Annotated in this window: 99 protein-coding genes, 8 pseudogenes and 1 riboswitch (2 of these 108 cut by a window edge); of the genes and pseudogenes, 55 read left to right on the top strand and 52 right to left on the bottom strand. The window is 65.1% G+C overall.

What is annotated here, in order from left to right; genetic code table 11:
* From ppk1 to ACZY0R_RS02095, 3 genes are all read left to right on the top strand, one after another.
* Window positions 1-1,799, top strand: partial view of a polyphosphate kinase 1 gene (ppk1, locus tag ACZY0R_RS02085; RefSeq protein WP_488856908.1) — the 3' portion only. The gene continues 394 nt to the left of window position 1, outside the view; only the last 1,799 of its 2,193 coding nucleotides appear in the window; the start codon falls outside the window, past its left edge; it ends in the stop codon at window positions 1,797-1,799.
* A gap of 91 nt (window positions 1,800-1,890) precedes the next feature.
* Window positions 1,891-2,157: a helix-turn-helix domain-containing protein gene (locus ACZY0R_RS02090; protein ID WP_488856909.1), complete on the top strand. Its 267-nt coding sequence runs from the start codon at window positions 1,891-1,893 to the stop codon at window positions 2,155-2,157.
* Window positions 2,158-2,518: 361 nt separating this feature from the next.
* Window positions 2,519-2,821 carry a CppA family protein gene (locus tag ACZY0R_RS02095; protein WP_488856910.1) on the top strand — a complete coding sequence of 101 codons (303 nt, stop codon included), beginning with the start codon at window positions 2,519-2,521 and terminating at the stop codon, window positions 2,819-2,821.
* Between the two features lie 54 nt (window positions 2,822-2,875).
* Here ACZY0R_RS02095 and ACZY0R_RS02100 read toward each other — a convergent pair whose 3' ends face one another.
* Window positions 2,876-3,667 (bottom strand): carboxymuconolactone decarboxylase family protein, encoded by a 792-nt coding sequence (locus tag ACZY0R_RS02100; protein ID WP_488856911.1) that lies wholly within the window; start codon window positions 3,665-3,667, stop codon window positions 2,876-2,878.
* Between the two features lie 142 nt (window positions 3,668-3,809).
* Here ACZY0R_RS02100 and ACZY0R_RS02105 point away from each other — a divergent pair, with 142 nt between their 5' ends.
* From ACZY0R_RS02105 to ACZY0R_RS02125, 5 genes are all read left to right on the top strand, one after another.
* The gene (locus ACZY0R_RS02105; RefSeq protein WP_488856912.1) at window positions 3,810-4,751 is read left to right on the top strand and encodes a LysR family transcriptional regulator; all 942 of its coding nucleotides are present in this window, start codon (window positions 3,810-3,812) and stop codon (window positions 4,749-4,751) included.
* Window positions 4,752-4,901: 150 nt separating this feature from the next.
* Window positions 4,902-5,786: a LysR family transcriptional regulator gene (locus ACZY0R_RS02110; protein WP_488856913.1), complete on the top strand. Its 885-nt coding sequence runs from the start codon at window positions 4,902-4,904 to the stop codon at window positions 5,784-5,786.
* The gene (locus ACZY0R_RS02115) at window positions 5,779-6,954 is read left to right on the top strand and encodes a YbfB/YjiJ family MFS transporter (protein WP_488856914.1); all 1,176 of its coding nucleotides are present in this window, start codon (window positions 5,779-5,781) and stop codon (window positions 6,952-6,954) included. The genes ACZY0R_RS02110 and ACZY0R_RS02115 overlap by 8 nt, the downstream gene beginning before the upstream one ends.
* Window positions 6,955-7,049: 95 nt before the next feature.
* Window positions 7,050-8,168, top strand: coding sequence for an NAD(P)H-dependent flavin oxidoreductase (locus ACZY0R_RS02120; RefSeq protein WP_488856915.1), 1,119 nt, complete (start codon window positions 7,050-7,052; stop codon window positions 8,166-8,168).
* Window positions 8,169-8,270: 102 nt separating this feature from the next.
* The gene (locus ACZY0R_RS02125) at window positions 8,271-8,912 is read left to right on the top strand and encodes a LysE family translocator (RefSeq protein ID WP_488856916.1); all 642 of its coding nucleotides are present in this window, start codon (window positions 8,271-8,273) and stop codon (window positions 8,910-8,912) included.
* Window positions 8,913-8,948: 36 nt separating this feature from the next.
* On the opposite strand, the gene ACZY0R_RS02130 is transcribed toward ACZY0R_RS02125, so the two are convergent.
* The 4 genes from ACZY0R_RS02130 to ACZY0R_RS02145 all read right to left on the bottom strand — a co-directional run bounded on the left by ACZY0R_RS02130 (window position 8,949) and on the right by ACZY0R_RS02145 (window position 11,794).
* Window positions 8,949-9,509 (bottom strand): TetR/AcrR family transcriptional regulator, encoded by a 561-nt coding sequence (locus tag ACZY0R_RS02130; RefSeq protein ID WP_488856917.1) that lies wholly within the window; start codon window positions 9,507-9,509, stop codon window positions 8,949-8,951.
* 98 nt (window positions 9,510-9,607) lie between these two features.
* Window positions 9,608-10,087: a nuclear transport factor 2 family protein gene (locus ACZY0R_RS02135; RefSeq protein ID WP_045236768.1), complete on the bottom strand. Its 480-nt coding sequence runs from the start codon at window positions 10,085-10,087 to the stop codon at window positions 9,608-9,610.
* A gap of 251 nt (window positions 10,088-10,338) precedes the next feature.
* Window positions 10,339-10,959 (bottom strand): flavin reductase family protein, encoded by a 621-nt coding sequence (locus ACZY0R_RS02140; protein ID WP_045236767.1) that lies wholly within the window; start codon window positions 10,957-10,959, stop codon window positions 10,339-10,341.
* Between the two features lie 151 nt (window positions 10,960-11,110).
* A complete protein-coding gene (locus ACZY0R_RS02145) occupies window positions 11,111-11,794 on the bottom strand; it encodes a GntR family transcriptional regulator (protein WP_488856918.1) in 684 nt (227 codons plus the stop codon).
* Window positions 11,795-11,867: 73 nt separating this feature from the next.
* On the opposite strand from ACZY0R_RS02145, the gene ACZY0R_RS02150 reads away from it, so the two are divergent.
* The 3 genes from ACZY0R_RS02150 (at window position 11,868) to ACZY0R_RS02160 (ending at window position 14,894) form a co-directional block, all read left to right on the top strand.
* Window positions 11,868-12,632 (top strand): enoyl-CoA hydratase/isomerase family protein, encoded by a 765-nt coding sequence (locus ACZY0R_RS02150; protein ID WP_488856919.1) that lies wholly within the window; start codon window positions 11,868-11,870, stop codon window positions 12,630-12,632.
* A gap of 51 nt (window positions 12,633-12,683) precedes the next feature.
* Window positions 12,684-13,655: a tripartite tricarboxylate transporter substrate binding protein gene (locus ACZY0R_RS02155; protein ID WP_488856920.1), complete on the top strand. Its 972-nt coding sequence runs from the start codon at window positions 12,684-12,686 to the stop codon at window positions 13,653-13,655.
* A 63-nt stretch (window positions 13,656-13,718) separates the two neighbouring features.
* The gene (locus ACZY0R_RS02160; protein ID WP_488856921.1) at window positions 13,719-14,894 is read left to right on the top strand and encodes a CaiB/BaiF CoA transferase family protein; all 1,176 of its coding nucleotides are present in this window, start codon (window positions 13,719-13,721) and stop codon (window positions 14,892-14,894) included.
* A 141-nt stretch (window positions 14,895-15,035) separates the two neighbouring features.
* On the opposite strand, the gene tssJ is transcribed toward ACZY0R_RS02160, so the two are convergent.
* Together tssJ and ACZY0R_RS02170 are read right to left on the bottom strand one after the other, a co-directional pair.
* Window positions 15,036-15,578, bottom strand: a complete 543-nt coding sequence (gene tssJ / locus ACZY0R_RS02165) for a type VI secretion system lipoprotein TssJ (RefSeq protein WP_488856922.1) — start codon at window positions 15,576-15,578, stop codon at window positions 15,036-15,038.
* Window positions 15,578-16,027, bottom strand: a complete 450-nt coding sequence (locus tag ACZY0R_RS02170) for a type VI secretion system baseplate subunit TssF (protein WP_488859476.1) — start codon at window positions 16,025-16,027, stop codon at window positions 15,578-15,580. The genes tssJ and ACZY0R_RS02170 overlap by 1 nt, the downstream gene beginning before the upstream one ends.
* Between ACZY0R_RS02170 and ACZY0R_RS02175 the strand changes: the two genes are divergently transcribed.
* Window positions 15,962-17,050, top strand: coding sequence for a hypothetical protein (locus ACZY0R_RS02175; protein WP_488859751.1), 1,089 nt, complete (start codon window positions 15,962-15,964; stop codon window positions 17,048-17,050). The genes ACZY0R_RS02170 and ACZY0R_RS02175 overlap by 66 nt on opposite strands.
* Window positions 17,051-17,858: 808 nt before the next feature.
* A complete protein-coding gene (locus ACZY0R_RS02180) occupies window positions 17,859-19,277 on the top strand; it encodes an NCS2 family permease (protein WP_488856923.1) in 1,419 nt (472 codons plus the stop codon).
* Between the two features lie 210 nt (window positions 19,278-19,487).
* On the opposite strand, the gene metC is transcribed toward ACZY0R_RS02180, so the two are convergent.
* Genes metC through ACZY0R_RS02205 form a run of 5 tightly spaced genes read right to left on the bottom strand, consistent with a single transcriptional unit; the run spans window position 19,488 to window position 23,954 of the window.
* Window positions 19,488-20,696 carry a cystathionine beta-lyase gene (gene metC, locus ACZY0R_RS02185; RefSeq protein WP_488856924.1) on the bottom strand — a complete coding sequence of 403 codons (1,209 nt, stop codon included), beginning with the start codon at window positions 20,694-20,696 and terminating at the stop codon, window positions 19,488-19,490.
* 32 nt (window positions 20,697-20,728) lie between these two features.
* Entirely contained in the window at window positions 20,729-21,583 is an 855-nt protein-coding gene (locus ACZY0R_RS02190; RefSeq protein WP_488856925.1) for an amino acid ABC transporter ATP-binding protein, read from the bottom strand.
* On the bottom strand, window positions 21,570-22,373 hold the full coding sequence (locus ACZY0R_RS02195) for an amino acid ABC transporter permease (RefSeq protein ID WP_488856926.1): 804 nt from the start codon (window positions 22,371-22,373) through the stop codon (window positions 21,570-21,572). The genes ACZY0R_RS02190 and ACZY0R_RS02195 overlap by 14 nt, the downstream gene beginning before the upstream one ends.
* Window positions 22,360-23,106, bottom strand: coding sequence for an amino acid ABC transporter permease (locus ACZY0R_RS02200; RefSeq protein ID WP_488856927.1), 747 nt, complete (start codon window positions 23,104-23,106; stop codon window positions 22,360-22,362). The genes ACZY0R_RS02195 and ACZY0R_RS02200 overlap by 14 nt, the downstream gene beginning before the upstream one ends.
* Complete coding sequence (locus ACZY0R_RS02205) at window positions 23,106-23,954, bottom strand: transporter substrate-binding domain-containing protein (RefSeq protein ID WP_488856928.1); 849 nt, start codon at window positions 23,952-23,954, stop codon at window positions 23,106-23,108. Before ACZY0R_RS02205 ends, ACZY0R_RS02200 begins: the two co-directional genes overlap by 1 nt.
* Before the next feature lie 279 nt (window positions 23,955-24,233).
* Between ACZY0R_RS02205 and ACZY0R_RS02210 the strand changes: the two genes are divergently transcribed.
* A complete protein-coding gene (locus ACZY0R_RS02210; RefSeq protein ID WP_488856929.1) occupies window positions 24,234-25,238 on the top strand; it encodes a tripartite tricarboxylate transporter substrate binding protein in 1,005 nt (334 codons plus the stop codon).
* A gap of 127 nt (window positions 25,239-25,365) precedes the next feature.
* On the opposite strand, the gene ACZY0R_RS02215 is transcribed toward ACZY0R_RS02210, so the two are convergent.
* A complete protein-coding gene (locus ACZY0R_RS02215) occupies window positions 25,366-27,627 on the bottom strand; it encodes a rhodanese-like domain-containing protein (protein ID WP_488856930.1) in 2,262 nt (753 codons plus the stop codon).
* A gap of 290 nt (window positions 27,628-27,917) precedes the next feature.
* Here ACZY0R_RS02215 and ACZY0R_RS02220 point away from each other — a divergent pair, with 290 nt between their 5' ends.
* The 3 genes from ACZY0R_RS02220 (at window position 27,918) to ACZY0R_RS02230 (ending at window position 31,765) form a co-directional block, all read left to right on the top strand.
* Window positions 27,918-28,520 (top strand): cysteine dioxygenase family protein, encoded by a 603-nt coding sequence (locus ACZY0R_RS02220; protein ID WP_488856931.1) that lies wholly within the window; start codon window positions 27,918-27,920, stop codon window positions 28,518-28,520.
* A 48-nt stretch (window positions 28,521-28,568) separates the two neighbouring features.
* The gene (locus ACZY0R_RS02225; RefSeq protein WP_488856932.1) at window positions 28,569-30,194 is read left to right on the top strand and encodes a rhodanese-like domain-containing protein; all 1,626 of its coding nucleotides are present in this window, start codon (window positions 28,569-28,571) and stop codon (window positions 30,192-30,194) included.
* Between the two features lie 269 nt (window positions 30,195-30,463).
* Window positions 30,464-31,765, top strand: coding sequence for a type II toxin-antitoxin system HipA family toxin (locus ACZY0R_RS02230; RefSeq protein WP_488856933.1), 1,302 nt, complete (start codon window positions 30,464-30,466; stop codon window positions 31,763-31,765).
* 27 nt (window positions 31,766-31,792) lie between these two features.
* On the opposite strand, the gene hutG is transcribed toward ACZY0R_RS02230, so the two are convergent.
* The 6 genes from hutG to ACZY0R_RS02260 all read right to left on the bottom strand — a co-directional run bounded on the left by hutG (window position 31,793) and on the right by ACZY0R_RS02260 (window position 36,768).
* Window positions 31,793-32,734, bottom strand: coding sequence for a formimidoylglutamase (hutG, locus tag ACZY0R_RS02235; RefSeq protein ID WP_488856934.1), 942 nt, complete (start codon window positions 32,732-32,734; stop codon window positions 31,793-31,795).
* Window positions 32,731-33,492: an amino acid ABC transporter ATP-binding protein gene (locus ACZY0R_RS02240; protein WP_488856935.1), complete on the bottom strand. Its 762-nt coding sequence runs from the start codon at window positions 33,490-33,492 to the stop codon at window positions 32,731-32,733. Before ACZY0R_RS02240 ends, hutG begins: the two co-directional genes overlap by 4 nt.
* Window positions 33,489-34,157: an amino acid ABC transporter permease gene (locus ACZY0R_RS02245; RefSeq protein WP_488856936.1), complete on the bottom strand. Its 669-nt coding sequence runs from the start codon at window positions 34,155-34,157 to the stop codon at window positions 33,489-33,491. The genes ACZY0R_RS02240 and ACZY0R_RS02245 overlap by 4 nt, the downstream gene beginning before the upstream one ends.
* A 14-nt stretch (window positions 34,158-34,171) precedes the next feature.
* Window positions 34,172-34,921 carry a glutamine ABC transporter substrate-binding protein gene (locus ACZY0R_RS02250; protein WP_488856937.1) on the bottom strand — a complete coding sequence of 250 codons (750 nt, stop codon included), beginning with the start codon at window positions 34,919-34,921 and terminating at the stop codon, window positions 34,172-34,174.
* A gap of 68 nt (window positions 34,922-34,989) precedes the next feature.
* Window positions 34,990-35,757: an IclR family transcriptional regulator gene (locus ACZY0R_RS02255; RefSeq protein ID WP_488856938.1), complete on the bottom strand. Its 768-nt coding sequence runs from the start codon at window positions 35,755-35,757 to the stop codon at window positions 34,990-34,992.
* 294 nt (window positions 35,758-36,051) lie between these two features.
* Complete coding sequence (locus ACZY0R_RS02260) at window positions 36,052-36,768, bottom strand: SDR family NAD(P)-dependent oxidoreductase (RefSeq protein ID WP_488856939.1); 717 nt, start codon at window positions 36,766-36,768, stop codon at window positions 36,052-36,054.
* 287 nt (window positions 36,769-37,055) lie between these two features.
* Between ACZY0R_RS02260 and ACZY0R_RS02265 the strand changes: the two genes are divergently transcribed.
* Entirely contained in the window at window positions 37,056-39,155 is a 2,100-nt protein-coding gene (locus ACZY0R_RS02265) for a TonB-dependent siderophore receptor (protein ID WP_488856940.1), read from the top strand.
* Window positions 39,156-39,162: 7 nt separating this feature from the next.
* Here ACZY0R_RS02265 and ACZY0R_RS02270 read toward each other — a convergent pair whose 3' ends face one another.
* Entirely contained in the window at window positions 39,163-40,059 is an 897-nt protein-coding gene (locus ACZY0R_RS02270) for a LysR substrate-binding domain-containing protein (protein WP_488856941.1), read from the bottom strand.
* Between the two features lie 120 nt (window positions 40,060-40,179).
* Here ACZY0R_RS02270 and ACZY0R_RS02275 point away from each other — a divergent pair.
* Both ACZY0R_RS02275 and ACZY0R_RS02280 read left to right on the top strand, forming a co-directional pair.
* A pseudogene (locus tag ACZY0R_RS02275) lies at window positions 40,180-40,755 on the top strand (NAD(P)H-dependent oxidoreductase).
* Between the two features lie 151 nt (window positions 40,756-40,906).
* A complete protein-coding gene (locus ACZY0R_RS02280; protein ID WP_488856942.1) occupies window positions 40,907-41,791 on the top strand; it encodes an EamA family transporter in 885 nt (294 codons plus the stop codon).
* Window position 41,792: 1 nt separating this feature from the next.
* Here the strand turns inward: ACZY0R_RS02280 and ACZY0R_RS02285 are convergent, their stop codons facing one another.
* Complete coding sequence (locus ACZY0R_RS02285; protein WP_488856943.1) at window positions 41,793-42,404, bottom strand: GNAT family N-acetyltransferase; 612 nt, start codon at window positions 42,402-42,404, stop codon at window positions 41,793-41,795.
* Between the two features lie 88 nt (window positions 42,405-42,492).
* Here ACZY0R_RS02285 and ACZY0R_RS02290 point away from each other — a divergent pair, with 88 nt between their 5' ends.
* Window positions 42,493-42,942: a winged helix-turn-helix transcriptional regulator gene (locus tag ACZY0R_RS02290; RefSeq protein ID WP_488856944.1), complete on the top strand. Its 450-nt coding sequence runs from the start codon at window positions 42,493-42,495 to the stop codon at window positions 42,940-42,942.
* A gap of 280 nt (window positions 42,943-43,222) precedes the next feature.
* On the opposite strand, the gene ACZY0R_RS02295 is transcribed toward ACZY0R_RS02290, so the two are convergent.
* Entirely contained in the window at window positions 43,223-44,269 is a 1,047-nt protein-coding gene (locus tag ACZY0R_RS02295) for a DUF1254 domain-containing protein (RefSeq protein WP_488856945.1), read from the bottom strand.
* 76 nt (window positions 44,270-44,345) lie between these two features.
* Window positions 44,346-45,794 (bottom strand): DUF1254 domain-containing protein, encoded by a 1,449-nt coding sequence (locus tag ACZY0R_RS02300; protein WP_488856946.1) that lies wholly within the window; start codon window positions 45,792-45,794, stop codon window positions 44,346-44,348.
* 722 nt (window positions 45,795-46,516) lie between these two features.
* A riboswitch (ZMP/ZTP riboswitch) is annotated at window positions 46,517-46,600 on the top strand.
* A 20-nt stretch (window positions 46,601-46,620) separates the two neighbouring features.
* Here ACZY0R_RS02300 and ACZY0R_RS02305 point away from each other — a divergent pair.
* Window positions 46,621-47,253, top strand: coding sequence for a LysE family translocator (locus tag ACZY0R_RS02305; protein WP_488856947.1), 633 nt, complete (start codon window positions 46,621-46,623; stop codon window positions 47,251-47,253).
* 212 nt (window positions 47,254-47,465) lie between these two features.
* Here ACZY0R_RS02305 and ACZY0R_RS02310 read toward each other — a convergent pair whose 3' ends face one another.
* Window positions 47,466-48,554 (bottom strand): Gfo/Idh/MocA family protein, encoded by a 1,089-nt coding sequence (locus tag ACZY0R_RS02310; RefSeq protein ID WP_488859477.1) that lies wholly within the window; start codon window positions 48,552-48,554, stop codon window positions 47,466-47,468.
* Between the two features lie 92 nt (window positions 48,555-48,646).
* Entirely contained in the window at window positions 48,647-50,335 is a 1,689-nt protein-coding gene (locus ACZY0R_RS02315; RefSeq protein WP_488856948.1) for an IS1634 family transposase, read from the bottom strand.
* Window positions 50,336-51,245: 910 nt separating this feature from the next.
* On the opposite strand from ACZY0R_RS02315, the gene ACZY0R_RS02320 reads away from it, so the two are divergent.
* The 4 genes and pseudogenes from ACZY0R_RS02320 to ACZY0R_RS02335 form a co-directional block, all read left to right on the top strand.
* A complete protein-coding gene (locus tag ACZY0R_RS02320; RefSeq protein ID WP_488856949.1) occupies window positions 51,246-52,355 on the top strand; it encodes an alkene reductase in 1,110 nt (369 codons plus the stop codon).
* A gap of 234 nt (window positions 52,356-52,589) precedes the next feature.
* Window positions 52,590-53,528: a zinc-dependent alcohol dehydrogenase family protein gene (locus ACZY0R_RS02325; RefSeq protein ID WP_488856950.1), complete on the top strand. Its 939-nt coding sequence runs from the start codon at window positions 52,590-52,592 to the stop codon at window positions 53,526-53,528.
* A 55-nt stretch (window positions 53,529-53,583) separates the two neighbouring features.
* Window positions 53,584-54,906, top strand: a complete 1,323-nt coding sequence (locus ACZY0R_RS02330; protein WP_488859478.1) for an IS4 family transposase — start codon at window positions 53,584-53,586, stop codon at window positions 54,904-54,906.
* Between the two features lie 17 nt (window positions 54,907-54,923).
* Window positions 54,924-55,055: pseudogene (locus ACZY0R_RS02335) on the top strand (zinc-binding dehydrogenase); the annotation flags it as partial.
* 121 nt (window positions 55,056-55,176) lie between these two features.
* Here the strand turns inward: ACZY0R_RS02335 and ACZY0R_RS02340 are convergent.
* On the bottom strand, window positions 55,177-55,437 hold the full coding sequence (locus tag ACZY0R_RS02340) for a hypothetical protein (RefSeq protein ID WP_488856951.1): 261 nt from the start codon (window positions 55,435-55,437) through the stop codon (window positions 55,177-55,179).
* A 245-nt stretch (window positions 55,438-55,682) separates the two neighbouring features.
* Between ACZY0R_RS02340 and ACZY0R_RS02345 the strand changes: the two genes are divergently transcribed.
* The gene (locus tag ACZY0R_RS02345; protein ID WP_488859479.1) at window positions 55,683-56,573 is read left to right on the top strand and encodes a LysR family transcriptional regulator; all 891 of its coding nucleotides are present in this window, start codon (window positions 55,683-55,685) and stop codon (window positions 56,571-56,573) included.
* 436 nt (window positions 56,574-57,009) lie between these two features.
* On the opposite strand, the gene ACZY0R_RS02350 is transcribed toward ACZY0R_RS02345, so the two are convergent.
* Window positions 57,010-58,095: an IS630 family transposase gene (locus ACZY0R_RS02350; RefSeq protein ID WP_488856952.1), complete on the bottom strand. Its 1,086-nt coding sequence runs from the start codon at window positions 58,093-58,095 to the stop codon at window positions 57,010-57,012.
* A gap of 99 nt (window positions 58,096-58,194) precedes the next feature.
* Between ACZY0R_RS02350 and ACZY0R_RS02355 the strand changes: the two are divergent.
* Both ACZY0R_RS02355 and ACZY0R_RS02360 read left to right on the top strand, forming a co-directional pair.
* Window positions 58,195-58,461, top strand: a pseudogene (locus ACZY0R_RS02355) (helix-turn-helix domain-containing protein); the annotation flags it as partial.
* Window positions 58,462-58,487: 26 nt separating this feature from the next.
* Window positions 58,488-58,571: pseudogene (locus ACZY0R_RS02360) on the top strand (integrase); the annotation flags it as partial.
* Window positions 58,572-58,721: 150 nt separating this feature from the next.
* Here the strand turns inward: ACZY0R_RS02360 and phbB are convergent.
* Entirely contained in the window at window positions 58,722-59,465 is a 744-nt protein-coding gene (gene phbB / locus ACZY0R_RS02365) for an acetoacetyl-CoA reductase (protein WP_488856953.1), read from the bottom strand.
* A 590-nt stretch (window positions 59,466-60,055) separates the two neighbouring features.
* Between phbB and ACZY0R_RS02370 the strand changes: the two genes are divergently transcribed.
* Window positions 60,056-60,676: a dienelactone hydrolase family protein gene (locus ACZY0R_RS02370; RefSeq protein ID WP_488856954.1), complete on the top strand. Its 621-nt coding sequence runs from the start codon at window positions 60,056-60,058 to the stop codon at window positions 60,674-60,676.
* A gap of 558 nt (window positions 60,677-61,234) precedes the next feature.
* Here ACZY0R_RS02370 and ACZY0R_RS02375 read toward each other — a convergent pair.
* Complete coding sequence (locus ACZY0R_RS02375; RefSeq protein ID WP_488856955.1) at window positions 61,235-62,158, bottom strand: LysR family transcriptional regulator; 924 nt, start codon at window positions 62,156-62,158, stop codon at window positions 61,235-61,237.
* Window positions 62,159-62,258: 100 nt separating this feature from the next.
* Here ACZY0R_RS02375 and ACZY0R_RS02380 point away from each other — a divergent pair, with 100 nt between their 5' ends.
* Together ACZY0R_RS02380 and ACZY0R_RS02385 are read left to right on the top strand one after the other, a co-directional pair.
* Complete coding sequence (locus ACZY0R_RS02380; protein ID WP_488856956.1) at window positions 62,259-63,680, top strand: aldehyde dehydrogenase family protein; 1,422 nt, start codon at window positions 62,259-62,261, stop codon at window positions 63,678-63,680.
* A gap of 295 nt (window positions 63,681-63,975) precedes the next feature.
* Complete coding sequence (locus ACZY0R_RS02385) at window positions 63,976-64,383, top strand: PPC domain-containing DNA-binding protein (protein ID WP_488856957.1); 408 nt, start codon at window positions 63,976-63,978, stop codon at window positions 64,381-64,383.
* Window positions 64,384-64,624: 241 nt separating this feature from the next.
* Here the strand turns inward: ACZY0R_RS02385 and ACZY0R_RS02390 are convergent, their stop codons facing one another.
* Complete coding sequence (locus ACZY0R_RS02390; protein WP_488856958.1) at window positions 64,625-65,149, bottom strand: AAA family ATPase; 525 nt, start codon at window positions 65,147-65,149, stop codon at window positions 64,625-64,627.
* A gap of 161 nt (window positions 65,150-65,310) precedes the next feature.
* On the opposite strand from ACZY0R_RS02390, the gene ACZY0R_RS02395 reads away from it, so the two are divergent.
* From ACZY0R_RS02395 to ACZY0R_RS02420, 6 genes are all read left to right on the top strand, one after another.
* Window positions 65,311-65,709, top strand: a complete 399-nt coding sequence (locus ACZY0R_RS02395) for a VOC family protein (protein ID WP_488856959.1) — start codon at window positions 65,311-65,313, stop codon at window positions 65,707-65,709.
* A gap of 459 nt (window positions 65,710-66,168) precedes the next feature.
* Window positions 66,169-67,488, top strand: coding sequence for an MFS transporter (locus tag ACZY0R_RS02400; RefSeq protein WP_276287139.1), 1,320 nt, complete (start codon window positions 66,169-66,171; stop codon window positions 67,486-67,488).
* Window positions 67,489-67,556: 68 nt separating this feature from the next.
* Complete coding sequence (nirB, locus tag ACZY0R_RS02405) at window positions 67,557-70,106, top strand: nitrite reductase large subunit NirB (RefSeq protein ID WP_488856960.1); 2,550 nt, start codon at window positions 67,557-67,559, stop codon at window positions 70,104-70,106.
* Between the two features lie 45 nt (window positions 70,107-70,151).
* Complete coding sequence (gene nirD, locus ACZY0R_RS02410) at window positions 70,152-70,523, top strand: nitrite reductase small subunit NirD (RefSeq protein WP_045236818.1); 372 nt, start codon at window positions 70,152-70,154, stop codon at window positions 70,521-70,523.
* Window positions 70,520-71,749: an NAD(P)/FAD-dependent oxidoreductase gene (locus tag ACZY0R_RS02415; RefSeq protein WP_488856961.1), complete on the top strand. Its 1,230-nt coding sequence runs from the start codon at window positions 70,520-70,522 to the stop codon at window positions 71,747-71,749. Before nirD ends, ACZY0R_RS02415 begins: the two co-directional genes overlap by 4 nt.
* Window positions 71,750-71,822: 73 nt before the next feature.
* Window positions 71,823-74,615: a molybdopterin-dependent oxidoreductase gene (locus tag ACZY0R_RS02420; RefSeq protein ID WP_488856962.1), complete on the top strand. Its 2,793-nt coding sequence runs from the start codon at window positions 71,823-71,825 to the stop codon at window positions 74,613-74,615.
* 24 nt (window positions 74,616-74,639) lie between these two features.
* On the opposite strand, the gene ppk2 is transcribed toward ACZY0R_RS02420, so the two are convergent.
* Window positions 74,640-75,452 carry a polyphosphate kinase 2 gene (gene ppk2, locus ACZY0R_RS02425; RefSeq protein ID WP_488856963.1) on the bottom strand — a complete coding sequence of 271 codons (813 nt, stop codon included), beginning with the start codon at window positions 75,450-75,452 and terminating at the stop codon, window positions 74,640-74,642.
* A 359-nt stretch (window positions 75,453-75,811) separates the two neighbouring features.
* Between ppk2 and ACZY0R_RS02430 the strand changes: the two genes are divergently transcribed.
* Window positions 75,812-76,051, top strand: a complete 240-nt coding sequence (locus ACZY0R_RS02430) for a hypothetical protein (protein ID WP_488856964.1) — start codon at window positions 75,812-75,814, stop codon at window positions 76,049-76,051.
* A gap of 46 nt (window positions 76,052-76,097) precedes the next feature.
* Here the strand turns inward: ACZY0R_RS02430 and ACZY0R_RS02435 are convergent, their stop codons facing one another.
* Window positions 76,098-76,937, bottom strand: a complete 840-nt coding sequence (locus tag ACZY0R_RS02435; protein WP_488856965.1) for a TetR/AcrR family transcriptional regulator — start codon at window positions 76,935-76,937, stop codon at window positions 76,098-76,100.
* A gap of 22 nt (window positions 76,938-76,959) precedes the next feature.
* Window positions 76,960-77,724 (bottom strand): alpha/beta fold hydrolase, encoded by a 765-nt coding sequence (locus ACZY0R_RS02440; protein ID WP_488856966.1) that lies wholly within the window; start codon window positions 77,722-77,724, stop codon window positions 76,960-76,962.
* Window positions 77,725-77,874: 150 nt separating this feature from the next.
* Here ACZY0R_RS02440 and ACZY0R_RS02445 point away from each other — a divergent pair.
* Window positions 77,875-78,649, top strand: a pseudogene (locus ACZY0R_RS02445) (SDR family oxidoreductase).
* A 16-nt stretch (window positions 78,650-78,665) separates the two neighbouring features.
* Here the strand turns inward: ACZY0R_RS02445 and ACZY0R_RS02450 are convergent.
* Window positions 78,666-79,532 carry an SDR family NAD(P)-dependent oxidoreductase gene (locus ACZY0R_RS02450; protein WP_488856967.1) on the bottom strand — a complete coding sequence of 289 codons (867 nt, stop codon included), beginning with the start codon at window positions 79,530-79,532 and terminating at the stop codon, window positions 78,666-78,668.
* A 214-nt stretch (window positions 79,533-79,746) separates the two neighbouring features.
* Here ACZY0R_RS02450 and ACZY0R_RS02455 point away from each other — a divergent pair, with 214 nt between their 5' ends.
* The 6 genes and pseudogenes from ACZY0R_RS02455 to ACZY0R_RS02480 all read left to right on the top strand — a co-directional run bounded on the left by ACZY0R_RS02455 (window position 79,747) and on the right by ACZY0R_RS02480 (window position 84,102).
* Window positions 79,747-80,829: an IS630 family transposase gene (locus tag ACZY0R_RS02455; protein WP_488856968.1), complete on the top strand. Its 1,083-nt coding sequence runs from the start codon at window positions 79,747-79,749 to the stop codon at window positions 80,827-80,829.
* 12 nt (window positions 80,830-80,841) lie between these two features.
* Entirely contained in the window at window positions 80,842-81,141 is a 300-nt protein-coding gene (locus ACZY0R_RS02460; RefSeq protein ID WP_488856969.1) for a hypothetical protein, read from the top strand.
* Between the two features lie 242 nt (window positions 81,142-81,383).
* Window positions 81,384-82,295 (top strand): acetaldehyde dehydrogenase (acetylating), encoded by a 912-nt coding sequence (locus ACZY0R_RS02465; protein WP_488856970.1) that lies wholly within the window; start codon window positions 81,384-81,386, stop codon window positions 82,293-82,295.
* A gap of 10 nt (window positions 82,296-82,305) precedes the next feature.
* Window positions 82,306-83,327, top strand: a pseudogene (gene dmpG / locus ACZY0R_RS02470) (4-hydroxy-2-oxovalerate aldolase).
* Between the two features lie 149 nt (window positions 83,328-83,476).
* Window positions 83,477-83,710 carry a type II toxin-antitoxin system Phd/YefM family antitoxin gene (locus ACZY0R_RS02475; RefSeq protein ID WP_488856971.1) on the top strand — a complete coding sequence of 78 codons (234 nt, stop codon included), beginning with the start codon at window positions 83,477-83,479 and terminating at the stop codon, window positions 83,708-83,710.
* Window positions 83,707-84,102: a type II toxin-antitoxin system VapC family toxin gene (locus tag ACZY0R_RS02480; RefSeq protein WP_488856972.1), complete on the top strand. Its 396-nt coding sequence runs from the start codon at window positions 83,707-83,709 to the stop codon at window positions 84,100-84,102. Before ACZY0R_RS02475 ends, ACZY0R_RS02480 begins: the two co-directional genes overlap by 4 nt.
* 92 nt (window positions 84,103-84,194) lie before the next feature.
* On the opposite strand, the pseudogene ACZY0R_RS02485 reads toward ACZY0R_RS02480, so the two are convergent.
* Together ACZY0R_RS02485 and ACZY0R_RS02490 are read right to left on the bottom strand one after the other, a co-directional pair.
* Window positions 84,195-85,272, bottom strand: a pseudogene (locus ACZY0R_RS02485) (3-ketosteroid-9-alpha-monooxygenase, oxygenase component).
* Between the two features lie 185 nt (window positions 85,273-85,457).
* Complete coding sequence (locus tag ACZY0R_RS02490; RefSeq protein ID WP_488856973.1) at window positions 85,458-87,185, bottom strand: FAD-binding protein; 1,728 nt, start codon at window positions 87,183-87,185, stop codon at window positions 85,458-85,460.
* Window positions 87,186-87,402: 217 nt separating this feature from the next.
* Between ACZY0R_RS02490 and ACZY0R_RS02495 the strand changes: the two genes are divergently transcribed.
* Window positions 87,403-87,588 carry a hypothetical protein gene (locus tag ACZY0R_RS02495; protein WP_488856974.1) on the top strand — a complete coding sequence of 62 codons (186 nt, stop codon included), beginning with the start codon at window positions 87,403-87,405 and terminating at the stop codon, window positions 87,586-87,588.
* A gap of 225 nt (window positions 87,589-87,813) precedes the next feature.
* Here ACZY0R_RS02495 and ACZY0R_RS02500 read toward each other — a convergent pair whose 3' ends face one another.
* The 8 genes from ACZY0R_RS02500 to pcaH form a co-directional block, all read right to left on the bottom strand.
* On the bottom strand, window positions 87,814-88,989 hold the full coding sequence (locus ACZY0R_RS02500; protein WP_488856975.1) for a helix-turn-helix transcriptional regulator: 1,176 nt from the start codon (window positions 88,987-88,989) through the stop codon (window positions 87,814-87,816).
* A 100-nt stretch (window positions 88,990-89,089) separates the two neighbouring features.
* Window positions 89,090-89,263 (bottom strand): hypothetical protein, encoded by a 174-nt coding sequence (locus ACZY0R_RS02505; protein ID WP_488856976.1) that lies wholly within the window; start codon window positions 89,261-89,263, stop codon window positions 89,090-89,092.
* Between the two features lie 166 nt (window positions 89,264-89,429).
* Window positions 89,430-90,140: a tyrosine-type recombinase/integrase gene (locus ACZY0R_RS02510; protein WP_488856977.1), complete on the bottom strand. Its 711-nt coding sequence runs from the start codon at window positions 90,138-90,140 to the stop codon at window positions 89,430-89,432.
* Complete coding sequence (tnpC, locus tag ACZY0R_RS02515; protein WP_488856978.1) at window positions 90,110-91,417, bottom strand: IS66 family transposase; 1,308 nt, start codon at window positions 91,415-91,417, stop codon at window positions 90,110-90,112. Before tnpC ends, ACZY0R_RS02510 begins: the two co-directional genes overlap by 31 nt.
* Window positions 91,418-91,643: 226 nt before the next feature.
* Window positions 91,644-92,846, bottom strand: a complete 1,203-nt coding sequence (gene pcaDC, locus ACZY0R_RS02520; RefSeq protein ID WP_488856979.1) for a bifunctional 3-oxoadipate enol-lactonase/4-carboxymuconolactone decarboxylase PcaDC — start codon at window positions 92,844-92,846, stop codon at window positions 91,644-91,646.
* A 78-nt stretch (window positions 92,847-92,924) separates the two neighbouring features.
* Window positions 92,925-94,301 carry a 3-carboxy-cis,cis-muconate cycloisomerase gene (locus ACZY0R_RS02525; RefSeq protein WP_488856980.1) on the bottom strand — a complete coding sequence of 459 codons (1,377 nt, stop codon included), beginning with the start codon at window positions 94,299-94,301 and terminating at the stop codon, window positions 92,925-92,927.
* 96 nt (window positions 94,302-94,397) lie between these two features.
* Complete coding sequence (gene pcaG / locus ACZY0R_RS02530) at window positions 94,398-94,976, bottom strand: protocatechuate 3,4-dioxygenase subunit alpha (RefSeq protein ID WP_488856981.1); 579 nt, start codon at window positions 94,974-94,976, stop codon at window positions 94,398-94,400.
* Window positions 94,977-94,979: 3 nt separating this feature from the next.
* Window positions 94,980-95,705, bottom strand: a complete 726-nt coding sequence (gene pcaH / locus ACZY0R_RS02535; RefSeq protein WP_488856982.1) for a protocatechuate 3,4-dioxygenase subunit beta — start codon at window positions 95,703-95,705, stop codon at window positions 94,980-94,982.
* A gap of 95 nt (window positions 95,706-95,800) precedes the next feature.
* Here pcaH and ACZY0R_RS02540 point away from each other — a divergent pair, with 95 nt between their 5' ends.
* Window positions 95,801-96,751 carry a LysR substrate-binding domain-containing protein gene (locus tag ACZY0R_RS02540; protein ID WP_488856983.1) on the top strand — a complete coding sequence of 317 codons (951 nt, stop codon included), beginning with the start codon at window positions 95,801-95,803 and terminating at the stop codon, window positions 96,749-96,751.
* A gap of 13 nt (window positions 96,752-96,764) precedes the next feature.
* On the opposite strand, the gene mdtD is transcribed toward ACZY0R_RS02540, so the two are convergent.
* Window positions 96,765-98,210, bottom strand: a complete 1,446-nt coding sequence (gene mdtD, locus ACZY0R_RS02545; RefSeq protein WP_488856984.1) for a multidrug transporter subunit MdtD — start codon at window positions 98,208-98,210, stop codon at window positions 96,765-96,767.
* 613 nt (window positions 98,211-98,823) lie between these two features.
* Between mdtD and ACZY0R_RS02550 the strand changes: the two genes are divergently transcribed.
* Genes ACZY0R_RS02550 through ACZY0R_RS02560 form a run of 3 tightly spaced genes read left to right on the top strand, consistent with a single transcriptional unit; the run spans window position 98,824 to window position 100,559 of the window.
* On the top strand, window positions 98,824-99,504 hold the full coding sequence (locus ACZY0R_RS02550; RefSeq protein WP_488856985.1) for a CsgG/HfaB family protein: 681 nt from the start codon (window positions 98,824-98,826) through the stop codon (window positions 99,502-99,504).
* Window positions 99,505-99,528: 24 nt separating this feature from the next.
* A complete protein-coding gene (locus ACZY0R_RS02555; protein WP_488856986.1) occupies window positions 99,529-99,903 on the top strand; it encodes a DUF4810 domain-containing protein in 375 nt (124 codons plus the stop codon).
* Window positions 99,900-100,559 carry a DUF799 domain-containing protein gene (locus tag ACZY0R_RS02560; protein ID WP_488856987.1) on the top strand — a complete coding sequence of 220 codons (660 nt, stop codon included), beginning with the start codon at window positions 99,900-99,902 and terminating at the stop codon, window positions 100,557-100,559. Before ACZY0R_RS02555 ends, ACZY0R_RS02560 begins: the two co-directional genes overlap by 4 nt.
* A 102-nt stretch (window positions 100,560-100,661) precedes the next feature.
* Here ACZY0R_RS02560 and ACZY0R_RS02565 read toward each other — a convergent pair whose 3' ends face one another.
* From ACZY0R_RS02565 to ACZY0R_RS02585, 5 genes are all read right to left on the bottom strand, one after another.
* Window positions 100,662-102,692, bottom strand: a complete 2,031-nt coding sequence (locus ACZY0R_RS02565) for a TonB-dependent receptor family protein (protein WP_488856988.1) — start codon at window positions 102,690-102,692, stop codon at window positions 100,662-100,664.
* Window positions 102,693-102,838: 146 nt separating this feature from the next.
* Entirely contained in the window at window positions 102,839-105,007 is a 2,169-nt protein-coding gene (locus ACZY0R_RS02570) for a PQQ-dependent dehydrogenase, methanol/ethanol family (protein WP_488856989.1), read from the bottom strand.
* 212 nt (window positions 105,008-105,219) lie between these two features.
* Complete coding sequence (styD, locus tag ACZY0R_RS02575) at window positions 105,220-106,710, bottom strand: phenylacetaldehyde dehydrogenase StyD (RefSeq protein ID WP_488856990.1); 1,491 nt, start codon at window positions 106,708-106,710, stop codon at window positions 105,220-105,222.
* Window positions 106,711-106,837: 127 nt separating this feature from the next.
* Window positions 106,838-107,854 carry a helix-turn-helix domain-containing protein gene (locus tag ACZY0R_RS02580; protein WP_488856991.1) on the bottom strand — a complete coding sequence of 339 codons (1,017 nt, stop codon included), beginning with the start codon at window positions 107,852-107,854 and terminating at the stop codon, window positions 106,838-106,840.
* 199 nt (window positions 107,855-108,053) lie between these two features.
* Complete coding sequence (locus ACZY0R_RS02585) at window positions 108,054-109,385, bottom strand: aminotransferase-like domain-containing protein (RefSeq protein WP_488856992.1); 1,332 nt, start codon at window positions 109,383-109,385, stop codon at window positions 108,054-108,056.
* Window positions 109,386-109,522: 137 nt separating this feature from the next.
* On the opposite strand from ACZY0R_RS02585, the gene ACZY0R_RS02590 reads away from it, so the two are divergent.
* Window positions 109,523-110,152 carry a LysE family translocator gene (locus tag ACZY0R_RS02590; RefSeq protein WP_488856993.1) on the top strand — a complete coding sequence of 210 codons (630 nt, stop codon included), beginning with the start codon at window positions 109,523-109,525 and terminating at the stop codon, window positions 110,150-110,152.
* 63 nt (window positions 110,153-110,215) lie between these two features.
* A complete protein-coding gene (locus ACZY0R_RS02595; RefSeq protein WP_488856994.1) occupies window positions 110,216-110,602 on the top strand; it encodes an antibiotic biosynthesis monooxygenase family protein in 387 nt (128 codons plus the stop codon).
* A gap of 69 nt (window positions 110,603-110,671) precedes the next feature.
* Here the strand turns inward: ACZY0R_RS02595 and ACZY0R_RS02600 are convergent.
* Window positions 110,672-110,998, bottom strand: a pseudogene (locus tag ACZY0R_RS02600) (porin); the annotation flags it as partial.
* Between the two features lie 91 nt (window positions 110,999-111,089).
* Window positions 111,090-112,004: a LysR family transcriptional regulator gene (locus tag ACZY0R_RS02605; RefSeq protein ID WP_045237460.1), complete on the bottom strand. Its 915-nt coding sequence runs from the start codon at window positions 112,002-112,004 to the stop codon at window positions 111,090-111,092.
* A 215-nt stretch (window positions 112,005-112,219) separates the two neighbouring features.
* On the opposite strand from ACZY0R_RS02605, the gene ACZY0R_RS02610 reads away from it, so the two are divergent.
* Window positions 112,220-112,453: an AbrB/MazE/SpoVT family DNA-binding domain-containing protein gene (locus tag ACZY0R_RS02610; protein ID WP_488856995.1), complete on the top strand. Its 234-nt coding sequence runs from the start codon at window positions 112,220-112,222 to the stop codon at window positions 112,451-112,453.
* Window positions 112,440-112,695, top strand: partial view of a PIN domain-containing protein gene (locus ACZY0R_RS02615; RefSeq protein WP_488856996.1) — the 5' portion only. The gene runs 173 nt beyond the window's last position; only the first 256 of its 429 coding nucleotides appear in the window; the start codon lies at window positions 112,440-112,442; the stop codon falls past the right edge of the window. Before ACZY0R_RS02610 ends, ACZY0R_RS02615 begins: the two co-directional genes overlap by 14 nt.

Consider the following 112,695-nt stretch of genomic DNA (forward strand, 5'->3'; position numbering starts at 1 on the left):
GCGCACGCACGCATAAGCTGGTCGCGGAGCAATACCACCTGCTCAATGATGTGCTGATTCCCGAGCTGGACCGGCAGGAGATCCGCTTCCTGCGCCGGCCGCACTGGACGCCGGAACAGGCCGAATGGATTCGCGCCTTTTTCTTCCGCGAGCTGATGCCGGTGCTGACCCCCATCGGCCTCGATCCCGCGCATCCTTTCCCGCGAGTGCTCAACAAGAGCCTGAACTTCGCGGTGGAACTCGAAGGCAAGGACGCCTTCGGCCGGGAGGCTGGCGCGGCCATCGTACAAGCGCCCCGCTCCCTGCCCCGCGTGATCCTGCTGCCGGAAGAGATCTCCGGCTGCAAACACGGCTTTGTGTTCCTGTCTTCCATCCTGCATGCCCACGTCTGCGAACTGTTTCCCGGCATGCATGTGCGCGGCTGCTACCAGTTCCGGGTCACCCGCAACAGCGAACTGTTCGTCGACGAGGAAGAAATCAAGAACCTGCGCGATGCGCTGCAGGGCGAACTGCCACAGCGGCATTTCGGCGATGCGGTACGGCTTGAGGTCGCGGACAACTGCTCCGACGAGATGACCAGGTTCCTGCAGAACCAGTTCGGGCTGGAGGACACCGAGGTGTTTTCCGTGAATGGCCCGGTCAACCTCGTGCGGCTGCTGCCGGTGCCCGACAGCGTGGACCGCGAGGACCTGAAATATCCGCCATGCCGGCCAGGCTTGCCGAAGACGCTGCAGGGCCAGCCGGACATGTTCCGCGCCATCCGCGACGGCGATATCCTGTTGCACCATCCGTACCAGTCGTTTGCCCCGGTGGTGGATTTTATCCGCCAGGCCGCGGAAGACCCTGATGTGATGGCCATCAAGCAGACGGTGTACCGCGCCGGCAACGACTCGGCGCTGCTGCAGGCACTGATCGGCGCCGCGCGCAGGGGCAAGGAAGTCAGCGTGGTGGTGGAACTGCTGGCCCGCTTCGACGAGGAGGCCAACATCAACTGGGCGGCGCAGTTGGAAGAAGCCGGTGCCCATGTGGTGTACGGCGTGGTCGGCTACAAGTCGCATGCCAAGATGGCCATGGTGGTGCGGCGCGAAGGGAAAAAGCTCAGGCGTTACGCGCATCTCTCCACCGGCAACTACCATTCGCAGACCGCCAGGAATTTCACGGACTTCGGCTTGTTCACGTGCAAGGAAGCCATGGTCGAGGATGTGGCGAACGTGTTCTCCCAGCTGACCGGCCTGGGCCATCCTGGCACGCTTACCCACTTCTGGCAGGCGCCGTTCACCCTGCATTCGGCATTGCTCGACGCCATCCGCCGTGAAGGCAAGCACGCCAAGGCTGGCCGCAAGGGACTGATCATTGCCAAGATGAACGCCCTGATGGACCCGACTATCATCCAGGCGCTCTACCAGGCATCCTGCGACGGCGTGCGGATCGAACTCATCGTGCGCGGCGGCTGCGCCTTGCGGCCCGGCATACCCGGCCTGTCGGAGAATATCCGGGTGCGTTCGGTGCTTGGCCAGTTCCTCGAACACGCGCGGATTTTCTACTTCTATAACGACAAGGCCGAGGACGTGCGGTTGTCCAGCGCCGACTGGATGGGACGCGACTTCTTCCGGCGCATCGAAGTGTGCTTCCCCGTGCTGGACAAATCGCTCAAGAAGCGCGTGATCGAGGAAGGCCTGAAGGCCTACCTGAAGGACAACCGCGACACCTGGGAGATGGACTCGGAGGGCAACTACCGCCGCCGCCGTGGCCGCCACCTGGTCTCTGCCCAGAGCGAGTTGATCGTCGCACTGGCGTGATGCCGCTGCCGGCAGGCCATGCCGACCTGGCCTGGCGGATGGGCGCAGGGGTGGCTTAGCGGCGCCCCTCCCCAGAGCGGCGCGGCCCCTAATGTGCCGCGCCGCATCGGTGAACATTACCGGACAGCGTGACATTGGTCTGCTCCAGGGCAGTCCTTGCTGCCGGTCTGGCCGGCGCGCATCGCGCGAGCTCGCCCAGTACATCGGCATCACCGAGCCCAATCTCTCCCTGCTGAAATCCGGCAAGGTCAAAGGCATCCGTTTCGATACGCTGGAGAAAATCTGCGAGGCGCTGCAGTGCCAGCCGGGGGACCTGCTGGAGTACCGTGCCGATCAGCCTGAGGAAGACCAGGCATAGAAAAACCCGCCAGCCGCGCCAGGCCAACTGCAAACAATTGTCGCGCCCGGCAATCCCCATTTGCGCTCGTACGGCCAGCAGGCCGGCTTTGCGTGCGGACGCACCTCGCGAGGCCCCGGAAAGGAACCAGCAAGCTAGCCAGCGCCGCCGTCACGAGACGCGGCCCGCCGGGCAGGCACGAGTGCCGCAACGTCCTGGCGCAAGCGCGGCTGCCTGCATGGTGCTGTAGCGCGCCCTGCGCCCTGCCAGGCGAATCTGCTCCGCCCGAAGCGGGCTGCCCGTATCTCATCCTTGAAAAACGCGGATTACTGTATATATTTACAGTAACTGTATGGATGAACAGTATTCACGGGAGCCCATCATGGAACACCTGGTCCGGGTACAGAACGAATACGACAGGCAGGTCCTGGCCTGGCTGCGCGCCCGCGTCGGCGATGCGGTGGTGCAAGCAGCCGCGCAGCGGCTGGCGGGAGAACGCAAGCCGTATCTCTCCACGATCTGCCGCAGCCTGAAAATCGCGCCGCCGTCCCGCCGCACCCTGCGCGCCCAGTCCAGCCGCGCCAGCCGGGAGGTTGGGGACCGCTATCTGGCCTCGATCCGGCAATTGCTGGCGCGGCCAGCACCGGCGCGGTCCCCGCAGCCGCAGTCCGTCCGAGCTTGTTGACGCCGTTGAAGCAGGCCGTGCCGAGGCCCGCGCCGCGTTAGCGCGGCTCACCCGTCAATGCCGCTCCGGCGCACGCTCTGCCAGCACCACCTTGGCCGCCAGCGCGGCATTGATCGCGCGTGGAAAACCCGCATAGGCCGCGAGATGAATGATGGCCTCCACCATTTGCTCACGCGAGCCACCCACGTTCAGCAAGCCGTGCATGTGCACCTTGAGCTGTGGCGTGGCCGAGCCAATGGCCGCCAGCGCGGCCACGGTCGCCAGCTCCCGCGAGACCAGGTCGAGGCCGGGCCGGGTATAGATATCGCCGAAGGCAAACTCGATGATGAAGCGGCCGAGGTCGGGCGCAATGTCCTCGAGCGAGGCAAGCACGCGCTCGCCCACTTCGCCGTCGATCTCGCGCAAGCGGGCAAGCCCCGCCTCGAAGCGCGATCCGCCCTGGTCCGGCGCGGGAATGCCGGCATGCACGGCAACGCCCTGCTTCGCGAAGACTTCCCTTGCGGCGGCGATGCCATTGAGCGCCGCGGGAAACCCGGCATACACCACGAGATGATTCATCAGTTCGACCAGCTCGACCGGCGTGCAACCGGCATGCAGCGCCCCGGCCAGATGGAACCTGAGCTGTGGCTCAAGCCCGCCCATGGCCGCAAGCGCCGCGACGGTGACGAGTTGCCGGTGCCGCAGGTCGAGTCCTGGCCGCGGGTAGATCTCGCCGTAGACGAAACCGATCGCCAGGCTGGCCAGGTCAGGGGCGATGTCACGCAAGGCCTCGACCAGGGAGGGCTCGTCCGTCTGTTCAATGGCGGAAAGTTGGGCGCGGCCAAATGTCATGGTCTGCGTGTTCATGCGGTTTCCTTTTTTGATTCGCATCGGGAGGTCCTGGCTGGCGCGGTGCCGTCGGCAGGACAGTGAGGCAAGCTTAGCGAGCGCGTTCGCGCGCCGCCAATGCCTTCGGCGTGATACCTTTGGCGTATCACAAGGACATCCGATGCAAAGCCGCCTGGAACTCTGGCAGTTGAACTATTTCGTGGCCGTTGCGGACGAACTGAGCTTTCGCCGCGCGGCGGAGCGCCTGTCGATCACGCAGCCCCCGCTGACGCGGCAGATCCAGGCGCTGGAGGAAACCATCGGTGCGCGCCTGTTCGAGCGGGATCGCAATGGCGTAGCGCTGACGCCGGCGGGCAGCCGCCTGCTGCCCGAGGCACGCGAACTGCTCGCCAGCGCCGACGCCCTGCTCGCCCGCGCCCGGCAGCGCGCCACGCGCAACCACGGCCTGCGGCTGGGCATCACCACCGTGTTCGATGCCGCCCTGTTCACCTGGCTCGCGCCGGCGTTGCAGGCACAGGCGCCGGAAATAAGGCTGCTGCAGAAGCGCCAGATCTCGCAGCAATCGATCACCGACCTGCGCCGTGGCGCGCTCGACGCGGCGCTGATCGGCCTGCCGTCCGCCACCGGCGAACTGGCGGTGGAACACTTGTTCGACGACCCGCTGGTGGTGGCGTTGCCGGCCGCGCACCGGCTCGCCAGGCGCAAGCGCATCTCACTGCCGGAACTGCAAGCCGATCCGCTGTTCTGGGGCCAGCGGCGGCTGAATCCCGCCTACTTCGACCACTACGAGACCGTCTTCCGCGCGCTGGACTATGCACCGCAGCGAGTGCCGGAACCGGCGGACCACCATGTGCTGCTGGGCCTGATCGCCGATGGGCAGGGCGTGGCGCTGGTCCCTTCCTCGCTGCAGGCGATGGCGCGCGCCGGTGTGGTCTACAAGGAACTCAAGGAGCAGGCAGACCTGCGGATCGGCGTGGCCGTGGTCTATGCCACCAACAATCCGGCCCCCGCGCTGCCGCTGCTCCTGGAAACCCTGCGCGCCCGCTACCGTCCTGCGCCGGCTGCCTCCCCAGGCCGCAAGCGCCCGGCCACGCGCCGCTGAGCGCCAGGGCTGGCCGTCAGCCCCCCCGGTACCTTTCCCGGCGCGCCCACCCTGCCGGCGTCAGGGATTTCTTGACTTATGCATCCGCATCAATGATAGTAATCTGAAATATATTCTCTTTTTGAGAACAAATTTAGTCAAAGGATTGCCGTGGATCTGGCAGAACTTGAGATATTCCGGGCCGTTGCGCTGGAGGAAAGCGTGACCCGGGCCGCCAAGGCCCTGGACCGCGTGCAATCGAACGTGACCACCCGCGTCAAGCAACTTGAGGAGGAACTGGGCGTCGCCTTGTTCCTGCGCGACAGCAAGCGCATGACGCTGACGCCCGAGGGTCAGCGTTTCCTGGGCTATACCGAGCGGCTGCTGGCGCTCGCCGAGGAAGCCCGGCAATCGATGCGCGGCGATGTGCCCTCCGGCACGCTGCGCGTGGGCTCCATGGAAAGCTCGGCCGCCAGCCGCCTGCCCCGGCCGCTGGCGCGCTACCACGGCAAGTGGCCGGATGTGCGGATCGAGATCCAGACCGGCACCACGCAGGCCCTGGTCGATTCCCTGCTGGCGCATCGCATCGATTGCGCCTTGGTGGCCCATCCGTCGGAAGGCGCGCCGGATGCACTCGACATGGACGTACTCGGCCCCGGCCTGGAAGGCACCTTCCTGTTTTCCGAAGAACTCCTGCTGGTGCTGCCGCCCAGCCATCTGCCGGTGCGCACGCCACAAGACATCACCCTGCGCAGCCTGGCCACGTTCACGCGTGGCTGCACCTATCGCATGTGCGCCGAAACCTGGCTTGCCAGCGGCAAAGGCCCGCAGCTGGCGCTGAATGTGCTGGAACTGGCTTCGTACCACGCCATCCTTGCCTGCGTGACAGCGGGATCGGCAGTGGCCATCCTGCCAAGATCGCTGCTGGCGCTCCACCCCGGCGCGGCGAACCTGCAGACCGTGCCGGTACGTACGGCGCACACCTTCCTGGTGCGCCGCCCGGGCTTTATGACCTCGGCTTACGCGGCCTTCTTGCAGGAGTTGCAGCATGGCTAGGATCCAGCCGGTCCCCGCGAGCGGGGGCGCCGACCTGCGCCAGAGGATGGCGCCCTGGATGCCATCGCTTGCCGCTGCGCTGGTGCTTGCGGTCGGCATGGGCTTCGGGCGTTTCGCCTTCACCGGCATGTATCCGCTGATGGTGCGCGACGGCTTGCTGAGCGTCAGCGCCGGCTCGCTGGCGGCGTCCGCGAACTATGCGGGCTACCTGGCCGGCGCCCTTGCGGTCACCCGCATGCCGGAACGCGTGGCACCGCAACTCTGCCGCATCGCCCTGCTCGGTACGGCCGTGTGCCTGCTGGTGCTGGCACTGCCCGCCGCGCCGTGGTTCTTTATCGCGGTGCGCTTCGTGGCCGGCGTTCTCAGCGCCATCGCACTGATCAGCGCCTCCGTCTGGCTGTTCCATGTTGTCGGCCATCCGCATGGCGCACCGCTGTTGTTCTCGGGCGTCGGCGCCGGCATCCTGCTCTCCGCCGAACTGATCGCCGCCGGCAACCTCGCCGGCTGGCATAGCCCGTTGCTGTGGATTGCGATTGGCGGCGGTGCCGCCGTACTGGCCTTGCTGGCCTGGCCACAGCTTGGCAGCCACCGCGCGGTGTTGCCCGATGCCGCCGGGGCCGGCGATGCCCTGGCCCATGCCAACGGCCCCGGGCCATGGCCGCTCGTGGTCAGCTACGGTCTCGCGGGATTCGGCTATATCGTCACCGCCACCTACCTGCCGCTGTTCGTGCGCGATGCGCTTGGTCACATCGACCCGATCCATATCTGGGCCGCCTTCGGCCTTGGCGCGGCGCCTTCCTGTTTTCTCTGGCATGCGCTGCACGGACGCCTTGGCACGCGGCGCGCGCTCGCGCTCAACCTGCTGGTGCAGGCAGCGGGCGTGATCCTACCCGCGCTCAGCCGTTCGCCGGTGGCCTACCTGGCCAGCGCCCTGCTGGTGGGCGGCACCTTCGTAGGCACGGTGACCATCGCCATGCCGGCGGCAAAACGCGTGGCCCATCGCGCGAAGTTCAACCTGCTGGCCATCATGACCGCTGCCTATGGCGTGGGCCAGATTGCCGGCCCGCTGGTATCCGATGCGCTGATGGCGCACAGCCATAGCTTCAGCGGCCCCCTTGTCGCTGCCGCGGTCGCATTGCTGGCCTCGACCGCCGCGTGCTTTCTCTGAAGGCCATGCCATTGCATACCCGCTCCGCTGGCTACCTCCACGCGTAGCCTGAGCGCACACCGCACAGATCCAACCTCTCTCGAAGGAGCCTGCAAATGAACACCCCCACCCAAGCCACGCAGCCACGCACGCTGCTAGCCCGGCTCGGCATCGCTACCCCCATCATCCAGGCGCCGATGGCCGGCGTTGGCACGCCGGCACTGGCCGCGGCGGTATCGAATGCCGGTGGCCTCGGCTCGCTTGGCGTCGGCGCCACGGACGCCGACGGCGCTCGCAAGGTTATCCGCGAGACCCGCGCACTGACGGACAAGCCGTTCAATGTCAACCTGTTCTGCCACGCTCCCGCCGCCGCCAATCCTGCACGCGAAGCGCAATGGCTGGCCTACCTGGCGCCGAGCTTCGCCGAGTTCGGCGCCACGCCACCCGCATCGCTGCGCGAGATCTACAAGAGCTTTGTTGCCGACGACGCCATGTACGCGATGCTGCTGGAAGAGCGGCCGGCGGTGGTGAGCTTTCATTTCGGCTTGCCGGCGCAGGCCTGGATCGACGCACTGCACGAGGCCGGCATCTTCCTGATGGCCACGGCCACCAATCTCGCTGAAGCGCGGCAGATCTCCGATGCGCGCATCGACGCTATCGTGGCGCAGGGCGTGGAAGCCGGCGGCCACCGCGGCACATTCAAGACCGAGGGGCATGACGAAGGGCTTGGCACCATGGCCCTGGTACGCCTGCTGGTCCGCAACACTGCCCTGCCGGTGGTCGCCGCCGGCGGCATCATGGACGGCGCCGGCATTGCCGCCGCGCTGGCTCTGGGTGCGCAGGCAGCGCAACTGGGCACGGCATTCGTCGCCTCCCCGGAAACCGCGGCCGACGCGCCCTACCGGGCCGCGCTGCTGGCAGGCGAGCCGTCCCCCACGACGCTGACCCGCTCCATCTCCGGCCGCCGAGCGCGCGGCTTCGTGAACCGCCTCACCGAACTGGGCGAGGCGCCGGACTGCCCGCCGATTCCCGATTACCCCATCACCTACGATGCCGGCAAGGCGCTGCACGCGGCTGCCAAGGCACGCGGCAATGCCGAGTTTGCGGCGCAATGGGCCGGCCAGGCCGCGCAACTATCGCGCGCCTTGCCGGCAACCGAACTGATGGCGGTACTGCGCGCGGAACTGGCAGAGGCCATTGGAGGGCTGAGCCGGATGGCGTCCGGCGGCGACTGAACGGGAGGAACGCTGAGGGCGGGCGTCTTGCTGCTAACATGGCGCATCGGCATCGCGCCGACCCGCGGCGCATCTCCCTTCCCCTCCCGACAAGACAGACGCATGGACGCTTTCACCTCGACACTGGCCATTGGCGGCGCACTGGCGCTCGGCGCTGTCAGCCCCGGCCCGAGCTTCGTCATGGTGGCCCGCGCCGCCATTGCCCGCTCGCGCGCGGATGCGCTCCACATGGCGCTTGGCATGGGGCTGGGCGGCGTGGTGTTTGCCGCGGCCGCGCTACTCGGACTCAAGCTCCTGCTGGCGGCGGTGCCCTGGCTTTACATGGCAATGAAGGTGGGCGGCGGCCTTTATCTTGTCTACCTGGGCGTGCGCATCTGGCGCGGCGCCAGCGAGCCCCTTGCGATGGCTGCCGGTTCGCAGGCAGCCAACGGCGCACAAGCGCCGGGACGCGGCCGCGCTCTGCTGAGCGGATTCGCCACGCAACTGAGCAACCCCAAGACGGCCGTGGTCTACGCCAGCGTCTTTGCCGCGTTGCTGCCGGCCGAGGTGCCGGCGTCCCTGCTGCTAGCGCTGCCGGTGATGGTCTTTGCGATCGAGGCTGGCTGGTACGCCATCGTGGCGGTGGCGTTGTCGTCGGCAGCGCCGCGCGCCTTCTACCTGCGCTTCAAGCTCTGGCTCGACCGCGCCGCCGGCGGCGTGATGGCGCTGCTCGGTATCCGGCTGATCACCTCGCTGCGGCAATAGTCCGGCAACTGGTCGTCTACAGGTCGGCGCTGACTTTCAGTGCACTTGCTGAAGGCGGCGCAGCAGGCGGCGCCCGGCATCGACAACACCAGGATCGGCCGTCATCTGGTAACGCACGATCATGCCCTCGACGCAAAGCATCGCCTCTTCGGTAATCGCGTCGGGCTCCGGCAGGCCAAGCCGCCTGACCAGCGTGCCGATAAACGCAGCGAGCGCCGCCTTGTGCGCCACCGATTGCTCGACCTGCGTGCCCTCGCCGGAGGCTCCCGCTTCGGCCACCGCATTGATAAAGGCGCAGCCACGAAATTCTCCGTCGGTGAACCAGTCGGCCAACGTATCGGCAATGACTTCCAGCCCCGGCGTGGCGGCGAAGCGCGCTTTCACGTCCTGCTCGAACCATGCCATCCAGCTGTCGTGGCGACGGTCCAGGAAGGCGGAGATCAGTTCGTTTTTCGAGGCGAAATGCCGGTACAGCGACATCTTGGCCACGCCGGATTCGGCAATGATCTTGTCGATGCCGGTGGCGCGCAGGCCATCCTGGTAGAACAGGCGGGCCGCGGTATCCAGGATGCGCTCGCGGGCGGAAGGCGTGGCCATGGCTGAAAGTTTCCTTGGGTGCAAAGTTGGGCGGATTATCCCTGATCACGCTTCGGCCTGTCGCGCACGGCATGCGCTGCCGCGGCAGGCCGTGCGCCTTACAAGCCGAGATCGCTCAGGCTCGGGTGATCGTCGGGGCGCCGGCCCAGGGGCCAGAAGAACTTGCGGTCGGCCTCCTTGATCGGCGCGTCGTTGATGCAGGCAAAACGCCGCTGCATCAGGCCGGCCTCGTTAAACTCCCAGTTCTCGTTGCCATAGGAGCGATACCAGTTGCCGGAATCATCGTGCCATTCGTAGGCAAAGCGCACCGCGATGCGGTTGCCATCGAAGGCCCACAACTCCTTGATCAGGCGATAGTCCAGCTCCTTCTGCCATTTGCGCGTGAGCATGGCGACGATGGCCTCCCGGCCGTTGACGAACTCGGCACGGTTGCGCCAGGCGCTGTCGACGGTATAGGCGAGCGCCACGCGCTCGGGGTCGCGGCTGTTCCAGCCGTCTTCGGCGCCGCGCACTTTCTGGATGGCGGTTTCACGGGTGAACGGGGGCAAGGGGGGGCGGACTTCGGGGTTGGACGACATTCGGTTGCTCCTGGCTGTGAAAGAACCCGGCGGCCGGGATGGCCGCGACGGATTTTAGGAATCGGAAAGCGGGTCCGCAGCACATCCTTCACGGCCCGGCGGGTTCGCACGACCCATCGGAAACGGACGAAATGATACAGACCTGTCTACATTATTTATGTAGACAGGTCTGTCTGTCAAGGTGGATTTCGCAGGCGTAAAAAAGCCGGCGATCAGCCGGCAGGAACCTCGGGCGGCAGCGCCTTCAGCGCTCAGCGCGGGCGCCGCATGTGGAACAGTGCCTCGGGCCCGATCTCGAAGTAATCGGCCGGGCCGCCACCGCGCAGGATCGGCCGGGCAGCGGCGGTGTCATAAATGCCGTCCTTTAGCAGTGCCTTGTCGACATGCACGCCCACCACCTCGCCCAGCACCAGCCAGGTCGGCACCTTCTCGCCGTTGACGCCTTCGAGCTGGATCAGTTGCGTGAGCTTGCATTCGAACGAGACCGGGCTTTCCGCCACGCGCGGCACGGCAATCGCACGCGATGCTACGGGCGTGAGACCGGACAGCACGAACTCGTCGACCTCCGGCGGCACGGCGGCGCAACTCGCGTTCATGGCCTCCGCCAGCGGCCGCGTGGCGAGGTTCCAGCAAAACTCGCCGGTCTGCTCGATATTACGCACGCTGTCCTTGTAGCCAATGCTGGAAAAACCCACGATGGGCGGCGTGTAGTTGAAGGCGTTGAAAAAGCTATAGGGCGCCAGGTTGACAATGCCATCGGCACCGCGCGAGGAGATCCAGCCGATCGGTCGCGGCCCGACGATGGCATTGAAGGGATCGTGCGGCAGGCCATGCCCGTTGGCAGGCTCGTAGAAATAGGTATCGGCGGACACGAGGCGGGAGACTCAGGAATACAGCGTTGAAAAACGGAGGCAGCGGCGCAGCCCCCTTCATCCAGGGATATCGGGCACCCTTGGGCGCCCAACAAGCTGCCTGCGATGCTACCAGTTGCCGCGCCAGCGCGCTCGGCGCGGCGCGGTTGCCTCAGCGCCCTCCCGCGCCGGCGGCAGGCTCGTCATAAGCGTCCTGCGCCAGCAGCACCAGATCGGCGACGGCCTTGCCCCCCGCCGAAAGATGCGCGCGCATCGCGGCAGCCGCCGCGTCCGCGTCGCCCGCCAGCACCGCCGCCACGATCACGCCATGCTCCTGGAAGGAACTCGGCACGCGAGCGGGGTTGATGAGTCCGCGATGGCGCCAGTAGATCGCCAGCCGCCGCCGCAGCATGCGAATCTGCTCCGCCAGGTAAGGGTTGGCTGTAGCCTGATAGAGCACATCGTGGAAATCACGGTTGGCATCCACATAGCCCGGCGTATCGGCCGCCTCCACGAAGGCCCGGCCATGCTCGAACGCCGACGACAGCGCCGCCCTGCCCGCCTCGCTGATGCGCTGCGTTGCCAGCCGCGCCACCACGCCCTCCATCTCGGCCAGCGTCTCGAACATCGCCACCAGTTCGGCCACGGTCGGCTTGTGCACGAAGATCCCCGCGCGCGGCACGATCGTCACCAGGCCTTGCGCCGCCAGCATCAGCAATGCCTCCCGCACCGGCGTGCGCGAACTGTCGAATTGTTCGGCCAGTGCGCGCTCGTCCAGCTGCGATCCGGGCTTCAGTTTGCCGGCGTGAATCTCTTCCTCAATCGCCTCCCGGATCCGGTCTTGGAGCGATTGCACGGGTAAACCTCGATTTGATGGTTCTTTGGGCATATCTAAAATCAATTTTAATATATCTAAACACAAAACTCATATGCACCAACACGGCGAACCTCGGCTCAGCATCGATGGAAGCGTTGCAACCATCACCTTTGAACGTCCCGAAGTAGCGAATCGGCTAAGTCCGCGTGATTTGCAGGTACTTCGCGAGCATATCAACTCCGTCAATGCGATGGAGACTGTTTTGGTACTGCGCTTCACCGGCACCGGCAAGTATTTCTGCAGCGGCTACGACATCGGCGCGCTGGCCAATGCCGACGAGGCGGGGGCGCCGGCTTTCGGCGAGATGATCGATCTGATCGAAGCCGCTCGCCCGGTCACCATCGCAGCGGTCAACGGCGGCGTCTATGGCGGCGCCACGGATCTCTGCCTGGCCTGCGACTTCCGCGTGGGCGTGCCCCACTGCGACATGTTCATGCCGGCGGCCAGGCTCGGCCTGCATTTCTACCGGGGCGGACTGGAACGCTATGTCAGCCGGCTGGGCGTGGACACCGCCAAGCGCCTCTTCCTGACGGCCGACCGGCTCGATGCGGCTGAAATGCTCAAGGTGGGCTTCCTGACCGAGATCGTCGCGGCTGACGCCCTGGCGCAGCGCGTGGATACGCTCAGCGCCACGCTCGCCGGCATGGCACCCATCGCCCTGCTGGGGATGAAGCAGGCCCTGAACCAGATCGCGCGCGGCGCGCTGGACACGGCCGCGCTGGAACGCGAGATCGCGCGGGCCGAGGTGTCGGCGGATTTGCGCGAGGGCGCAGCCGCCTGGCGCGAGAAGCGCGCTGCGGTGTTCAGCGGCAGGTAGGCGCGCAGAGGCCGGCACGATCAACACAAAACACAGAATCAGGAGACAACGATGACCAAGCGACACCCAACCCTGCTGTTCCTGCTTGCATCCGCACTGGCCGGCCCCGCGCTGGCGGCGGACGCCTTCCCGTCCAAGCCGATCCGTCTGGTGATCGGCTTCCCTGCCGGCGGCGGCGCCGACAATGTGGCGCGGCTGTATGGAGACGCACTGTCGAAGGAACTGGGGCAGCCGGTCATCGTCGACAACAAGCCCGGCGCCGGCACCACCATTGCCGCCGAGACCGTGGCCAAAGCGCCCGCCGATGGCTACACGTTGTACATCGCCGGCGCCAGCTTGATGGGCGGCGACAAGGTGCTGTACAAGAACATTCGCTACGAGCCCACGGATTTCGCGCCCATCACGCGCCTGACGGTCTCGCCGCTGCTGCTCGCGGCCAATAAGGCATCCGGGATCAACAGCGTTGCCGACCTGGTGGCGAAAGCCCGCCAGCATCCCGGCACGCTCAACTACTCCTCTTCAGGCAACGGCGTGATCACGCATCTGGCCGGCGTGCAATTCACCAGGCTGGCGGATGTACAACTCACCCACGTGCCGTACAAGGGCGGCGCGCCCTCCGCGCAGGCAGTAGCCGGCGGCGACGCGCAGCTCACCTTCGCCACGCCGGCCTCCGTGCAAGCCATGATCGACACCGGCAAGGTGATCGGCATCGCCGTGACTTCAGCCAGGCGTTCGACGGTGCTGCCGAACTACCCGACCATCGCCGAAGCCGGCATCAAGGGCTACGACGTGACCAACTGGTATGGCCTGTTTGCCCCGGCGCAAACACCGCCTGCCGTGATCGAGAAACTCTTCGCCGCGTCGGCCAAGGCACTGGCCAAGCCGGAATTGCGGGCCAGGCTGGCCAGCCGCGGCGAGGAAGTCTCGCCGTCCGCATCGCCCGCGGAGTTCCGCCAGTTCGCGCAGCGCGAAGGCAAGACCGTGGCAGACCTGACGCTGAGCAGCGGCGCCAGGATCGACTGAGCCGCACGCCCTCCCCCCGCTCGTTCGATGTACCCGGGGCCTCCCGGCCCAAAAAGGATTTCCATGAATCGCAATGCCGCAGACCTCCCGCTCGCGGGCTTCACCGTGGTGGACCTGACCCGCGTGCTGGCCGGTCCCTACTGCACCATGATGCTGGCCGACCTCGGCGCGCGCGTGATCAAGATAGAGAACCCGGCAGGCGGTGACGACTCCCGGCATGTAGGCCCGTTCGTGGATGGCGAATCGGCGTACTTCGCCTCGGTCAACCGCAACAAGGAATCCATCGCGCTCGACCTGAAGTCCCCGCGCGACCGTGAAGTGCTGGCAACCATGATCGCCGGCGCCGACGTGCTGGTGGAAAATTTCCGCGCCGGCGTGATGGAAAGACTCGGCTTTACCTGGGAGGCCCTTCATGCGGCTAACCCGCGCCTGGTCTATGCCTCGATCTCGGGCTTCGGCCAGACCGGCCCATACCGCGATCGCCCCGCCTACGACATGGTGGTGCAGGCGATGGGCGGCCTGATGAGCGTGACCGGCCAGACCGGCGGCGACCCGGTGCGGGTCGGCGTATCCATCGGCGACCTGGGTGCCGGGCTGTACGCCGCCATCGGCATCCAGTCGGCGCTGCTCAAGCGCGGCCGCACCGGGCTTGGCGAACGCGTCGATATCGGCATGCTCGACTGCCAGGTCGCACTGCTGGAAAACGCCATCGTGCGCCACTCCGCCACCGGCACCGTGCCCGCGCCGCTGGGCACGCGCCACCCCTCGATCACACCCTTCGATATGTTCAAGACCGCCGATGGCTTCATCGTCATCGCCGCGGGCAATGACACCCTGTTCCAGAAACTCTGCGCCGCGTTAGGCCAGCCCGACCTGGCCGCCGATCCGCGCTTTGCCACGGTGGTGGCACGCAACCAGCATCACGAAGACTTGAAGACATGCCTGGAAGCGCGCCTGGCCGATGCCGACAGCGCCACTTGGTCGGCCACGCTGGAAGGCGCCGGCGTGCCGCACGGTCCGCTGCAAAGCGTTGCCGACATCGTGCAGGACCCGCATGTGCAAGCGCGCGGCATGCTGCTGCAAGCCAGCATTGGAGAAGACCGGCCCATCACCCTGGCGGGCAACCCGATCAAGATCGGCAGCCAATCCGGCCTGAGCAGCTTCAAGCGATCGCCCAGGCTGGATGAGCACCGCCATCGACTCCTGGAGGAATTTGGCCAGCACGTCGAGGCGGGCTGAAACGAGCAGGCGCCTGCCGCCAGAGACAAAACCACGAAACCAGCGCCGGCCGTGGTGACGCGGCCACTCACGCCCCCGAAGCTGCATGCCCTACAACGGCACCTCTGATTGATACGAGGGCCCGCATCACCTTCGAGGCGTTCAATGCGTTGTCTCCAGTTCGAGCCGGTTGTCTGTGACGACGAGTTCCACCGGATCGGCTTTCTTCCATCGCGCCTTCGGAATCACCAGTTGCCATTCGGCGTTCGACTGTTCACGGAAAAACGCCACGACGCCGACGTATTGCGCGTCATCAGCCATCGGCTCGGACAGCCTGACCGTTGCGGCGGGGCCAAGCGTCACTTCCGTGCGGCCGAGGATATCCGCCTTCAGCGGCTCGCTGGCACCTGCGAGCAGTTGCGCGTAGGTGGCTGTTTCAAACGCTTTCGAGTCCTTCAACTGGTAAATACGCAGCACAACCGGCAACGATACGCCGCGCTCATCCGGATTGAGCGCACTGCGGCTCACGATCACGAGGTTCATCTGCTTGACCTTCGCGAAGAAGACCGCACTCGTCGCCTCCACCGTCGTGGCTTTGACCGACTGCCAGGCACCGCAGCCGGTCGGCAGCGTGACCAGCCCTGTCAACGCCAGGGAAGACGCCGATCGCCGCACCCATCGCAACGTCACGTGTTTCACTTCCATCAGAACCCCGATCCGGTGAATTCGGTGGCGGGATACGCCATCTCCTTGTCGTTCGCAACAAGCACGAGCCGCACCGAATAGTGATAACTGGCGTACCGCCCCACGAAGTGACTCAGCACGTCCCCAAACAGCGCCACGTCGCCTGGGCCGACGAAGCCTGCTGGATCAATCTCCACGTAAATGACGAACTCCCGCAGCATGCCTCCTTTCCGGAGAACTCTCTGCTGATCAATCCATACGTGGCGGATCGCCGCGATGCGCTTCTGGAGGATGGCGGGAAGATCCTGCCCTCTCCAGGCCGAGGTTGCACTTTTGGTGATCCCGATTGCCAGACAGCAATGATTGGAGGCCAGGCTTATTGCGAAGCCTGCAAGAGCACCGGCATGATTGCTAAGGCCGGCGGGCCACGCCGGATGCAGTTCATGGGCGAGATTGCCCTGGACGGCGATATTGTCCTGTGCGGGTGCCCGACGCCGCCGCGCATTGTTGCTCGGCTTGCCGGCGAAAAGTGGTTCGACGATGTGGGCGCGCGCAATGGTGCACCCGCGGCTATCTCCCCCGCACAAAGCATATTTGCGGCATCCAACCCGCAGTACGACCAACAGATCCAGCTCATCAACGAGCAGACGGGGCAGCCGTTGGCGCGCATGAGGTATCGCCTCATTGGTGAGCGGGGTACGTTTGACGGCCGCACTGACGAACAGGGGATGAGTGAGCGCGTCGCCAGCGACACCGCATCGACCATGACGATCGAAATCTTGGGGGCGGGGCGCCTGACGCAGCCGATCAAGTCAGTTAAGGTACAACATACGCCCGTCGAGGACCGGGCGCCGGTCAAGGTCTATCTGCTACGGCCCCGCGGCACGCTGTATTGGGGCGGTGCCGGGCTGGACGGCGGATATGTTCAGCCGCTGCTCGATGCGTTCCGGAAGGCGGGGATTGCACACTGCTTCGCTGGACTGACCCATACTGCTAGCGCTGGCATGCCAAATGGAAACGAGTTCGCTGGCACATTGCTTGACGCTATCCATTCGGGAATGATGATCCGATCACGCGACGACAGCCAGTGGACGATTACGAGCGGTATGGCAGCGGAGGCGCCGCAGTTCAACCTGATCGGTTACAGCTACGGCTCTCTCCTGGCCGCGCAAACCGCATGGTCATATGCCCGCGCCGGCCACGTGATCGACCATTTGGTATTGGTGGGTTCGCCGATTGAGACGGGATTCCTTGCGCACCTACGCAGCCACGAGAACATCCGCAAGACCATTGTTATCGACCTGAAGCACCTTGGAGACCCGATCTACGCCGGAATGCCTTGGCGCGAGCTGGTCGAATCGGCGCCGATGCTAAATATGCAGTCGCTCGCCGGCAAGTGCGAGGGGCGCTTCTACTATGCCCATGTCGTGCGAGACAGCCCGAAAAGATGGGCTGCACTTGCCGAGCGCGTTGTGGCGGAGGGCCTTAAATGACGTCGAGCACACGGGTCCTGGTGCGATAAGATGCTTGGTCGGACCGGCTTTGTAATTCGCTGAACATCCCTCAGATAATTCAATGAAGGAACCCAAAAGGCCGAGGTGGCCGGCGACTGGTGTGACGCCTGGAAACTCAATGAGCCGCAGCTGCGGACCCTCTGTCACTCTTCTGCATCCAGAGAAAATCGAACTGTAGAGCCCGTGCCCCGGTAGGGTCGTCTTGCTTTTCGCTATTCTTTTGCCAACGCGCCAACGCAAAAAGTGACCGATAGCCCATGCAGCGGAACACCGTATGGCTTTTGCGCACAAAAGCCAACCCCACCCCAACGGCCGCCTCAGTATCCACTGGTAGAATCGCCCCCCCCTCAAACAAAAGCCAGCAAATCCGATACCGCACGTAAGTGCACTCCTGACTAACCGAGCAACATCCCCACCCCCACCGCATTCATCGTCGCCCGCCCACCCGCCAGCAGCCACAATTCACGGACTTGCGCCCCCTACAACCAGGGATCCGCGGGACACCTCACATATATCCAAATCCCAATAACAGGCATGTCTGCGCCGTTATGAACGAATCCTGCGCCTCCCTTAGTCTTGCGCCATGTCGGACCGGCACCACCAGCACGGAGTGGCGAAGATCCGGCCGACAGCGACGTACCGCGGCAAATGCAGTGCCGGACGCGACACAATCCAGTGCGCGACGGCCCGCAGACCCGCCCCGGTAACGACAACGAAAAAGCGAGACAGCCTGGAGTACGAGCGGCGTAGCCGCCGCCCCAGTGCACCACAAAGGAGACACTCCGCCATGCTTGAGCAGCCGTTCCCCGGCCGTGCCGCCGCCCCCGGCACCGAAGCGATCGAGGCCAAGGCCATCGACACCATCGAGGCCATCGAAGTCAATGGCTTCCTTGACCGCTACTTCCAGATCAGTGCGCGCGGCAGCACTGGCCGCCGCGAGGCGCTTGCCGGCGTCACCACGTTCATGGCCATGGTCTATTCCGTGTTCGTGGTGCCGGGCATGCTCGGCAAGGCGGGCTTTGACTCCAGTGCCGTATTCGTCGCCACCTGCCTGACCGCGGCCTTCGGGTCGTTGCTGATGGGTGTGTGGGCCAGGCTGCCGATCGCCATCGGCTGCGCCATCTCGCTGACCGCGTTCACTGCCTTCGGGCTGGTGCTCGGGCAGGGTCTCTCCCCGGCCGTCGCGCTGGGTGCGATCTTCCTGATGGGCGTGGTGTTCACCGCCATTTCCGTGACCGGGGTGCGCTCCTGGATCCTGCGCAACCTGCCGTCCGGCGTGGCGCACGGCACGGGGATCGGCATCGGCCTGTTCCTGCTGCTGATCGCGTCCAACGACGTGGGGCTCGTGATCAAGAATCCGGGCGCCGGCCTGCCCGTTGCGCTGGGCAAGATCACAGCCTTCCCGGTGGTGATGTCGATCCTTGGCCTGGCCGCGATCTTCGGGCTCGAACGGCGCAAGGTGCCCGGCGGCATCCTGCTGGTGATCGTCGCGATCTCCGCGCTGGGCCTGGCCTTCGACCCTGCCGTCAAGTTCTCCGGCGTGTTCGCGCTGCCCGCGCTGAGCGCGCCGGGCCATGCCTCGCTGATCGGCTCCATGGACATCAAGGGCGCGCTGTCGCTGGCAGTGCTGCCCAGCGTGCTGGCGCTGGTGATGACCGCCGTGTTCGATGCCACCGGCACGATCCGCGCGGTTGCCGGCCAGGCCGGCCAGCTCGATGCGAAAGGCCAGATCCCCAACGGCGGCCGTGCCCTGACCACGGATTCGCTGAGCTCGATCTTCTCGGCCTTTTTCGGTGGCGCGCCCGCCGCGGCCTACATCGAATCGAGCGTAGGCGTAGCCGCCGGCGCCAAGACCGGCCTGGCCGCGGTGGTAGTGGGCCTGCTGTTCCTGGCGGTGATCTTCTTCTCGCCGCTGGCCGGGCTGGTGCCTTCGTACGCCACCGCTCCCGCGCTGATGTATGTCGGGCTGCTGATGCTCAGCAGCGTCAGCAAGCTGCATATGGACGACATGGTCGACGCCATGGCCGGGCTGGTATGCGCGGTCTTTATCGTGCTGACCTGCAATATCGTCACCGGCATCATGCTGGGCTTCTGCACCCTGGTGATCGGCCGCGTCGTGGCCGGCGAGTTCCGCAAGCTGAATGTGGGCACCGTCAGCATCGCCCTGGCGCTGGCCGTGTTCTACGGCGGCGGATGGGCCATCTGAGGCTTGACGGCCGCGGCGCGCGCCGCGGCCGATGATGCAGGCGGCACCGCGCGGGCTGATGGGCCGCGCGGTGCCGCCACGCCAGTGGGTACTGAAAGCCAGCGCAACGATGACACTGGCTTTTTTGCGAAGCGGGCAAATTCCCGTCCCGCTTCTTTTTTTGTGCGGCCTCGCCCCGAATGACTGCGCGCAAGGCGCTGGCCGCCAAGCTCAGGCCGCCGCGCGCCGTTGCGGCAATACCGCCTGCAGCGCCAATTCCAGTCCCTGCTCCAGGTCGGCAATCAAATCCTCCGACGCTTCCAGGCCGATATGCAGGCGGATCACCGGCTCGGTGCCTCGCCAGTACGAATGCGTCGCCAGCCGTTCCGGCGCGGCCACCTGCACCAGGCTTTCATACCCGCCCCAGGAAGCCCCCAGCCCGAACAAGCGCAGCGAATCCACCAGCTTGCGCGCCGCCGCAGCATCGGCGCCGGGCAGCGCGAATGACACCAGCCCGTTGGCGCCCGAGAAATCCCGCCGCCACAGCGCATGACCGGGGTCCGAGGGCAAGGCCGGGTAGAAAACCCGCCCCACCGCCTCATGCGCTTCCAGGAACCGCGCCACCGCCAGCGCGTTGCGATGATGCTGCGCCAGCCGTACCGCCAGCGTGCGGATGCCGCGCAGCGCCAGGTAGGCATCGTCCGCGCCGATGGCCAGCCCGAAACTATCGTGAGTATCGGCAATCCGGCGCGCCAGCGCTTCATCCCTGACCACCACCGCGCCCTGCATCAGGTCGGAATGGCCGCTGATGTATTTGGTCGAGGCCAGGATCGATATATCCACGCCCAGCGCCAGCGGCTGCAGCACGTGACCGGACGCCCAGGTATTGTCGGCGGCAACCACCACCCCATGCCGGTGCGCGATCTGCGACAGTCGCGGCAGGTCCAGCACCTCGTACAGCAGCGAGCTGGGCGACTCCAGGTAAAGCAGGCGCGTATTCGGACGGATCAGCGCGTCCACATCATGCTGGCTGGGCGAGAAATAGCTGACCTCGATGCCCAGGCGGCGCAGCAGCGTCTGCTCCAGCCGGCGCACCGGCGCGTAGACGCTGTCCGCCACCAGCGCATGATCGCCGGGCGAGAGCAGCGCCAGGAAAGTCAGCGAGATCGCCGCCAGCCCGGAAGGCGCAAGGAAGGTACGGTTGCCGCCTTCCAGCGCGGCAATCGCATCTTCCAGCGCGCGATGCGTGTCCATGCCCTGCCGGCCGTAGGAACTGACGCGCTCGCCGCGCGCATGGCGGGCACGGATATCGTCGTAGGCGTCGGTATTCTCGAAGCGCACGGTGCTGGTCCGCACCACCGGCACATTGACCGGACCGTGGCCCTGGCTGAACGGTGGCGTGCCGGCATGGATCAGTTGGGTATCGCGATGATGGCTCATGGTTCTTCGATAGGGATTGGACCGGGCGGCGCTCAAACGGCGAAGCGCAGCTTGTCGAAAGAGAAGACGAAGGGATCGGCCGCCACGCGCGGCGCGGCACCCAGCGCGCGGTTGAGAAAGGCGCGCGTGCGCTCGCTGCGCGGTTCGCTGAAGATGCGGCGGGCCGGGCCATGCTCGACGATCCGCCCGCTCTCGGTGAAATACACTTCGTCGCTGATCTCCTCGGCAAAGCGCATTTCATGCGTGACCAGCAGGCAGGTCAGGCCCTCCGCCACCAGGTCGCCGATCACGTTCAGCACCTCGCCCACCGTTTCCGGGTCCAGTGCCGAAGTCACCTCATCGAACAGGATCAGTTCGGGCTCCATCGCCAGCGCGCGGGCAATCGCCACGCGCTGCTGCTGGCCGCCGGAAAGCTCGCCCGGATCGGCGCCCGCCTTGTCGGCCAGGCGCACCTTGCGCAGCAGCTCGATGGCGGTAGCCTCGGCCTCGGCCCGGCCGCGCCCCAGGACGCGCAGTGGCGCGATGGTGAGATTCTGCAACACGGTCAGGTGCGGAAACAGGTTGTACTGCTGGAAGACAAAGCCCACCCGCCTGCGCAGCGCGATGCGCTCGGCCTCGCTGCGCAGCTCGCGCACCGCCACGCCGCCCACCGTCACCATGCCCTGCTGCGGGGCCAGCAGGCCCGTAATGCAACGCAGGATGGTGGACTTGCCCGAGCCCGACGGGCCGATGATGGACACCGCCTGCCCGCGCCGCACTTCCAGGTCGATGCCCTTGAGCACCGCGTTGCCGCCGAACGCGAGGTGCACGTCGCGTAGCGCAACCAGCGGCGCTGGCGTGGGGACTGCGGACAAGACGGGTCCGCCGCTATGTTCAGGCAACAGCATGTTCTTGTTCCAGGAAACGAGTGAAGCGCGAGATCGGGTAGCACCAGGCAAAGAACATCGCCAGCACGATGAAGTAGATCAGCACGGTAAAAGCAGTCTGGTTGACGGTATTGCTGGCGATCTGCGCGGTGTCGAGCAAATCGTGCACGCCCACCAGCGAAGCCAGCGCGGTGCTCATGGTGAGTGTGGCGTACAGGTTCATCCATGGCGGCAGCATGCGCCGCACGCACTGCGGCCCGACGATCAGCCGCAGGATCTGCCAGCGCGAGAACGCCATCGAGCTGGCCGCCTCCCACTGCGTGAGCGGGATCGACTGCACCGCGCCGCGCAGCACCTCGGCCACATTGGCGCTGGCCGGCAGCGCCAGTCCGACCACCACCTTGAGCCAATCCGGGAACGGCACGATATGGCTGCCGATGTTCACCTCGAACGGAAAGACGTAGGTGGAGAAGTAGATCAGCACCAGCCACGGCGCGTTGCGGAACACCTGCACATAAAGCTGCGCCGGGCGCCACAGCAGCGCCAGCGGCGACAGCCGCAGCGCGCCGACCAGCAGCCCGCCAGCGGTGCCCAGCGCGATTGCCAGCAGGCTCACGCCGATATTGACCAGGAAGCCGCGCGCCAGCGCCGGCGACCATTGCCATGCGCTGGCCAGCGCCCGCGCCAGGTCCGGATGGCGGGTGGCGGCCAGCGCCACCGCCACGAGCGGCAGGAGCCACAGCAGGCTGGCGAAGCGGCCCACGCGCGGCCATGCCGGCACGCCGCGGAAAGTGGAGTCAGCGGTCGCCATAGCCGGGCATCCTCAGCCGAAGTTCCAGCCAGTTGCCGACTTGGCTGACCACCCAGGTCAGCAGGCCAAAAAACAGCAGCAACAGCACCATCAGTTCCAGCACGTTATCGCGCTGGGTCCAGATCATGATGGAGGCATAGGTGATATCGCCCACGGCAATGGCCGACGCCACCGCCGTGGCCTTGACCAGGTCCACGGAATTGTTGACCAGGGCAGGCAGCGCGAAGCGCACCGCCAGCGGCAACTGCACCCGCCACAGCAAGGTGCGGCGGTCGAAGCCGAGCGAGGCCGCCGCCTCCAGCGTGACCCTGGGCACCGCTTCGATGCCCGCGCGCAAGGCTTCGGCATGGAACACACCCTTGTGCAGCGACAGCACCACCACCACCCACAGGAACGGCGTGAGCGGATTGCTCCGCTGCGCATCCTGCAAGGCATGGGTGATCAGCATATTGAGCACGAGGAAGGCGCAATAGAGCTGCACCAGCGTGGGCGTATTGCGCGTGACCTCCACAAAGGCGCGCGTAGTACCGGCCAGCAAAGGCCGGCGCGAAGTCAGCAACGCCGCCATGGCCACCCCCGCCACCAGGCTGCCGGCCAGCGTGCAGACCACCAGTTGCACGGTGACCCATGCGCCATGCACGAAGGAAGCGCGGTCATAGGCGTCGGCAAGAAATGCATAGTTCAGGCCGAGGCGGCGCGCCGCTTCGATCCCCCAGGCAATGGCTGCATCCATCAGGAACGGCCGCCCTTGAACTTGTCGTGCAGTTCGGTCAGCGCAGGCGAAGGCGGCTGGATGCCGGCCTTCTTCTCGGTAGCCACCAGCCAGCCGCTGCGGTGCCAGTTCTGCACGATGCGGTCGACGGCCTGGATGGTGTCCTGCTCGCCCTTGCGGGTCCAGATCACGGTGGGCGCGGGGTTCAGTTCCGGCAGCACGATGCGGTAGTTCTGCCACTCGGGATTGCCGCGCACCAGCGGTTGCAGCAGCGTGTTGTCGTGCACGGCGCCAGCGCAATTGTCGCCGCGCAGGGCCAGCAGCGATTCCGCCGAGCCCTTGAAGCCCTTCGGGATGGCGCCGTATTCCACCTGTACCGGCCGCGTATAGCTGCTGCCTTGCGAGATGCAGACCGTCTTGCCCTTGAGGTCTTCCCAGCGGCGGATATCGCTCTGCCTGGGCACGATCACGGCGCCGCCCACGCGGTAGTAAGGCGTGGGCACGTGGCCGAGTTGCTCGCCGCGATCGGCGTTGTATTCCATCGATGCGATCAGCACATCGACCTTGCCTTGCTGCAGGAACTGCACGCGGTTGGAAGGCTGCACCTGCACCGTTTCCAGCTCCACGTTGAGTTGCCTGGCGAGGTCCTGCGCAAGCTCCGCGTTAAAGCCCACGGGTTTCTGCGTGGCGGGATCGATCGAGCCGAAGGCGCTGCCGGACAGCATGACGCCGACCACGATCCTGCCGCGCTGGCGGATCTTGTCGAGCGTGGCGTCGGCATGGGCGGCGCCGGTGAGGAAGGTACCTGCCAGCACGGCAGCGGCGAGGACGATGGGACGCGGGGAACGCAGGGGAAAAATGCGGATCATGGTGTGTTCGAGTTCTTGTAGGCGAAGTCGTGTTTTGCGCGGATGGCATGCCGCCGGAGGGGCTGGCTGGGGCGACAAGTGCGCCATTCGGTCAGCAAACTGTACGCATGCGCCAATGAACACGGAACGAATAAATGAGCCCATCGTTATGCGCTGCGCGTTGCCGGTCGCAGCGCCGCCGGGCCGGGCAACACCGCATATCCATGCGCGGAAAGATTCGTTGGCCGTGCCCGCCGCGCTTTCTAAGCTTTGCGCTCGATTCGTCTCCAGCCACATCCCATGCAACGCCGTACCGTGTTCCGCACCCTCTTCTGCCTTCCTGTCGCTGCCGGCGTGGCAGCCATCGCAGGCGTTCCGTTCCACAGCCACGCCACGGTAGCCGCGGAGACCTTTCCCTCGCGTCCCGTGCGCATCGTGGTGCCGGTAGCTCCCGGCGGCAGCGCCGACAAGCTCGCGCGCACGCTGGCCCTCAAGCTCAGCAAGAAATGGGGCCAGCCGGTAGTAGTGGAAAACGTGGTTGGCGCCAGCGGCACCCTGGGCGCGGCACAGGTGGCAAGGGCCAGGCCTGACGGCCATACGCTGCTGCTGGGCGGGGAAGGCGTGACACTGAATGCCTCGCTGTTCAAGACGCTGCCCTACGACACCGGCCATGCGTTTCGCGGCGTGAGCAAGGCGGTGGTCAATCCGCAGATCCTGGTGGCGCGGCCCGACCTGGGCTTGCGCAGTTTCCAGGATTACATCGCGCTCGCGCGCAAGAAGCCTGGCGAACTGACGCTTGGCCTGCCGGGCAACGGCGGCATAGCCCACGTCGCGCATGAAATGCTGTCGCGGCAGGTCGGCATCAAGGTCAACTACATTCCGTATGCCGGTGGCGCACCCGCCACGGTGGACCTGCTGGGCGGGCATATCGATGCCACGCTGATCACGCTGGCGGCGGTCACAGACTACGTGCGCTCAGGGCGCCTGACGGCGCTGGCGGTCACGACGCCTTATCGTTCGAAGGCACTGCCGCAAGTGCCAACCATGGCGGAAGCCGGGGCCGCCGGCTTTGCGGTGGAAAGCTGGCAGGGGCTGATCGCGCCCTCGGCCACGCCGACGCAGGTGGTGGAGCGCATCAGCCGCGATGTGGCGGCGGTGCTCAATGTGCCGGCCACGCGTGGACAGTTGGAGGATGCGGGATATGTGGTGGTGGGGTCTTCAGCGCAGGAACTGGACGCTACGTTGTCGCGCGATTTGCCGAAGTACGCCTCCGTGATTGCGGCTTCAGGGATTTCATTGCGTTGAGGCGCGAGGGACGGCGCTCGCGTGATGTGAGCGCTGTCCGCATGGCGGGCGCCCGCCCGAAGCGAGAACCTCCACGCTGCCAGAGCGCAGGAAAACCCACGAGGGCCATCCTGCCCTCACCACGCTCTCAGTCCTGCCGATAGTCCACCAGCCGCACCGGCAGATCGCCATCGCGTTCCAGCTGATCGACCAGGCCGATCTCCCAGTTCAGGTAGGCATGCATCTCTGCCTTGCGGCGGTTCTCGTCCTCGTAGGCGTAAGCGCTGTACCACGCGTCATCGTCACCGGTCAGCACGCGCGCCGCGGCAGCGGTACCCGCCCCCGCTGGTTCAACAGGCAGGCCCAGCGCCTGCCAGCGCGCATTGCCGCCGAGCAGTGCCCGAACGTCGCGCCCGCTGGTGCGGCGCAACTCTGCCGCAACCGACTGCGCCAGCACGCCATCCGATGACGTCACGACAATGATGTCTTCAGCCTCCCCATGCTCCAGCACCAGCGCCACCTTCTCCGGTGTGGCAAACCAGGCGCCAGGCACATGGCCGCGGCGGAATGCAAGGCTGCTGTCCACGTCGGCCACGCTTACCCCGCCCCGCGCTTGCAACTCGGCGAGCGATGCCGCCTCGATCCAGGGCGCCTCCACCTCGGAGGCACGCAGCACGCGCACGGGCTCCGGCCCGGACTCGCGCGGCGCCAGCGGCGCGGGACGGAACAGGTAGACCTCATGCCCGCTGAACTGCGCCAGCCACGCGGCCGTGATCTGCGCGCGCACGCCGTCCCAGTCGGCCAGCACGATGCGGGCGCTGCGGGTGCCGGCGTAGGCATCGGTGGCCTGCACCAGTTGCCCGCCGGGCGCGCCGCGCCAGCCGGGCAGGTGGCCTGCCGCGTATTCCTCGGGCGAGCGCACGTCGAAGCGGTACAGCGTGCGTGCGCCGGCTTGCTGCTCGAAAGCGGCCAGCTGCGCCGCATCGATATGCCGCACGCCGGCGCGTTCGGCCACCCGCGCCGCACGCTCGCGCGCGGCCGCCTGGGCCGCATCGCCCGGCTGCGGCGCGAAGCGGGTCTGGCCGTGGTCCAGCTTGTAGCCCGCCAGCAGCCAGGCCATGGTGCCGTCCTTGAGCGACACCACGCGATTAGGAATGCCCGCGTTGATCAGCGTCTGCGCGCCCACGATGCTGCGCGTGCGGCCGGCGCAATTGACCACCACCAGCGTGTCGGGATCGGGCGCGATCTCACCGATGCGGTAGACCAGTTCCGCGCCGGGGCAGTCGACCGCGCCGGGAATGCTCATGTTCTGGAATTCCGTGAAGGGGCGGCTGTCCACCACCACCACGTTGTCGCCGCGGTCCTGGTAGAGCCTGAGCGTCTCGGCGGTGATCCACGGCGTGCGCAGCTCATGCTCGATCACCTCGCCGAAGGCCTTGCTTGGCACGTTGGTGCCGCTGAATCCCTCATAGCCCGCCGCCTGCCAGGCGCGCGTGCCGCCTTCCAGCACGGAGACGTTCGTATAGCCGAAACGCAGCAGCTTGGCCGCGGACGCGTGGGCGACATCTTCCGCCAGGTCCGTCACCACGATGCGCGTGGTCCGGCGCGGCACCAGGCGGTCGATCGTGGTCTCGAGCCGGCCCAGCGGCGCGGGCACCGCGAACAGCAGGTGCTCGCGCGAGAAAGCACCTTCTTCGCGCGCGTCCAGCACGGCCAGTTCCTCGCCCGCTGCAATGGCGCGCTTGAGCGCGGCCGGGCTCACCAGCGGATGGCGGATCAGCGCCGGCGCGGCATAGGTGCGGTAGGTGTACTGGGTGCCGTCCTCGGGCACGGGCTCGAACTTCACGCGAGCGGCGAGGCGGGTCAGCGTGAGGCCGTAGAAGTGCAGGTGCAGCCCGGGCGTGTCGCCGGTCAGCTCGATGGTATGCACGTCGGCTGGCGACAACGTGATGGCATTGCCCGCCCGCACATCGAGCTGGCGCAGCGGCTCCAGCGTGTCCTGGCCGGGCTTGGTGCCCTGACTGCGGTGGAAGATGACATTGCGCTCGACGCCGCGCACCCCGGCGATCACCGCCCAGGTGGTGTGGTCGTGCGGCGGCTGCGCCTTGCCGGGCAGGCCGGCGGAAGCGAACAGCGCGAAGCCGCCGTCCGGATCTTCGGCCAGCCGGTAGATCGCGGCGGGCCGTGCCGTGTCCACGGGGAAGTGCTCGAGCGGGAACAGGTGCGCCTGGCCGGCCAGCGCCACCAGTTCGTCGGCCAGCACGGCCAGCGGCGCCCTGTCGGCGGCCTGGCGGGCGGCGATCTTGCGGGCGCGGGCGATAAAGGCCGCGACCGCAGCGGCGCGGGCATCGCTTACGTCGCCGGCGGCCGCGTCATCGACAAAGGTCTGGGTCAGGTCGGTAATGGTCATGGCGAGGAATTCTCGTGAATGCTGGGAGAGTGCGGGGACAGTGCGCGGCTTGCGCGGCCTGCGGCTTGCCCGCGCACCGGACACTAGAGCCTAAGAGAAGTTGCGCCGCCGGCTAACGAATCAGATCGCAGATCGTTATGCCGTGGCCGCCGCGCATGGGCGCGCTTCGCCCACCGGCACGGCTTCGCATATGCATCGTCGATATTGTTCGTTCTTGCGCAGCCGCGTATTCCTTAGAGTGAAGGCCTGCCGCCACCCGCCGCGGCTTCGCACCGACCAAGGACTCCCCCATGACGACCCGGAACCAGCGCACTGCCGCCATTGCCACCACCCTTGCCGAAGTCCGCGCACTGACCGCGCAGCGCGACATCGACCGCGCCACGCTGGCACAGGTCGCCGCGGTCCTGCAGAACCTGGCCAGCCGCAAGGACCTGTTCGGCTTTGCCGACTTTCCGCCGCCCGGCGATGGCACCACCACCTCCACCCGCTACCGCCTGAGCGAGGAAGGCCAGTTGCCGGCGCTCTACCTCAACTCCATCGTGCCGGGCAAGAAAACCATCCCGCACAACCACGACACCTGGGCCGTGATCGTGGCAGTACAGGGCGATGAGCTCAACCGCGTCTACCGCCGCACCGACGACGGCAGCAACCCCGAGCGAGCCAGCATCGAACTGGAGCGCGAACTGGTGGTGCGCCCGGGCACGCCGATCAGCTTCCTGCCGCAAGACATCCACAGCATTCACGTGGCGGGCGACGCGCCGACGCTGCATTTCCACCTCTACGGCCGTCCGCTCGAAACCTTGACGGGCCGCATCGGTATCGAGCCGGAAACCGGGCGCATCGTCAACTACAACGCCACCCAGTTGAACCGCAGCGAAAAGATCGCCGCCTGAGGCTGCAATGGACAGCGCCCCAACACCCTTCTTCACGCAGAGCAATCCATGACCCGATCCATCGACGCCGTCGCCTTGCGCGGCTGGCTTAACGACGGCCAGCCGCTGGCGCTGTTCGACGTGCGCGAGCACGGGCAGTATGGCGAGGGCCATCCCTTCTTCGCCGTGCCGCTGCCCTACAGCCGGCTGGAACTGGACGTGGCGCGCCTGGCGCCGCGCCTGGGCGAGCGCATCGTGCTACTCGACGACGGCGACGGCGTGGCCGGGCGCGCGGCGCAACGGCTGGCGGCGCTGGGCTACCGGGACGTCACGCTGCTGGCCGGCGGCGCTCCGGCCTGGGCTCTGGCTGGCTTCACTTTGTTCAAGGGCGTCAACGTGCCGTCCAAGACGTTTGGCGAACTGGTAGAACACCTGCAGGAAACGCCGCGCCTGAGCGCCGCGGAACTGGTGGCGCGCCGCGCCGCCGGCGAGCCGCTGGTGCTGGTGGACGGCCGCACCTTCGAAGAACACCAGAAGATGACCATCCCCGGCGCGCACAGCCTGCCCAACGGCGAACTGGCCTTGCGCCTGTCCGCCCTGCTGCCGGATGCACGGACCACCGTGGTGGTGCACTGCGCCGGGCGCACGCGCAGCATCATCGGGGCCCAGACGCTGCGCAACCTCGGCCTGCCCAATCCGGTGCTGGCGCTGGAAAACGGCACGCAGGGCTGGTACCTGGCCGACTATACGCTGGAGCACGGCAGCCAGCGCCGCTACCCGCCCGCCCCGGCAGCCGGCGAGCTGGCCGAAGCGCGTGCGCGCTTGGCCCGGCTGCTGCAGCGCGACGGGCTGCCCGCGCTGTCGGCCACGCAGGCGCAGCAGTGGCTGGACGACGACCGCCGCACCACCTACCTGCTCGACATCCGCACCGCGGAGGAATTCGCCCAGGGATCGATCGACGGCGCGCGGCATGCGCCCGGTGGCCAGCTGGTGCAGGCCACCGACCAGTACATCGGCGTACGCGGCAGCCGCGTGATCGTGTTCGACGACGACGGCGTGCGGGCGCCCGTGGTGGCGAGCTGGCTGCATCAGCTCGGCTACGAGAGCGCCGTGCTGGCCCATGGCGTCAATGCCGCCATCAAGGCACCCGCGCCGCCGCGCACCCTGCCCGCCCACGCCCTGCCGGTGCTCGACGCCAACCTGCTGCGCGCTCTGTATGCCGAAGCGCCAGATACGCTGCGCTTCGACCTGCGCGACAGCGCCGGATACGCACGCGGCCATGCCGAAGGCGCAGCCTGGTCGATCCGCCCGCGCCTGCCGGCCACGCTCGACCGCCTCGGTGCCACGCACGACCATCCGGTCATCCTGATCGCCAGCGAGCCGCATATTGCCAACCTGGCCGGCCTGGACCTGCTGGCCGAAGGCTACCGGCATGTATATCGCCTGGCCGAGGGCTACCGTACCTGGCAAGCCGCAGGCCTGCCCGAAGCAGCAGAAGCCACGCCTCTGCCCCCCGAGACGTGCATCGACTACCTTTTCTTCGTGCACGACCGCCACGAAGGCAACAAGGACGCCGCCCGCGCCTATCTGGCCTGGGAAACGGGACTGATCGCCCAGTGTGCGCCGGACGAGATCGGCCGCTTCCGGATCCCGGCGCCCGCCGCGCTGGCGCCGGCCCGTCACAAGGCCGCGTGAAATCATTCGCCGTTGGCTTTGGCCATCCCGGAAGCGTTGCTCTCGGGCGTTGTTATCGACTCGCGGACAACTCGCCTGCCATTGATTAATATCTCATAATAATTACCAATAAATTATGTAATACCATAATACGTAGATAGCTTTTGCTATGATATTTCATATCTTTTGATGTGAAACTATGCTGCCGTGCGGCGCCTGATCGAAGGCAAGGACAGCGGCCCGGACCGCGAAGCCAGGACATCGGTCGAGATGTTCCTGGAGCAGGAACCATGAACCCCGGACTGCGCCCCCGTTACCTGGAGGTACACCTGCACGGCGTGCTGTGCGGCTACCTGTGCGAAGTCGAGCGCACCTGCCGCTTTGTAGCCGCGGAAGCCTTTCGTGGCGACCCGTTGCGACCCACGCTCAGCCTCTCGCTGACCTTTCCCGGCAATGACACGCTGACCGCGGCGGTGCTGGCCAACCCCTTCCACCCCGCGCTCTACAACACCAACGGCGCGCTGCCGCCCTACATCGCCGGGCTGCTGCCCGAAAGCGAATTGCGCAAGCGGCTGGAAGCCACACGCCATCATCCCGAGGACCGCGACGATTTCGGCATCCTGGCCGCCGCCGGCGAGGACCTGCCCGGCGCGGTGGTGGTGCGCCCCGCGCCCATCGACGCCCTGCCCGCGCACGTACGCACGGTTGGCATGACGGGTGGCGCGGACAACCTGGAAATTGCCGTGATCGAGGGCGCCACCGAAGGCGCGGCCTCGGTCTCGGGCGTGCAGAACAAGATTGCGCTGTCCACCGCGCATGCCGGCAAGCGCTACACCATGCCCACCCATGGGCACCTGTCGGACCTGATCGCCAAGCTGCCCGCGCGCAACGACGACAGCCAGGTCTTCAACGAATACGTGTCGATGCAACTGGCACAGGCCGCCGGCGTGGCGGTCGCGCCGTGCCGGCCCGCGCCGCTGGCTGCCATCGAGGTGGAAGGCATGGCCGAAGCCCTTGGCGCGGATCTGCACTTCCTAGCCGTGGACCGCTTCGACCGCGAGCCGGGCGGACGCGTGCATGCCGAGGACGGTTGCCAATTGCTGACCCGCATGCCCAATCGCAAGTACGCCGGCCGTGACGCCCACGCCGTGCTGGTGCAATTGCTGGAGCGGCTGAGCGTGCGCGGGATCGAGGATGTGCGGCAGTTCTTTATCCGACAGGCCGTCAACACCCTGCTGGGCAACAGCGACGCCCACCTGAAGAACTTCTCCTTCCTGTACCGCAACGGCATCGCGCCAGAGCTGTCGCCTGCCTACGACATCGTTAGCGTGGCGGCCCTGCCGGGCTTTGCCGGCTTCGGCCAGAACGTCGCCGTCGACCGCCAGCAGCGCGTGCAAACCCTGCAGACCTACCGCGAGTTCGCGCGCGAGGCGAAAATCGCCGGGCGCATTGCCACCGCCGCCGCCAAAGATGCGGTGGCCATGGCCCATGAGCAATGGCCGGCCTTGCTGGAACAGCTACCGGCTCCGGCGGGCATGCGGGCGGTGGTGCTGGAGCGGCTGGCGACGCTACCGCTGGCACGGCGCAAATAGACGGACCCCGGAAAAGCGGACCCCGCCTCAGGCCAGCAGCCGGTACGCCAGCCGTGCCGCCACCCGCGCGCCCTGATGATCGCGGTCGTAGTTGGGGTTGTATTCCGCCAGGTCAGCCACACGCAACTTGCCGCTGCGCCGCACCTCGCCCACCAGCGCCTCGACTACCGCCAGCGGCACGCCAAACGCAGCGGGCGCCGAGACGCCTGGCATGACGGCGGCCGGCAGCGCATCCAGATCGATGGTGAGATAGACATGCCCGGCCAGGGCCATGCGCTCCCTCAACGCGGCCAGGCGAGCATCGAGATGCCGTTCCTGCAAGTCGACATCCTCGACGTAAGACACGCCCAGTTCGTCGGCCCGGGCAAACAGGGCCGGGGTATTGGCGAGACGGCTCACGCCCAGGCAGGCATAGTCGAACGGCAGCCCGCGGCGCGCACTCTCGCACGCGATCTGGTCGAACGGCGTTCCGGAACTTGCTGGCCGGCTGGTACGCAAGTCGAAGTGTGCGTCGATATTCACGATCAGCAGCCGGCCGTCGTCGCCGGCGGCATCCAGATGCGCCCGCAACCCCTGCCAGCTGCCCCAGGCGACTTCATGGCCGCCGCCCAGCACCAGCGGCAAGCCGCCGCCGTCCAGCACAGCACGGACCGCCCCCGCCAGGCGTTCCTGGGCGGCTTCCAGTGCATCGTCTTCGCAGATCACGTTGCCGGCGTCGTACAAGGCTGGCAGTCCGTGCGCCGGCACATTGGCCAGGGCGCGGCGGATTGCATCCGGCCCCTGCGCCGCACCGGCGCGGCCTTGGTTGCGCAGCACGCCGGCATCGCAGGCGAACCCCACCAGCACCGGCGATCCGGCCGGCAGCGGCGCACCCGCGGCGCGCACAACATGGAACAAGCGCCTGGTATCGCCACGCTCGCCTGCGTCGGTACGGCCCTGCCAAAGAGACTCTGTCATTGCCATGGTCATTGCCGCGTCAGCACGGCTTGCAGGAAACCGCGCGTGCGCTCGTGCGTGGGCGCGGAGAAGATGACGGACGGCGGACCGGCTTCGATGATGCCGCCGCCGTCCATCACCACCACGACATCGGCGACCTCGCGGGCAAAGCCCATCTCGTGCGTGACCACCACCATCGTCATGCCTTCGGCGGCCAACACCTTCATCACTTGCAGGACCTCGCCCACCAGTTCAGGATCGAGCGCGGAGGTGGGCTCGTCGAACAGCATCACACGCGGCGCCATGGCGAGCGCGCGCGCAATGGCCACACGCTGTTTCTGCCCGCCCGAGAGGCTGGCCGGCATGGCGTGCGCCTTGTGTGCCAGGCCCACTTTCTCCAGCAGCGCCATCGCCTTGCGCTCGGCGTCGTCGCGCGAGGCGCCGCGCAGCATGCGGGGACCGAGCGTGACATTGTGCAGCACGGACAGGTGGGGAAACAGGTTGAAGGACTGGAACACCATCCCGACTTCCGTGCGCAAGCGGTTCAGTTCAGGGTCGGCTATCAGCAGCCCCTGATCGAGCAGCCTGGTGCCACAGATCTCGATGGTGCCGCTCTCCGCTTGCTCCAGGCCGTTGCAGCAGCGCAGGAACGTGCTCTTGCCCGAGCCGCTGGGCCCGATCACCACCACCACTTGCGATGGCTCCACATCGAAATCGATGCCCTTCAGTACCGTATGGTCGCCGAAGGATTTGCCTAGATTGCGGATCCGGATGATTGCGGAATCGCTCATTGCACCATGCCTCCCATACGCAGCCGTTGCTCCATGTGCCGCAGGAACAATCCCGCGGCGCTGGTCAGCAGCAGATAGACCAACGCGATTGCCAGGTACACCTCCAGCGAGCGGTAGGACACGCTGATGATCTTCTGCCCTTCGTGCATCACGTCGTGAATGGTCAGCAGCGATACCAGTGCGGAGTTCTTGATCAATGCGATGAACTCATTGCCTAGCGGCGGAATCATGCGCACGATCGCTTGCGGCAGGATCACCGCGCGCATCGCCTGGCCTGACGACATGCCGATGGAACGCGCAGCTTCCATCTGGCCCTTGTCGACAGACTGGATCGCGCCCCGCACGATCTCGGAGACATAGGCGCCGGAATAGACGCCCAGGCCGATCACGCCGCAAACGAATGCCGGTAGAAGGATGTCGAACTGCGGCAGCCCGAAGAAGAGCAAGAACAGTTGCACCAGCAAGGGCGTGCCGCGAATCGCGGTCACATAGGCGGTACAGATGCCATACACGACGCGACGCCGCGGATCGAGCCGGCCGATGCCAACCAGCAAGCCCATCACGCACCCGAGCACCAGCGCGCAGGCTGTCACCTCGACCGTGACCACGGCGCCGCGCACCAGGTCGGGCCAGCCTGCCCAGACCGGCGAGAAATCCAGTTCCATGATGTCTTCCCGCCTTACTTATGCGCGGCGCCGAACCATTTCTGGATCAACTGCGCATAAGTGCCATCGGCCTTGAGCTTGGCCAGGGCGGCATTCACCGCGCGTGTCAGCTCCGGCGTATCCTTGCGCACCGCCATGCCGTACTCCTCGGTGGTCAGGGCTTTCTCGACCACGCGCATACCGCCGCGCGCCTTGACATATTGCATTGCGGCGGGCCTGCCGGTCACTGCCGCATCCGCGCGGCCAATCTCGACCAGGTTGAACATTTCCTGGTTCTTTTCGACTTCCACGCGCTGGACCTGCGGATAGTTTTCGCGCAGGAAATTGACTGACTTGGTACCGACCTGCACGCTTACCTTCTTGCCATTGAGATCCGCCGGGGCGTTGATGGCGGCATTGCCGGTCTTAACCAGCGCGACCAGGCCGCCGGTGTAGTAGGGATCGGTGAAATCCACCACCTTGCGGCGTTCCTCGGTGATGTAGATGCCGGACACCGCCATGTCGAAGCGGCGCGAGATCAGGCCGGGGATCAGCCCCTTGAAATCGATGTCGGTCCATTCGACGCGCTTGCCCATCGTCTTGGCGAGCGCTTCGACCAGTTCGACATCGAAACCCGTGCGCTTGCCGTTCTCGACGAATTCCATTGGCGGGAAAGTGGCGTCAGTGGCTACCCGCAGCACTGCGTTGTCCTGGGCTCGCGCCAGGCCGGCAGCCAGGCTGAGGCCCATCAGGCCGATAAGCAGGCATTTGCGTCGAAGATTCATCAGTCACTCCTCTTGTAGATATTGGAATTGGTATTGGTTATTGCGTACCCGGTACTGGGTGCTGGGTACTAGAAGGCCTGCAGTCCGGCCGAGACTCTTCCTGCGGCCGACCTCGTCATCTCGATCAGGAGCGGCTCGCGCCCCTGCGTGCGGGTGGCCGGCGCCATCAGCGTGATCGAACCAACCGCCGCCGTCTTCTCGCGCCGGCGGAACACCGGCACGCTGACGCCCCACACGCCGGCATCCACCTCGCCCTGGCTGACTGCATAGCCAGCCCGCTCGATGCCAGCAAGTTCGTCCAGCAACTGTTCTGCCTGCATGGCGTCCATATCAGGCAGGCCAAGAACGATGCGCCTGCGTGCGTCCTCATGCATAAACGCAAGCAGGGACTTTGCCGACGCCCCCGCTCGCAATGGCACGCCGCGCCCCTTTTCAAACGAGCAACGCAGCGACTGCCGGCTCTCTATCATTTCCAGGCACACCGCCTGGTCCTTGACCGCCACCACCAGCCCTACGCTCTCGCCGGATTGCTGTGCCAGCCATTGCATTTCCGGCTGCGCTTCACGCGCGAGGTGAGAGGCCATGTCAAAGCCAAGCGCCAGTTGCAGGCTGATCGGACCGGGCGCATACCGTCCGTCCGACTCCAGCACGAAGCCCCATTTCTTGAGCAGCACCAGTTGGCGGTACAGCGTGCTCTTGGGCAAGCCGGTGGCAGCGCCCAGTTCGCGCACGGTCATCGGCTTGCCCTGCTGGGCCAAGGCTGCGAGCACAAAAAGCACGCGATCCGCACCAGCGGCGGGGTAATTGGTTTCGGGGGCATCGGCTTCGATCTGCATAGGACGAGAGCATGCGGGTGTTTTCCCAAATATAAAAACTGTGATTCCCAATCCTTGGGAAATCAGGCCTAGGACTTACCCTAGCATCGAAATAAATGGCTTTCCGCTTGCGTCATCACCGGGATGCTCCCGGATCCACTTCCCATGCCATGTACACGTCAAGCGCCAATCGCGGCGAAGAACGAATGCCTGCGCGACTTAGACGCAGCGTCCCGGGCAGGCCTTGCGCCTGCCGGGTCCAGGGAATCCCTGTGGGAAGCCTCGCGCCGCGCCGGCCCACGTGCCGGCAGCGGATCAACTCAACCCGTCCAGCACCAGGTGCTGTCCATGGATGGCCTGCGCGGCGTCCGAGGCGAGGAAGGCAATGGCGCGTGCCGCCGCCGCGGTCGAGACCCAGTCGCTCGGGTCGGCGGCCGGCATGGCCGCGCGGTTGGCATGGGTGTCGAGGATGCTCGGCGCGATGCTGTTGACGTTGACGCCGCCCCTGCGCACCTCGTGCGACAAGCTTTCCACCAGACGCTGCAGCGCGCTCTTGGACGCGCAATAGGCCCCCATCGCGGCGGCCCCACTGGCCGCGCCGCGCGCCGTGACCGCCACCACCTTGCCGGCGCCCTGGGCGAGCATGGCGGGCACCAGGTGCTGCGTGACGGCCACCAGCGACCAGGCGTTGAGATCCATCATCCGCATCCAGGACTCCCGGCTGAGCGCATGGACGGACTCTCCCATCTCGAAGCCGCCAGCCACATGCACCAGTACGTCGACACCGCCAAACGCATCGAGGATGGTGCGTGCCGCCACCGCCATGCTGTCCGGCGAGGTCACGTCGGCCGCCAGCAGCAAATGCCAGTCGGCAGCCTCGGGCACCGGTGCCTGCGCCCGCAGGGCGTCCACGCCCCGGTCGATCAGGGCCAGCCGGGCCCCCTCGTCCGCGAACGCCTGGGTGACGGCCCGGCCTAGCGCACCGGCTGCGCCCGTGATCACGATGCGGCGCGGGGATGCTGACGAATCCATGGTGTTCTCCTGTGTCGTCGGGTAACGGATAGAGACAGACCGAGAGCGAGATGCCAAGGGCAGGCCCTGGCCGGACCGGCACCGGCTCCGCGCGCCCTCTCCAGCCTCCTAGTCACCATAGACCGCAGGCCTTCGCCTGGAAACCCGACTCTGCACATTCGGCGTGCCCGCCCCCTGGCAGGCGGTCCGGACGCCACTGGACAACCCTGTCCGGAAACGTTGCAAAATCTTACAAACGATAATCATTATCATTTACAATCCGCCGCTTTAGCCACTCCCGCAGTACGATGCTCTCTCGCCAACTGATTGCCCCCGTTACCCTGGGTTGCCTGCTCTCCCCCGCCATGGCGCAGACCGCCACGGACGCCGTGACCACCTTGCCATCCGTCACGGTCAGCGCCGCCGAAGATCCGCGCACCGATACCGGTTTTGCCACGCGCAGGGCGGCGAGCGTGACCAAGTCCGGCACCTCGGCGGCAGACAGCGCGCAATCGATCACCATCATCACGCGCGACCTGATGGACAGCCAGCAGGCGCAAACCCTTGGCGACGCGCTGGGCAATTCCGCCGGCGTGGTCACCAACGTCTACGGCCGGCGCGGCTGGGACGACGTCATCATCCGTGGCCAGCGCGCCTCGGAATCCGTGTTCGTCGATGGCCTGCTGGTCGAGAGCAACAACCGCGTGGCACAGGAACTGTTCGGCGCCGAGCACGTGGAAGTGCTGAAAGGCCCGGCCTCGGTGCTGTTCGGCAAGGTGCAGCCGGGCGGCATGGTCAACATCGTCAGCAAGCGCCCCAGGGCCGAACTGTTCGGCGAACTGGGGCTCACGGTCGGCAACCACGGCCTGCGCCAGGTCACGGCGGACGTCGGCACGCCCTTGTCGGAAAACGGCAAGGCCGCGCTGCGCGTAAATGCCCTGGCGATGAACAGCGACGACCCGACCGACTACGTGTACTACCGCAACCGCTATATCGCGCCGTCGCTGTCGCTGGACCTTGGCGCGCGCACCGACCTGACCCTGCTGGCGAGCCATAACGAGCGGCAATACGTGCGCCAGCAAGGCTTGCCCGTGAACGGCACGCTGACCGCCAACCGCAACGGCACCCTGCCCAACAGCCGCTTTATCGGCGAGCCCGGACTGGCCCCGTACGACGGCGAACAGAACCGGCTCGGCTATGCGCTGACCCACCGCTTCGATTCCGGCTGGACGCTGAACCAGAATTTCCGCTGGCAGACGCTGTCGCTGACCGGCACGCTGGTCACGGCCGGGACCATGGCTGTCAACAGCCAGTTGCTGAACCGCAGCGGCACGCAGCAGGACTTCTCCGGCACCACCATCGGCGTGGATACCAACCTGCAGCGGCGCTTCGACCTGGCCGGCACGCAGCACGAGATCACGCTGGGCGTGGACTACAACCGCAGCACCGAGAGCCGCCTGCAGCGCACCTGCAAGGTCGCGGCGCTGAACGTCTACCGGCCGGTCTATGGCGCGGCCGTCAATTGCCCCAGCACCTATAGCCTGAGTGCTGAAGACAACGTCAGCGCGCTCGGATTCTACGTGCGCGACCAGATGCGGTTTGCCGAGCGCTGGCTGCTGACGGCCGGCCTGCGCCACGACACGGCCCGCACCAGCAGTACCGACCGCCTGCTCGGCGCACGCACGGAAGACACCGCGCGCGCGGTCACCGGCAACGCTGGCCTGATGTTCGACCTGACCACCTGGGCGCGCCCCTATATCAGCTACGCCACCTCCTTCCTGCCGAACAGCGGCACCGACGTCAACGGCGGCACCTTCAAGCCCGAGACCGGCCGGCAGGCCGAGCTTGGCATCAAGTTCGACCTGCCCAACAAGAGCGGACTGCTGACGCTGGCGGCGTTCGACCTGACACGGCGCAACGTGCTGAGCTCCGACCCGGTCAACACCGGCTTCAGCATTGCCACCGGCGAGCAGCGCACGCGCGGGCTGGAGGCCGAGCTGACCGCCGATCTCGGCGGCGGCTGGAGCCTGGCCGGGGCCTATGCCTATATCGCCAGCGAGGTGACGGAAGACACGGTCGCGGCCAATGTGGGCCGACCGCTCAACAACGTGCCGCGGCATAGCGTTTCACTGTGGGGCACCAAGCATTTCCGCGGGGCGCTGGCGGGCTGGTACGCCGGCGCCGGCATGCGCGCCGAGAGCGCCAAGCGCGGCTACAGCTTCAACTACACGGTGCCCGGCTATGCGGTGGCGGACCTTGCCGTGGGCTATGCGGCATCGCACTGGAAGGCCGCGCTCAACGTCAAGAACGTATTCGACAAGGCGTACTACGCCGGCGGCCTCAACAACAATGTGCTGCCGGTGGGCAATCCCCGCACGGTCATGCTCAACATCGGGCTCAACTACTAAGCGAGCGCTACGCCGCCAGCAGGTTTTCGATCAGGCCCACCACATGCCGCACGGCCACGTCGTCGTCGCGGCGGATATGCCAGGCGAGGTGGAGGGCAAACCCCTCCACCGCCACCGGCGGTGCGAAGGTTGCCAGCGCCTGCGCAGGATCCGCCGGCAGGCAGCGGCTGGGCAGCATGGCGATCAGGTCGGAATCCGCCAGCAGCGGCGGCACCATCATGAAACTCGGCACCACCATGCCGATGCGCCGCGACAGGCCCAGCGCGGCCAGCGCATCGTCCAGCGGCGTGCGGCTCTCGCCACGGCCGGATACCAGCACGTGCGGGTAGTCCAGCCAGCGCGCCAGGCTGAAGCCCGCGGCGGCCGGATGGCCGGCGCGCATGGCTACCACATAGTGCTCGCGCAATAACGGGCGACACCGGAAATCCGTGCCCGGCGCGGGAAACACCGATACGGCCAGGTCGCTGTCGCCCCGCGCCAGGGATTCAAGCGCGGCGTCCGCGCCCTGCCAGGGCTGGAGCACCAGGTTCAGGCCCGGCGCGCTCGCGGCCAGCTGACGATGCAACTGCCTCGCCACCAGCACGGCGGGATGGTCCGCCATGCGTACGCGCACGGTCTGCGACAAGCTCGCCAGATCCACCTCCGGTGCACCGATCACCGCGGCCACCGACGCCAGCGCCTGCTTCAGCGGCGCCCGCAAGGCCTGCGCCCTGCGCGTCAGTTGCATGCCGCCGGGAGCACGCTCCAGCAAACGATCCTTGAACAGGTGGCGGCAACGCTCCAATGCGCTGGAGGCAGCCGGCTGGGACAGGCCCACGCGCTGGGCGGCGCGCGAGACGTGAGCCTCGTCGAGCAACGCATCCAGCACCGTCAGCAGGTTGAGATCGATCGCGCGTAAATTCATGAAACAGATAATAGAAAATACAGATTATCCATTGGAGTAATTTCACTCCGGGCGCCATCCTTGAGGCATCGCCACGGCATCACCACGGCATCACCACGGCAGGACCAACCGGAGCCAACCATGCCCAAGACCCTGATTCTCCTGTTCCACCCCCGCTTTGCCCATTCCAAGGCCAATCGTGCCTTGTGCGCTGCCGCCGCCACGGTCCCCGGCGTGGAAATCGCCGACCTCCACGCCTGCTACCCGGACGGTGTCATCGACGTGGACGCCGAGGTACGCCGGCTGCGCGACGCGGACCGCATCGTGTTCCAGTTCCCGGTCCAGTGGTACGCCACGCCCGCGCTGCTAAAGGCCTAGCAGGATGCCGTGCTGACCCGCATGTTCTATCTCGCCTACGAGACCGAAGGCCGCGCGCTCGAAGGCAAGCCCGTGCTGGTGGCGGCTACCGCCGGCAATGTGCCGCAGGCTTATGCGCCTGCCGGTGTGAACCTCTTCCCGCTTGCAGAACTAATGCGTCCCCTGCAGGCAACCGCGCATCGCTGCGGCCTGCCGTGGGCGGAGCCATTCCTGCTGTTCGAGGCCGGCAAGCTGGGCAGCGATGCGCTGGCGGCCGCGGGCGAACGCTACGCGGCACGATTGGAGCAGTGGGATTTCGGGTGCGGGGCGGATGCCCCGTCCCGGTGCAGAGCCGCCTAGGCAGCGGGCCCAAGATCGTTCAAGATGCGGGCTCGCCGCCCGCCGTAGCGTACGGGCGGCAATTCTCCCCACCCCCAACGACGCGGGCCGGCGGCAGCGATCGCCCTCGCCCGCCCGCTTGTTGGCACGCTTGAACGCCTGAGAGTCGCAATTGCCGCTGAACCGCCTGAAACAGAGTGCCACCCTGATCGCCGTGCTGGCGCTGATCGGGTCGATGGCCTCGCTTTGCATCGGCACGTCGTTTGCCAAGAGCCTGTTCACCGTCGTGGGCGCGCAGGGCACCACGGCGCTGCGGGTCAGCTTTTCTGCGTTGATCCTGCTCTGCGTGTGGCGGCCCTGGCGGATGCCGCTGAGCCTGGCCAATGCGCGCGTGATCGCCCTGTACGGCGCCGCGCTGGGCGCCACCAACCTGCTGTTCTATATGTCGCTGCGCACCGTCCCGCTCGGGCTGGCGATCGCCATCGAGTTTACCGGACCGCTGGCGGTGGCGGTATCGTCGTCGCGGCGGGCCATCGACTTCCTCTGGATCGCCTTCGCCGTGGCGGGCCTGCTGCTGCTGTTGCCGCTCGGGCAGAACGTGGCCAACCTGGACCCCGTCGGCATTGGCTACGCGCTGGCAGCGGGCGTGGGCTGGGCGCTGTACATCATCTTCGGGCAAATGGCCGGCAACGCGCACGGCGGGCAGGCCACTTCGCTGGGGCTGACCATGGCATCGCTGGTGGTGCTGCCCTTCGGGCTCGCGCATGCCGGCACGGCCATGTTCAGCCCCTCGCTGCTGCTGGCCGGGCTGGCCGTGGGCCTGCTCTCCAGTGCCATCCCCTATTCGCTGGAGATGGTGGCGCTCAAGCGGTTGCCGCGCCGGACTTTTGGCATCCTGCTCAGCATGGAACCGGCCATGGGCGCGCTCGCCGGGCTGGCGTTCCTGCATGAGACCTTGAACGCGCAGCAATGGCTGGCCATTGCCAGCATCATCACAGCTTCGATCGGCTGCACACTGACGGCGGGCTCGCGCAAGCGCGCCACCGCCGAGGCGTAGATCAGGTCGCCATCACCCGCGGCTCGCCGACAGCCTGCCCGCTTAGCGCCAGGCGCACCTCATAGAGCAGGCTGTCCTCCGGATTGCGCCGGGCGGAGAAACCGAACTCACGCATCAGCGCCAGCATGCGGCGGTTCTCGCTCAGCACGTCGCCGCGCAGCAAGCGCAGGCCGGCGCCAATGGCGGCATCCCGCAGGCGCTGGATCAGCCGGCGGCCGATGCCCTTGCCCTGCCAGTCGTCGGCCACCGCCACGGCGAACTCGCCAACCTCTTCACCCGTCACCACGTAGTTGCCGTTGGCGACGATCACCGGCAACCCGTCCACTTCCGCCGTGACCACCAGCGCCAGGCCGGCCTCATTTTCGAGGAACAGGTCGATCACCGCATCCGACACACGTCCGCCGGTCAGGAAGCGGTAATACCGGCTCTCCCGCGACAAGGCCTGGACAAAGGCCCTCTCCCGCTCCGCATCGCCTGCGCGCACCGCGCGAACCACCACCCGTTCACCGCCGCTCAGCAGCCAGGTTTCCGCGCATTCCGGGCAGGCTGCGTGCGAACCGGTCACGGACGGGAGGGCTTGGCTGGCCAGGCTGAGGTGGTGGATGGGTTGCATGTACGGCTCCTGACTTCATATTCCATATCCAGGAGTATAGGCAATACCATGACTATTGCAAATGAAGTTAGCCTGCTATCCTGAATCCATGGATCTCACCGCCCAAGAACTCCGCAACTGCTCGATTGCCGCGACCCTCTCGCTGATTGGAGAGAAGTGGACGATCCTGATCTTGCGCGACGTCTTCCACGGCGTCCGGCGCTTCGACGAATTCCTGGAGCGCCTGCAATGCTCCCCCGCCGTGCTGTCCGCAAGGCTTAAGACGCTGACCGAGGCAGGCATCCTGCGCAAAGTGAGCTATCGGGAACCCGGCGAGCGCGAACGATTTGAATACCGGCCCACGCGCGCTGCGGTGGAGTTGCTGCCGGTGATCATTGGGCTAATGCAGTGGGGCGATCGTCACATGGCCGCCAGCGGCAAGGGGCCGGTGGAGTTGCACACCCGCCCGGAGCGGCGTCAGGTGCGTGCCGCGCTGGTGGATGACGCGGACCAACTGGTGCGGCCCAACGATATCGAGATTTCGCGCACCAGCCGGTAGGCAGGATACGGAGTGTAAGCGGCGCTTACCTGAGGCCTTCCCAAAGGGATGCATGGCCAGCCCGTGACATAAAGCTGCAGCCCATGCCACGGCTGACCCCGACCGCTGCCCCAGATCGACATGGCGGCGAACTGGACGACCACTAGCCCCTCCTCACCGACCGGGCGGCGGACGGATGAAAGCGGTCATTTCCGTACGGTCGGAACTGCACGGATCATGCGGCTGCCCAGGTCGACGAGCCGCTGTCGCCTTCGGTAGAGCCGATAGTTGCGTTGCCAGCTCAATTGACCGGCTGGGGCTCGGGGAAGGTCCAGGCACCCGAGAGAATTTCCGCGCGAGGCCGGTACAGGCGCACCGTGTAGTTCCAGCCAGCGACAATCGGCACGCAGTTGGGCACCTGCGTGTCGCAGCCGCCGAAATGGATCGGGATCGAACCATCGCTGCCCTTCTTCGCCGTGAGGTTGTTGATCGTATAGGCGTTGGCGGGATTCTTCTGGAAGTAGCCCTCGGCGTTGTAGACGCTCACCGACCAGAACGCATCCACTGGCACATCCTTGACATTGAGCTGATAGACGGTCCCGCCGTCATTCCTGGCGGGGGTGATGTTGAGATAGGTGGCGTCCTTGTCGGGATTGCCGCCCCAGGCTGCCGCTGTGCCGATCAGGCGCCGTACCGGATCGACCTCCTCCTTTGTGCCGAACGCCTTCTTGAAGTCCGGCATCGTCGAAGACAGTACCAGGAGGGCATCGCGGACCTTCTTCTGGCTGACCGGATCCCAGTTGGGCGTTTCGAGCTTGCCGGGCACTTTCTGGCTGACCTTGATAGCGTCCTGCAGGGCGTGGACTTGCTTGATGTCGTTCGGGCTGTTGGGGTCGACGAGTGTGCGGATCGCGGTGACCACGTAGCGCGTGCCGACGTTCTCGCGAGTCAGGGTATGGGTGCCCGCGCCGTAAAACACGTTCGGCACGTAATGGTCCTCATTGATGACCTGCATGGACATGAAGCGCTTGCCCGGGTCCGGCAGGGTGATGGTCACCGGGCCGGCGTCAAGGTCAAAGACGCCAGACGAATAGAGGGTGTCGCGGTTGAGGCGGATCACCGTCTGATGGTCGATCGACGCAGGCTCCCGGCGATGAAGCAGCTTGCCCACACCGCCCTGTTTGGCGAGTCCCCCGACATACATATCGGTCTCCGCACGGATGAAGTTGTCGACCGTTACGGGAACAGGGGCGCCACCGGGCGGCGTCACCGCAGGTTGCGATTGCGCGGTGCCAAGCGTGGCGAGCGTGGCGCATATGGCGCAGGCGGAGGTTAGTGTTGTTCTCATGAAAGATTCCATTCGTTTGCTCGCGATCGCACATTTATTTAACGGCAGCGCCACTATTGAACCTGGTCACGCCTCATCAATCAACCCGCTTTAGCGGTGGACGCTGCCATCGGCCTGACGCTACCTCGGGCTTCGGCATATAGATCCGCATGATTGCGTAGAACGGTCCGGCAGGCGCCGGTAGCCAGTTGCTTTCCTTGGCCTTGCCAGGGGAATCGTGCTGGACGTAGAACGTAAGGCCGCCGTCGGCGTCTCGCTGGAGCCGGCCGAGCATGCGAGAGTTGAGCAGATATCGATTGAGAGGATTGTCGACCAGAAGCTTCGATTTGCCGTCATACATCGTCAGCGACCAAAACGCATCCGCCGGAGGCAGCCCATTCTTGTCGAAATGCATCACGTAGCGCCCGGTCGACGCATCAAGCGGCTGGCCGTCCGCATCCACGAAGTACGCCGGATAATTTGCCTCATCCGCCGAATTGCCGAAGATGCCAAGCGCCGCGCCGGTATAGCGGTACAGATAGTTGTTTTTCAGGTAGGCGCGCGTACCGAAGAAATCACCGCTACTTACCTCATGAGTATCAACTTTCGTCTTTACGAATTGCGCAAACTCCGCCTTCCCGTCAGCGATGCCATCGGCCAGCGCCTTCTGCACGACGGGGGGCGCCTGGCGTTCATCGAATGGCAGGCCCGGGCCCACACCGATCTTGGCGAAGCGCTCCATGAGGTCTTTCTCGCTCGGATCCGTCGGAGCAAACTGGAGCAAGAAACTCAGATAGCGGAAGATCGCCGGCGTATCGGTCATGCCCGGCGCCGGCTGAGGCCAGGGGATCGGCGTTGCTGGTGCGGGCGCCTTCGTTCCAAGAAATGCACTCAGCGTTTTGACTTTGTACCCGCGCTGGATACGTCTCACGTTGGCGAGATCCTTCTTGTCATAGAGCTGGGTCCGATAGAGCGCATAGGCAATGTTCGACTCGGTGCGGATCACGCCATTGATATTGGCCGGGGTTTCGCCTGTCCATCCCGGGCCGGCGATGATGTAGTTACCGCCCTTGTTGCCCGTTGTCCGCGTTCCGAGGTAGGCGAAGTTGTGCGTGTATAGATCAATCAGTTGCACGGAATAGTAGCGCTGCGCCTCTATCGGCGGCAGGGTCAACACAACTGGCTCGGCACGCAGATCCATCCACACGAACGAATAAGGCGTGTCGGAATTCGGCGTGATGATCGCCGTGTCCTTCGGCGTGAAGACATTGGCTGTGTTGCCGATCTGGTTGAAGGGTGCCTTGTAATTCGGACCACCTTTGTCAACTGCCTGGGCATATAGGGTCTTGTATGCCTCTACGATGGGGAATCCGTAGATGTAGGCATCTTTCGCGATTGAGCGCGTCTCCGACTGGCTGACTGAGCTTTCGCCTTGCGTCGTGCCCGCCGCCGTGTTTGCAGTCGGCGCGCCATTTGCTATCGATTTGCATCCCGAAATGAAGGTGGCAGGCGCCAGAATCGCAACCAGCAGAATATGCCTCAACATGATATTCCTTGCATGAGATCTAGAACGATTGTCGTCCTGAAGCGCTTCCTGGCTGACGTCTCCCTGCCGCAAGACCTCACAGAAGAAGGCCTAATCTTCGGTGGATATCCCATGGGTATGGCGACCAAGCGGACCAGCGCCGCTGTCGGCGGAGCGAACTGGCAATCATCCATGAGCGTACCCGATGACGAAGTAGCCCGTAGTTAGCGTTTTCGCGGACAGAATTAGATTTTCTTGTAGGCAGCGGAATGCTAGACGGTCGCCTTACTGGCGCCCCAAAAAGCTGCTATATACGGCCAACGGAAATTCCGTCACCACCGTCCTCCAGGGCCCATAACAGTCTTTCAAAATTCCGGCTAGGGGACGTTCGTCTGCCGGGCGATCCGATGATCCGAGAATATAGCGTGGTAAGACATTGCACCATAGATCGACGACAACACACGATTACCGCCGCAGCCACCAGTACACCGCGATTAGAAAGTCGGCGCCTCTGGTTGCCAAGACGCGGTTTTGGGCACCGTTAGTATCAGGCCATTCCGGCAGGAACCGCGCATTTCCGGCTAGTTCCTTGGCAGAAAATCTGAAGTCCGGAAAGCCGATCGGTCCACTCTGTCAGTCCGACGGACGCCAGTGATCATCCCATGTTCGCTGCTTGCCTGTAAGCGCACAACTACGGCTCCTCCGAGGGCGAGCCTGGAGCATTTTCTCCTGTGCTATGATCTTTACACTCATGTGACTGGCGCATACAGATAGAGCACTATCGGGGAGCGTGAGGTTGCTAGCCGCCGCGCGCCTGGGCATTACCTACTATCCTTGGAGATGGGTTATGCCTGATTTCGCACATTTGCTCATGTTCGCTCTTGTGGCGTTGGGAATGGTTCTAACGCCGGGGCCGAACATGATTTATATAATTTCCCGCTCAATTTGCCAAGGTAGACGCGCAGGCCTCATTTCGTTGGGAGGTGTTGCTCTGGGCTTTGTGTTCTATATGCTCTGTGCGGCATTCGGAATTACGGCTTTCATATTTGCGGTACCTTACGCATACGACACGCTTCGCTTTGGCGGCGCTTTGTACCTTTTATATCTTGCCTGGCAAGCGGTCAAACCGGGCGGACGGTCCGCGTTTGCAGTGCGCGACCTACCGGTCGATTCCCCAATGAAGCTCTTTAGCATGGGGTTTATCACTAACCTGGCGAATCCAAAAATCGCCGTCATGTATCTGTCTCTGCTTCCCCAATTTATTACGCCAGGACACGGCAGTGTTCTTACCCAATCGCTGGCACTCGGCAGCGTTCAGATTTCGATGAGCCTCGCTGTGAATGCACTTATCGCCGTGACGGCCGGATCGATATCTACCTTCCTGTCAGGACGCCCGCTGTGGCTATTGGTGCAGCGCTGGCTGATGGGAAGCGTTCTGACAGGTCTGGCGGTGCGGATGGCATACGAATCCAAGAAATAGCGACACCTCGCCAATACGTCGGCGTTCATTGGGTTCCGAAGGGAACACTGCGCCTCAACCCTGCTCGCCCCGCGGCACGATTGCGACAAACGCGCATCCTGTTCGAGCCGCGCTACGCGCATTTGTCGATATTGCCCGTTCGCAACGGGCAAAAATGGGCACAGTCGAGCTCAGGCGCAGTCCATCTGGCACAGCTTCCGAAGAAGAGTTTGTTACGTGGCAGTCGACACCCCCACAAACTGCTGCGTACAGAACGAAGTCTGCGCACGTTCGAGCAGCCTATGCATCCGCACTGCATCCGCAAATGTTGGCGCAGTGCGCGTTCCGTTCGCCACGTCGTCAGCATAGGCCCAATACAGCTCGGCCAGTTCAAGCAACGAGGAAGGCAGATTCGAGGCTGGAAGACGCTGATAGTTCTCTGGAACCTGGAGCGTCTTGAGCGGCTGCTTGTCGCCGTGCGCACCGAGGATTTGGTAGTCCTCGCCGACATCACCGAACGCCGACGCGTTCGTGATGCGCAGGTCACCTTCCGTGCCGGTGATGTCGATCTGGACACCCGAGCCGTTGCGTTTGCCACCCTCGATATGTACGGAGAGTACGGCGCGCTGGGCCAGCAATCCCACGAGCGCGAGTTGATCGGGTGCCGATGTCGGCGTGGAATCGCCGGTCTCCTTGATCGTGACCACGGGAAACTGGTTCGGCGTGAGCGCCGCAATTGAAATGGGCCAGCCCGTGGCTGCGAAGAGCATGTCGAGGAAGTGACCGCCGTAGATCGCGACAACTGACGAAAAATTCTCGGGCGGCACGGTCCATTGGAGCGAGCGTGTGCGCGTCGCCTGAAAATAGTTCATGTTCACGTGCATCCGCACTGAGCGTAGCGTGCCGAGGTAGCCTTGCGCAATCGGGTCGCGGACGTAGCGATTGTGCGGCGCGAGGCGACGCTGTAGCCCAACGACATGACGCACGCCTCGCTCCCCAGCGAGTCGCAGCAGTTCCTCAGAATCGCTTACCGTGGTCGTCAAAGGCCATTCACAGTACACATCCTTGCCGGCCGCGATGACGCGCCGCACCGTCTGTGCATGTTGCGGAGCCGTGTTCAGCACTACCACGAGGTCAATGTCGGGACTCTCGATAAGGGCGTCGACCGAAGACGCAACCCGCCCGATCCGATAGTCGCGTGCCGCCGCTTCGGCGGCGTCGCGTCGATGGCTGAACACCGCGTCGAGCGAGAATTGAGGCAACAGGTCGAGCACGCGTAGGTGCCCATGCTTTGCCCAGTTTCCGACGCCAATGATGCCCACATGCAGCGGCGCAACCCTAGCCCTACTTTCGCAAAGCAAGGGGCCGGATCGACGGTTCTTGCCCGTCAATCGTGGCTGAACGGGCGCCCAGGTCATACATGAAATAACGTTGGTCCCCACCGCTGCAGTTCGAAAACCTTCACGGCGCGGCGCTGCTCGGCCGTGAGCTTCGGCGCCAGCATTGCCGTTGGCCGTCGTCCCGCTGCCCCGGTCTTCGTCCTCACCAACGTCACCTTGATCTCGGCCAGTCCTTCCATCATGCGACGGGCCGAAGCGTCGGTCCGCAGGGCAATCTTCGCCAAGCTCACGAGCATCAGGCCGAGCACGGTCGCGAAGGTGTGCAGACGCAACGATCCATCGGCCCACTGGTGTGACGGTCCCCAGGGAACCACGCCGCCTTTCTTGGCCCTGCGGAACAGCTCCTCGACGTTCCACTGTCCTCGGAAGGCGGAAACGATTCGCCCGGTGCTCCAGTTGTGCCGATCCGTACACAGCACCCGCCTGCCCAGCCGTGTTCTCTCCAGTTCGCGGCGCAACGTGGCATCGACGTGCCAATGCAAGGTCGGTACCGCTTCGCTGCCGGCGATGGTGGTCACGACGAAGCTCGATAGGTGTTCCCGAGCGAGCGCCTTCTTGACCCGCAGCTCCAGCCGGCTGCGCGTGATGCGGCCCTTTTGGACCAACTCCTCCAGCGTGCTCAGTTCCACCTTCGCCTTGCGCAGTGCCGTCGCGATCCCGCGTTTCTGGCCCGCCAGCAACTCCTGGCTCTCCACCACGACGAGCGTGCGATCCAACTCGCCGACCGTGGTCCGAACCCGCGCCGCCCGCACGTCGCTGAGCTTGCCCGACAGCGGCTTCATGGCACCGCGCTGCGCCGCCATCTGCAGCGCCTCCTCTGCGGCCTTGTGCCCCAGTGGCAACGAGATGAGGCTGTAGTAGCCGGCGGCATCGAGATCGAGTTCCAGTTGCGGGCTCCAAAACCCGCCGTCCCGTACCACCGTGCGCTGCGCCGGCCGCGCGCGGCCCTCACCGCTGTCGAGTGCCTCGTGCAACTGCGCCAACCCACCCAGGCACGCCGCGAGCACGGCCTGGTCCGAGCCGTTGCCGGGATACGTCCGATACAACAGCGGCACATGCCCGGTCTCGCTGACCAGGACGCCAAGCCCTACGACACGCAGGTCACTTCTCTTGCTCTTGGCGTGGCCTCGCCGGGCCAGTTCGCCGGGCGTCTGCGTGTCGATGTGGGTATCGAAGTTCGTCGTATCGAACGCGAGCACGTCGGCGGACAGCTCGAAGCGGGCCACCGCGGCCTTCGCGATGGCCACCTGAGCCTGCTCCAACTGCTCATCGGTCACCTGCTGCGCGACGCGATGAAAGGCCTGACCGGTGAACGCGGACCCCGGCAAACACGACAGCCGCGGCAAACTCGCGTCCAGAAAATCACCCAGCTCGCACTTGGGTCCCGGCGCACACGCACGCTGAATCGCCACAGCCACCGCCAACTCACCCACCGACGGGCCATCCTTGGCGCCAACCCCTGCGCACGCGCGATCAATCTGCCCGACCAAGTCCAGCTGCTCGGCCACCCAGATCAAGGCTCCGACGTCGCCGACCCCGCGCGTGCCCACCGTCTGGGTCGCGCTCAGATCCGCCACTCGCGGCGGCTCGGCCGGTCCCAGCACGACCTGGCGTGCGACGGAACGGCCCCGCTCCGCGTCCCACACCGACTGCGCGGCAATACGGTAGCGATGGCCGTTGACTTCTCGTTCGAAGATGTGCATGTTCTTTCATGTAGCATCTCAGAGCCAAAGAATCAAGCGAAATCCAGTATCTACGCGGCATTCCGACTCGGTGCCACCGCGGAACAACACCGAGCTTGCGAAGGTAGGGCTAGACGATTCCATGTCGTTCTGTCCTCCATAAGCGATCTCAGGTAGTGAGTTGGGGTGGTCCTATGCCGAATGCGAGGCCCGCTTCTGCAGCAGAACACCCGGGCGATCGGACAATGCATAACCCACGCGTGCCGGCAAATTTGCAGGTTCGACATATTCGTCACGCCGCCACATCGATTGCGCGCGATTGAGGCCGACCGCTCCCACACGAATGCGAACTTCGTTCGCTCCGGGCTCGGGCGTGCCAACATCCGTGTACTAGAAGACTTCCGGGCCACCGTGCGGCACGAATGTGATTACTCTTGCCATACGCCCGTCGTGGTTCGATCCGCGACGCACACCTCCGAATCGCTCGAATTATCTGAATGACTGTGCGACCAATAAATGGGCGAGAAAGGAATTGTCAATTCACCTCAGGCAAACAATGGGGCAAATCCGCTCCGGTGGCCGAAAAACGACGGTTCTGCGGGTGCGGCGCTCAGCACGCCGAAGCCAACGCGACGGGTGTAGCCAGACAAACACGGACTCACCAGTTTCATCTGGAATTCTCCAGCAGCGCTCGTCGGTCAGCATTGCAGGCGGTCTTACGCCACTTCATGCAGAATTCGCGGGCGAATGCGCATCGACTGGCACCAAAGACCGAACCATTGCGGAAACGCGTGTCCGGGGTGTCCCAACGCCCAGCCCATTTTTCTCGCGCAGACCAATCCCTACATTGATGTCAAGCGTAGGCGGCCGTCGGCATGTCCCCGCGGCTGCCATCCTGTGCTTGCTGAATAGCCTATTGTGGAGATTGTGAATGTCCAAGCTTTTTTCGAAAGTTGCGGTTGGTCCATATGAATTTGCCCATCGTGTCGTTCTTGCGCCCCTCACCCGCGTCCGCGCCGAGATGGGGGCACGCCCAGGGCCGCTAATGGCCGAGTACTACGCGCAGCGCACTTCGCCCGGCGCTCTCTTGATCGCCGAAGCCACCATCGTGGCTCCAGACGGCAACGGCTATTTTGGCGCGCCCGGTCTCTACGATGACGATCAGATAGCGGGCTGGAAGTCGGTGACTGACGCCGTGCACGCCAAAGGTGGCAAGATCTTTCTGCAGCTGTACCATGCGGGTCGGCAGTCAAACGCCCTGCTACGGCCCGATGGCGGCCGCCCCGTGGGGCCATCCGAAGTTCCGCACGAAGCGCCTGCATACACGGAGGCTGGCTGGGTGCCCAACACGCCGAATCGCGCCCTGGAAGCCGCAGAGATAGCCGGTATCGTCGAGAGCTTTCGCGCGGCGGCCGAACGCGGCATGACAGCGGGCTTCGACGGTGTGGAGCTTCACGCCGCGAACGGCTACCTGCTCGACCAGTTCCTGCAAGACGGCAGCAACAAGCGTACCGACGAATACGGCGGTTCTATCGCCAACCGCGCCCGGCTCCTGCTGGACATTGCGCGCGCCGTCGTCTCGATGTGGGGCGCGAACAGGGTCGCCGTTCGCCTGGGCCCGAGCGGCTCGTGGGGCGAGATGTCAGACAGCCACCCGGAGGCCTTGTTCACCTATGTGGCTTCGGAGCTCGACAAGCTCGGCATCGCGTATCTGCATCTCATCGAGCCGCGCATCCGCGGCGTCGTGGAGGACGAGACACGTGACCAGAACCCCGTCGCAGCAAAGCTGCTCCGCGCACACTTTCACGGCCCGATCATCGCAGCGGGCGGGTTCAATGGTGAAAGCGCCGAGGCGATTCTGCAGTCCGGCGACGCTGACCTGATTGCGTTCGGTCGGCACTTCATCGCGAACCCGGACCTGCCCAAACGTCTGCGTCACAACCTGCCGCTCAACGAGTACGACCGCGAGACGTTCTTCGGACGTACCGCAGTGGGCTATACGGACTATCCGTTCTACGACGAGGAGTCCGTCGCGGCGTGAGCTCAGCCGCCGTTGGCCGATGCGCGACCGCCTGCTCGCCGGCGCAAGCGCACATGCAGACATCAGCCACGGCGGTCCGGACTGCAAGTCCGCCCGACGACGCTCAGGCCTTCCGTCTCGTCCGAATTCGGGCGGCTGAGAAACACCACACGGGTCCTGTCACGCTTAAACGGGTCGAAGTTTTATGCCTGTCAACGCCAACTGAGTTGGTTGGCGCCAACCAAGGAAATGTTAATGTCGCGCGTTGTCAAGTTCGCGAGAATCGGCGGTCCGGAAGTTCTCGAATTCATCGAGACGCAGGTTCCCACTCCCGGTCCCGCTGAAGTTCGCATCAGGGTCAAGGCAATTGGCATCAACCGCGCCGAGTCGATGTGGCGAAACGGCCAATATATCGAACCGGTCATCGAGTTCCCAGCAGGTCTGGGATACGAGGCTGCCGGTGTTGTCGAAGCAGTAGGCACGGACGTGGCTGAATTCGCTGTGGGCGACAAGGTCAACGTACTTCCCGCGTACTCGATGAACCAGTACTTCACGTATGGCGAGGTCATCATCGCCCCGGCCTACGCGCTTGTGAAGCACCCGAATTCCCTTTCGTTTGAGCAGGCGGCCTCGGTGTGGATGATGTTCGTGACGGCTTACGCCGCGCTCATCGACGACGCCAAGGTGGGCAAGGGCGATTTCGTCCTCATTCCTGCAGCCTCGAGCAGCGTTGGACTCGCGGCGATCCAGTTCAGCAACTATGCAGGGGCGACTCCCATTGCGCTGACGCGTACCTCGGCCAAAAAGCAGCATTTGCTCGAAGCAGGCGCTGCGCACGTGATCGCCACGGATGAGGTCGATTTTGTGCAGGAGGTGATGCGCATCACGGACAACAAGGGTGCACGTATCGCATTCGACCCAGTCGGCGGCCCGAACTTCTCGAAGCTGATCGACGCGCTGGCCTACCAGGGCATCGTGTACATCTACGGGGCACTCGCCGAGGGTGATACACCGATGCCGCTGCTAGCGATGATCGCGAAGATGCCGGTGATCAAGGGTCATAATATCTGGGCGACGACTGCCGACGAAACACGCCGCAAGGCTGCAGTGGAATACGTCCTTAAGGGCACCCCTTTCAAGGTGACGAAAATTAGGGCACCCTCCGTGTTTTCGAACAGAAACCGGAGTCAATAGCGTGGTACTGGACGCAGTGGTGGAACGCTTTCTCGAACACAGCCCGATCAGCGTGATGGCGCGCCTGGGGTTGCAACGCGCCCTTGATCCGGCCTGGATCGACGAGTTGTTCGAGCAAGAGCGTGAAACGCAGTACACGCGGGAGTTATTGTTCTCGACGACGGTGGAAATCATGTCGCTGGTCGCCGTGGGGCTGCGCCCGTCGGTGCATGCGGCAGCCAAGGCCAGTCCGGCGCTGCCGGTTTCCATCACCGCGCTGTACGACAAGCTCAGCCGGACCGAGCCGGGGCTGGTTCGTGCCCTAGTGCAAGGCAGTGCGCAGCGGTTGGGGCCGGTCGTGCAACCGATGTTGCGCAAGCAGTCGCCATCGGTGAATGGCTATCGCCTGCGCATCGTGGATGGCAGCCATTTGCCTGCGAGCGAAAAGCGCCTGAAACCATTGCGGGGGTTTCGGGGTGCGGCCTTGCCAGGGCAGTCATTGGTGGTCTATGACCCGGACACGGCGATGATCGTCGATCTGGTGCCCTGTGAAGATGCGCATGCCCAGGAGCGGGCCATCATGGAAACCCTGCTCGCATCGGCCCAGCCGGCCGAACTGTGGATCGCCGATCGCAACTTCAGCACCCGGGCGATTCTTGCCGGGTGGCAGCGTCGCGGCAGCGCCTTCATCGTGCGGGAGCACGGCCGCAATCCGAGCCCCAGCGAGCTGGAGCCGTTACGCGAAATGGGCCGGGTCGAAACCGGCATCGTGTACGAGCAAGCGGTCAGCATCCCAGATGAATCGAACGCGCCGCTGGTGCTGCGGCGCATCGAGCTGCGTCTGGATGGCGCCACCGAGGATGGTGACACCGTCATCCGCCTGCTGACCAATGTCCCGGCCGCCCATCTGACGGCCGAGGCAGTCGCCCGGCTATACCGGCGACGCTGGAGCATAGAGAATTTGTTTCAGCGGCTGGAATCGGTGCTCAATAGTGAGATTCGTTCGTTGAGCCAACCGCGCGCGGCGCTGCTGGCCTTCGGCGTGGCGGCGCTCGCGTATAACGTACTGAGCGTGATTGCGACTGCGGTGAGAATCCGGCATGAGCTGGATACCAGCGACATCGAGCTCTCACCGTATTACCTCGTCAGCGAAATCCGGGCAACTTATGCCGGCATGATGATCGCGGTGCCGCCCGAGGTGTGGCAGGCCTATGACCTCCTCACCCCAGCTCAGCTCGGTCGCGAGTTGATCAGGATGGCGACGCACGCTGATCCCCGCGCGATGCGCAAACATACGCGGGGACCGAAAGCGCCGAAGAAGAAAGGCTATGTGGCCGGATGCGTAGCACGGCGGCATGTTTCTACCGCCCGTGTCATCAAGGCTGGACGTGTCGTCTAATCACCTTGAAAGGGGTGGTCCTTAAGGGCCTAGAGAACGGTGCACTGAAGCCGGTCATCGATCGCACATTCAAGTTTGATGAAATGGTAGAAGCGCATCGCTACCTGGAGGAAAGCGGTCAGTTCGGCAAAATTGTCGTAACGGTGTGATGTCAGATGGGGCGCGGCGCGCACCATAACGCGCCCGAAATCCGCCTCCGGTGGTAATTTCCCATTTCGTCGGCCAAAGGCAATTAGATCGGCATCACCCGCAGCAATGATCGCTTCTGCGCTATCTCCCTTTGAATCCCCCTGCTGCGATAATCGTCCCGCTGTAGAACTTGCGAAGCAATTGCGAAGCAACCGGATTGGGATCCTTGGTTTCGGCCTCGATAACTCCACGCACGCGTGGCTCGATCAGATGCAGGTAGGGGAGATCGAGCTTGCTCAACTCGGTCGCGACGAACGAGAACAGCCCTTCTGGGTCGCTGTCGGACACGTCGCCCCACGAGCCGCTCGGGCCCAGACGCACCGCGACCTTGTCACTTCGCAAGCAGTCAGCGCTGCGATCGGCAACGTGGAGGCTTGCTCGTTGCTCATCACGCCCGTGGCCCTCACCGCACTTTCTTCGTGAATAATCATATACTCGGGGAGGCCACCCGCAGCGGCATGCCGAGTGGCGGCTGCGAATCGTACCTTTCCGAAGGGAGCAGTGTGATGGTCAAGATGGATTCCGCTTCTACCGAGGCAACCGCGCGCGATCTGCCAGCTGCCAATGTCGTGCGGTCAGGCGGCGCGATAGACCATATGAGCGGCATAGTCGTATTTAAGCGGGCGGCGGAAACGCTCAGCTTTGCGGAAGCAGGGCGGCAGCTCGGGATATCGGCGTCGGCGGTGGGCAAGGCCATCGCGCGGCTGGAAGCACGCCTCGGTCTTCCCCTATTTCACCGCAGTACGCGCAGCATGCGGCTTACCCACGAGGGCGAGCGCTTTCTGGCCCGCTGCCAGCGTATTCTCAACGAGCTAGTCGAGGCGGAGACGGAGCTGGCAACCTCGCGCACGACGCCTGCGGGCCGCTTACGAGTCAGCATGCCGGTAGTGGGGATGCTGTTGATGCCAGTGCTGTCGGCATTCATGCATCAGTACGCCGAAGTGCGGCTCGACATCGATTTCAGCGACCGCATCGTGGACGTCATCGAGGAGGGCTTCGACGTGGTCATGCGTACCGGCGAGGCTGACGATTCGCAGCTTATCACGCGCACCCTCGGGCACTATGCATTTGTAGTCGTGGGCTCGCCAGCGTACTTCGCACGGCACGGCGTGCCGGCCACACCCGAGGATCTCGCGACGCATGCCTGTTTGCAGCATCGCTTCACGGAAACCGGGCGCTTGCGGCGCTGGCTGTTCATGCGCGATGGTGCAAAGTTCGAGGTCGAACTTCCGTCAACGGCCATTGTGAACGCGGTGGAACCGCTCATAGCGCTGGCCGAGCGAGATTTGGGCCTGATCTGTGTTCCTGACTTTGCAGTGTGTGCACAACTGGCCAACGGGTCACTCGTGGCCGTGCTCCGAGAGTTCGAGGGCGATCACATTCCCTTTCGCGCACTTTGGCCCTCGAATCGGATGATGCTGCCGAAGGTGCGCGTTTTCGTGGATTTTATGAACCAGAATCTCTTCGACGAATCTTGACCTCATCGTCGAGAACTATGCGACCTGTAAGCATCCGAGAAGGTCAAAGCGTGGTCGGCCAAACGTGCCCTGAATGTCCGGTACCTGGGTAGAGCCGAAGTTCAAAGGTCCGCCCGAGAGAGCGGACCAATGACCGTAAATGGCCAGCTTCTGCCATTGGCGCTGCGCGTACGAATGGCCGTAACGGGAAGAGCCGACCGCTCGCAACTGTTGGGGATTTCCTGCTCCAGCGTCGCAAGGGCCTGCCGATCACGCAGGTCAGCGTCGACGATATTGCGTTCCTCCTGCGATAGTCAGGCAACCGGATAGCGGCCAGCACTTGCCGGTAGGTGCTGCATCCATAGATGCGGCCATGCGGAGCGCATTGAGTTCGGCTCGCAACCGGCAGCTTTGGCCTGCGGATTCAACCGGTCGATGCGACACACTTAAGGCTGCGCTAGTGTAGTGTTGCATTCTGTTTGGAACTTAAGCGGCGGTTGGCGCGAATGACCTTCTGCAGGATGTCGCGAGCGCTCTTGGTCCAGATGAACGGCTTGGGGTTGGTGTTGTGGTGAGCGATGTACTCGTTAATGGCGGCGACCAGTTCCGGCACGCTGGTGAATACGCCGCGGCGAAGTCGCTCGGTTGTGATGTCGCGAAAGAACCGCTCGACCATGTTCAGCCATGATGCCGAGGTGGGCGTGAAGTGCATGTTGAATCGCGGATGCTTGGCCAGCCAGTCCTGCACCGCAGGATGCTTGTGCGTGGCGTAGTTGTCGGCGATCAGATGCAGCGTTTTGTCCTTGGGCGTCTCGCGGTCGATCTTGCGCAGGAACTTCAACCACTCGGTATGGCGGTGGCGCTGCTGGCACTGGGCGATGACCTGGCCATCGAGCACGTTGAGCGCGGCAAACAGCGTGGTCGTGCCGTTGCGCTTGTAGTCGTGAGTCATGGTGGCCGCGCGCCCATTCTTCAGCGGCAGCCCGGGCTGTGTGCGATCCAGCGCCTGCACCTGGCTCTTCTCATCGCAGCACAGCACAAGCGCGTGCTCGGGTGGCGACATGTAGAGGCCCACGATGTCTTCAAGCTTCTCGACGAACTTCGGATCGCGCGAGACCTTGAAGCCGCGCACGATGTGCGGCTTCAACCCGTGGGCGTGCCAATGGCGCATGACGGTGCTGGCGCTCACGCCCAACTCGGCGGCCATCTTGCGCGTGCTCCAGTGCGTGGCCGCTTCGGGCTGGCTCTGGGTGGTCAGCGTCACGAGGCGAGAGACGTCCACCTTGACCGGCGGCGCGCCACGTGGACGGTCGCGCTCAATGCCCGCCAGCCGCGATTGGGCATAGCGCTCGCGCCAGCGCGAGACCTGCACCCGGCCCACGCTCAGTTGCGCGGCAATGTCCTTGCTCTGCATCCCCTCAGCCGCAAGCAGCACGATGTGCGCACGCTGTACCAGCCTCACACTGGTCAGCTTCGAACGAACCAGTCTCGTCAATTCGGCGCGCTCTTCGTCGGTCAGCACAATCTCAGGGGCAACTCGCATTCACTCTCTCCACTCTGCCTCATAGTGGAACCTTGGAGGCATGCGAATATTATACGTTCATTCAAGAGTGCAACACTACACTAGCAGGAGGGTGTTGCAATGAAACAGAGGCGGCGGATCTACTACACGGAAAGCCAGAAGGCGTTGATGTGGGAGCGCTGGCGGAAAGGTGAAACGCTTCATCAGATTGCCCGACTGTTCGATCGGAACCACTCGTCGGTACAGGGCATTCTTGCGGAAACGGGCGGAATACAACCAGCACAACGACACCGCTCGAGGCTGGCGTTGACGCTTGCCGAACGAGAGGAGATCTCGCGCTCAGTGGTTGCCGGCCACTCGATCCGTTCAATAGCAGCCCGGCTCGGATGAGCCCCATCTTCCATTAGCCGGCCCACTCAATGAGGAGGACGAAGGCAACACTGATCTACCGGCGAACCAAGAATCTGCGGGCAGTCCAGCTTCTTCTGGGACACACAAGCTCGCGCTGGAGCCCGTGGTGCCGTTTTCCCAAGGCGCTTTAGTCAACGGCACACCAATCTAACTTGGTACACACCGCCCCGCAACGCGCGATATATCCAGGGGCGAGACAGCGGTAGCGGTGACGCCACCGCGTCTCGCCCCATCGTTCATTGCATGTGCTGTCCGCCGTTGATGGCGATATTGGACCCGGTCACGTAGGCCGCATCTTCCGAGCACAAATAGGCGACCAGGGCTGCCACCTCCTCCGGCTTACCGAGGCGGCCGACCGGAATCTGAGGCAGGATCTTCGTGTCCATGATCTCCTGCGGCACGGCGGTAACCATTTTGGTAGCCAAGTAGCCTGGAGAGATGGTGTTTACCGTCACCCCCTTCCTTGCAACTTCCAGCGCCAGTGACTTTGTGAATCCGTGCATGCCGGCCTTTGCGGCCGCGTAGTTGGTTTGGCCGAAGGCTCCCTTGGAGCCATTGATTGACGCGATATTGATGATGCGGCCCCAGCCACGCTCGACCATGCCCTCGCACAGTGGCTTAGTGACGTGGAACACCGAGTCCAGATTAGTGCGAATCACAGCATCCCAGTTCACCTTGTCCAACTTCTTGAAGGCCATATCGCGGGTGATGCCCGCATTATTCACCAGAATGTCAATCCGACCGACGTCGGCGAGTATCTGCGCCATCGACGCCTGGCATGCATCGTAGTCGGCCACGTCCACCGGGTAGGCGCGTAAATTGCGGCCGGCTGCGTCCATTGCCGCCAGCCAGCTCTGCGTATTTTGGTTCCCTGGCGTGTGGGTCACGACTACGTCGTAGCCGGCGTGATGCAATTTGATAGTGATGGCCTCACCGAGGCCACCCATGCCACCTGTCACTAATGCGATTCGCTTTGTCATCCTGCCAGTCACTTTTCATGATGATTTCCGACCCCTAAAAGCCCGATGGTCGCTCCGATTTTCCCTCGGCTCCGCCATGCGACAGGGGGGCGCCCCTATCGCTGGACCACAGTACCTCGGCTACATTTCATTTTTATGTCATCAAGATTGCTTGTCTACGCAGGCGACATCCGGGACGCGGGCGCTTCACTTCCGCTGGCAAGGAAGTGAAGCGTCAGCCGGAACAACATGTCTTGTGAACGGATTCTCCATACCCGGCGACTTGCGAAGGCAACGCTGCCTGCGGCCTGGAGGCCACTGCCTGGTTGTGCGCGGCCACTGTACCAAAGCGCGGTCGGCGGCACCTGAAACTGCCTCGGGCGCCGCACTGACGTTGGCCTTTGCGGGCGGCTGCAACGGGCCCAGCGGCGCTCTGCATCGATTCAATTCAAAAGTGTCGTTGGCCAAAGCAATTGGCGGCCGTAGCAGTCGCTTCCTTTCAGTCAGCCCTTTCCCCTCGCGGCTTCATTACTCCTATGGTGGGAGAGGGATCGTGAGGGGGGAATGCATGGCGACGAAGATCGCAGCGCCGTGCGATGGAACATAAGGCCATGGGGTCTCGCGTTGAGGCACCAGACGTTGTGATCCCGGCCGGTGGCGTGTATCTGCAGGGCACGCTCATGCTGGCGCCAGGCGGGGACTCCCTGGTATTGTTCGCGCACGGCAGCCATAGTTCCCGGCACAGCCCGCGCAACAAGTACGTAGCCGCCGAACTCAATCGAAGCGGCATCGGAACGCTGCTGATGGACTTACTCTCGCCGCAGGAAGACAGGCTGCGGGGCGCCCGCTTCGACATCGACCTACTCGCTGCGCGCCTGGTGCGAGCGACGGAGTGGGTGGCGGCGCGGCAAGGCACACCGCTGCGCTTGGGCTACTTCGGTGCCGCGACCGCGTCACCGATCCAGATCTACGCGATCGTTTCGCGAGGCGGCAGACCCGACATGGCCGGCGCCAAGGCCCTCGCAACGTTGCTTGCGCCCACCTTGCTGATTGTTGGCGAGCTCGATACCAACGTCATCAAACCGAATCAGTCGGCTTTCGCCCTTCTCACATGTCAGAAGGAAATAGTGACCGTGCCCGGTGCCACCCATTTGTTCGAGGAGCCCGGCACGCTGGAGGCAGTAGCGCTGCTGGCAGTACAGTGGTTCCAGCGCTATCTTGGCAACGGATGAGGCTACTGCCGCTTCGGGGCAGGCGAACGCCCGATGGGCGACGCCGTCGGCGACGCCGTCGCCCACAACGATGAACCGGAAATTTTGAGCACCCTGTTCAAGCGTGACATCGCTCTGAATGGCTCCATGCGGGTAGCCATCAGGCCTGCTGCCTCTTCCTTCGCTGCCCGCACAGAACGTATCGGGGCGGCTGTCCTTGAGCTATTTCGATATCATCGTCAACCACGTCACAGCCAGATGATCTCTGGACGGATGCAAGCAGATGGGGCCCTGGACGCAACACCTCGAACTTCCGCTCCTCATTTGTCTGACGGGGTTGTAGGTCGGGAGTGATGGCCCTGCGTTTTCCGAAGCGGACATCCACGTCGCAATGATGGCAGGCCTTCGCGAGCGATCGGAAAGGCCGACGAGCCGCCGTTGGCCGACACGGTGGCGGATGGCTCTTCCCGACCCACATTTGCCGTTCGCCGTCTCATCAAGTAAACGGCAGCTTTGGGGGAGCATCGGTCGTCCGTACCTCGTAACGCCGCACTAAGTCCGTGCGCCGGGCGCCGTCCCCTATGCGGACGTGCGCTGATGGCGCGCCCGCCGCGCGTCGGTGTGTTCGCGGATTATGTCGATCAGCGCACGCAGTCCGGCCGGCACGTGGCGGCGGCCCGGATAGTACAGGCAGAGGCCGTCGAGCGGGGGCGTCCAATCGTCCAGCACACGAACCAGCGTGCCAGCTTCCAGATCCGCGGCGACGTTCCATTCGGTCAGATACGCAAGACCGATCCCGGCACGCGCCGCCGCCAGCATCAGGCCCGGCTCGTCGAGCGTCAGCGCGCCTTTGCCATCGATACGCAACGTTTCGCCGTGCCGCTCGAACTCCCACTGATATATCGCACCGCTCGGCATGCGTGAGCGGATGCAGCGGTGTGCGTTCAGATCGGCGGGCGTGCGCGGCGGCTTTTGCTGCGCAAAATAGGCTGGACTGCCGACCACGGCAAAGCGCTGCCTGTCTCCGAACGGCACCGCGATCATTTCCTGCGGCACCGTTTCAGTCAGCCGAATGCCGGCATCGAAGCCTTCGGCAACTATATCGATCAGGCGCCCTTCGGTGACCAGATCGAGCTTCATCTCCGGATAGCGCTGCAGGAATTCGATGAAGAGCGGCATCACCTGCCTGGCCGCGCCGGTTGACGCATTGATGCGCAGCGTGCCCGACGGCGTGTCGCGGAAGCTGCCGGCCTGTTCGATCGCGACGCGGATCGTGGAGAGTGCAGGCGCGACGCTGTCGACGAACTGCGCGCCGGCTTCCGACAACGACACGCTGCGCGTCGTGCGATTGAAGAGCCGTACGCCGATACGCGCTTCGAGCGCCGCCACGGCATGACTGAGCGCAGACGTCGACATGCCTAGATCCGTCGCGGCCGCGCGAAAGCTGCGATGACGCGCGACGGCCAGCACCGCCTCCAGTTCGCCCAAGCCCGACATCTTCATTGTCCCAATTTTTTCAACGACACATGCCGTATTGTACGACTAGTCAGCGCAATGCTTCGGATCTATCTTACGTCGTCTGGAACGCTTTCTGGGAGCAGCCATGCAGATCATCGACAAAATCTATATCGACGGCGCGTTCGTTACACCGCACGGCGACGAACTGTTCAACCTCTTCAATCCGGCGACCGAGCAGGTAATCGGCCGCGCGCGTCTCGCCGATGCGCAGGACGCGCGCGACGCGATCGCCGCCGCAAAGCGCGCGTTTCCCGCGTTTTCCCGCACCAGCAAGCGCGAGCGCATCGACATGCTCAAGCGCATGCACCAAGCCGTTGTCGCCAAAGAGGACGAACTGTACGAGGCGATCACGGAGGAATATGGAGCGCCCGTATCGCGCGGCCGCTGGATGGCGCAGCATGCCAGCAATGTGCTGCTCGAAGCGGCGAAGGTGCTGCAGGACTATGCGTTCACGCGTCGCGCGGGTATTGCCGAGGTCGTGATGCAGCCACTAGGTGTCGCCGGTCTGATTACGCCATGGAACAGCAACGCGGGATTCATCTGCGGCAAGCTCGCCACCGCGTTGGCTGCGGGTTGCACGGCCGTCATCAAGCCAAGCGAGATGAGCGCGATCCAGACGCGCATCGTCACCGAAGCGTTGCACGAAGCCGGCTTGCCGCCGGGCGTGTTCAACATCGTGACGGGACGCGGCGAAACGGTCGGCGCGCAGATCAGTTCGCATCCGGATGTCGCAAAGCTGTCGTTCACCGGTTCGACCGCGGTCGGCAAGACGATTCTGCGCGCGGGTGCGGAGACGTTGAAGCGCGTCACGCTCGAACTTGGCGGCAAGTCGCCGGTGCTCGTGCTCGACGACGCGAATTTCGACGAGGTGGTGCCGCTCGCAATTCAGGCCGGCTTCATGAATAGCGGCCAGGCGTGCATCGCGGGCACGCGTATTCTGGTGCCGCAGCAGCGGCTCGCGGAATTCGAAGCGCGGGTGCAGCAAGAAGTTGCGCGCACGCAAGCAGGCGATCCGCGCGATCCGCGGACGACTGTCGGCCCAATGGTCAGCCAGAAGCAGTGGGAACGCGTGCAGCGCTATATCCGGATCGGCATCGACTCAGGCGCGCGTCTGATCGCGGGAGGCGAAGGCCGGCCAGATGGCATCGACGCAGGATGGTTCGTGCGTCCGACCGTCTTCAGCGATGTGGCCAACGACATGGCGATTGCCCGCGAAGAGATCTTCGGTCCTGTGCTGTCGATTATCGCGTACCGCGATACTGAAGATGCGGTCGCTATCGCCAACGACACCAACTACGGCTTGCAAGCCTACGTGTTTTCGGCGGATGACCAGCGTGCGCGCGCGCTCGCACGGCGAATCGAAGCGGGTCGAGTACTAGTCAACACGCTGGCACACGAACCGGCCGCGCCATTCGGCGGCTTCAAGCAATCTGGTATCGGCCGCGAGTACGGCACGTTTGGGCTCGAGGCTTTTCTCGAGCCGAAGGCCGTTCTCACTGTTTCGTGATCGCGCAACCCAAGCGCTCGTTGAAGCGACTCGCCGGGCAGCAAGGAGGACTTCCAACGTTTATGAGTACCGGAGGACGAAAGGCCGTTGTCTGGTGGAGCTGTCGTTCGAATGGCTCTGCTCAACTATGGGCCAACGTCTGAAGATGGCCGGACCCGGCCCCCCGTTGCCGAACCTCCGCAGTTTCCCGATTGTCGCCCCTACGACGCCGATTATGCGCGAGAGCTGGCGCTCAATTGCTATCGATCTCAATTCGCCTTAACCTGTCACGGAGCCCCCAACCTGGAACCGCGCGATGCAAGCACATCCTCTGCGCCTCTCTCCCGGCGACGATCTGCGTGTCGCACTCGAAGACGAGTTGCGTCAGCTCAAGTTGCGTGCGGCCTTCGTAATCCAGGGCATCGGGAGCCTGAGCGTTGCCCAATTGCGATTTTCCGGGGACGACGATCCTACCGAGCTGCGTGGCAATCTGGAAATACTGACGCTCGCCGGGTCCCTATCATCTGATGGAGCGCACCTACACATGTCGGTTGCCGACCCGCGCGGTCGAGTGTTCGGTGGTCATGTGGCACGCGGCTGCACGGTCCGTACAACCGCGGAGATATTGCTGGCGCTTCTTCCCGAACATCGCTTCTCTCGGGAGTACGACCTAAGTTCAGGGTTCATGGAACTGGTAATACGAAATGAACCGCCCCTGGAGTAGCCTCGACGCATACACCCGGGCAGCGTGGATGAATGAGGCCTTTCGACCCGTCACTGCCGTTCGCTGTTTCGAGACGGACGGCCGTTTCGGCAGATGACGCGACGTCCAGCGTTACCAGCCGAGCGGCCGCTTCGAAAGCGAAGCGGACGCACGAATGTCCGGTCGCGCCGATGGACGAATGACGCCTCGTGGCCGGTTGCAGCCGTCCGATCCAGCGGCAGCTCACTACCACAAGAGACAATCAGTTCTCCAGAAAGTGGACATTCTGCAGCCAGTCAGACAACGAGGTACTGGCCCGCTGAACCGTACCAGAATCGTTGTCAACGACAATCACCTCCTGGAACCCTTCCGAGAACGATGGCGGCTCGAAGATCCTGAAGACGTTCTCCACTGCCTCATCAGGGACGACCTCATCGGCAGGACGAGCCTTGTTCCGTCGTAGCGCGGATTCTAACGAAACTTTTACCCACACTGCAGAGACCGGAATCCCAGCCTTTTTGGCAATCTCAATGACTCGTGAGCGGCGGGTAGCAGTTGCGAATGTTGAATCGACGTAGATAGTATCGTCGGGCTCGGAGAGGCATTTGTTCGTCCACGTAGACTTCCCCGCCCCCTGCACACCTACGACCATGACGATCCGTCGCGGGCGGCCTTTGATCGCCGTGGACAAATCCACATACAACTGCTCCCAGGCCGCAGCGTTGCGTTCGGCTGTAAACACCCGGTCAGCATCGGTCTGCAAGTAGTGGTCGGGATTGAGGTGCATGGCATCCCTCCATTCTCGGCATTGAAACTTCCGGGGCTGCTCACGGGCACCAGGATAACCGAGGAGGATTCGCGACTGGCGACGCTTCAAATCGCGATTGCCGGCAATTCACGGGTGTGTGGCTAGAATAACCGCCCGAGAACTGACTGGAGCAAACATCAATGCAACTTCTCGATCATGTTTCGATAGGCGTGCCCGACCTGGCCGCAGCGCGTCCGTTCTACGACTCGGTCATGCAAGCGTTGGGGGCAAGGAAGGTCTATGACCGCCCTGATGCGCTTGCCTACGGCGAGCGCTGCACGTCCGGCGATACGGTATCGACGTGCGTTGCGGTCTATCTGGACCCGGGCCGGATCGAAGTAAACAAGCGGCACTGGTGCTTCAAGGCCGCGTCCCGCCGACAGATGGACGAATTCTTCGCGGCAGGCATCGCTGCCGGGGGACGTTCGGATGGCGATCCGGGCCTCCGGCCTCACTACCATAGCGAATACTACGCAGCATTTCTCTTCGATCCGGCGGGCAATCGCGTGGAGGCGGTGTGTCATTCGGCCTCGAATTGACAGCGGCGCCTGCAAAGGCAGGAGATGCGCCCGAAACAGCACATGGCGTAAAGCATCGCCAGGCGACCGGGACATCGTTTCAGCCTTTGCGCGCCGCGCAGGGGCCGCACCGCACCGCTCCAGCGCGGAAATGAGCCTGGACGACCTCAAGCCGCCCATCCCCTGCACCATCCCCACGCACCGCCCCGCCCATTGCACTGCACCATGACCGTGCCGCCCCGCCCCACCTCGGCGCATCCGGTCCCCGCCTGACGCGCCCTCGCAGCGCAAAACCCCCTGCATCCATCACAAACCGCCCTGGCACACCGCTTGCGTAACAAGACCCGAGCGGACCAACGGCGGCCCGCTCACCCCACACAGGGTGGCAGCGGTCTTCACCGCTGCCACCAGGACAACGGCGTCCCCTGATCCGGTCTTATGACCGGCTCGCGGGACGCCATTTGTTTTTATGGAGCCATGATGACCGGCAAAGCCACCCGCATCGAACTGCTAAGCCTGCGCACCCCGCAGATGCGTGCCTTCCACCTGACGTGGATGGCGTTCTTCGTGTGCTTCTTCGCGTGGTTCGCGTGCGCACCGCTGATGCCCGTCCTCAAGGGCGAGTTCGGCCTGACCCCCGACCAGATTGCCAATATCAATATCGCCGCAGTCGCGGTGACCATCCTCGTGCGCCTGGCCATCGGCCCGCTGTGCGACCGCTTCGGCCCCCGCCGCGCCTATACCGGCCTGCTCGCGCTGGGCGCGATTCCCGTGCTGGGCGTGGCGATGGCGCAGAGCTACGAAGCCTTCCTGTTCTTCCGCCTGCTGATCGGCGCGGTGGGTGCCAGCTTCGTCATCACGCAGTACCACACCTCGGTCATGTTCGCCCCCAACGTGGTGGGCACCGCAAACGCGGCTGCGGCTGGCTGGGGCAATGCCGGCGGCGGCGCCGCGCAGGCGCTGATGCCGCTGCTGCTGGGCGGCGTCCTGATGCTGGGCGTTAGCCACACCATGGGCTGGCGCCTGGCGTTGCTGGTGCCTGGCGTGCTGATGCTGATCATGGCGGTGGTCTACTGGCGCTTCACGCAAGACTGCCCGCAAGGCGACTTCAAGGACCTGCGCGCTCGCGGCATCGCCATCGACAGCGGCAAGAAAGGCGGCTGGGCCAGCTTTGTCGCCGCTGCCGCCAACTACCGCGTGTGGATGCTGTTCATCACCTACGGCGCCTGCTTCGGCGTGGAGATCTTCATCCACAACGTGGCCGCCACCTATTACGTGGATCGCTTCGGCCTGTCGCTCAGCAGCGCCGGCCTGGCCGCGGCCAGCTTCGGCCTGCTCGCCCTGTTCGCCCGCGCCCTTGGCGGCTGGCTGTCGGACAAGGCAGCGCTGCGCCGCGGCCTCGACGCACGCTCCACGCTGCTGTTCGCGCTGATCCTGGGCGAAGGCCTGGGCCTGCTGTGGTTCGCCCAGGCGCATAGCGTCGCGGCGGCCATCGTTGCCATGCTGGCCTTCGGCCTGTTCACCCACATGGCCTGCGGCGCCACCTACGCGCTGGTGCCCTTTATCGACCGCAAGGCGCTCGGCGGCGTGGCCGGGATCATCGGCGCCGGCGGCAATGTGGGCGCAGTGGCGGCGGGCTTCCTGATGAAAGGCCTGGGCAACCTGCAGCAAACGCTGACCGTGCTGGGCGCGGTGGCCATCGTCTCAGCCCTGTGCGCCATCGCCGTGCGCTTCTCGGCCGAGCACAAGGCCAGCGAGCAGGCGCTGTTCGACAACGCCCTCGCCGGCTCCGGCTCCTGAGCCGTACCGACGCAACGATTCTCCTAAAAAGCACAAGCACAGCGGCCTCACAGAACAAGGAAATCATCATGAAACTGATCATCATCGGCCACGGCATGGTCGGCCACAAATTCCTGGAATGCCTGGCCGAGGCAGGCTCGCAAGATATCGAAGTCACCGTGCTGTGCGAGGAAGCGCGCCCGGCCTATGACCGCGTGCATCTCTCCGAATTCTTCGCCGGCAAGTCCGCTGAAGATCTCTCGCTGGTGGAAGCCGGCTTCTTCGAGCGCAGCAATATGCTGCTGCGGCTGAACGCCCGCGCCACCGGCATTGACCGTGCCGCCAGGACCGTGACGGTTTCCACCGGCGAGACGCTGTCCTACGACAAGCTGATCATCGCCACCGGCTCCTACCCCTTCGTGCCGCCGCTGCCGGGCAAGGACCGCAAGGATTGCTTCGTCTACCGCACCATCGAAGACCTGGAAGCCATGCAGGAGTGCGGCGCGCGCTCGAAGACCGGCGTGGTCATCGGCGGCGGCCTGCTGGGTCTGGAATGCGCCAAGGCGCTGCGCGACATGGGCCTGCAAACCCATGTGGTGGAATTCGCCCCGCGCCTGATGGCGGTACAGGTGGACGACGGCGGCGGCGCCATGCTGCGCCGGAAGATCGAAGAACTCGGCGTCACCGCGCACACCCGCAAGAACACCGTGGAAATCGTCGACGGCGAAGACGGCACCCATCGCATGAACTTTGCCGATGGCAGCCACCTCGACACCGACATGATCGTGTTCTCCGCCGGCATACGCCCGCGCGACGAACTGGCCCGCGCCAGCGGCCTGGCCATTGGCGAGCGCGGCGGCATCACGGTGGACAACCAGTGCCTGACCTCAGACCCCGACGTCTACGCCATCGGCGAATGCGCGCTGTGGGACGGCAAGATCTACGGCCTGGTCGCACCCGGCTATGAAATGGCCCGCGTGGCCGCCAAGCACCTGCTGGGCCACCAGGCCGAGTTCGCCGGCGCCGACATGAGCACCAAGCTCAAGCTGATGGGCGTGGACGTGGCCAGCCTGGGCGACCCGCACGGCAACGCACCCGGCAGCCGTTCCTACCAGTTCACCGACGAGCGCAAGCAGGTCTACAAGAAGCTGGTGGTGTCCGAATGCGGCAAGTACCTGCTGGGCGGCGTGCTGGTCGGCGATGCCGAGGAATACGGCACCCTGCTGCAGATGATGCTCAACAAGATCGAGTTGCCCGAGTCGCCGGAATTCCTGATCCTGCCGTCCTCCGATGGCCAGGCCAAGCCAGGTCTGGGCGCCGACGCGCTGCCGGAGTCCGCGCAGATCTGCTCGTGCAACAACGTTTCCAAGGGCGATATCTGCGCTGCGGTCTGCGATGGCGCCACCACCATCGGCGAGCTGAAGCGCTGCACCAAGGCCGGCAGCACCTGCGGCGGCTGCGTACCGCTGGTCACGCAGGTGATGAAGGCCGAGATGAAGAAGCAAGGCCTGGCGGTCAACAACCACCTGTGCGAACACTTCGCCTACTCGCGCCAGGAGCTTTACCACCTGGTCCGCGTGGGCGGCTTCAAGACCTTTGGCGATCTGCTGGCGGCGCATGGCAAGGGCCTGGGCTGCGACGTCTGCAAGCCGACCGTGGCGAGCATCCTCGCCTCCTGCTGGAACGAGTTCGTGCTCAAGGAAGAGCACGCCAGCCTGCAGGACTCGAACGATTACTTCCTGGGCAATATCCAGAAGGACGGCACCTACTCCGTGGTGCCGCGCATGCCGGGCGGCGAAGTCACGCCCGACGGCCTGATCGCGGTGGGCCAAGTAGCCAAGAAGTACGGCCTCTACACCAAGATCACGGGCGGCGCCCGGGTCGATATGTTCGGCGCCCGCGTGGAAGAACTGCCGATGATCTGGGAAGAACTGATCGCCGCCGGCTTCGAGTCCGGCCATGCCTACGGCAAGTCCCTGCGCACCGTGAAATCGTGCGTGGGCTCCACCTGGTGCCGTTACGGCGTGGACGACTCGGTCGGCCTGGCCGTCGAGATCGAAAACCGCTACAAGGGCCTGCGCGCGCCCCACAAGATCAAGTTTGGTGTTTCCGGCTGCACCCGCGAGTGCGCCGAAGCCCAGGGCAAGGACGTGGGCATCATCGCCACCGAACGCGGCTGGAACCTGTACGTGTGCGGCAACGGCGGCATGAAGCCCCGCCACGCCGAACTGCTGGCCAGCGACCTGGACCGCGAAACCTTGCTGCGCTATGTGGACCGCTTCCTGATGTTCTACGTGCGCACCGCCGACCGCCTGCAACGCACCAGCGTGTGGCGCGACAACCTCGAAGGCGGCCTGGACTACCTCAAGGCCGTGGTGCTGGAAGACAGCCTGGGCATCGGCGCCGAACTGGAAGCGCAGATGCAGCATGTGGTGGACACCTACGAAGACGAATGGAAGGCCGCCGTGACCAACCCGGAAACCCGCAAGCGCTTCCGCCACTTCGTCAACAGCGACATGCGCGACGACAACCTGGTCTTTATGGAGGAGCGCGGCCAGATCCGCCCGGCCACGCCGGAGGAACGGAACTTGCGTAAATCCCGGCTTGAGCAGATCCCCGTGATCGTCAAGGCAGCCTGAACCGTCCCGACCCAACATCTCGCGCCAACGCCCAAGGAAGACATCATGAGCCACACCCACCATACCGAAGCCTGGACCGCCGTTTGCAGCCTGCGCGACATCGTGCCCAATACCGGCGTGTGCGCACTGGTGGACAAGGCACAGATCGCCGTGTTCCGGGTCGGCCCCGGCCACAGCGACGATCAGGGCGGCAACGGCGACCAGGTGTTCGCCATCTCCAATTACGATCCCAATTCCAACGCCGCCGTGCTGTCGCGCGGCCTGGTGGGCAGCCTGGGCGAGCGCATCGTGGTGGCGTCGCCGATCTACAAGCATCACTTCGATCTGCAGACCGGCGAATGCCTGGAAGCGCCCGAGCACTCCATCGCGGCGTATCCGGCCCGCGTCTATGACGGCAAAGTCTGGGTGGCCGCATGACCACGCCCCCCAAACCCCGCCTGGTGGTGGTCGGCAACGGCATGGCCGGCATGCGTACGGTCGAGGAGTTGCTCAAGCTCGCGCCCGACCTCTATGACATCACCGTGTTCGGCGCCGAGCCGCACGGCAACTACAACCGCATCCTGCTCTCGCCGGTGCTGGCGGGCGAGAAGACGGTCGCGGACATCATGCTCAACACCCGCGACTGGTACGAACAGAACGGTATCGAACTGCTGGCGGGCGATCCGGTGGTGGCGATCGACCGCCGCCGCCGGCTGGTGCGCTCGCAGTCCGGGCGGGAAGTGGGCTACGACCGCCTGCTGCTGGCGACCGGCTCCAAGCCGTTCATCATCCCCGTGCCGGGCCACCAGCTCGACGGCGTCATCGCCTTTCGCGACATCCAGGACGTGGAAACCATGCTGGCGGCGGCCCGCAACCATCGCCACGCCGTGGTGATCGGCGGCGGCCTGCTCGGCCTGGAAGCCGCCAACGGCCTGATGCGCCAGGGCATGGAGGTCAGCGTAGTGCACGTGGCCGACAGCTTGATGGAGCGCCAGCTCGACAAGCCCGCCGCCGCGTTGCTCAAGCAGGCGCTTGAGCGCAAGGGCCTGCGCTTCCTGCTCAATGCCAATACCAGCGGCATCCTTGGGGAAGACCGCGTGACCGGCGTATCCTTTAAGGATGGTACCCAGATCCCCGCCGACCTGGTGGTGATGACCGCCGGCGTACGCCCCAATATCGAACTGGCCCTGCAGGCCGGGTTGCGCTGCGAGCGCGCCATCGTGGTGGACGACACCTTGCAGACCTTCGATCCGCGCGTGTACGCCGTAGGCGAATGCGTGCAGCACCGGCAGGCCACATTCGGGCTGGTCGCGCCGATCTGGGAACAGGCGCGCGTGGCCGCCGCGCACCTGGCCGGCGCCGGGCATCGCCGCTATGTGCAGCAGGCCACGGCCACCAAGCTCAAAGTGACTGGCGTGGATCTTTACTCCGCCGGCGACTTCATCGGCGGCGAAGGCAGCGAGGATCTCGTCATGCGCGATCCGCGCCGCGGTATGTACAAACGGCTGGTGCTGCAAGGCGGGCGGCTGGTCGGGGCGGTACTGTACGGCGACGTGCAGGACGGCCCCTGGTACTTCGACCTGATCCAGAGCGGCGCCCCGGTGGGCGCCATGCGCCAGCGGCTGCTGTTCGGCAAGGCGCAGTGCGAGGCCATGGCAGCCTGACCGATTTAACGCTTGAACGATTCAACGCTTGAACAATCCAGTCTCCGATTGACCGCCAGCAACGAGCGCTAACGTGAACCTGTCCGATATCCCCGTCATCCTCTCAACCGGTTCGCCCGCCCTGCTGTCCGCCGACGCCTCAGTCACCGTCACCGATACCACCTGCCCGTATTGCGGCGTGGGCTGCGGCGTGCGCGCCACCCGCCATGCCGACGGCAGCGTGGAGGTGGCCGGCGACGCCAGCCACGGCTCCAACCAGGGCCGCCTGTGCGTGAAGGGCTCGGCACTGGCGGAAACCGTTGGCCTGGAAGGCCGCTTGCTGCACCCGCAAGTACGCGGTGCCGACGGCGCCTTGCAGCAAGTGTCCTGGGACCACGCGCTGGACAAGGTCGCCCAGGGCTTCAAGGACATCATCGCCGAGCACGGCCCCGATGCCGTGGCGCTCTACGTCTCCGGCCAGTTGCTGACCGAGGACTACTACGTCGCCAACAAGCTGATGAAGGGCTTTATCGGCAGCGCCAATATCGACACCAACTCGCGGCTGTGCATGTCGTCGGCGGTGGCCGGGCACAAGCGCGCCTTTGGCGAGGACCTGGTGCCGGGCAACTACGAAGACCTGGAACTGGCCGACCTGGTGGTACTGGTCGGCTCCAACACCGCGTGGTGCCACCCGATCCTGTTCCAGCGGCTGTTGAAAGCCAAGGAAGCCCGCCCCGGGATGAAGCTGGTGGTGATCGACCCGCGCCGCACCGCAACGTGCGAGCTGGCCGACCTGCACCTGCCGGTCAAGCCGGGCACCGATGTGTGGCTGTTCAATGGCCTGCTGCACTACCTGGCGCAGCACGGCGCGCTGGACCAGACGTTCATCGATGCCCATACCAGCGGCCTGGACGCCGCGCTGGCCGCGGCTGGCCCGGATTGCACCGATGTCGCCAAGGTGGCCAAGGCCTGCAAGCTGGACCCCGAAGCCCTGCGTGGTTTCTATGCGCTGTTCGCGGCCACGCCGAAGGTGGTGACCGGCTTCTCCCAAGGCGTGAACCAATCGTCGGCAGGCACCGACAAGGTCAACAGCATCATCAACTGCCACCTGGCCACTGGCCGGCTGGGCAAGCCGGGCATGGGCCCCTTCTCGCTGACGGGGCAGCCCAACGCGATGGGCGGCCGGGAAGTCGGCGGCCTGGCCAATATGCTGGCCGCGCACATGGAGCTGGCCGACCCGCTGCACCGCGAGATCGTGCAATCGTTCTGGGGCTCGCCCGCCATCGCGGACAAGCCTGGCCTGAAGGCGGTGGAGCTGTTCGAAGCCATCGAGCAAGGCCGCGTCAAGGCCGTGTGGGTGATCGCCACCAACCCGGTCGTCAGCCTGCCCGATGCCGACCAGGCCCGCCGCGCGCTGGCCCGATGCCAACTGGTGGTCAGCTCCGACATCATGCTGCGCACGGATACCAACGACGCCGCGCACGTCCTGCTGCCGGCGCTGGGCTGGGGCGAGAAGGACGGCACCGTCACCAGTTCCGAGCGCCGCATCTCGCGCCAGCGCGCCTTCCTGCCGGCGCCCGGCGAGGCCCGCGCCGACTGGCGGATCCTGTGCGACGTGGCCTCGCGCATGGGCTTTGAGGGATTCCGCTTTGCCGGACCGCACGAGATATTCGACGAGCACGCGCGACTGAGCGCGTACCGGAACGCGGGCAGCGGCGATCAGGCCCACGCGCCACGCCTGTTCGACCTCGCCGGGCTGGCTGGCATGAGCCAGCAGCAATTCGACGCGCTCCCGCCGGTGCAATGGCCGGTGATGGCCGCGCCGTCCGGGAGCTTCGCCAACGCGTCCGGCGGCACTGCCCGGCTGTTCACCGACGGCCGTTTCGCCCATCCCGATGGCCGCGCCCGCTTTATCGCCACCGCGCCGCGCGCGCCGTTCCACGCCACCGACGACGAGTTCCCGCTGGTGCTCAACACGGGCCGCGTACGCGACCAGTGGCACACCATGACCCGCACAGGGAAATCGCCAAAGCTGGCCGACCACATCGCCGAGCCCTTCGTCGACATGCACCCGCAGGACGCCCTGCTATGCGGCGTCAGCGAAGGCAAGCTGGCTCGCGTGACCACGCGCTGGGGCGCCATGGTGGCGCGGGTGCAGCACAGCGGCGGCATTGCGCGCGGCAGCGTATTCGTGCCGATCCACTGGAACGGCCAGTTCAGCTCCGATGCGCGCGTAGGCGCGCTGGTCAATCCGGTGGTGGACCCGGTCTCGGGCGAGCCCGAGTTCAAGCACACGCCGGTGCGCGTGGAAGAGTTCCGCGTGTCGTGGCATGGCTTCGTGTTGAGCCGCGAGGACCTCCACGCGGACGCACTGACCTACTGGACGCGCATCCAGGGCCGCCAGTTCCAGCGCTACGAGTTTGCCGGCCGCGAGAGTATCGCCGACCGCGCCGCGTGGGCCCGCCGGTTGCTTGGCATCGACGACCCCAATGCGGACTGGATCGAGTACGAAGACCGCACTGCCGGCGTCTACCATGCCGGCCATGTGGTCGACGACCGACTCCAGGCCTGCATCTATGTGTGCACGCGCCCCGAACTGCCCTCGCGCGCGTGGCTGTCCACGCTGTTCGCCAAGGACCGCCTGGAAGACACCGATCGCATCGGCCTGCTGCTGGGCCAGCCGATGGAAAAAGGCGCCGACGCCGGCCCTACTGTGTGCTCCTGCTTCGGCGTGGGGCGCAACACCATCTGCGACGCGGTGCGCAAGCACGACCTGAAGACGCCGGCCGAAGTCACCGCCTGTGTGAAGGCGGGCGGCAATTGCGGGTCTTGCGTGCCGGAGCTGAAGAAGCTGCTGGCGGAGATACGGGTGGCGGAAGTGGCTTGATGGAGGCTTCATGGCGCCCGACCATCATGCCGCGATAGCACCGTTCTCCAGATATGACGCGCCATAGGTGAATACGATCTCCCGACTGGGGCGTATCAGCATGTCGTCCTTGTCGGCATAGTGCAGGCGCGTCAGCAAGTCCTTGATCAGGTTAAGGCGCGCCAGGCGCTTATCGTCGGCACGCACCACGCTCCATGGCACCGCGGCGCTCGTGCGAGCAAACATCTCGTTGCGGGCCTCGCTGTATTTCTTCCACAAGCGCACCGCCTGCTGGTCGATCGGGCTGACCTTCCATTGCTTCAGGGGATCGCGCCGCCGCTCCGCAAGGCGCTTCTTCTGTTCCTCCTTGCTGATATCGAGGTAGTACTTGATCAAGCGGATTCCCGAGCGAACCAGCATGCTTTCAAACTCCGTGACGCTCGACATGAACTCCTCACGCTCAGCGTCGGTACAAAACCCCATGACGTGTTCAACGCCCGCGCGGTTGTACCAGCTACGATTGAACAGCGCGAATTCCCCGGCAGCCGGCAGGTACGCCACATAGCGTTGGAAGTACCACGAACCACGATCCCGGTCGGAGGGTTTTCCCAGAGCCACCACCCGTGTCTCGCGCGGGCTGAGATACTCGACGATGCGCTTGATGGTGCCATCCTTGCCGGCTGCGTCGCGGCCTTCAAGGATCACCAGGATCTTGTCCTGGCAACCAATGAAGTGTTTCTGCAGCTTCACCAACTCTATCTGCAGCAGGCGTAGATCTTCCTCATAGCCATCGTGCCCATCGTGCGACGGGACGCCGTTCTCATCTCCCGACAGATATCCATGCCGCCTCTTACTCATGATTCCGCTCCCACCGGCCGTCCGCTGACCGGTATTTCGCCAGGCCGGGCGTTCTCCGGCACCGGCGGCTTAACCGACAGCAGCTGATCCAGCGTCGCGCGATCCACGACTTCCTTCTCAAGCAGCAGTTTCGCTGGATGGGCGCCCGAATTGCCTGGCACTCCGCCACCCCGATGTACCGATTCAAGCACTCGCAGCCGCGCGAGGCATCACTACGCCTCTAGTGTGTGCGTAGCCGGCGCCGAGAGATTGATGCCAATCAAGAAGGAACGATTCGTTGTGCCAGGTCGAGGTACCGCGCACGGGCGGCGGCGCGCGATGGCGGAGCGCATGCAGAGCATGCATGGCATGGACGGTCGATGATGATGGATAGGATGGACGGCAGGGGGATGGTCGGCGGCAAGGGGCGCGGGGCCGGCGGTCCCCGCATGAGTCCGGACCAGCGCATGAACATCATGGAGGACAGCATGGACCTGATGCAGATGATGATGGAACAGAGGCTGGACCAGCATGACCGGCCGATGCCGGCCCCCGGAGAAGATCTCGCCATGTTCCCTGCCAGGACCGGGTGGCTACCGAGGCGGCCAATTGCCCAGTAGCGTCACGGCCGAGACGCCCCGGTTCTGCCAGCAGGCATAGTCACAGTCAGTCGGCACGGCATCCACCGCGACCCGGATATCCGTCGCGGCGGCGGATGCGCGTTCGTTCGCGCCGTCCTCCCTGGCGGGAGCCGCCGCCGTTATCAGGCCGGCGGCGAAGCCAAGCGCCAGCACTGCGGCGGCGCCCAACAAATATCTGATGCGATTTCCAGCTTTCACGACAGTCTCCTCCCTGCTGTCTCTTCTTTCCCTTCTGGCCTGCTCCTGCATCGCCGGGCCGGCACGGTCTCATGCCCCAAAGGTAGCCACTGGAACGAATAACTTCCTCGTCCAGGCAGACTAGGGGCAATCCCGTACGCCCGTGCACGCGCCGGGGAAGCAGGCGAAGCGCCAAGGCAAGCGCCAGCTTGTCCCCATAGAGTCGCAGCAGCGGCCCGACGCACCCCGCCAGATCTACCGGCGCCAGTCGCAGCGAACGGGCGCATAGCAGGCCCCAGAGATGCGCCGCCAGCAGCATGGCCTTGTCTTGCTCGCCCAGCAGCCTGCCAAGGTCGTCGCACAGCACCTTGGCACGGGCACGGATGCGGACTGTCAGGTGGCATAGCTCGCACGCAGGCGTGCAAGCGTGGTGCAGCAAGCCGAGGACGATGCCCGCATAGCGCGGCACCGCCTCGTCCTGCAACATCGTCGCAAGCACGCGCTCCAGATCCGGGCGGGCCAGCCCCCCGCCGTTACCGGCGAAGGCTGCGAGCCAGCCGGCCAGATGCGCTTCCGCCCGCCCCATGATGGCTGCCAGCAGGTCGGCGCGGCTACGGAAGTGCCCGTAGACCGCACCGCGTGTCATGGCGATGGCACCGGCCACCTGTTCCAGCGTGACGCATTGCACGCCCTGGCGCTCGAACAGCCGCTCAGCGCTGGCGAATCAGCACGAAGCGCGCATCGCGGCAACCCTGCCGGAACTTGAGAGCGCCGCCAGCCGGGTTGAAGCGGTCTTCCGTGCCCCAGAAACCGAGCACCGGGCACGCGATCTCACCCAGGCGTTCAGTCAGGTTGGGCACCTTCATGGTGGCCAGCACCTCGCGCGGCTGCTCCTTGCAGACGGCCATGCGCTCGTCCACCAGCGCATCGGTGACCAGCGTGGCGTCATGCACCAGCAACTTCAGTGGCTGGCGCATGGTGTCATGGTTCATTTGCCCGCCGGTGAACAGCGACACCATCTTCTCGATGCCCTCCATGCGGAAATAGGTTTCCCGGTCCTCGACGCCGCCTGGCGCCATCATCACCAGGCGGCTCACATGCTCCGGGTAGTCCAGCGCGTATTTCAGCGCAATGGCGCCGCCCAGCGAGTTGCCCACCAGCACGCAGCGCGGCAGTCCCAGCGCCAGCAATTGCGCGCGCAGCGCGGCGACGAAGAAGTCCAGCGTGTATTCCACATCCGCCGGCTTCGATGACTGCCCGTAGCCCGGCAGGTCGACCACCACGGCGCGGAAGCCGGCTGCGGTAAAAGCCGGCACGTTGTGCTTGAAGTTGCTGTGGCCGCTGGCGCCCGGGCCGCTGCCGTGAATAAACACCACGGGTTCTCCGGCGCCGGCATCGAGGTAGTGCAGACGCAGGCCGTCTGGCGTGGTGATGGTTTGGCCGGCCGGAAATGCTGCAGGCGACGTACTGGACATGTCGGTGTCTCCCCTGTTGTCATGACGAACCCGGCCAATCATGCGCATGCGCCACGGGACAGGCATCGTCCTTTCAGACTACGAAGCGTCCCGTGGATTTCCCTAAGATCGCACTGACCAGCAAGGCAACGAGATCAGGGGAAAACAGAGATGACGGGAATCGACTTCAGCGGGAAGACGGTGTTGGTAACAGGTGGCGCGCGCGGCATTGGCCGCGTCATTGCCGAAGGCTTCCTCGCGGCGGGTGCCCGCGTATTCACCTGCGGGCGCACGCCGCCGGCGCCTGGCGGGACGCAGCACCGCCAGGCGGAATTCATGGCAGCCGACATCCGCGACGCCGAGCAGGTGGCGGCCCTGCTGACCCGGATCGTCGACAGCACCGGCTCGCTCGATATCGTGATCCACAACGCCGGCGGCGCACCCTTCGCGCTCGCCGCGGACGCCTCGCCGCGCCTGATGGAATCGATCATCCGCCTGAACCTGGTGGCGCCGCTGCAGCTGGCGCAGCGCGCCAACGCACGCATGCAAACCCAGGCCAGTGGTGGCACGCAGATCTTCATCGGTAGTGTCAGCGCGCTGCGGCCCTCCCCCGGCACCGCCGCCTACGGGGCGGCCAAGGCGGGCATCCTGAACGCGGTCCGTTCGCTAGCCGGGAATGGGCCCCGCGCGTGCGGGTCACGGCCGTCAGTCCGGGCCTGGTGCTGACCGAGGCCGCGCAGCAGCAACACTACGGCGATCCGGCCACGCTCCAGCAGGTGGCCAATACCGTGCCGCTCGGACGCCTTGCCGCTCCGCGCGAAATCGCCGACGCCTGCCTGTTCCTGGCCTCGCCGCATGCCGCCTACGTCTCGGGCGCCAACCTGTCATCGACGGTGGCGGCGAGCGTCCGGCCTTCCTCGACGCGTCAGTCCATCAGGCCGGCTGACCCGCCCGGCGCGCGCCTACTCGACCTTGGCAGGATGCGCCTGCACCGGCCCGCCCAGCACCGAGCGATAGGAAACGGGCTCCTTGCCGTCGATATCGCGTATGCCATATTCCTGCGCGATTTCGGCGCTGATCAGCACCTGACCGGATTTCTCCATGACGGCGGGATCGCCATGCAAGGCGAGTATGACCTTGCCGGTGAACTCGGGGCTTTCCGCGCTCGGCGCAAACGCGGCGTATTTGTCGGGCTCGCGCTCCCAGACCCGCATGGTGCGCTCGGTGCGCAGCGGGCCCATCCAGACCGATACCGCGGCCACGCCGTACGGGCGCAGGTCAACCGCCATGTCCTTGGCGAACTTGTCCACGCCGGTCTTCTGTGCGCCGTAGGCCGGGCCGTGCATATAGCAGCTCGCACCGAAGGACGACGTGAACGCCATCAATCCGCGCCCGCCAGCCACCATCATGGGCGCAGCATGCCAGCTGGCCACATAGGCCGAGCGCAGGCCCACGTCGAGGATGTCCACCAGGGCAAGCGGCTTCTTCCAGAAGCCGCCGGGCTCGATCAGTTCGTCGTGCAGGAAGGTAGCGTTGTTCACCAGGATGTCCAGCCGCCCCGATTCGTCGCCCACCTGTTCGAACAGCCTGCGCACCTGCGCATCGTCGCGATGGTCGCAGGCCACTGCGATGCCCTTGCCGCCGCGCGCATCGATCTCGCGCGCGGTCTCGTGGATGGTGCCGGGCAGCGGCGCATCGCCGTTGCGCTCGGTGCGCCCGGTGACGTACACCGTCGCGCCGGCTTGCGCCAGCGCCAGCGCGATGCCCTTGCCCGCGCCCCGGGAGCCACCCGTGACTACCGCGACGATGGATTCCTTTGCACTGCGCATCGCATTCCTCCTTTGTGATTCGTGATTCCCGCGCCGCGATCTCACCGCGCAGGGCGATGCCCGACGCTATCGCGCATGCCGCCGCGCCTCATCCTCCGTTCGGACTAGCAACACGTGCACGCGCCTGCAAGCGAAACGGCGCTTACGGGAAGCCGTCTAGTACAACATCCCTTAAATAGCTTGAATATTTAATCACCTCGGACATGATGGCGGGATGAGCCGAGGCCGCCAAGCAATGCCAGTGAAGCTGGCGAAGAAAGAAAGACAGGAACTGCAATCGCTGATCGAGCGCAAGACGGCGCCGCAGCGAGATGTGATGCGCGCGCGAATCGCGTTGTGGGCGCACGAGGGCCACTCCAATACGGTCATTGCGCGGGAACTGGGTGTATCGGTGCAAACGGTCTGCCTGTGGCGCAAGCGCATTGCCCAGCAAGGTGCCCAAGGCATTCGCGAGGGCGAGCGCAGCGGCCGTCCGCCGCGCATCACGCACGAGGAGCGACTACAGTTGATCGCGCTGGCGTGTGAGACGCAGGAACCTGAGGGGCGGGTCACGCCCACGCTCGACGAGATTGTGGTGCGCGCCGTGGAGCGTGGCGTTGTCGAGCAGATCAGCCGCAGCCAGGTGCAGCGCATTTTGCAGGCCGGCGACGTGCGTGCGCACCGGGTCCAGCAAAGGCTACATAGCCCAGACCCGGCCTTTCGCGAGAAGGTCAACGGCATTTGCAAGCTGTACCGTAAGGCGCCGCGAAACGCCGTGGTACTCAGTATCGACGAGAAGAGCGGCATTCAGGCCATCGAACGTAAGCACCCGGGACGGGCACCCGCGCCGGGGCGACTGCGTCGGCGCGAGTTTGAATATATTCGTCACGGCACCCAGGCGTTGATTGCGGCGCTGGACGTGCATACCGGACAGGTGCTGGCAGAATGCCGCGACCGGCGCACCCAGGACGATCTGGTCGCCTTCATGGAGCGCGTGGCAAGCGCGTACCCGGGCAAACAGGTGCACGTCGTGTGGGATAACCTCAATACGCATCGCGCCCAGGCCGTCTGGCAGGCGTTTAACGCCCGGCACGATGGGCGGTTTCACTTCCACTTCACGCCATTGCACGCGAGTTGGGTCAATCAGATCGAACTCTGGTTTGCCCGCTACACGCGCCGGGTGCTGCGCCACGCGAGCCACGCCAGCACCGCGCACCTGCGCGAGCGCACCGAGCAGTTTGTCCACGCGCACAATCGGGCGGCACGCCCGTTCAAATGGACTTTCCGGGGCTATCCGCTACAAACCGGCGCATCGTAATCGAGGAACGACATGCCAGCCTTACCCGCCAAACATTACGCTGCCGAATTGCAGCGGCAACTGCGCAGCCTGCTCGGCCACGAGCAGATCATCACGCAAGCCTACGGGCGTCACCTGCTGATCAAACGTCTGGACGACGAGGAGCCGACCGTGGTGGCTCGGCTGACCGAGCTCGGCCGCAATCGTTATGGCGCCGCCTTTCGCAGCCATAGCGGGCGTTGGGAACCGTTGCCAGGCAACGGTACACTCGACGAGATGGCCGAGCTGGTCGTCACGCTCCTGCACCTATATCTGCAGCCCGATAATTATTAAAGCCATTTACGGGATGTTGTACTAGTCCGTTCTGACGATTCCGCGCCCTCCCTCGCTCATTACGCTTCCCATCAAGGAAACCGGCCACAAGGCATGCCAGGTCAATGCATTACCACGCATCACCAGCACGATATGGGGAGACAACGGAGACCGCCCGCACCTGCGCAGCGGCGGCATCGGCAGTTGCAGCCCCCGATTCACCTGACCTTTCCCACCCTGCCCACTCCAAGCAAGGAAGCCCCATGGCAAAAATCAAGTGCGCCCTGATCGGCCCCGGCAATATCGGCACCGATCTGCTCTATAAGCTGCGCCGCAGCACCATCCTGAAACATACCTGGGTGGTCGGCGTCGACCCGTCGTCGGATGGCCTCGCCCGGGCCCGGGAACTGGGCCTGAAGACGACCGACCAGGGCCTCGATGGCCTGCTGCCGCACCTAGCCGCCGACGACATCCGCATCGCCTTCGACGCGACCTCGGCCTACGTGCACCGCCAGCACTCCGACCAGCTCACCGCGCGCGGCGTGCGCGTGATCGACCTGACGCCGGCGGCCATCGGCCCCTTCTGCGTGCCGCCGGTCAACCTGGACGAACATCTCGGCAGCAATGCGATGAACGTCAATATGGTCACCTGCGGCGGCCAGGCCACCATTCCCATGGTGTATGCGGTGTCGCGCGTGCAGGCGGTGGCCTATGGCGAAATCGTCGCCACCGTTTCCTCGCGCTCGGTCGGGCCCGGCACGCGCCGGAACATCGACGAGTTCACCCGCACCACCGCCGACGCCATCGAGCAGGTCGGCGGCGCGCGGCAGGGCAAGGCCATCATCGTCATCAACCCGGCCGAGCCCCCGCTCATCATGCGCGACACCATCCACTGCCTGACCGAGGACGAGCCGGACGTGGACGCCATCACGGCGTCGGTCCACGACATGATTGCCGAGGTGCGGCAATACGTGCCCGGCTACACGCTCAAGAACGGCCCTGTCTTCGATGGCAAGCGAGTCTCCATCTTCATGGAAGTCGAGGGCCTGGGCGACTACCTGCCCAAGTACGCCGGCAATCTCGACATCATGACCGCCGCCGCCGCCCGTACCGCCGAGCACATCGGCGCCGCTATGCTGCGCGGCGCGCTGCCCGCCGTGGCCACTACCGCATAAGGAGCCAGATATGAGCCAACGCATTACCGTGCACGACATGACCCTGCGCGACGGCATGCACCCGAAGCGCCACCAGATCTCGCTCGACCAGATGAAGACGATCGCCCGCGGGCTGGACGACGCCGGCGTGCCGCTGATCGAAGTGACCCACGGTGACGGCCTTGGCGGCGCCTCGGTCAACTACGGCTTTCCCGCGCATAGCGACGAGGAATACCTGCAAGCCGTGCTGGGCGAACTGAAGCAAGCCAAGGTCTCCGCCCTGCTGCTGCCCGGCATCGGCACCATCGACCACCTGCGCATGGCGCATGAACTGGGCGTGCACACCATCCGCGTAGCCACCCACTGCACCGAGGCCGATGTCTCCGAGCAGCATATCGGCATGGCGCGTAAGCTCGGCATGGACACTGTGGGCTTCCTGATGATGGCACACATGGCGCCGGAAGCGACGCTGGTGGAACAGGCGCTGCTGATGGAGTCCTATGGCGCCAACTGCCTCTACATCACCGACTCGGCGGGGCATATGCTGCCGCACGACGTCACCGCCAAGCTGACGGCCGTGCGCCAGGCGCTCAAGCCGGACACCGAGCTGGGCTTCCACGGGCACCACAACCTCGCCATGGGGATCGCGAACTCGCTGGCGGCCGTGGCCTGCGGCGCCACCCGCATCGACGCGGCGGCCGCCGGGCTGGGCGCGGGCGCCGGCAATACACCGATGGAAGTTCTCGTGGCTGTCTGCGAGCGCATGGGCATCGAGACCGGCGTGGACGTGTTCCGTATCGCCGACGTGGCCGAAGACCTGGTGGTACCCATCATGGACCAGCCGATCCGCATCGACCGCGATGCGCTCACGCTGGGCTACGCCGGCGTGTACTCGTCGTTCCTGCTGTTCGCCAAGCGCGCCCAGGCCAAGTACGGCATTCCGGCGCGCGAGATCCTGGTCGAACTGGGGCGCCAGCGCCTGGTGGGGGGCAGGAAGACATGATCGAAGACACCGCGATAACGCTGGCGCGGGAGCGTGGGTTGATGGCCTGACGGGACGCGGCAACCCCCATATTTGCCCTGGCCGCCTAGCGCGGCCAGGGCAAATGCCTTTTTCATCACCCACCCTCAAGAGAATAACCAAGTCTCCCGGCCATCTTCATTTAGAATATATGACCATAGACATATGACCAGGAGCAGAGATGGAGAGGCAAGTCTCAAAATCGGACTTCAAGGCACATGCGCTGGAGTACTTCCGCCAGGTTGAGGACTCGGGCGAACCACTGGTGGTGACCAACCACGGCAAGCCGGTTCTCGAGGTCCGGCCGTATCGGAGTACCTCGCGTAGCCCACTGGAAATCCTGCGCGATTCCGTGCTGCGCTACAACGCACCGACCGAGCCGGTGGACGCGGATGATTGGGAGGCGGCGCGGTGATCGTCCTGGACACGCACACGCTCGTCTGGTGGGTGAGCAGCGATCCGCTGCTGAGCAGGAAGGCCAAGGCGAGCATCGAGAAGGAACTGGATGGCGGCCAAATACTGGTCTCATCGATTTCCGCATGGGAAATCGCAGCGCTGGTGGCGCGCGAGCGCCTTGTGCTTTCGATGGATGCGACGAACTGGTTCGCCACCGTGGGGCAACTTGAAGCCGTGCGCGTAGTACCTGTGGATACCGAGATCGCCATCAAGTCAGTAGAACTTCCGGGGGTATTCCACAAGGATCCGGCCGACCGCATGATTGTGGCCACCGCGCGCAAGTTCTCCGTACCGCTGGTGACGAAGGACGAGAAGATCCGCGCCTACCCGCACGTCAAGACGATCTGGTAACGGCTCCCGGAACCGGCCGGCTGCTTTCCCGTAAATCAGCGCCGGCCAGATGCGGCCAGCTGCGGATGGCCAGCCCGCCGCAGCCGGCATTCCTACCCCTCAAACACGTGATGCAGCGCCGGCGGTTCGATCCCGGCAATATTGAGCTCGAATTTGCGCCGCTCCACACTCCCCGGCCGCACGCTTTCAATGTCGGTGTAGAACTGCCCGTACCAGTCGCGCATCTGGTAGAGCGGACCATCGCCTTCGCACAGCAGCGGGTTGTCGATGCGGATCTTGCTGTCCCAGATCGCCACGTCCTCATAGAAGGCGCTACGCGCCTGCTCCACGTATGCCTGCGCGATGGAGCGATTCTGCTCTTCCGACAGGCCCGGCACGCGCTTGACCAGCACGCCGTAGCGCAGCTCAAAGCTGTTGGTATCCACCGGCACGTGGCAGTTGAGCAGGATGGAGTGGATAGGCATGGTCGCCCATGCGCCCGCTCATTTCCGTGATGTGATACGCGGGGCCGAAGTAGGTGGAGAGCGCGGTCAGCTGGTCTTCGCCGGAAAGCCTGGCGCTGCGGCCAATCATGAGCTGCGTGCCCTTGTGGCCCTCGAACAGGTTGGCGAAGTAATCGACCGGTGCGCCATGCACGGCGCCAAAGTGCGCCATGTCGGAGATATTGTCGACCAGCTCGCGGCAGTTGGTGTGGATCAGCATCTTGTCCAGCGCCCAGTCCGACCACGCATCGGAAAAGCACGCATCGATGCGCGGAATGGCGACTTCCGGCGGCGGCGCATTGCCTTGCGGGTCATGCCAGATGAACAGCAGCTTGTTCTGCTCGCAGGTGGTCCATCTGCCGATGCGCGCCTTGGGCGGCACGCGCTTGCAGTAGGGGATCGATTTGCAGCCGCCGTCGCCACCCCATTGCCAGCCGTGGAACGGGCAGGCGATGTTGTCGCCCTGCACGGTGCCGGTGCTGAGATCCGCGCCCATGTGCGGGCAATAGCCGTCGATGATCTTGATATCGCCGGCGGAGTCGGCAAAGACGGCGAGGCGCCGGCCGAAGATGTCGAGCCTGTGGGGCCGGCCATCCCTGTAGTCGTCCGCCAGCCCGAGACAATGCCAGCCGCGCGCGAAGCGTGCCTCCGGCGGCCGCGATTCAATCTTGTAGCCTTGTGTGGACATGTCTTCCCCTGATAGTCCTGGGCGGCCCGCCGCACCAGCGCCCCGGCGCCGTACCTTGGGCCACGCTCCACGATACGGACCGGGCGGGTACGGTTCATCGTCCCTTCGGACTAGACCCGGCGCGCTGGCCGAAGCACCGGTTCATGCCTGCGCCAGCCGGCAGCGCACGCCCCAGCGCGCATCTCTCAAGCCGATTGCACGTGCCGCGTCCCCGCGTCCTTGTCCCTGGACCCGGCATCAGGGACGGTACTGTCCCACACGGCGCCTTGCAGGCAGGCGGCAATAGCGCGCCCGACATTGCGCCCGGACCAGATGCAGTCTGCCAGCGACAGGCCACTCACGTAGTGATTCGACGCAATGCCAACCGCGGTGCGGCCTGCCGCGTAAAGTCCGGCGATAGCGTCCTCCGAGCCATCGGCCAGTACCCGTCCGGAGCCCTCGTCCACACGAAGTCCACCTAGCGTGATAGCCGAACATGGAAAGACGCGGCTGTGCACGGAGATATCAATCGCTACATAGGGACCTTCCTCCAGCGGCGTGCACATCGGCGCCGACTTTCCAACAGGATCGGGGCACTCACCGCGCGCGGCTGCATTGTAGGTGTCGATGGTTGGCTGCAAGCTCGGCATGCCGAGCTTGCCTGCGAGCGCGGCGATGGTCGGCGCACGCCTTGCGCCGAACAGCATGAGCATGGCGGCCGGCACTGCCTGAAACGCCCATAGCCGGCCAAAAAAGCAATCGCGCAGTGCAGACCGCGCCAGCCGGGCATCCAGAATCAGCCAAGCCTGACCGCCGTGGCTCTCGCATATGGAATGGCCCAGCCTGGCGCCGTAGCCTTCCTCGTTGTCGATCCGCTGCCCCTGGGCATTGACGACGCAGCCGCGCGCCCAGTCGAGCGGCGGATTGATGAAGCGCCAGGCCGAGACGCGTTCCATGCGGTGCGCTGCCGCCCCAACGGAGAGCCCGAGCCGGATGCCGCTGCCGTCGCAACCGGTCGCGCCCAGCCGCCAGTTGCGGCGATACTTGCGCGCATGCTGCTCCACCATGTCCGTGTTGAAGATAAAGCCGCCGGTGGCTAGCACCACGGCATGGGCGCGCACGGCATGTGCCCGCCCGTGCCTGGTCTCCATTTTCAGCACGCGTGCCCGCAATGCGGCGGCAAGGCTGGGCGAGAGATCGTGAAGGCGCTCCGCCCAGCGCGCCAGGCGCGCATGCCTGCGTTGCAGGCGCCCCGGTGGCATGCGCCAAAGCTCCACACCAATGACCCTGCCGTTACCATCGACAATCAGCCGGCGTGCCGGCGCCTGTCGCAAGACTTCGACCTGAGGCTGGTTCTGTACCGCGTTGCGTAGCGCGCCGAACAGCGCTCGACCGGACATCCCCTTTCCTCTGGCGCGGCGGCCCCGTGGAGCCGGTTCCGCTTCGCGCGCATACTCTGGGACACTCTCGTTGCCAGAGTAATACAGGTAGTAAGGTTGCGCGGGATACGAAGTCTTGCGCGGCGGCACGGAAGACGCGAAGCCAACGCCATGTCCCTCCAGCCATGAAATCATCTCCCTGCAGCGGGTGCAGAAATCCTTCAGCGTTCCGGCTTGTACAGCATCGCCCACCTCCCGCGACAGATAGGCGGCCATGGCCTGCGGCGTATCGTGATAGCCAGCTTCCGTCTGGTAGCGCGTGCCGCCACCCGCGTAGCCCACACCGCCGCTCCTGATGCTCGCGCCGCCCCCTTCAAAGCGATCCGCTACGATCACACGCAGACCGGCCGCCGCCGCTTCAAGCGCGGCGCATGCCCCCGCGGCGCCAAAGCCGACGACGACGGTATCGCAATGGCTATGCCATGCATAGGCATCAGCGATGTCGACGACAAGCGGTGGCATTACCGGATTGACGCCCGAGCGCCCTTTAGACATACGCATACTCCCCATTTTTTGCAAAGCTGTCGCGATTCGTCGAGACGGCGTTCCCCATGCCGCGCGACCTCATGCTGCGCATGATTCGGCCAAGGCGGCGGACCTTGGAGGGGTTATGCACTGCTGTCTCCATCTTCCGAGGCCAGGCTGAGCCTTGTCGAACATTGAATTCATGTTCGCATTCGCGGCGTCTGCCAGCATCGTCTGACGGGACTAGATGGCGGATGCAGATGAAGAGGGTCTCGTCCGCGCCAGCGTGGATCAGGCGCTGCACGTAGCCTGTGCAGGCGTCCACCGTGCGGTAGGCTTGATGGGGTTGAGCATCATCATGACCGAATCGCTGAAGTCCGCCATGACCTTCTCCGAGGCGAAAGGCGGCATGGGGCAGTGCTACATCGTCTGATGCATTGTGTGCGACGCAATTGGATTGCCGATCATGCGCGACACGATGGCGCCCCGGCGACGACGCCAGGCGGTGGCAAGAGCGCCGGCTTCCCGTTCCCGCTAGAGGAGGATCCGCATGGTGTGATCGACCTCCTGCTCGCCCATGGCGCGAAACTCGGCCGGCCGATCACCCACGTGGTCCTGACCACCACGCTAGGATTCCCGCTGGTGTTGAGCGCCCGCCCTAGCCCAGCGCCCCCACGCTGCTGAGCAGCATGGCCTGCCGAGTCACACCGGTCTTCGAGAAAATGGCTCGCAGATGCGCGCGCGCCGTATTCTTGCTGACGCCCAGTTCGTCGGCGGCTTCCTCTAGTGCGAGCCCATCCGCGAGCTGCAAGGCGAGCTGGGTCTCGGCGGGGGTGAAGTCGAACAGCTTGCGCACAACCTCGTGCGAAGCCTGCGACTTCCGTTCGGGATCGCGGATGAAGACCACGCAGGCCGGCTTGCGCTTGTTGTCCTCCGACCACTCGCTCTGGGGAATGGTGCGGACCAGGATGCCTAGCCGCGCCTTGCCGGAAGGCCTTGTCATGGACATTGCCTCCACCACCGCCGGCCTGGCACCGATATGTCCCTGGATGGCATCACGCAAGACACGCTGGAAATTGCGCCTTTCCGTTGCGTACTCCACCTCCAGCGAGCCCCGCGCCATCCAGACTCCGTCCTTCTCAGCGAGGATCTCGTCCGCCGCTGTGTTGGTCCGGATGATGGCGCCCGTCTCATCGATAATCGCCATGCCCACCAGCATACGGTTGATGGCACCGGCGTACAGGGTACGTTCCGATTCCACTACACCCATGCGCGAATGCAGATCAACCGCGCACCTGAAGTGTGGCAATAGCATCGCGAAGAACGCCTTATCGTCCTCCGCAAAATCCGGCTCATCATGACCCCGGCTGATACGGAAGCGGCATTCCACGCCGTCATCCGTGCGGATATCCGCCCCCATCATGCGGCGTATGTCATATGGTTTGAGGAACTCCTGGTACATCGCACTATTGCACCACGCCCTCTCGCCGAGCCTCTCGTCTGCGGTCACCACGCGGTCGGTAGGCAGCCCGACGAACGGGTCGAGCGCATAGTAGTCGCTGTTATACAGTTCTTCACCGGGAAGCAGAGAGCCGCCCGTGGCGGAGGCGTGGACCATAAGGCCCGTGCGGTCGATCGCCGGGGACCGGAGAATCAGCGTGGCATAGTTCGCGCGCAGACGCGTGCGGATGAGTTCCAGGGCCTTGCTCCATGGCACATCTTCCATCGCCCCTCGATAGATATTACCCAGCAAGGCACTGAGATCATTCACCGAGAACGATGCAAGCGCAGCGCAAGAGGCCGCGCCCTGAACCTGGGTTACCTCCATCAACATACCTCTCGTCTCCTTCACTTCATATATGCGCGGCACTGTGGTGCGCGTCGCTCTTTCTTCCAAAAACTCTGCGGTTTTTTGGTTGGCGCCAAGTAACTATTCAGCAGCCGGGGATAGGCGAAGGTGGGCAGCCAGAGAAGGTGCAGGTCAAAGCCGTGAAGAGCTCACGCTGCTGCTTGCGCAGCGTGGCGAGGTAAGAGCGGATGGTGCAAAACGCCTGCAGCCCATGTATGACGCGGAAGCCTCCGGAGATCTTCTGTTTGAGCTTGGGCATGCGGATATCCCGTTCTTATCCACGTGACAGAATTATGCAGAGTTGCTTCTGCGCTTGCCGCCGGTCGCTCGCCCGACCGCGGCGCATCGTAGCCGAGCGTGCGCACCAGAGAGGTTCAGGAATCCATGTTAAGCGGCAGATGAACGCACTTCGAAGGCAAGCATAATCAGAGGCCGTCGAGGAAGGCCAGAATGTTGTTTGAAGGACGAGACCGGCGCTGTTTGAACTGCGGCGCCTGGATGGCATTTAGTGCCCGCTGTTTCATGGCCAGTTCGGCTTCCACGTACATATGGGTGGTGGCGGGACTCTCATGGCCAAGCCACAACGCAATCAACGTGACGTCTACCCCCGCCTGAAGCATATGCATGGCCGTGGCGTGTCTCATGATATGCGGAGAGACACGTCGCGTCTTAAGCTGCGGACAGCCTGTCGAAGCGCTGGCCGCGGCGAGCCTAAGTCTATCTGTCACGCCGGAACGGGTCATCTGCCCGCCAGCGCGGTTGGGAAAGAGCCACTGATCCGGATCTGACTTGATCTGGCGTAGCCAACGGCGGATTTGTTTCGCGGTAGTAGCCCACAGTGGCACGGCGCGCTCCTTTCGACGCTGGCAAGGTAATGTCCGATGGTGTGAAGCGCATACCCGTGACTTTGAAGGTAGCGGACATACGCCTGCCGGCTCGCTGCGAGAACACTGTCTTCGAGCTGACGCCACGATCGAACTCCTAGCCGATCCTCGTCCATGGTAGCTCTCCTCTGAGGCAATCGAGTCCCTCAGCAAAGCACCATTTATTATGTTCAGCAAGCCCGTCCTCGTGCACTGCAACAGAATCAAGCGCGCAGCGTGTCCTACGCGATGGAGCTCGTGAGGACTCTGCATAATTCTGTCACGTGGATAAGAACGGCTCTATGGATTCGAATCCATAGGCGTTCGGCTTGGTTGTTGTCGAACGGCACGCGATGATCGGCAATGAAGCGCCACACCTCGGTCGCATATCGCTGGAGGCGAGCCAGCAGGTTGTAGGCGAAGGACTGTTTGGTCTTGCCGCGCGGGTCCAGGGCTGGATTCCGTGCCTGCGCAGGATTGTCCTGCTGTCCCTGCGCGATCAGCGCCTCAGCGCGGCGCCGGTAGTCGGCCAGGGCTGCTGGCGCCAGGCTGGTGTTGCCCCGCGTCAGATTGTCGTCGGCTTCGCGCTTGGCCTGGCGTAGCAGGGTGATCATGTCCTGAGCCCAGGTCTGTTGGGTGGTCTCCCAAATGTAGATGAGTTCGCGCAGATGATGCGCGTTGCACAGCGCGTGCTGGCACGCGTAGTCGGCATAAGGGCGCCAGCCGTCATGCACGGCCACACCGTCGAAGGCAGGCAAGATGTTGAAGCTATCCAATGCCTCTTTGCCACGCTTGGCGTGCGGGCCATACCAGGTCAGCCATATTGTCGAAGCGCTATGCAGCCACTGCTGCTTGCGCCCAACCCGCATGCCTGTCTCATCAAAGTGCACCACCGGCTCGGCCAGGATCGCTTGACGGATCTGATCAATTGCCGGTGCTAGCGCGCCGGCAGCCTCGTTGATGAAGTTTTGAATGGTGCCCGTGCTCACCGGCAGATCGAACAGATCTCGCAGGGCTTGTGCTGTACGGTCGATCGGCACTTGCTGGTACTGCGTCAGATAGACCCCCGCGGCTTTGACCCGAGGGCCATACTGCGCCGCCTGGCTGACCCCGCTCGGGAACTGGCTGGTATGGGTCTTGCCACAACGGCACTGGGCAACTTGCACACGATGCTCGATCACTTCAAAGCGGATCGCGGGCAGATCAAACACTTGGCTGCCTTGCGGCAGCACGGTGACCTGATCTGCCGCAATGGCACTGCCGCAGACGTCGCAGCGCTCAGGCACCGGGTGCGTCACCGTGTGATCAGGGTCCTGCACCCGCTTGAGCGTCTTGCCCGGATGGCCGGGCTGACCACCCGGCGGGTTCGTGCCCGGCTCGCGCAGCGACTTCGGCTTGCGCTTCAGGCTGTCGGTCGAAGGCGGCTTGCTGGAGTTGTGGCTATCCTTCTCCAGCTTCGCCTCAAGCGCATTCAGCCGCGTCACCAGCTCAATGATGAGCGCGTCCTTCTGCTCTGGCGTCAGGTCGTTGAGGCTAGGGATCTTCGTCATGCGTAGCACTATGAAGCACTTCGCATCGGTTTACAACATCTGCTGAATAGTTACGCCGACGCAAAGAAGAGTGACCGGCGTCCCCCGCAGGGGGATGTCGTACGCCCTTGGGTGCAATAACCATCGCCGCTCAAAAAAACACCGACCACCCCAACAGTGGAACGTCGTACGGCTGTTGGGTGCAAAAACCATCACCGCCCAAACAAACCGCAAACAGCCCCAACGCTTACGAACCCTTCAAACCCTCCGCATCCACCGCGGCAAACACTTCCTCCGCCATGTGAAAGGCCGAATTAGCCGCCGGTACCCCGCAATAAATAGCGGTCTGCAGCAGCACCTCCTTGATCTCGTCGCGGCTGACGTCGTTGTTCGCCGCGGCACGCAGGTGCAGCTTGAGTTCTTCGCTACGGTTGAGCGCCACCATCATGGCGATGGTGATCAGGCTCCGCGTATGCCGCGGCAAGCCCTCGCGCGTCCAGATCTCGCCCCATGCATAGCGCGTGATCAGATTCTGGAACTCATCGTTCAGCGGGTTCAGCCTGGCCAGCGAACGATCCACATGCGCACTGCCCAACACCGCGCGCCGCACGGCCAGGCCGGCCTGGTAGCGCTCGCCATCGTTGGCGGGACGGTTGGCGGCCTGCTGCGCATCGTCACCCAGGAAGTCCAGCAGCGCCTCGGTGAAACGCTCTGGCTGCTCGCGGTTGGACAGATGCGCCGCTTCCAGTTCGAGATAGCGTGCACCCGGAATGGCATCGGCCAGCGCGCGCCCTTCCGCCGCCGTGGTGGACGGATCGGCGCTACCGGCAATCACCAGCACCGGCACCGAGATGGTCTTTATCGCTTCGCGCAGGTCGGCGTCGCGCACCGCCGCGCAGTTGGCGGCATACCCACGCGCATCCAGGCCGGTCAGCACCTTGCGCAGGTCATCCAGCCGATTGCCGGCGCCACTGACGAAGGAAGGCGTGAACCAGCGTTGCAGCGAGCCCTCCACCAGCGGCGCCATGCCGTCGCGCAGCACGCCTTCAATGCGCGTGTTCCACGCCTCGGGGGTGCCGATCTTTGGCGCGGTATTGGCCAGCACAATGCGGGAGAAGCGCTGCGGTGCGTTCACGCCCAGCCACATGCCGGTGAGGCCGCCCATCGACAAGCCGCAGAAGGCTGCCTTCCGGATCTGCAAGGCGTCCATCAGCGCGATGACATCGCTGCCCAGTTCCGCCACGCTGCTCGGGCCCGGGGGCAATGCGGACTGACCGTGGCCGCGAGTGTCGTAGCGCAGGATGCGGAAATGCCTGCCCAGCGCTTCGGCCTGGGGCGACCACATCGTGTGATCGGTGCCGAGCGAATTGGAGAAGATCAGGACGGGCGCGGATTCCGCGCCTTCCAGCGTGTAGAAGAGGCGATTGCCGGCGTGGGTGATGAAGGGCAAGGTGGTCTCCAGAGAATTCAGTTCGGTGTTCAGGTACGTGTATTCATTCAGCGTCAGCGGCTGGCTTCAGGGGGGGGCTCAGGGCTCTCCGGCCTCCTGCCGCCAGGCCGCCAGGACCGCATCGACGAATCCCCCCGCCTGCCCGGCGTAATTGGCCGGATCGCAAACCCGGTCCAGCGCCGCCGCATCCATCAGCCCGGCATGCGCGGCGTCCCCGGCCAAGGTCGCGCCCAGCGCCTGCCGCAATGTGGTGCCTTCGGCAACGGCCCGCCGGCAGGCGCCTTCGACCAGATGATGCGCCGGTAGCCGGCCGATCTTTCCACCCAGTTCCAGCATGGCGGCTTCTGCCAGGATCAGCCCGTGCGTCAGCCCCAGGTTGGCACGCATGCGCGCGGCGTCCACCTGCAGTCCCTTTACCACTTCCAGCATCTGCCGCAACGCACCCGCGGCCAGCGTGACGATCTGCGGCAAGGTATCCCATTCCGCCTGCCAGCCGCCCAGCGCGCGTTCGTGCTCCTGCACCATGCCGGCCAGCATGGTAGCCACCAGCGGCGGCACGCGCACGGCAGCGGTAAGCACGGCGGCGCAGCCTACCGGGTTGCGCTTGTGCGGCATGGTGCTGGAGCCGCCGCGCCCGGGGCCGGAGGGCTCGGCCACCTCCGCGACTTCGGTCTGCATCATCAGCGAGACGTCGCGCGCGATCTTGCCGAGCGTGCCGGTCAGCATGCCGAGCGTGGTGGCTACCTCGACCATGCGGTCGCGGTAGGCGTGCCACGGTGCAGCCGGGACTGCCAGCGAGAGTTCGCGCCCAAGCTCAGCGGCCACCGCCGGAGCGGCGTCGCCGAGGCTGGCCAGGGTGCCGGCGGCACCGCCGAACTGCAACGCGGCGGCCTGCGCGCGCGTGGCGCCGAGGCGGCGCAGGTCGCGCCGCAGCGCGTCGAGCCAGCCGGCGGCCTTGAGGCCGAAGGTGGTGGGCAGCGCGTGCTGCAGCCAGGTGCGCGCCACCATCGGCGTGTCGCGATGCTGCGTGGCCAGCGCGGCGCAGGCGTGGCCGAGCGCCTTGAAATCGGCATCGATGGCCTGCAGGGCTTCGCGCAGTTGCAGCACCATGCCGGTGTCGATCGCGTCCTGGCTGGTAGCGCCCCAGTGCACGTAGCGCGCGGCTTGCTCGTCGCGCGCGGCTACGCGGGCGGTAAGTTGCCTGACCAGGGGAATGGCGAGGTTGCCGGCTGCCACGGCAGCGGCGGCCAGCGCGTCGAAGTCGATCTCCTCGGCGCGGCAGGTGGCGGCGATGACCTCGGCAGCCTCGGCCGGGATCACGCCGCAGCGGGCTTCGGCGCGCGCCAGCGCGGCTTCGAAGTCGAGCATGCGCTGGACCGTGCCGGCATCGGAGAAAGCGGCCAGCGTGGCGGCGCTGCCGAACATCGGGTCGGTCAGTCGGGATGAGGTGGGCATCGAATCAGGTTCGCATCGGCATGGAAAAACCCCAGCGCCGGACCATGACGGGTCCGGCGCCGGGGCTCGGTCTGGCGCAAGCGGCTCGCGCCCGGGTCAGATGTCGAAGAAGACCGTTTCGTCCTGGCCTTGCAGCACCACCTGCCATTGCAGCTTGCCCGCGCCCGCCGGCTGCGCCACCAGCGTGTGGCGGCGCTCGGCGGGTACCTGCGACAAGGCCCAGTCGCGCGCGTTGGCTTGCGTTTCGTCCGGGAAGTATAGGCGCGTGGACAAATGCTTGAGCAGCCCGCGCATGAACAGCGAGACCACGATGTGCGGCGCCTGCGGCTGGCCGCCGGGGCCGGGTACCCGGCCCGGCTTGACGGTGACAAAGCGGAAGCTGCCGTCGGGCTGGGTCGGCAGCCGGCCAAAGCCGGTGAAGCCGGGCACCAGCGCCAGCTCCGCGCCGTCGCGCGCGTCATCGGGGTGGCGGTAGCGGCCGGCCGGGTTGGCCTGCCAGATCTCGACCATGCCATCGGGCACGGGATCGCCGTTGCCGTCGATGACGCGGCCTTCGATCACGATGCGCTCTCCCGCCAGCCCGGGGGCCTCGGCGGTCAGGTCGGCGCAGTCAAGGCCGGACAGGCCGATATGCAAATAGGGTCCGACGGTCTGGGATGCGGTGGCGTACAACATGGCTTACTCCATCGGCGTGGCATCGCGGCCACGCAGCACGATATCGAAACGGTAGCCGAGCGCGTACTCGGGCGCCGTGGTTTCCCAGTCAAGGGCGGCCACCAGGCGGTCGCGCGCCTTGGCGTCGGGTACACAGTTGAAGATGGGGTCGAAAGCCAGCAGCGGATCCCCCGGGAAGTACATCTGCGTCACCAGCCGCGTGGCATAAGCGTTGCCGAACAGCGAGAAATGGATGTGCTGCGGCCGCCAGGCGTTGTGGTGGTTGCGCCAGGGATACGCGCCCGGCTTGATGGTCTTGAACTGATAGCGGCCCAGGGCATCGGTCACCGCGCGGCCCTCGCCGGTGAAATTGGGATCGAGCGGCGCGTCGTGCTGGTCGCGCTTGTGCACGTAGCGGCCGGCGGCATTGGCCTGCCAGACTTCGATCAGCGCGTTCGGCACGGGACGGCCGTTTTCATCGAGCACGCGGCCGCTCACGAGGATGCGTTCGCCGATGGCTTCGCCGGCATGGCCGGCGGTGAGATCGCTGTCGCCGTTGCGCACGAACTCGGCGCCAAACAGCGGGCCGGTGACTTCGGACAGCGTCTGGCCCAGCGCCACCAGCGGCTGGTCGGGCGAGCGCAATTGCGTGGAGGCGTAGGGATCGAAACGGTATTCGGGTTGGGTATCCCAGTAATGCCGGCGGTATTGCGCCAGCCCCGGGGCCAGCTGGATGGGCGAATCGGCCATGGTCGTTGTCTCCTTGGTGGGGAATTTTCATTACTTTATTTGCGGTCATATCTCCTGTAAATTGAGTTTTTAGACAATTTGCATAACTTTTCGAAATGCAGAGCACATTCCGCAGCCGTGTGCGCCTGCGTCACCTGCACTGCTTCGTCGCAGTGGCGCAAACCCAGCATCTCGGCCAGGCCGGGGAGCAACTGGGACTCAGCCAGCCCGCCGTTTCCAAGACCCTGACCGAGCTGGAAGCGCTGCTGGGCGCACGTTTGCTTGAGCGCAAGCGCTCGGGCACCGACCTCACCGAACTCGGCCAGCGCTTCCTGCGCCACGCCTTGCGCGTGCTGGAGGACCTGGACGAAGCCGCCGACAGCATCGGTAGCCCGGGCGCCACAGGGCGCAGGCAGATCCGGCTAGGCGCCCTGCCCAGCGTGGTGCCGGACTTGCTGCAGGAAGCGGTGCTGGCGTTCCGCGCCACGCATCCGGAATTCGGCCTGGCGGTGCAGACCGGCATGAACCGCACGCTGATCGACTGGCTAAAGGCCGATATGCTCGATATCGTGATCGGCCGCATGGACAATCCGGCGGTGATGGAAGGGCTGTGGTTTGAGATGCTGAGCGCCGAGCCGCTGTTGCTGGCGGTGCACAAGGGCCATGCCCTCGCCGCCGCGCCACCGTCCCTGGCCGATGTCATGGCCTTCCCGCTGGTGGTGCCCGCGCAGGGTTCGGTGCCGCGCCACAGCGCGGAAAGCCTGCTGGCACGGCACGGTTTCGTGTTGCCGACCGGCGTGCTGGAGACATCGGACGCCTACCTGGGCCAGCTCACCGCATTGAAGTCCGACGCCGTCTGGCTGGCGCCGCGCTGCGCCATGCGCCAGGCGCTGGAGGACGGCGAGCTGGTGCTGCTGCCCATCTCGGGCCAGGGCAGCGAGGAGCCGGTCGGGCTGCTGCGCCAGGGCGGCCGCGAACTCGACGAGGCCGCCGAAGCCTTCGTGCACGATCTGCGCGAACGCGCCGCGGCGCGTTCGCGCGGGCCGGTGCCGAAGGCCAAGGGATAGTCCCGCCCGCCCCTTACATTTCGGTCGCGTCCTCAACCCGCTTGCCGGCCGGGCGGACCACGTCGGGGGATAGCTGCAGGAAGATCCACGCCGAGGCCGAGGTAATCAGCCCCACGCAGATGAAGGTGGCGTGGAACGCCGGCAGCGCGGTGGTGGCGCCGTGCCGGCCGAAGGTCCCCTGGAAGGTCGCCAGCAACGCGCCGGCCGAGGTCACCGCCAGGCTCATCGACAGCATCTGCACCATCGACAGCAGGCTATTGCCGCCGCTGGCCCCGGCTGTGCCGAGATCCTTCAGCGTGACGGTATTCATGGCGGTGAACTGGATCGAATTGACCGCACCGAAAAAGGCCAGTTGCACCAGCACCAGCGCGAGCGGCTGGGTGGGCGAGATCAGCGCGAACGAAGCCATCGCCAGTCCCACCACGAAAGTATTGGCGACCAGCACCCTGCGATAGCCGTGGCGTTCGATCAGGCGCGTGGCGAGGCGCTTGGAGCCCATGCCCGCCGCCGTGATCGGCAGCATCATCATGCCCGCCTGGAACGGCGAATACCCCAGGCTGACCTGCAGAGTCAGCGGAATCAGGAACGGCATGGCGCCATTGCCTATGCGCGCGAACAGGTTGCCCAGCAGGCCCACGCTGAAGGTATGGATGCGAAACAACCGCAGCGCGAACAGCGGCCGGCGGCGGCGCGTGGCGTGCAGCACATACGCCGTTAGCGAAGCCATGCTGGCGATCAGCAGCATCAGCACGGTGGCATGCTCAAAGCCAAGTTCAGCCAGGCCATCCAGCGAGAACGACAAGGTCAGCATGGCGATGGCCAGCAGCAGGTAGCCGCTGATATCGAACGGCGCCACGCCGTGCAGCCGGCTGTTGGGCATATAGCGCATGGTGGCCAGCCCGCCCAGCAAGCCCACCGGCACATTGATCAGGAAGATCCAGTGCCAGGAAAAGGTCTGGGTCAGCCAGCCGCCCAGCGTCGGCCCGATCAGCGGGCCCACCATGCCGGGAATGGCCACGAAGCTGAGCGCCTGCAGGTACTGGTCGCGCGGGAAGGTGCGCAGCACCGCCAGCCGCCCCACCGGCAGCAGCATGGCGCCCCCCACGCCCTGCACTACCCGCGAGACCACCAGCAAGGCCAGGCTGTTGGAATGCGCGCAGGCCAGCGAGCCGGCGACAAACAGCACGATGGCCGTCTGGAAGATGGTGCGGGTGCCGAAGCGATCGGCCAGCCAGCCCGAGGCCGGGATGATCACCGCCATGGTCAGCGAGTAGGCAATGATGACCGACTGCATGCGCAGCGGGCTCTCGCCCAGGCTTTTGGCCATCGACGGCAATGCCGTGTTGACGATGGTGGAGTCCAGCGTCTGCATGAAGAAGCCGATGGCGACCACCCACAGCATGATCTTGCGGGTGCGGCCGTCGGTGGCGGCGGTGGCGGGAAGAGGCGTGTCTTGCATCGGGATGGGCGTGCCCCGGAACGCAGGTGCGCTGGGTAGATCCGCTGGGTCGCGTACCGTAGCAGTGTAGCGGAGCTTTAGGGTAGCGAGCGCGAATCGCGAGACGGCGCCGTTCCGACCGCACGCCCGGTCAGGCCGCCACCCGCTTGCCGAAGTCAGGCCCGCCACCCTCGTTTGGCGACGAGACGTCGGCTCCTGCTATCGCAGGAGTCCTCATGCCCAACGCTCTCAATGCGCGTCTAAGCCCCTCCCGTTTCTCTCTACCGTGTGCCCAGACTAGCAGAGAGTCGCAACCCTCCGCCTGTCCGGCCTATCAGGAGTGGCTCCCGGCGACTGCGAATCATTCATAACTTAATTAAATTTAACTTTGAATTAATTAAATCGGAATTTTCCAGACTCATTTTAGGACGTGTCCGATTTCAATCTGGATGCCGGCTCGGTATTGTCCGTCTGGCCTGGGCGAAGTCCAGCCTCACTAGGGCGTCAACGCGCGTGCGCATGCCGTACGCCCGCACCCGCATCCTGCCGTCCGACTACTTCGTCATCGGCAATCGATGCGCGCCCAAGAACGTGAATCGTTTGCATGTTTGATTAACCAAGAGGAGAAGACCGAATGAACAGACTGACAGCAGGATCGCTGTTTGCCGCGGCTGGGCTGCTCGCCCTGCTTGGTGGCTGCGCGACCGAATCATCGACTGCCTTGCCCGTGCAGAAGGTCGAGAGTGCCAGCCGCCCCTACGTGGGCGTGCGCACGCCGATCGCAGTCGGGAAGTTCGATAACCGTTCGAGCTACATGCGCGGCGTGTTTTCCGATGGCGTCGACCGGCTGGGCGGCCAGGCCAAGACCGTCCTGATCACGCACCTGCAACAGACCAACCGCTTCCACGTTCTCGACCGCGACAACCTGGACGAGATCAAGCGCGAGGCGGGCATCAAGAGCCAGGCGCAGCGTCTCAAGGGTGCCGACTACGTGGTCACCGGCGACGTGACCGAGTTCGGGCGCAAGGAAGCGGGCGACCAGCAACTCTTCGGCATTCTCGGCCGCGGCAAGTCGCAGGTGGCCTATGCGAAGGTGGCCCTGAACGTGGTCAATATCGCGACATCGGAAGTCGTGTTCAGCAGCCAGGGCGCGGGCGAGTACGCGCTGTCCAGCCGCGAGGTCATTGGTTTTGGCGGCAGCCCCAGCTATGACTCGACACTCAACGGCAAGGTGCTGGATCTCGCCATGCGCGAGGCCGTGACGAATCTGGTCAACGGGGTCGAGGCCGGCGCCTTGACGCCGCGCAATCCCTGAGTGCCAATATCCAGAGGAAAAACTGTGAAGACATTATTCCAGCCGTGCCGCCTGGCGACACTCGCGATCACGGCAAGCGCATTGCTGGCGGGTTGCGCCGCGCCAGCCAAGCCCCTGTATCAGTGGGAAAGCTACCAGCCGCAGGTTTATCAGTACTTCAAGGGCGAATCGAAGCAAGCCCAGATTGAAGCGCTTGAACGCGATCTGCAGAAGATCATGGCGGCGGGCAATACGCCGCCGCCGGGCTACCACGCGCATCTTGGCATGCTGTACGCCGATGTTGGCAAGGATGACCAGATGGTCCGCGAGTTCCAGACGGAAAAGACCCTGTTTCCGGAGTCGTCCGCCTATGTGGATTTCCTGATGAAGAACATCAAGCAAGGCGGGAGCAAGAAATGAGGGATATGTTCAAACGCGCGCTCGCGTTCCTGGCCGTCGCAGCGCTGACCGCCGGGTGCGCGGCGCCCTCCAGGCATGTCGATTACCCCGCCTTCAAGGAGAGCAAGCCGCGCTCGATCGTGGTCCTGCCACCGCTGAACGAGTCGCCTGACGTCGCGGCGACCTACAGCATGCTGTCGCAGGTCAGCTATCCGCTTGCCGAGGCCGGGTACTACGTGCTGCCGGTGGCCCTGGTGGACGAGACATTCCACCAGAATGGCCTGACAACGCCGGGGGATATCCATGCTGTCGCGCCAGCGAAGCTCAGAGACATCTTCGGCGCGGATGCCGCCCTCTACATCACAGTGACGGACTACGGGACGAAGTACCAGGTGGTTAACAGCGCCACGGTCGTAAGCGCGAAGGCCACGCTCGTGGATTTGCGGACAGGGGGCACGCTCTGGACTGGCGCCGCTTCGGCATCCAACAGCCAATCGGGCAACGCCGGCGGAGGCCTGGTCGGGATGCTCGTGGCTGCGGCGATCGCGCAGGTGATCAACAGCGTGTCGGATGCAAGCTATTCGGTCGCGGGAACAGCGAGCCTGCAGCTGCTGTCGGCCGGCAGCCCGGGCAGCATCCTGTACGGTCCGCGCTCCGCCAGGTACGGCACAGACTGATTGTGCCGCGCCTGCTGCGGCAATGCCGCAGCAGGCCGGGAAGCCCGAATTCTTCCGGGCGCGGAAACCCGGTAATTTGCCGGCGGACAACCAGGCCACCGCTCAGATCTCCGCCCGCAACCCCACAAAAAACCGCCGCCCCGGCGCCGGCTCGAAATACCGCCCGTTGCTCTCGTTCACGATCACCGAGCCGATGTAGCGCCGGTCGGTGACATTGTCGATGCGCCCATACGCGTACCAGCGCATGCGCCCCACGCGGAAGTTGTAGCCGGCACGCAGGTTGAAGATGGCGTAGCCCGGCGCGTATTGCGTGTTGAGGTCGTCGGCAAAGACGCGCCCTTCCACGCGCATCTCCACGCCCAGCGTGAGGTCGGCCACCGGCTTGTACGTTGCCTCGGCAAACAAGCTGTGGCGTGAGGTGCCGGGCAGGCGGTTGCCGGAGGCAACGGTTGCCCCCTGCGCATTGCGGAAAGCGTCGCCAAAGAAGGCGTCGAGCCAGGTGTAGGCCAGCCCGGTGCCGTAGCGCTCGCCTGGACCGTAGACGCCGCGCCATCCCAGTTCCAGCCCGCGCCGGCGCACACCATTGACGTTCTGGTAGACGGAGCGGCCGTTGTCGTTGGCCAGCGGCACGATTTCGTCGTGGCTGTCGGCATCGAACAGCGCGGCCTCCAGCCGCTGTCCCTGGCCTTGCCATTTGACGCCGATCTCGCCCTGGCGGCTGGTGGATGGCTGCAGGCCAAGGTTGGTGCCGGTGCCGCCTGGGCCGTAGGCCACCTCGGTCAGCGTCGGCGTCTCAAAGCCGCGGCCCAGGTTGGCATAGACGTTGAGCGAGTCCAGCGCTTGCCAGACCACGCCGAGCACCGGGCTCACGTTGTTATACGTGGCGGTGCCGCTGTCGTCGGGGCTGGCCGCCGTGATGTAGTGATCGTCGATGCGCAGCCGGACCTTGCTGGCACGTACGCCGCCCACGAGCCGCCAGGCGGGGTTCCAGGTCCAGTCGAACTGGGCAAAGGCGCCCAGGCTGCCCGCCTTGGCGGTCTCGTCGCGGCGCAGCGCGCCCTGCGTGCCGTTCTGGTTCACGAAGCCGGTGCGCGCGTCGCGCATGCCATCGGCGTCGACGCCGGCGCTCCACAGCAGCGGCAGGCCGTTCAACGTGGTGTTGTGGTGCCACGAGAGCGCGCCGCCGCCATAGCTGCGGTCGATATCCACGATGCCGCCCGCCGACGAGGGCGCGATGCCGCTGAAGCCCAGGTACTGGGTTAGCTGGCGCGTGCCGCCGTAGAGGCGGAACTCGAGATTGTCGCGCTCGCTCAGGCGCTGCTCCACCTGCACGCCGCCCTGGTTCTGCCGGACAGTCTTGCCGGTATTGAACTGCGTGGCCAGCGGCACCGCCTGGCGCGGGTTGGCATCGGCCAGGGCGCGGGTAAGGCCGAGCGCGTCCTGCGCCTGCGGCTGGTCGAAGGCGTTGAACAACACGGTGACGCGGGTACCGGTGACAGGTTCCGCCACCACCTTGGCGTTGAGCTGGCGGCGCCGGGCCGCGCTGTGGTCGCGGTAGCCGTCGGTTTCAAAGGTCCATGCGTCCAGCACGCCGCCGATCTTGTCGTTGCCGCCACCGACGGCCACGCTGGTCACCCATTGCCCGTCGGAGCCGAAGCCGCTCCCCACCCGTGCCATCGGCGCCTTGGGCGGATCGGGCGTAAAGATCTGCACGACGCCCCCCGAGGCGTTGCCGTAGATCTGGGCGAAGGGGCCGCGCAGCACCTCGATGCGGCTGGCGTTGGTGAGATCCGCGGTGGATGCTTGTCCCTGCCCGTCCGGCATGGTGGCGGGAATGCCGTCGACATACAGCCGCACCCCGCGCACGCCGAACGTGGAGCGGCTGCCAAAGCCGCGCACCGCAAGCTGCAGGTCTTGCGAGTAGTTCTGGCGCTCGCGCGCGGCCACGCCGGGCACGAGCGTCAGCAGCTCCGAGAGGTTGATCAAGGGGCTCGGGGTTGCCAGCGAATCGACCGGGACATTGTCGATCGCGGCCGGCGCGTCAAAGCGCTTCTGCTCGGCGCGGCTGACGCTCACCACCACGTCGGGTAGCGTTTCCTCGGCAAAAGCCACGCCCGGCGCGGCCGCGAGCATGGCGGCTGCCAGGCAGCACAGACGGCGGGAGGCCAGCCCGGAAACTGGTTTCCGGCTTCGTGCACCGCCCTTGCTGCCTGCCATCTTCCTGCCCTGGGTCCGTGGATTGCTCCCCTTCCTGCCGCGCGGGCGGCCCTGCGCGGCGATCAATTGGCCTTGGGCCGGATCGCGTCGGCGGTGCCCTGGATGAAAGCCTTGATCTTCTCGACATCCTCCATGCTCAGCTTGCCCGTGAAGTCCGGCATGCCGCGCGCCATGGCGGGGCCTTTGAAGATGAACTTGTCGAGGTTCTGGATATAGGCGGCATTCAGATAGCCAAGGTTGGGAATATTGCCGCCGCGGTCCACGCCAGGCACGCCATGGCACAGCACGCAATTGCTGACATAGAGCGCGGTGCCCGCCGCGACATGGGCGGGGTCATATTTCACGCCTGCCAGCAATCCTTCCGCGCGGTACTGCACGAAGGCAGGCATCGGCGCCTTGCCGCCCACGGCGAAGGTGTAGACCGTGCCGGGACCCTGCCGCTCGGTGGCGCGCTGGGCCTGCCCGTAGACGCCGCCCCAGCCGACGGCGACGGACACGTACTGCTTGCCGTCGACCATATAGCTTACGGGCGCCGCGATCACGCCGGTGCCCGTGGGGGATTCCCACAGCTTGGCGCCGGAGGCGGCGTTGTAGGCAATGAAGCGGCCATCGGCCGTGCCCTGGAACACCAGGTTGCCGGCGGTGGTCAGCGTGCCGCCGTTCCACGGCGAGACGTACTCCTGCGTCCACGCGGCTTTCTGCTGTACCGGATCCCAGGCAATCAGGCGGCCGAAGGGCTTGCTCGTGGGTGGCTCGGCGTTGAGGAACTTCGCCGTGTTCCAGCCCACGTTGCCATGCGGCTGGCCAGGCTGCTTGCCGTTGAACGTCCAGTTCTTGTCGTCCATCAGGTTCAGCGGCACATGCTGCGCCGGCAGGTAGACCAGTCCGGTCTGCGGATTGAACGACATCGAATGCCAGTTGTGCGCGCCATAGGGACCGGGGATGGCGTCATAAGGCTTCTCCGTGGCACGCGCCTCGGGCAGCTCGATCGGGCGTCCGTTCTGGTCGTAGCCGCTGGCCCAGTTCACATCGACGAAGTTCCTGGCCGAGATGAACTGGCCGTTGGTGCGGTCGATGACGAAGAAGAAGCCGTTCTTGGGCGCGTGCAGGATGACCTTGCGTGCCTTACCGCCGATGTTGAGGTCGGCCAGGATCATGGGCTGGGTGGAGGTGTAGTCCCAGTTGTCGCCGGGCGTTTCCTGATAGTGCCAGACATATTTGCCGGTATCGGGATCGAGCGCGACGATGGAGGCCAGGTAGAGGTTGTCGCCGCCGGCCGGGCTGCGCTTGCTGCGCGACCAGGGCGAGCCGTTGCCGGTGCCCACGTACATCAGGTTGAGCTCGGGGTCGAAGGCCAGCGTGTCCCATGCCGTGCCGCCGCCGCCGGCTTCCCACCATTTGCCGGCCGGATCCCAGGTCTTGGCCGCCCTGGCCATCGACTCGTCCTCGAACGGCTTGCTGGGGTCGCCCGGCACCGTGAACCAGCGCCATTTCTGCTCGCCCGTGCCTGCGTCGTAGGCGGTGATATAGCCACGCACGCCGTACTCCGCGCCGCCGTTGCCGATGATGACCTTGCCCTTGAATACGCGCGGCGCGCCGGTGATGGTGTACGAGTGGCTGCGGTCGATGATGGTGTCTTTTTCCCAGACCTTGCGGCCGGTGCCCGCATCGAGCGCAATCAGCCGGCCATCGTAGGCGGCGACGAACACCTTGCCCTGGTAAAGCGCCACGCCGCGATTGACGACGTCGCAGCAGCCCTTGTAGCCGATCGACCTGTCGACCTTCGGGTCGAAGGTCCAGATGCGCTTGCCGCTGCGGGTGTCGATGGCATGCACCACGCTCCACGAGGCGCTGACGTACATGATGCCGTTCACCACCAGCGGCGTGGCTTCCACCCCGCGCGTGGATTCCAGGTCATAGGACCACGCCAGCCCCAGGTCCTTCACGTTGTCGGCATTGATCTGCGAGAGCCGGCTGAAGCGGGTTTCCGCGTAGTCCAGGCCGTAGCTGGGCCAGTCGGGGGTCTTGGCCGCGTTGGTCTCGATGAAGGCGCCATCCACGCTGCGGGTCACGGCGCGGATGTGGTCGGCGCTGGCAACCCTGGCGGGCGGCTTGGTCTGCGCGGCCGCGAGCGAGGCCGCGGCCAGCCCTGCCGCCAGCATGGCCAGCTTGCCGGTGCGCCGTGCAGCGCCCGGCCAGCAGGAAAAAGCCCGCTTGGATTCTTGGCTCATTGTGTCTCCTCTTCTTCTATTTATTCTTGCTTCTTCTTGGGGGAAGCCAGGCTGGTTCTGTGCCAGCGGCTGGCCAATGGCACGGCGGACGTTGCCCGCCGCGCCACCGGATTGCAGCAAACCAAAGGATGGCGGCGGAGGCGCGCTATACCCACCCGGGATTACCCCGAGGACGACGCCCGGCACGCCCCCGCCTTGTGCGGCAGTGCCGCTCAGTAAGCCATGCAGACCGACTTGATCTCGGTGTAGGCCTCGATTGCCGAGCGGCCATGTTCGCGCCCGACGCCGGACGCCTTGTAGCCGCCGAAAGGCATGTTGGGATCGACGATATTGTGCGTATTGACCCAGACCGTCCCGGCATCCAGGCCATCGACCAGGCGCTGCACCGCGCGCAGGTCATTGCTCCAGATGCTGGCGCCCAGGCCGTACTCCGAGCGGTTGGCCTCGGCCAGCACGGCCTCGGGATCGTCGAACGGCATGGCCACCACCACCGGCCCGAAGACTTCCTCGCGCACCAGGGTCAGGTCCTTGCACGCGGCGTTGGCCACCACCGTGGGCCGCACGAAATATCCGGGACGGTCCAGCGCATCGCCGCCCGCGACGATCTCCGCGCCTTCGCTGCGCCCGGTGCCAATCAGGCCCATCACCTTGTCGCGATGGCGTGCCGAAACCAGCGGCCCCATCTGGCTGGCGGGATCGAGCCCGGAACCCAGCACGGTGGCATTGGCCACCTTGGCCAGCCCCTCGACCACCTGCTCATAGTGCCGGCGCGCCACGTACAGCCGTGAGCCGGCGGTGCAGACCTGGCCCTGGTTGAGGAAGATGGCACCGGCCGCGCCCTGGATGGCGTGCGCGGGATCGCAATCGTCCAGCACGATCACCGGGCTCTTGCCGCCCAGCTCGAGCGACACGCGGCGGATATCCTGGCCGCAGCGCGCGCCGATCAGGCGCCCGACTTCCGTGGAGCCCGTGAAAGTAATCTTGTTGACGCCGGGATGCGCCACCAGCGCCGCGCCGGGCACGCCGTCGCCGGTCACCACATTCAGCACGCCCGGCGGGAAGCCCGCTTCAAGCGCCAGTTCGGCCAGCCGCAACGCGGTCAGCGGGGTTTCCTCCGCCGGCTTTAGCACCACCGTGCAACCGCAGGCCAGCGCCGGCGCGATCTTCCAGACGGCCATCAGCAAGGGGAAATTCCACGGCACGATGGCGCCCACCACGCCCACCGGCGAGCGCCGCGTCATGGCGCTGTAGCGCGTGCCCGGCGGGAACGGCACCGACACATCCAGCGTGCTGCCTTCGATCTTGGTGGCCCAGCCGGCCATATAGCGCAGCCATTGCGCGCTGCCGCCCACCTCCAGGCCTTGCGAGAAGGCCAGCAGCTTGCCGTTGTTGAGCGTCTCCAGCCGGGCCAGTTCGTCGCCATGCTGCTCGACCAGGTCGGCCAGCTTGAGCAGCAGGCGCTCGCGCTGGGCCGGCATCATGGCGCGCCATGTGCCGCCGGCAAAGGCGCGCCCGGCGGCCGCCACGGCGGCATCGATATCCGCCGCCCCGCCCGCGGGCACGCGCGCGATCTCCTCGCCGGTGGCGGGATCGAACACGGCAAAGGTCTCGCCGGACTCGGCCTGGCGCCACTCGCCGTCGATCAGCATGGCATTGCGGATGGCCTGGTTCAGGCCGCTGCGGGCTTCCACGGGTGCATTCATCTTCGTCTCCGGTTGGTCTTGGCTTGTTGCCTCGTTGTGGAGACCGAAGTTAGCACCACGTCCTTGTCACGGCTTGTCTGGCCGTGCAGAAAGCTTGTCGATGCGTGCAAAGCGCACGCTGGCGCGGTTAATGACGCAGCGCAATACGCGTGCCGCCCGCATTCTGCTGGCGCCATTGCGAAGGACTCATGCCAAAGCGCTCATGGAAGACGCGGCTGAAGTGCGCCGCGTCGGCAAACCCCAGGGCAAAGGCAATCTCGGTAATGCTGCGCCCGACGTCTGCGCTGCCGGACAGCCGCACAGCCGCCTGCCGCAACCGGCGCGACAGGATATAGGCATGCGGGGTCTGGCCAGACTCTCGGAACAGGTTATACAAGGTGCGCCGCGAGACGTTCAGTACCGCGGCCAGCCGCTGCGCGGAGAGTTCCGGATCATGCAGCTGGGCGTCGATGAATTCAGCGAGGCGATGCATCCGCGCTTCGCCAAGATGCCGCGCCATGGCTGCGTCCGCGCCATCTCTAAGCGCCGGCGGCCGCGTGTCCGCACCTTGCAGCGCGGTCTCCATCAGCGAAACGACGGAATCCTGCAGCACCATCTGTCCCTGGTAATCCAGCAGGTGGCCCGAGCAGGTATCGTGCAGCATGGCACCCAGCGCCGACAACGCGATGCGCGCCGCGCCCTCGCCCCGCAACGCCCGGCCGCCCAGGCTGGCCGCCGCCTGCCGCCAGCCGAAGGCGCGCTCCTGCGGCACCAGCAGCACCAGCACCCGGCAGCGATCCGGCATCTCGATGCTATAGGGTTGCGCGGTATCGTAAATCGACCACATCCCGGGTTCGAGCGAAGCCTCGTTGCCCCGTTGCGCAACCCGGCTCTGTCCGCTGATTTGCCAGAATATCTTGAAGAAACCCGCATCGGACGCCGCCACGTGCCGGGGCTCGCGCGCCACCCTGTGCGCATCGACATCCATGTCCGCCACCGCGCAGGCGCCAAAGCGGGCATAGCTGACGTTGCTATGGAAGCACCCGCGCGCCTGGCGCGTGTAGGCGAGCGGCAGGAAGCTGGTATCGATGGCTTCGCACCATTGGTCGAACGTCACGATGGACATCCGTGCCGGTTTCTGCTGCAGATTCTGCACAGCGGGCATCAGGGCATCTCCAGTAACCGGCGGTATGCTGGGGAACGCGCCGGAAGTCCTCGAAGGTGGAGGCCAAGCCTAATGGAAAGCCCGCGGGCAGACAATGGGAACAACTACGCAGGCGCGGGGCTGGCGGGAGGGGCACAAACGCCGCATTACTTGCCGCCAACCCACGGGCCCACGCGAACCGCGCCAGGCGGCTAAGCGGCTAAACGGCCACTGCCCGGCGCACCTTTGCCAGCGCGTCTTCCAGGGCTTCATGCGAGATGGAACCAATGGCGAGCCGCAACGCATGCGGCACGTTGGGCGTGACGGCGAAAGGCTCCGCGGTTGTCACCAGGACGCCGTCGCCCTCCAGCGCGGCGGCGACGAGGTCGGCGCGCAGGTCCTCGGGCAAGGTCAGCCAGAGATAGTAGGACGAGCGGTGCGCCACGATATCGCCGCCGCGCAGCACGCGGCGCGCCAGGCTTTGGCGCAGCCGCGCGTCCTTGCGTTTCCGGTCTTCCAGGTCGTCGACCAGGCCGGTTTCGATCCAATGGCAGCCCAGCGCCACGGTGAGTGACGGGGTGTTCCATGTCGAGACACGGATGGCACGCTCGATCGCCGGCACCAGCGCGGCGGGGGCTGCGACAAATCCCATGCGCAGGCCGGATGCCACGCTCTTCGACAGGCCCGATACATAGACCGTCCGCATGGGTGCGTAGGTAAAGACCGGCTTTGGCGCCGGCTCGGCAAGGAAGGCATACGCACCGTCCTCGATGATCAGGAAATCGTGACGCTCGGCCAGTTCGGCCAGACCGATGCGTTCCGCCTCCGCCATCACCGTGCCCAGCGGATTGTGCATCGTGGGCATGGCATAGACCGCGCGTACCGGACGCCGCTTGCAAAGCGCAGCCAGCCTGTCCAGGTCCATGCCGCCAACCGTGTGCGGCACCGGCTCCAGATCGAGGCGATGCGCCTGGGCCAGCATCTTCATGCCCGGATAGGTCAATGCATCGACGGCCAGTACGTCGCCCGGCTTGAGCAGCGCCATCACCGTCACGGCCAGTCCCTGCTGCGCGCCATTGACGATCAGCACCTGATCGCCGCCCACCCGGATACCCCGGTTGCGCAGGTGCCGGGCCGCCGTCTGCCGCTCGTGCGGCCGCCCGCCCTGCGGCGCCGAGTGAAGCAGCGCGTCGAGATCGCCCGAGGCCGCGATGGTGCGCAGGCCGTCCCGCAGCATATCGGCCTGGCCCGGCAAGGACGGATAGTTGAAGGTGAGATCCACCGCGCCGAAGCGCGCGGGATGCTGCTCCATGCCCAGGCCGCGCGGCAGCGACGTGTCCCGCACGAACGTCCCCCGCCCCGTCTCGCCGACGACGAGTCCGATCGATTCCAGTTCCTTGTAGATGCGCGAAGCCGTGGCCAGGGCGATGCCATGCTGCTTCATCAGGGCACGAACGGTCGGCAGCTGCGTGCCTGGCGGCAACATCCCCTCGCGGATGCGGCCGGCGATCTCGTCCATGATGGTTTTGTACCGGGTCGGTGTGGGGATCATGCTCTGCCTTCCGCTTTCTGCCTTGTCCTTGTATCTAGAACAATTTTTTGTTTGTACCAGACACAAAGATTACGCTACCACCCTCATCAACGTAAAGGGCTCCGGCGGGCTTCCACGAGCACCGGGGAGTTGCAGGCATGATCGAACTCGCAACCTTGTCCGTATTCGCCGCGGCCGTGATGGTCCTGCTGCTGTCACCCGGGCCAAACATGGCCTTTGTCATGGCGCACGGCATCACCTGCGGACCAGGCGGCGGCACCGCCGCGGCGCTGGGCATCGCGGCGGCGGACCTTGTGCTGACGGTCCTGACCGCCAGCGGCGTTACCGCCGTCATCGCCACGTGGCCGCCCGCCTTCGACCTCATCCGCTACGCCGGCGCCTTATACCTGCTGTGGATGGCCTGCAAGGCGCTGCGCCGCCCCCTTGCGCCGCTAAGCGCGGTGGCGCAGCAAGCCTCGTTGAGATCCGTGTTTTTCCGGTCCACGCTGAACAGCCTGCTGAACCCGAAAGCCCTGCTGTTCTTCATGGTCTTCCTGCCGCAGTTCGTCGACCCGGCCAAGGGGAACGTAGCCCGGCAACTGGTTGTCCTTGGCTGCGTGCTGACGCTGATCAGCACCGTCTTTCACGCACTGCTGGGCGCGGCCGGCGGCTCCGCGCGCCGGTTCCTGAGCCGCAATCCGCGCGCCGCGATCTTCCAGAAGTACGGGCTTGCGGTGGTGCTGGCGCTGCTGGCGCTAAGGCTGATCGCCATGCCGAGGGCGTCCTAGGCCGACAGCGCCGATGGCGCCGACAGCCTCATCCCCAAGCAAACCAGCAACGGAGAGCATGAGATGTACATCGCAGCCTTTATCTACAAGCCAGGCGAGACCGACGAGGAGTTCAAGCGATTGAGCGCGGTCATCGACGAAGTGGCGGCCGCCAGCCCCGGGTTTCTGGGCGCCGAGTCATGGCGCTCGCCGGACGGCAAGCTGGTCAACGCCAGCTACTACTGGCGGGACCAGGAAGCCCTGCGGGCCTTCGCCACCGACCCGCGGCACCTGGACGCGAAGCGCCAGTACCGCAAATGGTATGACGGCTATCACGTCGTGGTGTCCAGGGTGGAGCGCGTCTACGGCGACGGCAGCCTTCAGCACCTCACCCGATTCGGCGAAGCAGAGAAAAAAGGCCGGTCGATCAACCGGCCCAACGATCCTCGCGGCAAGGCAAGGTCGATATGATGATTGGCGGCTTCCTCCCCAGGAAGGAGCCGCCGGTCAGCGCGGCGCCCCCGGCAACCGCGAATGCGCTCAGAAGCGGTGGCGCATGCCGACGGTGGCGCCGGTCTGGTTCGCGCCCGGCAATGCCGTGCCGCTGCCGTTCAGGCCCAGCGTGGAGCCGGACTTGTTCTTCACATAACCCACGTTCAGGTAGGCGTCGGTGCGCTTTGACAGCGAGTAGTCGGCCGACAGCACGAACATCCACGGATCCGCTTCGCTGCCCTTCATGTCGGTGTAGTAGGCCGCGCCGGTCAGCCGTAAGGCGGGGGTGAAATTGTACTGCACGCCGGTCCAGTACACATTGCGGCGGGTGACGGCGGCCGTGGCGCTTGCCGTGCCATCGTCACGCATCAGGCGCAGACAGGCGCAAGCAGGCAACCGGCCGGGTACGGCACGGCATGATGTAAATGGTTGCGCGCCCGTTGCGCGCGAAGCGTGTCGCCGCGGGCTAGGCAGGGAAAGGGTAATCGGCGTCGAACGCCGCGAAGCGGGCCTGCAGGAACTCGATCAGGCGGCGCTGCCGGTAAGACGGAAACCGGCTTTGCAGGAACACCAGTTGCAGCGGCACGCTGTCCTGGTACCAGTCGGGAAACAGGAGCACCAGGCGGCCGGCACTGACGTCCGCCGCCACATCGAACCAGCTTTTGAACGCGATGCCGTGGCCCGCCAGGGCCCAGTCGCGCACCACGGCGCCATCATCGCTGGTGCGCCGCCCGTTGGCTTCCACCTCCACCCTCGTCTGGCGCGAACGGAACGGCCAGCGCATGCGCGCCTGGCCGCCCGGTGCCAGGCACAGCATCTGGTGCTGCGCCAGCGCGTCGGGCGAAGCCGGTGTACCGCAGCGCTTGAGATACGCAGGCGCTGCCACCGCAACGCGCCGCGTCAAGGCAAGCTGCCGGCGCACCAGCCCCGAATCCTCCAGCCAGCCCACCCGCACGGCCAGGTCGACATTGCTGCGATAAAGATCGGCGAGCGTATCGCCGATGGACAATTCAAGCGAAAGCTGCGGATGCGCCAGCAGGAAATCGTCCAGCCAGCCTCGCAGCAAGGTGCGCCCGAGGTCCGCCGGCGCCGACAATCGCAGCGGCCCGGCGAGTTCCTCCCGCTGTTCCGCCAGCGCGCCCTCGCCCTCCTCCAACGCCGCCAGCGCCTTGCGTGCCGCTTCCAGGAACACGCGCCCCTCCTCGGTCAAGCGCATGCGGCGGGTGGTGCGGGCGAACAAGCGCGCGCTCAGGCGCTGCTCAAGCCGGATCAACGCCGCACTGGCCGTGGCTGCGGTACGGCCCAGTTCGCGGGCGGCGGCGGAGAGGTTTTCAAGTTCGGCGGTGCGCACGAAGAGTCGCAGGTCGTCTAGGGAGTACATTCAAAACTGGTTTGATGAAATTGCCTGGGGAGGCTAAATTATCAAACGAGCGGCGCAGTGCCGCAAGGCGCGCCGCGATGAGCACATTGGATGGATGCCGGTTCAGAAAATGCCATATGCGGCACACATCGGCCTGCTTCTCTTGATGGCACGCACTGAACGATATACATTTGGAAAACGTATATCTTCCGCGATTTCTTCAGGAGAAGCCAAGCATGCAAGTCTGCAAATGGGGCAATAGCCTGGCCATCCGCCTGCCCGCCACGGTAGTGGAGGCACTGGAACTGCACGAAGGCGACGACATTGAAGTCGTGATCGCCGACGAACGGGTATTCCAGGTCCGGAAGAAGCCCGGCAGCGCCGCCTACCTGGCGAAACTAAGGCAGTTCCGGGGCCGCCTGCCGGCCGATTTCAAGTTTGACCGGGACGATATCAATGCCCGCTCATAAGGCGTTCATCGATAGCAACGTGCTGCTGTACCTGTTGTCCGCCGATGCGGAAAAGGCGGATCGTGCCGAAGCCATCGTCCAGGCGGGCGGCAGGATCAGCGTGCAGGTGTTGAACGAAATCACCAGCGTGGCGCGCCGCAAGCTGGCGATGCCATGGGCCGAGGTGAACGAAGTCGTGACCCTGATTCAGTCCCTGTGCCCGGTAGAGGCGCTCACGCTGGGAACGCATGACAAAGGAAGGC

It is taken from the genome of Cupriavidus sp. F041 (assembly GCF_057814235.1).

What these genes read in the sequence shown, in the direction of transcription:
- ACZY0R_RS02090 (WP_488856909.1), top strand. Translation starts at nt 1,891, where the DNA reads ATGTGCCGCGCCGCATCGGTGAACATTACCGGACAGCGTGACATTGGT.
- ACZY0R_RS02095 (WP_488856910.1), top strand. Translation starts at nt 2,519, where the DNA reads ATGGAACACCTGGTCCGGGTACAGAACGAATACGACAGGCAGGTCCTG.
- ACZY0R_RS02100 (WP_488856911.1), bottom strand. Translation starts at nt 3,667, where the DNA reads ATGAACACGCAGACCATGACATTTGGCCGCGCCCAACTTTCCGCCATT.
- ACZY0R_RS02105 (WP_488856912.1), top strand. Translation starts at nt 3,810, where the DNA reads ATGCAAAGCCGCCTGGAACTCTGGCAGTTGAACTATTTCGTGGCCGTT.
- ACZY0R_RS02115 (WP_488856914.1), top strand. Translation starts at nt 5,779, where the DNA reads ATGGCTAGGATCCAGCCGGTCCCCGCGAGCGGGGGCGCCGACCTGCGC.
- ACZY0R_RS02120 (WP_488856915.1), top strand. Translation starts at nt 7,050, where the DNA reads ATGAACACCCCCACCCAAGCCACGCAGCCACGCACGCTGCTAGCCCGG.
- ACZY0R_RS02125 (WP_488856916.1), top strand. Translation starts at nt 8,271, where the DNA reads ATGGACGCTTTCACCTCGACACTGGCCATTGGCGGCGCACTGGCGCTC.
- ACZY0R_RS02130 (WP_488856917.1), bottom strand. Translation starts at nt 9,509, where the DNA reads ATGGCCACGCCTTCCGCCCGCGAGCGCATCCTGGATACCGCGGCCCGC.
- ACZY0R_RS02135 (WP_045236768.1), bottom strand. Translation starts at nt 10,087, where the DNA reads ATGTCGTCCAACCCCGAAGTCCGCCCCCCCTTGCCCCCGTTCACCCGT.
- ACZY0R_RS02150 (WP_488856919.1), top strand. Translation starts at nt 11,868, where the DNA reads ATGCACCAACACGGCGAACCTCGGCTCAGCATCGATGGAAGCGTTGCA.
- ACZY0R_RS02155 (WP_488856920.1), top strand. Translation starts at nt 12,684, where the DNA reads ATGACCAAGCGACACCCAACCCTGCTGTTCCTGCTTGCATCCGCACTG.
- ACZY0R_RS02160 (WP_488856921.1), top strand. Translation starts at nt 13,719, where the DNA reads ATGAATCGCAATGCCGCAGACCTCCCGCTCGCGGGCTTCACCGTGGTG.
- tssJ (WP_488856922.1), bottom strand. Translation starts at nt 15,578, where the DNA reads ATGGAAGTGAAACACGTGACGTTGCGATGGGTGCGGCGATCGGCGTCT.
- ACZY0R_RS02175 (WP_488859751.1), top strand. Translation starts at nt 15,962, where the DNA reads ATGATTGCTAAGGCCGGCGGGCCACGCCGGATGCAGTTCATGGGCGAG.
- ACZY0R_RS02180 (WP_488856923.1), top strand. Translation starts at nt 17,859, where the DNA reads ATGCTTGAGCAGCCGTTCCCCGGCCGTGCCGCCGCCCCCGGCACCGAA.
- metC (WP_488856924.1), bottom strand. Translation starts at nt 20,696, where the DNA reads ATGAGCCATCATCGCGATACCCAACTGATCCATGCCGGCACGCCACCG.
- ACZY0R_RS02190 (WP_488856925.1), bottom strand. Translation starts at nt 21,583, where the DNA reads ATGCTGTTGCCTGAACATAGCGGCGGACCCGTCTTGTCCGCAGTCCCC.
- ACZY0R_RS02195 (WP_488856926.1), bottom strand. Translation starts at nt 22,373, where the DNA reads ATGGCGACCGCTGACTCCACTTTCCGCGGCGTGCCGGCATGGCCGCGC.
- ACZY0R_RS02200 (WP_488856927.1), bottom strand. Translation starts at nt 23,106, where the DNA reads ATGGATGCAGCCATTGCCTGGGGGATCGAAGCGGCGCGCCGCCTCGGC.
- ACZY0R_RS02205 (WP_488856928.1), bottom strand. Translation starts at nt 23,954, where the DNA reads ATGATCCGCATTTTTCCCCTGCGTTCCCCGCGTCCCATCGTCCTCGCC.
- ACZY0R_RS02210 (WP_488856929.1), top strand. Translation starts at nt 24,234, where the DNA reads ATGCAACGCCGTACCGTGTTCCGCACCCTCTTCTGCCTTCCTGTCGCT.
- ACZY0R_RS02215 (WP_488856930.1), bottom strand. Translation starts at nt 27,627, where the DNA reads ATGACCATTACCGACCTGACCCAGACCTTTGTCGATGACGCGGCCGCC.
- ACZY0R_RS02220 (WP_488856931.1), top strand. Translation starts at nt 27,918, where the DNA reads ATGACGACCCGGAACCAGCGCACTGCCGCCATTGCCACCACCCTTGCC.
- ACZY0R_RS02225 (WP_488856932.1), top strand. Translation starts at nt 28,569, where the DNA reads ATGACCCGATCCATCGACGCCGTCGCCTTGCGCGGCTGGCTTAACGAC.
- ACZY0R_RS02230 (WP_488856933.1), top strand. Translation starts at nt 30,464, where the DNA reads ATGAACCCCGGACTGCGCCCCCGTTACCTGGAGGTACACCTGCACGGC.
- hutG (WP_488856934.1), bottom strand. Translation starts at nt 32,734, where the DNA reads ATGACCATGGCAATGACAGAGTCTCTTTGGCAGGGCCGTACCGACGCA.
- ACZY0R_RS02240 (WP_488856935.1), bottom strand. Translation starts at nt 33,492, where the DNA reads ATGAGCGATTCCGCAATCATCCGGATCCGCAATCTAGGCAAATCCTTC.
- ACZY0R_RS02245 (WP_488856936.1), bottom strand. Translation starts at nt 34,157, where the DNA reads ATGGAACTGGATTTCTCGCCGGTCTGGGCAGGCTGGCCCGACCTGGTG.
- ACZY0R_RS02250 (WP_488856937.1), bottom strand. Translation starts at nt 34,921, where the DNA reads ATGAATCTTCGACGCAAATGCCTGCTTATCGGCCTGATGGGCCTCAGC.
- ACZY0R_RS02255 (WP_488856938.1), bottom strand. Translation starts at nt 35,757, where the DNA reads ATGCAGATCGAAGCCGATGCCCCCGAAACCAATTACCCCGCCGCTGGT.
- ACZY0R_RS02260 (WP_488856939.1), bottom strand. Translation starts at nt 36,768, where the DNA reads ATGGATTCGTCAGCATCCCCGCGCCGCATCGTGATCACGGGCGCAGCC.
- ACZY0R_RS02265 (WP_488856940.1), top strand. Translation starts at nt 37,056, where the DNA reads ATGCTCTCTCGCCAACTGATTGCCCCCGTTACCCTGGGTTGCCTGCTC.
- ACZY0R_RS02270 (WP_488856941.1), bottom strand. Translation starts at nt 40,059, where the DNA reads ATGAATTTACGCGCGATCGATCTCAACCTGCTGACGGTGCTGGATGCG.
- ACZY0R_RS02285 (WP_488856943.1), bottom strand. Translation starts at nt 42,404, where the DNA reads ATGCAACCCATCCACCACCTCAGCCTGGCCAGCCAAGCCCTCCCGTCC.
- ACZY0R_RS02290 (WP_488856944.1), top strand. Translation starts at nt 42,493, where the DNA reads ATGGATCTCACCGCCCAAGAACTCCGCAACTGCTCGATTGCCGCGACC.
- ACZY0R_RS02295 (WP_488856945.1), bottom strand. Translation starts at nt 44,269, where the DNA reads ATGAGAACAACACTAACCTCCGCCTGCGCCATATGCGCCACGCTCGCC.
- ACZY0R_RS02300 (WP_488856946.1), bottom strand. Translation starts at nt 45,794, where the DNA reads ATGTTGAGGCATATTCTGCTGGTTGCGATTCTGGCGCCTGCCACCTTC.
- ACZY0R_RS02305 (WP_488856947.1), top strand. Translation starts at nt 46,621, where the DNA reads ATGCCTGATTTCGCACATTTGCTCATGTTCGCTCTTGTGGCGTTGGGA.
- ACZY0R_RS02315 (WP_488856948.1), bottom strand. Translation starts at nt 50,335, where the DNA reads ATGCACATCTTCGAACGAGAAGTCAACGGCCATCGCTACCGTATTGCC.
- ACZY0R_RS02320 (WP_488856949.1), top strand. Translation starts at nt 51,246, where the DNA reads ATGTCCAAGCTTTTTTCGAAAGTTGCGGTTGGTCCATATGAATTTGCC.
- ACZY0R_RS02325 (WP_488856950.1), top strand. Translation starts at nt 52,590, where the DNA reads ATGTCGCGCGTTGTCAAGTTCGCGAGAATCGGCGGTCCGGAAGTTCTC.
- ACZY0R_RS02330 (WP_488859478.1), top strand. Translation starts at nt 53,584, where the DNA reads ATGGCGCGCCTGGGGTTGCAACGCGCCCTTGATCCGGCCTGGATCGAC.
- ACZY0R_RS02350 (WP_488856952.1), bottom strand. Translation starts at nt 58,095, where the DNA reads ATGCGAGTTGCCCCTGAGATTGTGCTGACCGACGAAGAGCGCGCCGAA.
- phbB (WP_488856953.1), bottom strand. Translation starts at nt 59,465, where the DNA reads ATGACAAAGCGAATCGCATTAGTGACAGGTGGCATGGGTGGCCTCGGT.
- ACZY0R_RS02370 (WP_488856954.1), top strand. Translation starts at nt 60,056, where the DNA reads ATGGGGTCTCGCGTTGAGGCACCAGACGTTGTGATCCCGGCCGGTGGC.
- ACZY0R_RS02375 (WP_488856955.1), bottom strand. Translation starts at nt 62,158, where the DNA reads ATGAAGATGTCGGGCTTGGGCGAACTGGAGGCGGTGCTGGCCGTCGCG.
- ACZY0R_RS02380 (WP_488856956.1), top strand. Translation starts at nt 62,259, where the DNA reads ATGCAGATCATCGACAAAATCTATATCGACGGCGCGTTCGTTACACCG.
- ACZY0R_RS02385 (WP_488856957.1), top strand. Translation starts at nt 63,976, where the DNA reads ATGCAAGCACATCCTCTGCGCCTCTCTCCCGGCGACGATCTGCGTGTC.
- ACZY0R_RS02390 (WP_488856958.1), bottom strand. Translation starts at nt 65,149, where the DNA reads ATGCACCTCAATCCCGACCACTACTTGCAGACCGATGCTGACCGGGTG.
- ACZY0R_RS02395 (WP_488856959.1), top strand. Translation starts at nt 65,311, where the DNA reads ATGCAACTTCTCGATCATGTTTCGATAGGCGTGCCCGACCTGGCCGCA.
- ACZY0R_RS02400 (WP_276287139.1), top strand. Translation starts at nt 66,169, where the DNA reads ATGACCGGCAAAGCCACCCGCATCGAACTGCTAAGCCTGCGCACCCCG.
- nirB (WP_488856960.1), top strand. Translation starts at nt 67,557, where the DNA reads ATGAAACTGATCATCATCGGCCACGGCATGGTCGGCCACAAATTCCTG.
- nirD (WP_045236818.1), top strand. Translation starts at nt 70,152, where the DNA reads ATGAGCCACACCCACCATACCGAAGCCTGGACCGCCGTTTGCAGCCTG.
- ACZY0R_RS02415 (WP_488856961.1), top strand. Translation starts at nt 70,520, where the DNA reads ATGACCACGCCCCCCAAACCCCGCCTGGTGGTGGTCGGCAACGGCATG.
- ppk2 (WP_488856963.1), bottom strand. Translation starts at nt 75,452, where the DNA reads ATGAGTAAGAGGCGGCATGGATATCTGTCGGGAGATGAGAACGGCGTC.
- ACZY0R_RS02430 (WP_488856964.1), top strand. Translation starts at nt 75,812, where the DNA reads ATGATGATGGATAGGATGGACGGCAGGGGGATGGTCGGCGGCAAGGGG.
- ACZY0R_RS02440 (WP_488856966.1), bottom strand. Translation starts at nt 77,724, where the DNA reads ATGTCCAGTACGTCGCCTGCAGCATTTCCGGCCGGCCAAACCATCACC.
- ACZY0R_RS02450 (WP_488856967.1), bottom strand. Translation starts at nt 79,532, where the DNA reads ATGCGCAGTGCAAAGGAATCCATCGTCGCGGTAGTCACGGGTGGCTCC.
- ACZY0R_RS02455 (WP_488856968.1), top strand. Translation starts at nt 79,747, where the DNA reads ATGAGCCGAGGCCGCCAAGCAATGCCAGTGAAGCTGGCGAAGAAAGAA.
- ACZY0R_RS02460 (WP_488856969.1), top strand. Translation starts at nt 80,842, where the DNA reads ATGCCAGCCTTACCCGCCAAACATTACGCTGCCGAATTGCAGCGGCAA.
- ACZY0R_RS02465 (WP_488856970.1), top strand. Translation starts at nt 81,384, where the DNA reads ATGGCAAAAATCAAGTGCGCCCTGATCGGCCCCGGCAATATCGGCACC.
- ACZY0R_RS02475 (WP_488856971.1), top strand. Translation starts at nt 83,477, where the DNA reads ATGGAGAGGCAAGTCTCAAAATCGGACTTCAAGGCACATGCGCTGGAG.
- ACZY0R_RS02490 (WP_488856973.1), bottom strand. Translation starts at nt 87,185, where the DNA reads ATGTCTAAAGGGCGCTCGGGCGTCAATCCGGTAATGCCACCGCTTGTC.
- ACZY0R_RS02495 (WP_488856974.1), top strand. Translation starts at nt 87,403, where the DNA reads ATGGCGGATGCAGATGAAGAGGGTCTCGTCCGCGCCAGCGTGGATCAG.
- ACZY0R_RS02500 (WP_488856975.1), bottom strand. Translation starts at nt 88,989, where the DNA reads ATGTTGATGGAGGTAACCCAGGTTCAGGGCGCGGCCTCTTGCGCTGCG.
- ACZY0R_RS02505 (WP_488856976.1), bottom strand. Translation starts at nt 89,263, where the DNA reads ATGCCCAAGCTCAAACAGAAGATCTCCGGAGGCTTCCGCGTCATACAT.
- ACZY0R_RS02510 (WP_488856977.1), bottom strand. Translation starts at nt 90,140, where the DNA reads ATGCAGAGTCCTCACGAGCTCCATCGCGTAGGACACGCTGCGCGCTTG.
- tnpC (WP_488856978.1), bottom strand. Translation starts at nt 91,417, where the DNA reads ATGACGAAGATCCCTAGCCTCAACGACCTGACGCCAGAGCAGAAGGAC.
- ACZY0R_RS02525 (WP_488856980.1), bottom strand. Translation starts at nt 94,301, where the DNA reads ATGCCCACCTCATCCCGACTGACCGACCCGATGTTCGGCAGCGCCGCC.
- pcaG (WP_488856981.1), bottom strand. Translation starts at nt 94,976, where the DNA reads ATGTTGTACGCCACCGCATCCCAGACCGTCGGACCCTATTTGCATATC.
- pcaH (WP_488856982.1), bottom strand. Translation starts at nt 95,705, where the DNA reads ATGGCCGATTCGCCCATCCAGCTGGCCCCGGGGCTGGCGCAATACCGC.
- ACZY0R_RS02540 (WP_488856983.1), top strand. Translation starts at nt 95,801, where the DNA reads ATGCAGAGCACATTCCGCAGCCGTGTGCGCCTGCGTCACCTGCACTGC.
- mdtD (WP_488856984.1), bottom strand. Translation starts at nt 98,210, where the DNA reads ATGCAAGACACGCCTCTTCCCGCCACCGCCGCCACCGACGGCCGCACC.
- ACZY0R_RS02550 (WP_488856985.1), top strand. Translation starts at nt 98,824, where the DNA reads ATGAACAGACTGACAGCAGGATCGCTGTTTGCCGCGGCTGGGCTGCTC.
- ACZY0R_RS02560 (WP_488856987.1), top strand. Translation starts at nt 99,900, where the DNA reads ATGAGGGATATGTTCAAACGCGCGCTCGCGTTCCTGGCCGTCGCAGCG.
- ACZY0R_RS02565 (WP_488856988.1), bottom strand. Translation starts at nt 102,692, where the DNA reads ATGCTCGCGGCCGCGCCGGGCGTGGCTTTTGCCGAGGAAACGCTACCC.
- ACZY0R_RS02570 (WP_488856989.1), bottom strand. Translation starts at nt 105,007, where the DNA reads ATGAGCCAAGAATCCAAGCGGGCTTTTTCCTGCTGGCCGGGCGCTGCA.
- styD (WP_488856990.1), bottom strand. Translation starts at nt 106,710, where the DNA reads ATGAATGCACCCGTGGAAGCCCGCAGCGGCCTGAACCAGGCCATCCGC.
- ACZY0R_RS02580 (WP_488856991.1), bottom strand. Translation starts at nt 107,854, where the DNA reads ATGCCCGCTGTGCAGAATCTGCAGCAGAAACCGGCACGGATGTCCATC.
- ACZY0R_RS02585 (WP_488856992.1), bottom strand. Translation starts at nt 109,385, where the DNA reads ATGATCCCCACACCGACCCGGTACAAAACCATCATGGACGAGATCGCC.
- ACZY0R_RS02590 (WP_488856993.1), top strand. Translation starts at nt 109,523, where the DNA reads ATGATCGAACTCGCAACCTTGTCCGTATTCGCCGCGGCCGTGATGGTC.
- ACZY0R_RS02595 (WP_488856994.1), top strand. Translation starts at nt 110,216, where the DNA reads ATGTACATCGCAGCCTTTATCTACAAGCCAGGCGAGACCGACGAGGAG.
- ACZY0R_RS02605 (WP_045237460.1), bottom strand. Translation starts at nt 112,004, where the DNA reads ATGTACTCCCTAGACGACCTGCGACTCTTCGTGCGCACCGCCGAACTT.
- ACZY0R_RS02610 (WP_488856995.1), top strand. Translation starts at nt 112,220, where the DNA reads ATGCAAGTCTGCAAATGGGGCAATAGCCTGGCCATCCGCCTGCCCGCC.